This is a genomic window from Bradyrhizobium sp. CCGE-LA001 (assembly GCF_000296215.2).
GTDB lineage: Bacteria > Pseudomonadota > Alphaproteobacteria > Rhizobiales > Xanthobacteraceae > Bradyrhizobium.
The window spans coordinates 2,103,132-2,216,368 of sequence record NZ_CP013949.1 but is presented as its reverse complement, the minus strand read 5'-3'; the positions used below and the strand labels follow the sequence as shown (position 1 = coordinate 2,216,368).

The 113,237-nt window shown below is 64.7% G+C and carries 100 protein-coding genes and 1 other RNA gene (2 of these 101 cut by a window edge); 42 read left to right on the top strand and 59 right to left on the bottom strand.

The genetic code is table 11. From position 1 onward, the window contains the following. The 3 genes from BCCGELA001_RS10550 to BCCGELA001_RS10540 all read right to left on the bottom strand — a co-directional run. On the bottom strand, positions 1 to 815 hold the 5' portion of the coding sequence (locus BCCGELA001_RS10550; protein WP_008556902.1) for an ABC transporter substrate-binding protein. It extends 490 nt beyond the left edge of the window; the window shows 815 of its 1,305 coding nt (coding positions 1-815); it begins with the start codon at positions 813 to 815; its stop codon lies off the left edge, out of view. A gap of 94 nt (positions 816 to 909) precedes the next feature. Beyond that, positions 910 to 1,614 (bottom strand): hypothetical protein, encoded by a 705-nt coding sequence (locus BCCGELA001_RS10545; protein ID WP_008556899.1) that lies wholly within the window; start codon positions 1,612 to 1,614, stop codon positions 910 to 912. A gap of 29 nt (positions 1,615 to 1,643) precedes the next feature. Beyond that, the gene (locus BCCGELA001_RS10540) at positions 1,644 to 2,669 is read right to left on the bottom strand and encodes an ABC transporter substrate-binding protein (protein ID WP_008556898.1); all 1,026 of its coding nucleotides are present in this window, start codon (positions 2,667 to 2,669) and stop codon (positions 1,644 to 1,646) included. Positions 2,670 to 2,807: 138 nt separating this feature from the next. Here BCCGELA001_RS10540 and BCCGELA001_RS10535 point away from each other — a divergent pair, with 138 nt between their 5' ends. Beyond that, the gene (locus BCCGELA001_RS10535) at positions 2,808 to 3,257 is read left to right on the top strand and encodes a cupin domain-containing protein (protein ID WP_060735246.1); all 450 of its coding nucleotides are present in this window, start codon (positions 2,808 to 2,810) and stop codon (positions 3,255 to 3,257) included. A gap of 177 nt (positions 3,258 to 3,434) precedes the next feature. On the opposite strand, the gene BCCGELA001_RS10530 is transcribed toward BCCGELA001_RS10535, so the two are convergent. Further along, positions 3,435 to 4,223, bottom strand: a complete 789-nt coding sequence (locus BCCGELA001_RS10530) for an ABC transporter permease (RefSeq protein WP_060735245.1) — start codon at positions 4,221 to 4,223, stop codon at positions 3,435 to 3,437. After that, positions 4,223 to 5,038, bottom strand: coding sequence for an ABC transporter ATP-binding protein (locus BCCGELA001_RS10525; RefSeq protein ID WP_008556890.1), 816 nt, complete (start codon positions 5,036 to 5,038; stop codon positions 4,223 to 4,225). The genes BCCGELA001_RS10530 and BCCGELA001_RS10525 overlap by 1 nt, the downstream gene beginning before the upstream one ends. Before the next feature lie 133 nt (positions 5,039 to 5,171). Between BCCGELA001_RS10525 and BCCGELA001_RS10520 the strand changes: the two genes are divergently transcribed. Together BCCGELA001_RS10520 and BCCGELA001_RS10515 are read left to right on the top strand one after the other, a co-directional pair. Further along, positions 5,172 to 5,954, top strand: coding sequence for an ATP-binding cassette domain-containing protein (locus BCCGELA001_RS10520; protein ID WP_060735244.1), 783 nt, complete (start codon positions 5,172 to 5,174; stop codon positions 5,952 to 5,954). Further along, the gene (locus tag BCCGELA001_RS10515; protein ID WP_060735243.1) at positions 5,951 to 7,510 is read left to right on the top strand and encodes a glycine betaine ABC transporter substrate-binding protein; all 1,560 of its coding nucleotides are present in this window, start codon (positions 5,951 to 5,953) and stop codon (positions 7,508 to 7,510) included. Before BCCGELA001_RS10520 ends, BCCGELA001_RS10515 begins: the two co-directional genes overlap by 4 nt. A gap of 19 nt (positions 7,511 to 7,529) precedes the next feature. On the opposite strand, the gene BCCGELA001_RS10510 is transcribed toward BCCGELA001_RS10515, so the two are convergent. Then, positions 7,530 to 7,862: a hypothetical protein gene (locus tag BCCGELA001_RS10510; protein WP_158511614.1), complete on the bottom strand. Its 333-nt coding sequence runs from the start codon at positions 7,860 to 7,862 to the stop codon at positions 7,530 to 7,532. Between the two features lie 80 nt (positions 7,863 to 7,942). Here BCCGELA001_RS10510 and BCCGELA001_RS10505 point away from each other — a divergent pair, with 80 nt between their 5' ends. Then, positions 7,943 to 8,743, top strand: coding sequence for a Bug family tripartite tricarboxylate transporter substrate binding protein (locus tag BCCGELA001_RS10505; RefSeq protein ID WP_008556877.1), 801 nt, complete (start codon positions 7,943 to 7,945; stop codon positions 8,741 to 8,743). Positions 8,744 to 8,899: 156 nt separating this feature from the next. On the opposite strand, the gene BCCGELA001_RS10500 is transcribed toward BCCGELA001_RS10505, so the two are convergent. The 9 genes from BCCGELA001_RS10500 to miaA form a co-directional block, all read right to left on the bottom strand. Beyond that, a complete protein-coding gene (locus BCCGELA001_RS10500; RefSeq protein WP_008556875.1) occupies positions 8,900 to 10,612 on the bottom strand; it encodes a sulfatase-like hydrolase/transferase in 1,713 nt (570 codons plus the stop codon). Between the two features lie 364 nt (positions 10,613 to 10,976). Further along, positions 10,977 to 11,828 carry an SDR family oxidoreductase gene (locus BCCGELA001_RS10495; RefSeq protein WP_008556874.1) on the bottom strand — a complete coding sequence of 284 codons (852 nt, stop codon included), beginning with the start codon at positions 11,826 to 11,828 and terminating at the stop codon, positions 10,977 to 10,979. A gap of 147 nt (positions 11,829 to 11,975) precedes the next feature. Then, positions 11,976 to 12,995, bottom strand: a complete 1,020-nt coding sequence (gene ilvC / locus BCCGELA001_RS10490; protein WP_060735242.1) for a ketol-acid reductoisomerase — start codon at positions 12,993 to 12,995, stop codon at positions 11,976 to 11,978. 132 nt (positions 12,996 to 13,127) lie between these two features. Continuing rightward, positions 13,128 to 13,730, bottom strand: a complete 603-nt coding sequence (locus BCCGELA001_RS10485; RefSeq protein WP_008566207.1) for a LysE family translocator — start codon at positions 13,728 to 13,730, stop codon at positions 13,128 to 13,130. A 7-nt stretch (positions 13,731 to 13,737) separates the two neighbouring features. Next, positions 13,738 to 14,613: an EamA family transporter gene (locus tag BCCGELA001_RS10480; RefSeq protein ID WP_060735241.1), complete on the bottom strand. Its 876-nt coding sequence runs from the start codon at positions 14,611 to 14,613 to the stop codon at positions 13,738 to 13,740. 44 nt (positions 14,614 to 14,657) lie between these two features. After that, positions 14,658 to 15,353 (bottom strand): class I SAM-dependent methyltransferase, encoded by a 696-nt coding sequence (locus BCCGELA001_RS10475; protein ID WP_060735240.1) that lies wholly within the window; start codon positions 15,351 to 15,353, stop codon positions 14,658 to 14,660. Between the two features lie 3 nt (positions 15,354 to 15,356). Then, positions 15,357 to 15,899 carry an acetolactate synthase small subunit gene (gene ilvN / locus BCCGELA001_RS10470; protein WP_018640841.1) on the bottom strand — a complete coding sequence of 181 codons (543 nt, stop codon included), beginning with the start codon at positions 15,897 to 15,899 and terminating at the stop codon, positions 15,357 to 15,359. A 24-nt stretch (positions 15,900 to 15,923) separates the two neighbouring features. Next, positions 15,924 to 17,699 carry an acetolactate synthase 3 large subunit gene (locus tag BCCGELA001_RS10465; RefSeq protein ID WP_008556849.1) on the bottom strand — a complete coding sequence of 592 codons (1,776 nt, stop codon included), beginning with the start codon at positions 17,697 to 17,699 and terminating at the stop codon, positions 15,924 to 15,926. A 329-nt stretch (positions 17,700 to 18,028) separates the two neighbouring features. Further along, positions 18,029 to 18,985 carry a tRNA (adenosine(37)-N6)-dimethylallyltransferase MiaA gene (gene miaA / locus BCCGELA001_RS10460; RefSeq protein ID WP_060735239.1) on the bottom strand — a complete coding sequence of 319 codons (957 nt, stop codon included), beginning with the start codon at positions 18,983 to 18,985 and terminating at the stop codon, positions 18,029 to 18,031. Positions 18,986 to 18,996: 11 nt separating this feature from the next. Here miaA and serB point away from each other — a divergent pair, with 11 nt between their 5' ends. After that, the gene (gene serB / locus BCCGELA001_RS10455; RefSeq protein ID WP_008556836.1) at positions 18,997 to 19,902 is read left to right on the top strand and encodes a phosphoserine phosphatase SerB; all 906 of its coding nucleotides are present in this window, start codon (positions 18,997 to 18,999) and stop codon (positions 19,900 to 19,902) included. A 108-nt stretch (positions 19,903 to 20,010) separates the two neighbouring features. Here the strand turns inward: serB and BCCGELA001_RS10450 are convergent, their stop codons facing one another. From BCCGELA001_RS10450 to BCCGELA001_RS10405, 10 genes are all read right to left on the bottom strand, one after another. Continuing rightward, entirely contained in the window at positions 20,011 to 21,516 is a 1,506-nt protein-coding gene (locus tag BCCGELA001_RS10450; protein ID WP_060735238.1) for a Do family serine endopeptidase, read from the bottom strand. 143 nt (positions 21,517 to 21,659) lie between these two features. Next, a complete protein-coding gene (locus tag BCCGELA001_RS10445) occupies positions 21,660 to 21,866 on the bottom strand; it encodes a DUF2065 domain-containing protein (RefSeq protein ID WP_008556832.1) in 207 nt (68 codons plus the stop codon). Positions 21,867 to 21,937: 71 nt separating this feature from the next. Next, on the bottom strand, positions 21,938 to 22,834 hold the full coding sequence (gene hflC / locus BCCGELA001_RS10440) for a protease modulator HflC (RefSeq protein ID WP_008556829.1): 897 nt from the start codon (positions 22,832 to 22,834) through the stop codon (positions 21,938 to 21,940). Continuing rightward, positions 22,831 to 23,973 (bottom strand): FtsH protease activity modulator HflK, encoded by a 1,143-nt coding sequence (gene hflK / locus BCCGELA001_RS10435; protein ID WP_008556826.1) that lies wholly within the window; start codon positions 23,971 to 23,973, stop codon positions 22,831 to 22,833. Before hflK ends, hflC begins: the two co-directional genes overlap by 4 nt. A gap of 153 nt (positions 23,974 to 24,126) precedes the next feature. Beyond that, the gene (locus BCCGELA001_RS10430; protein ID WP_060735237.1) at positions 24,127 to 24,639 is read right to left on the bottom strand and encodes a dihydrofolate reductase; all 513 of its coding nucleotides are present in this window, start codon (positions 24,637 to 24,639) and stop codon (positions 24,127 to 24,129) included. Continuing rightward, positions 24,639 to 25,124 carry a GNAT family N-acetyltransferase gene (locus BCCGELA001_RS10425; protein ID WP_008556813.1) on the bottom strand — a complete coding sequence of 162 codons (486 nt, stop codon included), beginning with the start codon at positions 25,122 to 25,124 and terminating at the stop codon, positions 24,639 to 24,641. The genes BCCGELA001_RS10430 and BCCGELA001_RS10425 overlap by 1 nt, the downstream gene beginning before the upstream one ends. 6 nt (positions 25,125 to 25,130) lie before the next feature. Then, complete coding sequence (locus BCCGELA001_RS10420; protein WP_008556810.1) at positions 25,131 to 25,925, bottom strand: thymidylate synthase; 795 nt, start codon at positions 25,923 to 25,925, stop codon at positions 25,131 to 25,133. Between the two features lie 187 nt (positions 25,926 to 26,112). Continuing rightward, positions 26,113 to 27,093, bottom strand: coding sequence for a tripartite tricarboxylate transporter substrate binding protein BugD (locus tag BCCGELA001_RS10415; RefSeq protein WP_060735236.1), 981 nt, complete (start codon positions 27,091 to 27,093; stop codon positions 26,113 to 26,115). A 126-nt stretch (positions 27,094 to 27,219) separates the two neighbouring features. Next, positions 27,220 to 28,734, bottom strand: coding sequence for a tripartite tricarboxylate transporter permease (locus BCCGELA001_RS10410; protein WP_060735235.1), 1,515 nt, complete (start codon positions 28,732 to 28,734; stop codon positions 27,220 to 27,222). A gap of 7 nt (positions 28,735 to 28,741) precedes the next feature. Continuing rightward, on the bottom strand, positions 28,742 to 29,503 hold the full coding sequence (locus BCCGELA001_RS10405; protein ID WP_060735234.1) for a tripartite tricarboxylate transporter TctB family protein: 762 nt from the start codon (positions 29,501 to 29,503) through the stop codon (positions 28,742 to 28,744). 567 nt (positions 29,504 to 30,070) lie between these two features. Between BCCGELA001_RS10405 and ssrA the strand changes: the two genes are divergently transcribed. The 7 genes from ssrA (at position 30,071) to feoB (ending at position 35,591) form a co-directional block, all read left to right on the top strand. Further along, positions 30,071 to 30,436: a transfer-messenger RNA gene (gene ssrA / locus BCCGELA001_RS10400) on the top strand. Positions 30,437 to 30,552: 116 nt separating this feature from the next. Beyond that, positions 30,553 to 31,071: an SspB family protein gene (locus BCCGELA001_RS10395; protein WP_060735233.1), complete on the top strand. Its 519-nt coding sequence runs from the start codon at positions 30,553 to 30,555 to the stop codon at positions 31,069 to 31,071. Positions 31,072 to 31,160: 89 nt separating this feature from the next. Beyond that, the gene (gene fumC / locus BCCGELA001_RS10390; protein WP_060735232.1) at positions 31,161 to 32,594 is read left to right on the top strand and encodes a class II fumarate hydratase; all 1,434 of its coding nucleotides are present in this window, start codon (positions 31,161 to 31,163) and stop codon (positions 32,592 to 32,594) included. 277 nt (positions 32,595 to 32,871) lie between these two features. Then, positions 32,872 to 33,060 (top strand): DUF4169 family protein, encoded by a 189-nt coding sequence (locus BCCGELA001_RS10385; RefSeq protein WP_008556780.1) that lies wholly within the window; start codon positions 32,872 to 32,874, stop codon positions 33,058 to 33,060. Next, entirely contained in the window at positions 33,057 to 33,308 is a 252-nt protein-coding gene (locus BCCGELA001_RS10380; protein ID WP_008556779.1) for a ribbon-helix-helix domain-containing protein, read from the top strand. The genes BCCGELA001_RS10385 and BCCGELA001_RS10380 overlap by 4 nt, the downstream gene beginning before the upstream one ends. A 111-nt stretch (positions 33,309 to 33,419) precedes the next feature. Continuing rightward, on the top strand, positions 33,420 to 33,695 hold the full coding sequence (locus BCCGELA001_RS10375) for a FeoA family protein (protein WP_008569994.1): 276 nt from the start codon (positions 33,420 to 33,422) through the stop codon (positions 33,693 to 33,695). Between the two features lie 24 nt (positions 33,696 to 33,719). Continuing rightward, positions 33,720 to 35,591, top strand: a complete 1,872-nt coding sequence (gene feoB / locus BCCGELA001_RS10370) for a ferrous iron transporter B (protein WP_060735231.1) — start codon at positions 33,720 to 33,722, stop codon at positions 35,589 to 35,591. A gap of 181 nt (positions 35,592 to 35,772) precedes the next feature. Here feoB and BCCGELA001_RS10365 read toward each other — a convergent pair whose 3' ends face one another. Continuing rightward, positions 35,773 to 36,057 (bottom strand): DUF3551 domain-containing protein, encoded by a 285-nt coding sequence (locus tag BCCGELA001_RS10365; RefSeq protein WP_008556764.1) that lies wholly within the window; start codon positions 36,055 to 36,057, stop codon positions 35,773 to 35,775. Positions 36,058 to 36,312: 255 nt separating this feature from the next. Here BCCGELA001_RS10365 and BCCGELA001_RS10360 point away from each other — a divergent pair, with 255 nt between their 5' ends. Further along, a complete protein-coding gene (locus BCCGELA001_RS10360) occupies positions 36,313 to 36,765 on the top strand; it encodes a hypothetical protein (protein ID WP_061849350.1) in 453 nt (150 codons plus the stop codon). A gap of 227 nt (positions 36,766 to 36,992) precedes the next feature. Here BCCGELA001_RS10360 and BCCGELA001_RS10355 read toward each other — a convergent pair whose 3' ends face one another. After that, on the bottom strand, positions 36,993 to 37,748 hold the full coding sequence (locus BCCGELA001_RS10355; RefSeq protein WP_060735229.1) for an outer membrane protein: 756 nt from the start codon (positions 37,746 to 37,748) through the stop codon (positions 36,993 to 36,995). Between the two features lie 587 nt (positions 37,749 to 38,335). Between BCCGELA001_RS10355 and BCCGELA001_RS10345 the strand changes: the two genes are divergently transcribed. From BCCGELA001_RS10345 to BCCGELA001_RS10335, 3 genes are all read left to right on the top strand, one after another. Further along, positions 38,336 to 38,833, top strand: a complete 498-nt coding sequence (locus tag BCCGELA001_RS10345; RefSeq protein ID WP_060735227.1) for a GNAT family N-acetyltransferase — start codon at positions 38,336 to 38,338, stop codon at positions 38,831 to 38,833. 247 nt (positions 38,834 to 39,080) lie between these two features. Further along, positions 39,081 to 40,598: an ATPase domain-containing protein gene (locus tag BCCGELA001_RS10340; RefSeq protein ID WP_060735226.1), complete on the top strand. Its 1,518-nt coding sequence runs from the start codon at positions 39,081 to 39,083 to the stop codon at positions 40,596 to 40,598. Beyond that, on the top strand, positions 40,595 to 42,313 hold the full coding sequence (locus tag BCCGELA001_RS10335) for a response regulator (protein WP_060735225.1): 1,719 nt from the start codon (positions 40,595 to 40,597) through the stop codon (positions 42,311 to 42,313). Before BCCGELA001_RS10340 ends, BCCGELA001_RS10335 begins: the two co-directional genes overlap by 4 nt. A gap of 25 nt (positions 42,314 to 42,338) precedes the next feature. Here the strand turns inward: BCCGELA001_RS10335 and BCCGELA001_RS10330 are convergent, their stop codons facing one another. The 4 genes from BCCGELA001_RS10330 to BCCGELA001_RS10315 form a co-directional block, all read right to left on the bottom strand. Beyond that, positions 42,339 to 42,578 (bottom strand): hypothetical protein, encoded by a 240-nt coding sequence (locus BCCGELA001_RS10330; protein ID WP_008556731.1) that lies wholly within the window; start codon positions 42,576 to 42,578, stop codon positions 42,339 to 42,341. A 43-nt stretch (positions 42,579 to 42,621) separates the two neighbouring features. Next, positions 42,622 to 43,740 (bottom strand): DUF2336 domain-containing protein, encoded by a 1,119-nt coding sequence (locus BCCGELA001_RS10325; RefSeq protein ID WP_060735224.1) that lies wholly within the window; start codon positions 43,738 to 43,740, stop codon positions 42,622 to 42,624. Between the two features lie 249 nt (positions 43,741 to 43,989). Next, positions 43,990 to 47,631: an AsmA family protein gene (locus BCCGELA001_RS10320; protein WP_060735223.1), complete on the bottom strand. Its 3,642-nt coding sequence runs from the start codon at positions 47,629 to 47,631 to the stop codon at positions 43,990 to 43,992. Positions 47,632 to 47,788: 157 nt separating this feature from the next. Then, the gene (locus BCCGELA001_RS10315; protein ID WP_008556700.1) at positions 47,789 to 49,021 is read right to left on the bottom strand and encodes a cytochrome P450; all 1,233 of its coding nucleotides are present in this window, start codon (positions 49,019 to 49,021) and stop codon (positions 47,789 to 47,791) included. A 130-nt stretch (positions 49,022 to 49,151) separates the two neighbouring features. On the opposite strand from BCCGELA001_RS10315, the gene BCCGELA001_RS10310 reads away from it, so the two are divergent. Beyond that, positions 49,152 to 49,763, top strand: a complete 612-nt coding sequence (locus tag BCCGELA001_RS10310; protein ID WP_008556699.1) for a TetR/AcrR family transcriptional regulator — start codon at positions 49,152 to 49,154, stop codon at positions 49,761 to 49,763. Positions 49,764 to 49,860: 97 nt separating this feature from the next. Here BCCGELA001_RS10310 and BCCGELA001_RS10305 read toward each other — a convergent pair whose 3' ends face one another. The 4 genes from BCCGELA001_RS10305 to BCCGELA001_RS10290 all read right to left on the bottom strand — a co-directional run bounded on the left by BCCGELA001_RS10305 (position 49,861) and on the right by BCCGELA001_RS10290 (position 57,621). Continuing rightward, entirely contained in the window at positions 49,861 to 50,709 is an 849-nt protein-coding gene (locus BCCGELA001_RS10305; protein WP_144441243.1) for a hypothetical protein, read from the bottom strand. A gap of 195 nt (positions 50,710 to 50,904) precedes the next feature. Beyond that, the gene (locus BCCGELA001_RS10300) at positions 50,905 to 53,487 is read right to left on the bottom strand and encodes an EAL domain-containing protein (protein ID WP_060737589.1); all 2,583 of its coding nucleotides are present in this window, start codon (positions 53,485 to 53,487) and stop codon (positions 50,905 to 50,907) included. Positions 53,488 to 53,646: 159 nt separating this feature from the next. Further along, positions 53,647 to 54,945, bottom strand: coding sequence for an MFS transporter (locus BCCGELA001_RS10295; protein WP_060735222.1), 1,299 nt, complete (start codon positions 54,943 to 54,945; stop codon positions 53,647 to 53,649). 246 nt (positions 54,946 to 55,191) lie between these two features. After that, complete coding sequence (locus BCCGELA001_RS10290) at positions 55,192 to 57,621, bottom strand: bifunctional diguanylate cyclase/phosphodiesterase (protein ID WP_060737588.1); 2,430 nt, start codon at positions 57,619 to 57,621, stop codon at positions 55,192 to 55,194. 291 nt (positions 57,622 to 57,912) lie between these two features. On the opposite strand from BCCGELA001_RS10290, the gene BCCGELA001_RS10285 reads away from it, so the two are divergent. Continuing rightward, complete coding sequence (locus BCCGELA001_RS10285; RefSeq protein ID WP_060735221.1) at positions 57,913 to 59,079, top strand: ABC transporter substrate-binding protein; 1,167 nt, start codon at positions 57,913 to 57,915, stop codon at positions 59,077 to 59,079. Here the strand turns inward: BCCGELA001_RS10285 and BCCGELA001_RS10280 are convergent. Genes BCCGELA001_RS10280 through BCCGELA001_RS10270 form a run of 3 tightly spaced genes read right to left on the bottom strand, consistent with a single transcriptional unit; the run spans position 59,076 to position 62,982 of the window. Then, positions 59,076 to 60,053 (bottom strand): hydroxyacid dehydrogenase, encoded by a 978-nt coding sequence (locus tag BCCGELA001_RS10280; protein ID WP_060737587.1) that lies wholly within the window; start codon positions 60,051 to 60,053, stop codon positions 59,076 to 59,078. The genes BCCGELA001_RS10285 and BCCGELA001_RS10280 overlap by 4 nt on opposite strands. A 21-nt stretch (positions 60,054 to 60,074) precedes the next feature. Continuing rightward, positions 60,075 to 61,949 (bottom strand): TRAP transporter large permease, encoded by a 1,875-nt coding sequence (locus tag BCCGELA001_RS10275; protein ID WP_193409770.1) that lies wholly within the window; start codon positions 61,947 to 61,949, stop codon positions 60,075 to 60,077. 1 nt (position 61,950) lies between these two features. After that, positions 61,951 to 62,982 (bottom strand): TRAP transporter substrate-binding protein, encoded by a 1,032-nt coding sequence (locus BCCGELA001_RS10270; protein ID WP_008556636.1) that lies wholly within the window; start codon positions 62,980 to 62,982, stop codon positions 61,951 to 61,953. A 415-nt stretch (positions 62,983 to 63,397) separates the two neighbouring features. Here BCCGELA001_RS10270 and BCCGELA001_RS10265 point away from each other — a divergent pair, with 415 nt between their 5' ends. Next, positions 63,398 to 64,876, top strand: coding sequence for a caspase family protein (locus BCCGELA001_RS10265; RefSeq protein ID WP_060735220.1), 1,479 nt, complete (start codon positions 63,398 to 63,400; stop codon positions 64,874 to 64,876). A gap of 28 nt (positions 64,877 to 64,904) precedes the next feature. Here the strand turns inward: BCCGELA001_RS10265 and BCCGELA001_RS10260 are convergent, their stop codons facing one another. Then, complete coding sequence (locus tag BCCGELA001_RS10260; protein ID WP_060735219.1) at positions 64,905 to 66,329, bottom strand: FAD-binding oxidoreductase; 1,425 nt, start codon at positions 66,327 to 66,329, stop codon at positions 64,905 to 64,907. Between the two features lie 84 nt (positions 66,330 to 66,413). On the opposite strand from BCCGELA001_RS10260, the gene BCCGELA001_RS10255 reads away from it, so the two are divergent. Next, the gene (locus BCCGELA001_RS10255) at positions 66,414 to 66,920 is read left to right on the top strand and encodes a thioesterase family protein (RefSeq protein WP_060735218.1); all 507 of its coding nucleotides are present in this window, start codon (positions 66,414 to 66,416) and stop codon (positions 66,918 to 66,920) included. Positions 66,921 to 66,923: 3 nt separating this feature from the next. Here BCCGELA001_RS10255 and BCCGELA001_RS10250 read toward each other — a convergent pair whose 3' ends face one another. Next, positions 66,924 to 67,097 (bottom strand): DUF1328 domain-containing protein, encoded by a 174-nt coding sequence (locus BCCGELA001_RS10250; protein WP_008556598.1) that lies wholly within the window; start codon positions 67,095 to 67,097, stop codon positions 66,924 to 66,926. Positions 67,098 to 67,334: 237 nt separating this feature from the next. Between BCCGELA001_RS10250 and BCCGELA001_RS10245 the strand changes: the two genes are divergently transcribed. From BCCGELA001_RS10245 to BCCGELA001_RS10205, 9 genes are all read left to right on the top strand, one after another. Continuing rightward, entirely contained in the window at positions 67,335 to 69,899 is a 2,565-nt protein-coding gene (locus BCCGELA001_RS10245; RefSeq protein WP_060735217.1) for an ATP-dependent helicase, read from the top strand. An 8-nt stretch (positions 69,900 to 69,907) separates the two neighbouring features. After that, positions 69,908 to 70,198, top strand: a complete 291-nt coding sequence (locus BCCGELA001_RS10240; RefSeq protein ID WP_008556581.1) for a type II toxin-antitoxin system HicB family antitoxin — start codon at positions 69,908 to 69,910, stop codon at positions 70,196 to 70,198. Between the two features lie 89 nt (positions 70,199 to 70,287). Continuing rightward, positions 70,288 to 70,704 (top strand): hypothetical protein, encoded by a 417-nt coding sequence (locus tag BCCGELA001_RS10235; protein ID WP_060735216.1) that lies wholly within the window; start codon positions 70,288 to 70,290, stop codon positions 70,702 to 70,704. Next, positions 70,704 to 71,372 (top strand): OmpA family protein, encoded by a 669-nt coding sequence (locus tag BCCGELA001_RS10230; protein WP_060735215.1) that lies wholly within the window; start codon positions 70,704 to 70,706, stop codon positions 71,370 to 71,372. Before BCCGELA001_RS10235 ends, BCCGELA001_RS10230 begins: the two co-directional genes overlap by 1 nt. A gap of 173 nt (positions 71,373 to 71,545) precedes the next feature. After that, the gene (locus BCCGELA001_RS10225; RefSeq protein WP_060735214.1) at positions 71,546 to 72,064 is read left to right on the top strand and encodes an Mpo1 family 2-hydroxy fatty acid dioxygenase; all 519 of its coding nucleotides are present in this window, start codon (positions 71,546 to 71,548) and stop codon (positions 72,062 to 72,064) included. A 30-nt stretch (positions 72,065 to 72,094) separates the two neighbouring features. Beyond that, positions 72,095 to 73,126: an NAD-dependent epimerase/dehydratase family protein gene (locus tag BCCGELA001_RS10220; protein ID WP_060735213.1), complete on the top strand. Its 1,032-nt coding sequence runs from the start codon at positions 72,095 to 72,097 to the stop codon at positions 73,124 to 73,126. 28 nt (positions 73,127 to 73,154) lie between these two features. After that, positions 73,155 to 73,781, top strand: coding sequence for a methyltransferase family protein (locus tag BCCGELA001_RS10215; RefSeq protein WP_060735212.1), 627 nt, complete (start codon positions 73,155 to 73,157; stop codon positions 73,779 to 73,781). A 244-nt stretch (positions 73,782 to 74,025) separates the two neighbouring features. Then, positions 74,026 to 74,235: a hypothetical protein gene (locus tag BCCGELA001_RS10210; protein ID WP_008556562.1), complete on the top strand. Its 210-nt coding sequence runs from the start codon at positions 74,026 to 74,028 to the stop codon at positions 74,233 to 74,235. A gap of 141 nt (positions 74,236 to 74,376) precedes the next feature. Beyond that, positions 74,377 to 75,681 (top strand): PQQ-dependent sugar dehydrogenase, encoded by a 1,305-nt coding sequence (locus tag BCCGELA001_RS10205; protein ID WP_008556560.1) that lies wholly within the window; start codon positions 74,377 to 74,379, stop codon positions 75,679 to 75,681. Between the two features lie 3 nt (positions 75,682 to 75,684). On the opposite strand, the gene BCCGELA001_RS10200 is transcribed toward BCCGELA001_RS10205, so the two are convergent. Next, positions 75,685 to 76,512: an aspartate dehydrogenase gene (locus BCCGELA001_RS10200; RefSeq protein ID WP_008556559.1), complete on the bottom strand. Its 828-nt coding sequence runs from the start codon at positions 76,510 to 76,512 to the stop codon at positions 75,685 to 75,687. A 35-nt stretch (positions 76,513 to 76,547) separates the two neighbouring features. Then, entirely contained in the window at positions 76,548 to 77,465 is a 918-nt protein-coding gene (locus tag BCCGELA001_RS10195) for a LysR substrate-binding domain-containing protein (RefSeq protein WP_060735211.1), read from the bottom strand. Positions 77,466 to 77,683: 218 nt separating this feature from the next. Between BCCGELA001_RS10195 and BCCGELA001_RS10190 the strand changes: the two genes are divergently transcribed. Next, on the top strand, positions 77,684 to 78,757 hold the full coding sequence (locus BCCGELA001_RS10190; protein ID WP_060735210.1) for a tartrate dehydrogenase: 1,074 nt from the start codon (positions 77,684 to 77,686) through the stop codon (positions 78,755 to 78,757). Positions 78,758 to 78,773: 16 nt separating this feature from the next. Here BCCGELA001_RS10190 and BCCGELA001_RS10185 read toward each other — a convergent pair whose 3' ends face one another. Next, positions 78,774 to 79,691, bottom strand: a complete 918-nt coding sequence (locus BCCGELA001_RS10185; protein ID WP_236840840.1) for a tetratricopeptide repeat protein — start codon at positions 79,689 to 79,691, stop codon at positions 78,774 to 78,776. Between the two features lie 17 nt (positions 79,692 to 79,708). Further along, positions 79,709 to 80,197, bottom strand: coding sequence for a FecR family protein (locus BCCGELA001_RS10180; protein WP_008556541.1), 489 nt, complete (start codon positions 80,195 to 80,197; stop codon positions 79,709 to 79,711). Between the two features lie 602 nt (positions 80,198 to 80,799). On the opposite strand from BCCGELA001_RS10180, the gene BCCGELA001_RS10175 reads away from it, so the two are divergent. After that, entirely contained in the window at positions 80,800 to 83,853 is a 3,054-nt protein-coding gene (locus tag BCCGELA001_RS10175; protein ID WP_008556540.1) for a VCBS domain-containing protein, read from the top strand. A 110-nt stretch (positions 83,854 to 83,963) separates the two neighbouring features. On the opposite strand, the gene BCCGELA001_RS10170 is transcribed toward BCCGELA001_RS10175, so the two are convergent. The 4 genes from BCCGELA001_RS10170 to BCCGELA001_RS10155 form a co-directional block, all read right to left on the bottom strand. Further along, positions 83,964 to 84,905, bottom strand: a complete 942-nt coding sequence (locus BCCGELA001_RS10170; protein ID WP_008556538.1) for a LysM peptidoglycan-binding domain-containing protein — start codon at positions 84,903 to 84,905, stop codon at positions 83,964 to 83,966. Between the two features lie 139 nt (positions 84,906 to 85,044). After that, positions 85,045 to 85,368 (bottom strand): hypothetical protein, encoded by a 324-nt coding sequence (locus BCCGELA001_RS10165; RefSeq protein ID WP_060735208.1) that lies wholly within the window; start codon positions 85,366 to 85,368, stop codon positions 85,045 to 85,047. 98 nt (positions 85,369 to 85,466) lie between these two features. Then, entirely contained in the window at positions 85,467 to 86,330 is an 864-nt protein-coding gene (locus BCCGELA001_RS10160; protein ID WP_063921141.1) for a DUF3313 domain-containing protein, read from the bottom strand. Between the two features lie 147 nt (positions 86,331 to 86,477). After that, positions 86,478 to 86,957: a MarR family winged helix-turn-helix transcriptional regulator gene (locus BCCGELA001_RS10155; protein ID WP_008556530.1), complete on the bottom strand. Its 480-nt coding sequence runs from the start codon at positions 86,955 to 86,957 to the stop codon at positions 86,478 to 86,480. A gap of 112 nt (positions 86,958 to 87,069) precedes the next feature. Here BCCGELA001_RS10155 and BCCGELA001_RS10150 point away from each other — a divergent pair, with 112 nt between their 5' ends. Together BCCGELA001_RS10150 and BCCGELA001_RS10145 are read left to right on the top strand one after the other, a co-directional pair. Further along, positions 87,070 to 88,278, top strand: a complete 1,209-nt coding sequence (locus BCCGELA001_RS10150; protein ID WP_060735206.1) for an ABC transporter substrate-binding protein — start codon at positions 87,070 to 87,072, stop codon at positions 88,276 to 88,278. 16 nt (positions 88,279 to 88,294) lie between these two features. Continuing rightward, positions 88,295 to 89,473, top strand: a complete 1,179-nt coding sequence (locus tag BCCGELA001_RS10145; protein ID WP_060735205.1) for a cytochrome P450 — start codon at positions 88,295 to 88,297, stop codon at positions 89,471 to 89,473. Positions 89,474 to 89,498: 25 nt separating this feature from the next. On the opposite strand, the gene BCCGELA001_RS10140 is transcribed toward BCCGELA001_RS10145, so the two are convergent. Continuing rightward, positions 89,499 to 90,119 (bottom strand): CGNR zinc finger domain-containing protein, encoded by a 621-nt coding sequence (locus BCCGELA001_RS10140; RefSeq protein ID WP_008556527.1) that lies wholly within the window; start codon positions 90,117 to 90,119, stop codon positions 89,499 to 89,501. 126 nt (positions 90,120 to 90,245) lie between these two features. Between BCCGELA001_RS10140 and BCCGELA001_RS10135 the strand changes: the two genes are divergently transcribed. Continuing rightward, on the top strand, positions 90,246 to 91,097 hold the full coding sequence (locus BCCGELA001_RS10135; RefSeq protein WP_008556526.1) for an alpha/beta fold hydrolase: 852 nt from the start codon (positions 90,246 to 90,248) through the stop codon (positions 91,095 to 91,097). Between the two features lie 84 nt (positions 91,098 to 91,181). Here the strand turns inward: BCCGELA001_RS10135 and BCCGELA001_RS10130 are convergent, their stop codons facing one another. After that, positions 91,182 to 91,898, bottom strand: coding sequence for a hypothetical protein (locus tag BCCGELA001_RS10130; RefSeq protein WP_060735204.1), 717 nt, complete (start codon positions 91,896 to 91,898; stop codon positions 91,182 to 91,184). 291 nt (positions 91,899 to 92,189) lie between these two features. On the opposite strand from BCCGELA001_RS10130, the gene BCCGELA001_RS10125 reads away from it, so the two are divergent. Both BCCGELA001_RS10125 and BCCGELA001_RS10120 read left to right on the top strand, forming a co-directional pair. Next, entirely contained in the window at positions 92,190 to 93,113 is a 924-nt protein-coding gene (locus BCCGELA001_RS10125; RefSeq protein WP_008556524.1) for an ABC transporter ATP-binding protein, read from the top strand. Next, on the top strand, positions 93,110 to 93,871 hold the full coding sequence (locus BCCGELA001_RS10120; protein ID WP_008556523.1) for an ABC transporter permease: 762 nt from the start codon (positions 93,110 to 93,112) through the stop codon (positions 93,869 to 93,871). Before BCCGELA001_RS10125 ends, BCCGELA001_RS10120 begins: the two co-directional genes overlap by 4 nt. A 104-nt stretch (positions 93,872 to 93,975) precedes the next feature. Here BCCGELA001_RS10120 and BCCGELA001_RS10115 read toward each other — a convergent pair whose 3' ends face one another. Further along, on the bottom strand, positions 93,976 to 94,296 hold the full coding sequence (locus BCCGELA001_RS10115) for a hypothetical protein (protein WP_060735203.1): 321 nt from the start codon (positions 94,294 to 94,296) through the stop codon (positions 93,976 to 93,978). Between the two features lie 309 nt (positions 94,297 to 94,605). Here BCCGELA001_RS10115 and BCCGELA001_RS10110 point away from each other — a divergent pair, with 309 nt between their 5' ends. Then, positions 94,606 to 95,391 (top strand): L,D-transpeptidase, encoded by a 786-nt coding sequence (locus BCCGELA001_RS10110; RefSeq protein WP_060735202.1) that lies wholly within the window; start codon positions 94,606 to 94,608, stop codon positions 95,389 to 95,391. 66 nt (positions 95,392 to 95,457) lie between these two features. Continuing rightward, the gene (locus tag BCCGELA001_RS10105; RefSeq protein ID WP_060735201.1) at positions 95,458 to 96,450 is read left to right on the top strand and encodes a glycerophosphodiester phosphodiesterase; all 993 of its coding nucleotides are present in this window, start codon (positions 95,458 to 95,460) and stop codon (positions 96,448 to 96,450) included. A gap of 173 nt (positions 96,451 to 96,623) precedes the next feature. On the opposite strand, the gene BCCGELA001_RS10100 is transcribed toward BCCGELA001_RS10105, so the two are convergent. Further along, complete coding sequence (locus BCCGELA001_RS10100) at positions 96,624 to 98,903, bottom strand: fused MFS/spermidine synthase (protein ID WP_060735200.1); 2,280 nt, start codon at positions 98,901 to 98,903, stop codon at positions 96,624 to 96,626. 237 nt (positions 98,904 to 99,140) lie between these two features. Between BCCGELA001_RS10100 and BCCGELA001_RS10095 the strand changes: the two genes are divergently transcribed. Beyond that, positions 99,141 to 100,751, top strand: a complete 1,611-nt coding sequence (locus BCCGELA001_RS10095) for a phytoene desaturase family protein (protein WP_060735199.1) — start codon at positions 99,141 to 99,143, stop codon at positions 100,749 to 100,751. A gap of 287 nt (positions 100,752 to 101,038) precedes the next feature. On the opposite strand, the gene BCCGELA001_RS10090 is transcribed toward BCCGELA001_RS10095, so the two are convergent. Further along, on the bottom strand, positions 101,039 to 101,194 hold the full coding sequence (locus BCCGELA001_RS10090) for a Flp family type IVb pilin (protein WP_144441701.1): 156 nt from the start codon (positions 101,192 to 101,194) through the stop codon (positions 101,039 to 101,041). Between the two features lie 164 nt (positions 101,195 to 101,358). Here BCCGELA001_RS10090 and BCCGELA001_RS10085 point away from each other — a divergent pair, with 164 nt between their 5' ends. Further along, positions 101,359 to 102,246, top strand: coding sequence for a 50S ribosomal protein L11 methyltransferase (locus tag BCCGELA001_RS10085; protein ID WP_008556501.1), 888 nt, complete (start codon positions 101,359 to 101,361; stop codon positions 102,244 to 102,246). Between the two features lie 97 nt (positions 102,247 to 102,343). On the opposite strand, the gene BCCGELA001_RS10080 is transcribed toward BCCGELA001_RS10085, so the two are convergent. Then, positions 102,344 to 102,523 carry a hypothetical protein gene (locus BCCGELA001_RS10080; protein WP_008556486.1) on the bottom strand — a complete coding sequence of 60 codons (180 nt, stop codon included), beginning with the start codon at positions 102,521 to 102,523 and terminating at the stop codon, positions 102,344 to 102,346. Between the two features lie 187 nt (positions 102,524 to 102,710). Here BCCGELA001_RS10080 and BCCGELA001_RS10070 point away from each other — a divergent pair, with 187 nt between their 5' ends. Both BCCGELA001_RS10070 and BCCGELA001_RS10065 read left to right on the top strand, forming a co-directional pair. Then, positions 102,711 to 104,540: an aminopeptidase P family protein gene (locus BCCGELA001_RS10070; protein WP_060735197.1), complete on the top strand. Its 1,830-nt coding sequence runs from the start codon at positions 102,711 to 102,713 to the stop codon at positions 104,538 to 104,540. A gap of 316 nt (positions 104,541 to 104,856) precedes the next feature. Next, positions 104,857 to 106,131, top strand: coding sequence for a multidrug effflux MFS transporter (locus BCCGELA001_RS10065; RefSeq protein WP_060735196.1), 1,275 nt, complete (start codon positions 104,857 to 104,859; stop codon positions 106,129 to 106,131). A 169-nt stretch (positions 106,132 to 106,300) separates the two neighbouring features. On the opposite strand, the gene ligA is transcribed toward BCCGELA001_RS10065, so the two are convergent. From ligA to ftsZ, 5 genes are all read right to left on the bottom strand, one after another. Beyond that, complete coding sequence (gene ligA, locus BCCGELA001_RS10060) at positions 106,301 to 108,448, bottom strand: NAD-dependent DNA ligase LigA (protein ID WP_060735195.1); 2,148 nt, start codon at positions 108,446 to 108,448, stop codon at positions 106,301 to 106,303. Positions 108,449 to 108,603: 155 nt separating this feature from the next. Next, positions 108,604 to 110,277 carry a DNA repair protein RecN gene (recN, locus tag BCCGELA001_RS10055; protein WP_060735194.1) on the bottom strand — a complete coding sequence of 558 codons (1,674 nt, stop codon included), beginning with the start codon at positions 110,275 to 110,277 and terminating at the stop codon, positions 108,604 to 108,606. A gap of 13 nt (positions 110,278 to 110,290) precedes the next feature. After that, positions 110,291 to 111,175 (bottom strand): outer membrane protein assembly factor BamD, encoded by an 885-nt coding sequence (locus BCCGELA001_RS10050; RefSeq protein ID WP_060735193.1) that lies wholly within the window; start codon positions 111,173 to 111,175, stop codon positions 110,291 to 110,293. A gap of 243 nt (positions 111,176 to 111,418) precedes the next feature. After that, a complete protein-coding gene (gene lpxC / locus BCCGELA001_RS10045; protein ID WP_060735192.1) occupies positions 111,419 to 112,381 on the bottom strand; it encodes a UDP-3-O-acyl-N-acetylglucosamine deacetylase in 963 nt (320 codons plus the stop codon). Between the two features lie 362 nt (positions 112,382 to 112,743). Further along, on the bottom strand, positions 112,744 to 113,237 hold the final stretch of the coding sequence (gene ftsZ, locus BCCGELA001_RS10040) for a cell division protein FtsZ (RefSeq protein WP_060735191.1). 1,300 nt of this gene lie beyond the right edge of the window; the window shows 494 of its 1,794 coding nt (coding positions 1,301-1,794); its start codon lies beyond the right edge, outside the window; the stop codon is at positions 112,744 to 112,746.

The following is a 113,237-nucleotide window of genomic DNA, read 5'->3' as shown; positions in this document are numbered from 1 at the left end:
TCATAGACGCCGTAGCCGGCACCGTGCCCCATCAGCGCGCCGAACTTCAGGCCCTGCTCGCGGGCCTGGCGCAGCAGCAGCGTAATGTCAGGGTTGTAGCCGGTGTGGAAGATCACGTCGGGCTTGGCGCGCTTCAGCTTGGTCACCAGCGCGGAGAGATCAGGAGCGGTGGCGGAATAGCCCTCCTTCAGCACGACGTTGAAGCCAGCCTTCTTCGCCCCGGCCTCGTTGCCCTTGGAGACGTCGACGCCATAGGCGCCGTCCTCGTGGATGATGGCGACGCGCAGGTCCTTCGGCTCCTTGCCGAGCTTCTCCTTGGCATTCTGCGCGATGAAATCCACCGTCATCATGCCGAATTGGTCGCCGCTGGCCTGCGGGCGGAACACGTATTTGTAGCCCTTGTCGTTGAACACGGCCGACGAGATGCAGGTCGTCATCCACATGAACTTCTTGAGCTGCTCGACGCGAGCGGCCACCGGCACGCATTGCGCCGAGGAGAAGAAGCCGAGCACCATGTCGACCTTCTCCTGCTCGAGCAGGCGGACGGATTCGTTGATGGCGATGTCGGGCTTGCTCTGCGCATCCGCATAGACGGCTTCGACCTTGTAGCCTTCGACGCCGGTCTTGGCGAAATGGTCGAGGATGATCTTTGCGCCGATATAGCCAAGCTCGGAGCCGCCGCCGGCGAGAGGTCCGGTTAGATCAAAGACCACGCCGATCTTGATCTTCTTCTCCTGAGCCTCGGCGGAAACCGTCAGGCCCGTCGCTGATATCGCGACCAAGAGCCCACCCAGCAAACGGGCAGCCATGCGCATCAAAACCTCCCTGGGCGATTGTGCATCGCATTCTTGTTGGTTTTGTTTTTTGCCCATCACATGGGCTGCGCGAAGCGATGTCAAGCCTCGCGCGTCAGCGGGAGGCGAACTGCTGCGCAATAAAGGCCGTGACAAATCGCGGCATGGTCGGCGTGAGATCGCTCATTCCGCGCACGAGATGAATGGCGGACAGCTCGGGCTCGTCCTCGCGCGCGAGGTTGGCTTCGATCCGGGCGCGGGCCTCCTCGCCCGGCATGTCCAGGTTGAGGACCCGAATCATCGCAATCGCGCGGCCGGAGACGACGCAGTGCCAAACCGCCTCCGCCGTGTAGTCCTCGGCGGTCAGCCCGGTCTCCTCCGCAATCTCGCGGACGACGCTGCCGGGAACGTCCAGGGCGCCATCCGTGACGTCGCCGAGGTCGGGCGTCCCTGATGGGAAATAGATGCGGCCCGCATTGGCGGTGTGCTGCGCCATCTCGCCCATGATGAAGGCGCCGTCGGAGGTGCGCAGCGCACCCATGCCGAAGCCGTTGAACACGGCCGTATCAGGAAAGCCCCAGTCGCGCCAGGCGAGGAAGCTGGCGAAATCGGTCTCGAAATAGGTCGCAACGAGATGGCCGCCCGCGAATACGGCATCGCGCCCGAGCAGGACGCGGCCGTTCCAGATCTTCGGCCGTTCGCGCTGCTTCTCGGCGAAATGCGCCGCGATCTCGGCGCTGCGTTGCTCCGCGAACGGCCACGGGATTGGCCGCACGGCAAGATCGAGCGTCGTGACGCGATGAATGACCGGTGACGTCATGACGCCCGACTATCTCGCCTTCGCGTCAGCTATTTGGCATTCCCGGTCGTCTTCTTGGCCTGATCGACGAATTTGTTGGTGAAGGTCTTGCTGAGGTCGATCTTGGCATTCGCCACCTCCGGCGAGCCGACGCTGAACACCGTAAGCACGGCCTCCGCACCCTTCGGATCCATCTTGCCGTTTTCGGAGAACATCGGGATCGTGTTCTTCAGAGCGGCGAGATAAAGCTCCTTGTTCTTGCCGACCATCTGCTCCGGCATCTTCGCCATGATCTCCTCCGGCGTGTGCGAATGGATCCAGGCGAGCGTTGCCAGGATCGCATTGGTGAGCGCCTGCGTCTCCTTCTCGTGGCTGTTGATCCAGGCCGTCGTCGTGTACAGCGCGCCGCCCGGATATTCGCCGCCGAACGTCTCGAGCGTGTCCTTCTGGGTGCGGGTGTCGGAAAGGATGCGCAGATCCTTGTGGCTGCCCTGGAGCACGGTGACGGAGGGATCGAGCATCACGGCCGCGTCGATCTGGCCTTGCTCCATGGCAGCGACCGCGGTGGCGCCGAGGCCGACGCCGATCACGGCGACGCTGGTAGGATCCAGGCCGTTCTTCTTGAGCATGTATTTGAGGAAGAAATCGGTGGAGGACCCCGGCGCACTGACGCCGACCTTCTTGCCGGCGAGATCCTTGACCGACTTGATGTCGTTGGTGCGCGATGGCGCGACCACCAGCACGAGGCCGGGATAGCGGTCATAGACCACGAATGACTGCAGCTCCTGCTTCTTGGCGGCGAGATTGACGCAATGGTCGAAATAGCCGGAGACGACGTCGGCGCTGCCGCCGAGCACGGCCTTCAGCGCATCGGAGCCGCCCTTGAGGTCCACGAGTTCGACGTTGAGGCCGGCCTTCTCGTATTCGCCGAGCTGCTTGGCCAGCACCGTCGGCAGGTAGCACAGGCAGGCACCGCCGCCGATCGCGACCGTGACCTTGCTTTGCGCCGCGGCAAGCGAGGTGGTGAGCGTCAGCGCGAGCAGCGCGCCGGCGAGCCTGGCAATCGTGTTCTTCATTGGTTTCCTCCGTTCGGCCGGCGGCACCATAGAGCAGCGGGGCTGGCTTGAGAAGCGCTGCCGAACTGGGCTGGTCATCGGCATTCCGGCGCAATAGCATAGCCGGACAAGAACAATTCCAGATGGGGAGGATCATCCATGAATCGCCTTACAATCGGGCTGTCGATCGCCGCCGCCTTTGCCGCCGGATCCGGCGCGACCCAGCTGCTGCGGCCGGCGCTCGCCGCCGAGAACATCACCGCGCAGATCATCCACACCGGCGAGATGCAGGGCGATGCGCTCGGGCCCGCCAACGCCGTGGGCTATCGTTCCAAGATGTTCGCGAGCGCCGATGGTGCCACCATCTCGATCCAGGTCGGCAACGTGCCCAAGCACATGCATCCCAACACCAACGAGATCCAGTACATCCTGGACGGCACCGGCACGATCTGGCTCGGCGACAAGGAGGTCACGGTGAAGCCCGGCGACCTCGTGATCATCCCGAAGGGCACGCCGCACGGCGGCACCAAGCCGATCAGCGGCCAGGTCAAGGCGATCGCGATCAAGACCCCGCCGCAGGCGCCCGACGACACCAAGCTGTTGGATTGAGCTCTTGCTTTCACCTCTCCCGCTTGCGGGAGAGGTCGGCGCGAAGCGCAGGGTGAGGGTTCTATCCTCTTGGGGATTGTCCCATCGCGGAGACACCCTCTCCCCAGCCCTCCCCCGCAAGCGGGGGAGGGAGCAAACCTTCCATGAGGCTTGTAATCAAATCACTCTCATGACGACCTAGCCACGCCCGTCCGACGCGGTCGGCCGCCACACCAGCAACCTGCGCTCCACCAGCGTCACCCCAAAGTCGATCAGAATGACGAAGGCTGACAGCACGAACATGCCGGCGAACACGCCGGCGACGTCGAAGATGCCCTCGGCCTGCTGGATGAGATAGCCGAGCCCGGCCGCCGATCCCAGATATTCGCCGACGACAGCGCCGACCACGGCGAAGCCCACCGAGGTGTGCAGCGAGGAAAACATCCAGGACAGCGCCGAGGGCCAATAGACGTGCTGCATCAATTGCCGCTCGCTCATGCCGAGCATGCGGCCGTTGTCGAGCACGGTGCGGCTGACCTCCTTCACGCCCTGATAGACGTTGAAGAAGACGATGAAGAACACCAGCGTCACGCCGAGCGCGACCTTGGACCAGATGCCGAGCCCGAGCCACAGCGCGAAGATCGGCGCCAGCACGACGCGCGGCAGCGCGTTGACCATCTTCACATAGGGATCGAACACGGCTGCGACCAGCGGCTGGCGCGCGAACCAGAAGCCGACCAGCACGCCGCCGAGCGATCCGATCACGAAAGCGAGGATCGATTCCGCCAGCGTGATGCCGAGATGCTTCCAGATCACGCCCGACGAAAACCACTTCACGATCTGGCTGAACACGTCGAGCGGGTTCGAGAAGAAGAACGGCGGCAGCAGGATCTTGCCGAACACGGCAACGGTCGTCAGCACCTGCCACAGCACGATGAAGATGACCGCGACCAGGATCTGCAGCGCAAGCAGCGTCGGACGCGACATCAGACCGCCTCCGCCGCGTTCGTGGATTGGGCGTAGCCCCTCATCACCTCGTCCTTGAGCACGCTCCAGATCTCGCGATGCAGTGCGTGGAATTCCTTGTCGAGCCGCACCTCGAAAATGTCGCGCGGGCGCGGCAGGCTGACGCGCCAGTCGCCGATGATGCGCGAGGACGGCCCCGCCGACATGATCACGACGCGGTCGGCGAGCGCGATCGCCTCTTCGAGGTCGTGGGTGACGAACAGCACGGCCTTGCGGTCGGCATTCCAGAGCTCGAGCAGCAGATTGCCCATAACCTGGCGCGTCTGCGCATCGAGCGGCCCGAACGGCTCGTCCATCAGCAGGATCTTCGGATCGCGGATCAGGACCTGCGCCAGCGCCACGCGCTTGCGCTGGCCGCCGGAGAGCATGTGCGGATAGCGGTTCGCGAAGGCGCCGAGGCCGACGGAGGTCAGCCATTTCTGCGCCCGCGGCAGCGCTTCAGTGCGCGGCGTCCCCTTGATCTCGAGCCCGATCGCGACGTTGTCGAGCGCGGTCTTCCACGGGAACAACGCGTCGGCCTGGAACAGGTATCCGGCATCGCGGTTCAGCCCCGCGAGCGGCCGGTCGAAGATCGTGACACGGCCGGCAGCGGGCTTGAGCAGGCCCGCGGCAACGTTGAGCAGCGTCGATTTCCCGCACCCCGTGGGCCCCACGATGGCGACGAACTCGCCTTGCGCCACCGTAAGATGCGCTTTCTCGACCGCCGTATAGACCCGGCCGTCCCCGAGGCGGAACGCAACCTTGGCATCTTCCAGCGCCACTGCCGTAGGCGTCATGTATTCCCTCCGAATTTGCCCGATGCCTTAGCCGCTTGCGCCGCCAAGTTCAATCAACCGGCTAAGCGTGCTACGCATGGGGCTTGCCGCGCCCTTACCCTCCAGGGGAAGGGAAACAACGAGTCTGCAATCGATGCCCTCCAAGCTGGCGATCAGCTACCAGCACGTCACCAAGAGCTTCGGCCGGCTCAAGGCTGTCGATGAGATCTCGCTCGACATCGCCGAGGGCGAGTTCGTGGCCGTCGTCGGTGGGTCGGGCTCGGGCAAGACGACGCTGCTGCGGCTCGCCAACCGGCTGATCGAGGCTGACGGCGGCACGATCATGGTGGAGGCTGAGAACGTCCGAAACGTCGATCCGGTCGCGCTGCGGCGGCGCATCGGCTACGTGTTCCAGGCCGGCGGGCTGTTTCCGCATTTGAGCGTTGCCGAGAACATCGGGATCACGCCGAAACTTCTGGGCGCGCCGGCAGCGGACATCGCCGCCCGCGTCGACGAACTGCTCGAGCTCGTGCAGCTCGACCGTGCCGCGCACCGCGACCGGCTGCCGGACGCGCTGTCCGGCGGCCAGCGCCAGCGTGTCGGCGTGGCCCGGGCGCTCGCGGCAAAGCCCCGGATCGTGCTGATGGACGAGCCGTTCGGCGCGCTCGATCCCCTCACCCGCGATGCGCTCGGCGAGGACTATCGGTCGCTGCATCGCAAGCTCGGCCTGACCACCGTCATAATCACGCATGACATGACGGAGGCGATCCTGCTCGCCGACCGCATCGCCGTGATGCGCGGCGGCAAGCTGCTGGCGCAGGGCACGCCCGCGGAGCTCTCGACGAGCGGCGAGCCTTATGTGCTGGAGCTGTTACGCACGCCCCGACGCCAGGTCGAACGGCTGAACGCGCTGCTGCCGGCGAGCGGTGCGGCATGAGCATCTTGTCCGACCCGCGCTGGGGCGAGGCGCTGTCGCATCTGCCCGATTATCTCGGCAATCACGTCCGGGTGAGCCTTGCCGCGCTGGCGCTTGGTCTGGTCGTCAGCCTTCCGCTGGCCATCCTCACGCGCAACCGCCCGACGCCGCGCAACATCCTGCTTGCGCTTGCCAGCATTGTGCAGACGGTGCCCGGACTTGCGCTGCTTGCGCTGTTCTATCCGCTGCTGCTGCTGGCCGCTTCGTTAACGCTCGCCTGGTTCGGTTTTTCCTTCTCCGCCTTCGGCTTCCTGCCGGCCGTGCTGGCGCTGGCGCTCTATTCGATGCTGCCGGTGCTGCGCAACGGCATCACCGGGCTCAACGGGATCGATCCGGCGCTGACCGAAGCCGCCAAAGGCGTTGGCATGACCGCGCGGCAGTCGCTGGTCATGGTCGAGCTGCCGCTGGCGCTGCCGGTGATGATGGCGGGCATCCGCACCGCCGCCGTGTGGGTAATCGGCACGGCGACGCTGTCGACGCCGATCGGGCAGACCAGCCTCGGCAATTACATCTTCGCCGGGCTCCAGACCCAGAACTGGGTGTTCGTGCTGTTCGGCTGTCTCGCCTCGGCCCTGCTCGCGCTCGCCGTCGACCAGCTGCTTGGCCTGATCGAGAACGGCCTGCGCTATCGCAGTCGTCTGCGCGCAGCGCTCGGCGGCGTCGGTATCGCGGCGCTCGTCACGGCGGCGCTGGTGCCGACGATGGGGCGCTCGTCGCAGGGCTATATCGTCGGCGCCAAGACCTTCGCCGAGCAATATGTGCTGTCGGCCCTGCTGCGGGATCGTCTCCAGGCCGCAGGTCTTTCCGCGAGCGCAAGATCGGGCCTCGGCTCCAGCGTCATCTTCGAGGCGCTGAAGGCCGGCGACATCGATCTCTATGTCGATTATTCCGGCACGCTTTGGGCCAATCAGCTTCACCGGACTGATATCAAGCCGCGCGCGGAGTTGCTCGCGGAGCTGAAGACCGCGCTCGCAAAGGAGAACATCACCCTGCTCGGCGAGCTCGGCTTCGAGAACGCCTATGCGCTGGCGATGCCGCGCAAGCGCGCCGAGGCGCTTGGCATCCGTACCATCGCCGATCTCGCCGCGCACACATCGACGATGTCGATCGCCGGCGACTATGAGTTCTTCTCGCGCCCCGAATGGGCGGCGCTGCAAAAAGCCTATGGTCTTCAATTCCGCGCGCAGCGCCAGATGCAGCCGGATTTCATGTATGCGGCGGTCGCCAGCGGTGAGGTCGACGTCATCGCCGGCTACACCAGCGACGGCCTGATCGCAAAGTACGACCTCGTCACGCTCGACGATCCCAGGCACGCGATCCCGCCCTATGACGCGATTCTGTTGCTGGCGCCCAAGCGCGCCAGCGACGAGCGGCTCGAGACGACGCTCAAGCCGCTGCTCGGCAAGATCGACATCGCCACCATGCGCGAAGCAAATTTGCGCGCCAGCGGCAATGATGCGAACTCCTCACCGGATGCGGTGGCGAGGTGGTTGTGGGACGAGGTCGGCGGGCGGTAGGGTGCGATAATTCCGGTTTTCAGAGTTGCAGCCGGAAGCACCAGTACCAGCCTTCCCAGCGAGGGTGCCGATCAACATAACTACACTCGACGACCGCTCGGCCGATGCGGTCCGTGTGCCGAAATGTCACCTCAGCGAACGTCGCTTGAATGAGCTCACCGTGATAGTTTTCACAAAGCTGGGCGGTGAGCTTGCGCTCCCCCTCGCGGCCGAACAAAGAAAAAATCAAAAACGCTAAGGGCAGGAAAAATGAAAAAGCTGGCACGGCGATCATTCGTAGCTGGATCGGCGGCAGTGTTGTTCGCCCCTTTCGGGAAGACGCAAGCGCAATCCGCGTGGCCGAACCGATCACTTCGTATAGTCGTACCATATCCACCTGGCGGCCAGACGGACGGCATCGCGCGAGCTTTCGGTGACTACCTGGCGCGGCAGGTGGGAAAGCCGGTCATCGTCGAAAACAGGGCCGGCGCGGGCGGCGTCATCGGCGTGACTGAAGCAAAACGCGCCGAGCCCGATGGCACCACCATCCTCTGCACGATCTCTTCGTCACTCATCCAGAACCGTATCACGGTGAAAGATCTTCCTTATGATCCCGAACGGGACTTCATCTATCTGACGATGGTCAGCGGCGCCGGCGGTCCGGTGGTCGCGGCCAAGAAGACGGGAGCGACCAATCTTCGTGAATTCATCGAATATGCTAACAAGGTCGGCAGCCTGAACTGGGGATCCTACGGCGTAGGCTCCACGCCGCACGTCCTCATTGAAACGATCGCGAAGCAATACGGCATTCGGTTTCAAGTCATCCAGTACCGCGGTGAGGCGCCGATGTGGAATGACCTTGCCGGACAGACGCTGGATGGCGCCGCAGGAAGTTATGCCGCAGCAGCGCCCGTCATCCAGGCGGGAACGGGAAACCTGATCGGAGTTGTTGGCAGCAGGCTACCGCCCTATCCCGACACGCTGACCATGACGGAGCAAGGTGCCATCGGTGACTTCTATGAGCTACGCGCGTTCACGACCTTCGCCGTGCCGATCGGCACGCCAAAGGAGATCGTGGAGCAACTCTCGCCGATGTTGATCCAGGCCGGATCAGACCCGAAGGTCCAGCAAATGCTGAGCAACTTTCTGCTGTCTTCTCCCACCGATTTCGAGACGACCCATCGCATCTTCAAGCGCGACAGTGATGTGATGCTGCGCATCTTGCGCGAACTCGGTGTCAAGCCATCGGAGTGATCGACGCGCGCTCGACTACACCAGTTCAGGCTTGGAAAGCGAGCGGATGCGGCTGATAGCTGACGATGCGGGGTTTTCTGGTCGGCAAGCCTCCGCGCCTGGCACCACCCCGGCGCACAGCCATACCTCTTCGTGCTGCGCAAGGCAGTAGACTCGCTAAAGTCCCCGGATCATCCCCGAATCGATCAATAACCGGTTCAGCCGCCGCGCCTCGGCGCCGTCCTTGCAGCCATAGAAGATGCCCTTGCAGCGGAGCATGATCTCCTTCTGCTCGGCGAAGGATGGATCGAGCGGAATGCCGGCGGCTTCCTGGATCACCAGCGGCAGATAGGGGCCGTCGACGGTGTCCATGACGGCTTCAGTCTTCACCGGCTCGAAATTGACGGCGTCGATCGCGTAATACGTCGCGTAGAGACGCGGATCGTAAGCGTCGAGCTTCTTGCCGAGAGCACCTTCGTCGAGTCCGGGCTCGAGGATAGCAGGCGCGAACTCCGGCTGGTGGTCGCCGTAGCGCACGATCAGGAAAGGCTCGCCGGGGAAATTCTTCTTCAGGCCGGCGACGAATGCCTTGTACTGCTCGGCGCTGATGGCCTGACGGCGCAGATATTCGTCGATGGACGGCGTGTTGCCCGGCGCGCGCCAATTCGGCAGCAGGTCGGAACGGAAGCGCGTCTCCCAGGGGAAATGATTGGCGCCGAGATAGATGAAGGTGAACAGCGGCTTGTTCGGCGGCTGCTGGCCCATCAGCTGGAGCGCCTTGTCGTAGAAGAAGGAGTCGGGCTCCACGTCCTTGGCGCCGAGATCCTTGGAATCGAGGAAGCGTTCGATGCCGGTCGTCATCTGGAAGCTGCGCGCGCCCATGAAGCCGCCATAGGCGGGATAGAGCGACATCGTGTCGTAGCCGCAGCGGCGCAGCGCCAGCGGCAGGCCGCGCTCGACGCGGTTCGAGGCGATGCGCGTCACGAAATAGGCGAAGCGGCCGAACGAGCGGGAGGAGAGCCCGGCCAGCACGTTGTATTCGGTGAACCAGCTCGGGCCGCCATTGCTCTCGGCGAGGAAGGTGCGCTGCCTGCCGTCCCAGGACTTGAAGTGGTCGCCATAACGCGGCGGCACTTTGATGCCATCCGCAGCGCGGATGTCGAAGCTCGATTCATCATGGATCATGATGATGTTGGGCCGGCGGCCCGCGGGATGACAGGCATCGACCAGCGGCATGTTGAGGTGCTCGTTGGTGGAGGCGGCCGATTCCATGAAGCCGTATTGCACGAAGTCGGAAACCGAACTGACGCCGGAGCGGAAGAACTTCGAGAGATAGCCGTCGTCGTAATAGCCGCGCCAGGCTTCTTCCGGATGGGAGAGCGAATAGCCGACCAGCGCGGCCAGGCAGGCGAGCTTGCAGGCCAGCGCCGGCAGGCGGCGGATGCGAAAAGGGTCGAGCCACCACAGCGCATACATCAGCGGCAGCGTGAAGAGGCCGGCCAGGATCACCGACCAGCGCAGATTCGGGAAGATCGTGAACAGGAATGCGACGCTGTCGCGGTCGATCATCATCAGGTCGATGAAGTTGACCGTCATCTGAACGATGTCGTGCTTGAGCCGCGACAGCAGCACCAGCACCACGACCATGGTCAGCGACAGTGCGCCCGACAGTGCCGGCCGCCGCAGCAGCGTGATCCAGAAGAAATTAAGGATCCCCCAGGCCAGCGCGAAGGAGAGGCGCGAGCCGAAATCGGTCTCAGTCTCGTACATCAACGCCAGCGCAGCGAAATGCGGCGCAGCCACTGCGAGCAGCCGCCAGATGCCGAGCGCGGCGACGCTCGCCAGCACGGCGGTCGTGGCAGAAGGACCTGGATTCGGCGCGGACGCCATCGACGACACGCAACTGGTCCGGCGCGGTGATGCCAAGCCGTCCGGCCGACCCATAATTCGGCTAGCGGCGCCCGGCGCAGCCGGAAGCCTGCACCGTGTCATAAAATTGTAATGGAACAGTCACGGTCAGGCAACGCGTGCGGCGATTCGACCTTCGGTTATTGTTAGTGAAAGACAATGGGCCGCACGCAGAGGAGGACCCGCCTGCGACGTGGGACCGTGTGCCGCCACCACGCTCCGCCAGCGCCCGGTTGCAGCGCACCAGCACACGGGGGTTGCCGGATATGGTCAGGCGGGGGCCGGGCGCATGGCATCGAGGACAGGCAGCTTCGCGGGACAGGCCCGCGGGCGAACTGAACGCCGGTCATCCCGGCGGCAGCAGCCCAAGCCGCTTGGCGATGATGCGGTCGACCGTCCGTTTCGGCAGCACGGCGCCGATCAGATGGCGCAGCGGGTCCGGCGTGATCTGGTAGCGCACCTTGGGGCTTGCCGCCGTCAGCGCTTCGAACACGACTTCGGCGATGCGCTCGGCGGGCAGGCCCTTGGCGCCGAGGTCCATCATGAAAGCCATCACCTTGTTCAGCGCCGGCAGATAGGGCGAGTTCTTGTAGACGGAGAGATCGATCTGTTCGGCCTTGCTCCAGATCGGCGTCTTCACCGCGCCGGGGGCGACGATGATGACGTCGATGCCGAACAGCATCAGCTCACGGCGCAGGCTCTCCGACAGTCCCTCGATGGCGTGCTTGGAGGTGCAATAGGGCGCCGACAGCGGATTGCCGTTCCTGCCCGCGACCGAGCCGATCATCACGATCCGGCCCTTCGGTCCTTTCAGAGATGGGTCCGCACCGAGCAAGGGCCCGAACGCCTTTGTCGCGATCACAGGGCCGATGACGTTGACGTCCATCTGGCGGCGGAAATCGTCAGCCGACAATTCGAGGACGGGACCGGCGACCGCGATGCCCGCGTTGTTGACGAGACCCGCGAGCGTCTCGCCGCCCACCGCCTCACGCACTTGGCGTGCGGCGGCCAGCACGGCGGCCTCATCGGTGACGTCGAACAAGAGCGGCGTGAAGTTCGTGCCCAATTCACCGGCAAGCCGATCGGCATCGGCCTGCTTGCGGACGCTGCCGAACACACGATAGCCGCGCCCGATCAGGAATTTCGCAACGGCCCAGCCGATGCCGGTGGACGCGCCGGTCACGACGACAGATCGCATGATGCCCTCCCCTCAAGGCTCTCGCAATCATGGCGGAAAATAGCGATGGTGCGAAGGGGGCAGCAGAGCTGGAATCCAGGAGCCGCAATGGCCCCCGGACCAGCAGCGCACCATTTGCGTGATGCGCTGCGTCCGAGAAACGACGGCTTAGTTCTTCGACTTGTCGACCAGCGCGCCCTTCTTGATCCAGGGCATCATGTCGCGCAGCTTCGCGCCGACTTCCTCGATCGGGTGGGCGGCGAGCTTGGCGCGGGTCGCCTTGAACGAGGTCTGGTTGACCTTGTTCTCGAGCATCCAGTCGCGGGCGAACTTGCCGCCCTGGATGTCGGCCAGCACCTTCCGCATCTCCTTCTTGGTCTCGTCGGTGATGATGCGCGGGCCGGTGACGTACTCGCCGTACTCGGCGGTGTTGGAGATCGAGTAGTTCATGTTGGCGATGCCGCCTTCATAGATCAGGTCGACGATCAGCTTCACTTCGTGCAGGCACTCGAAATAGGCCATCTCCGGCGCGTAGCCGGCCTCGACCAGAGTCTCGTAGCCGCCCTTGATCAGCTCGACCAGGCCGCCGCAGAGCACCACCTGCTCGCCGAACAGATCGGTCTCACACTCTTCCTTGAAGGTGGTCTCGATGATGCCGGCACGGCCGCCGCCGACCGCCGAGGCGTAGGACAGGCCGAGGTCATGGGCGTTGCCCGAGACGTCCTTGGCGATCGCGATCAGGCAGGGCACGCCGCCGCCGCGCTGATATTCCGAGCGCACGGTGTGGCCGGGGCCCTTCGGGGCGATCATCAGCACGTCGAGGTCGGCGCGCGGATCGAGCAGATTGAAGTGGACGTTGAGGCCGTGCGCGAAGACGAGGGCGGCGCCCTTCTTCATGTTGTCGTGCAGGTGCTCGCGATAGATGTCGCCCTGGAGTTCGTCCGGGGTCAGCATCATGACGAGGTCGGCCCATTTGGCGGCTTCGGCGACTTCCATCACCTTGAAGCCGGCCGCTTCCGCCTTCTTCACCGAGCCGGAGTCCTTGCGCAGCGCGATGGCGACTTCCTTGACGCCGGAGTCCTTGAGGTTGAGCGCATGGGCGTGGCCCTGGCTGCCATAGCCGACGATGGCGACCTTCTTGCCCTTGATCAGGTTCAGGTCGGCGTCGCGATCGTAATAAACACGCATAGTCGTTTCCTCGTTCGGGGGCCGGAATCGGCCGATGGTTAGTCTTTCGAAGGCGAATTGACGGATTTCGGAGGCTGTCTAGAGCATTTTAGGGCCCCTGGGAAACCCGTTTCTGCATGGAAATCTGCGGCATCATGCATCCATGAAGACGGGGTAGAGGGACGCGAGCAGCAGAACCGCCATCAGGATGTTGAAGGCGCGAACCAGCCGCTCGGAGGTCAGGACCGGGCGCAGCGCGGTGCCGAACAGCGCCCAGATCACCGTCGAGACCGTCCCGATGAGCAGGCTGATCACGGTCTGGATCGCGATATTGAGCGGGAATTGGGCGATCGCTGCATAGGCCGTGATAGTGCCGATCACGATCACCCACCCTTTGGCGTTGATCCACTGAAACATGGCCGCGCCCCAGAACGTCATCGGGCCGCGGCCACTCCCCTCACCCGGCCTGGTCGGACCGGACATGGCGATCGCAGCGGCGAGATAGATCAGGTAGACCGCACCGCCATATTTCAAGATGCTCTGGAGGATCGGGTAGGACAGAAAGACGGTGCCGAGACCGAGGCCGACCGCGGCGACCATGAAGGCAAAACCGATGACGATGCCGGCGATGTGCGGGATGGTGCGGCGGAAGCCGTAGGTCAGGCCCGAGGACAGCAGCATGATGTTGTTCGGCCCGGGCGTGAAATACATCACGGTCATGAAGGCGAGGAAGGCATAGAACAGCGACTGCGACATGCTCACCTCACGCTGTCTTCGGCAAAACTTGCGGACGCTTCGCCAGCACCATCACGGCGATACCGCCGATCACGGTGAGCATGCCGGCGAGACGCAAGGGCCCGAACCGCTCGCCGAACACGATGCTGGAGGTCGCCGATCCCACGAACGGCACCAGCAAGGCGAACGGCACCACCTGGGCGGCCGGATAATCGCGGAGCAACCGCCCCCACAGCCAATAAGCGATGCTGGTGGAGATGGCGCCGATCATGAGCAGGCAGATCAGGCCGGTGAGCGACATGTGGATCAGCGACTGAAAAGTCGGCATCGGCCCGTCGACGATCAGCGTCAGCACAAACAGCGGCACGGCCGCCGTGAGGCATAGCCAGGCGAACAGGCCGAACATCGGCGCACCGCGAGCGCCCCGCAGCAGGAGATTGCCGACGGCAAAGCAGATCGGCGCGACCATCAGCATTGCGAAGGCGCCGACGCTGAAATCGTAACCGACGGTGCCGCAGATCATCAAAAGCCCCGCTGCGGCGATGCCGATGCCGAGCGACTGCATCGGCGTCGGCCGCTCGCCGAAAGCGATCGCGGCGAAGCCGATCGTGAACAACGCCTGGCTCTGCACCACCACGCTGGTCAGCCCCACGGGGACGCCATGGGCGATGCCGTAGGCCTGGCTCAGGAACTGGCCGAGAAACAAGGTGAAGCTGATGGCGATCAGCAATGACCAGGCGACCTTCGGCTTGGGAATGAACAGGCACGGCAGCGCGGCGATGGCAAAGCGCATCGCCGTCATCAGCTCCGGCGAAAATTCGTCGAGCGCGATCCGGCTCGCCACGAAGGCAAGCCCCCAAATGATCGCAACCAGGATCGCGATGAGGATGTCGGCCGGCTTCATTGTTGGTCCCGGTCCTGCACCGTCGTGCAGCCCTGTTATTCTTGTTAGCCTTGCTCGCCGGCCTTTGGTTTCCGCAGCAGATAGGTGCCGTGCATGGGGGCGTGGTAGTCGGCCGAGACCAGCATGAAGCCGACATCGGTCAGCATCCGCTCCATCACCCAGCCGAAGGTGGAATATTCGTCGCGCATATGCGTGACGACGCCGTCGCGCGCAAAGTCGTGATTCTTGATCTGGAAATCGGCCCATTGCTCGACGTCGCGCTCGATGGCATCGGGCATCGAGGCATAAACGATGTCGCGGAGGTAGAAGCTCGCGCCCGGTTTCAGCGCGCGATAGATCCGCGACATCGCAACCGCCTTCCAGAAGTCCGGCAGATGATGCAGCGTGAACTCGCTGACGATCAGATCGTAGGACTCCGCCTGGTAGGAAAAGCTGAGCAGGCCGGCCGACTGGGTGCGGACCGGCGCCTTGCGGTCACGCGCGTAGATCTCGGCGAGCGCCAGCATCGCCGGCGAGATGTCGATGGCGTCGACCTCGGCGCCCATCAGGGCGGCTTCGGTGGCAAGCACGCCGTTGCCGCAGCCGATGTCGGCGATGCGCCAGCCGCGCTGGACCCCGAGCGTTTTCAGCGCGGCGCGCGCCCGCAAATCGGCATCCTCGTGGCTGTCGTAGATCGACGCCACCGCGGGCCCGATGCCCATCCGATTCCGCTCGTTATAGTACCAGTCGCGCGCCAGCATGGCTCACATCCCTTCAGGCCCGCGGCCGATCGCGGCAACGCCGGTGCGCGACACCTCGACGAGGCCGAGCGGGCGCATCAGGTCGATATATTGATTGATCTTGTCGGTATTGCCTGTGATCTCGAACACAAAGCTCTCGGTGGTGGCATCGATCACGCGGGCGCGGAACGCATCCGCGAGCCTGAGCGCCTCGACCCGGTGCTCGCCCTGCCCGCGCACCTTCACCATCGCAAGCTCGCGCTCGATCGAGCGCTTGGTCTGGGTCATGTCGACGACCTGGTAGACCGGGATCATGCGGTCGAGCTGGTTCTTGATCTGCGCGATCACCATCGGCGTGCCGGTGGTGACGATGGTGATGCGCGACAGATGCTTCTGCGCTTCCGTCTCCGAGACCGTGAGGCTCTCGATGTTGTAGCCGCGGCCCGAGAACAGGCCGATGACGCGCGCGAGCACGCCAGGCTCGTTCTGCACGAGCACGGCGAGTGTGTGCGTCTCGTTGGGGTCGTGGCGGTCCTCGATGAAATAGGCGGATGCGGGCTGGTTCATGATCGTCCCCTCAAATGTCTCTCGTCACACCAGCGCCTTGCCGCCGGCGAATGCCTTCGCGGTGGCCTCGTCGTTGGCCTGCTCCGGCAACAGCATCTCGTTGTGCGCCTTGCCGGAGGGGATCATCGGGAAGCAGTTCTCGAGTGCCGCGACGCGGCAGTCGAACAGCACCGGTCGCTTCACCGCGATCATCTCCTTGATGGCGCCCTCGAGATCGCCGGGCTTGTGCACCTGCAGGCCGACGCCGCCATAGGCTTCCGCAAGCTTGACGAAATCCGGCAGCGCCTCCGAATAGGAATGCGACAGGCGGTTGCCGTGCAGCAGCTGCTGCCATTGCCGCACCATGCCCATGTACTGGTTGTTCAGGATGAAGATCTTGATCGGCAGCTCGTACTGCACGGCCGTCGACATCTCCTGCATCGTCATCTGCACCGAGGCATCGCCCGCGATGTCGATGACCAGGCTGTCCGGATGGGCCACCTGCACGCCGATCGCCGCCGGCAGGCCGTAGCCCATGGTGCCGAGACCGCCCGACGTCATCCAGCGGTGCGGCTCCTCGAAGCCGTAGAACTGCGCGGCCCACATCTGGTGCTGGCCGACTTCGGTCGTGATGTAGGTGTCCTTGCCGCGCGTCAGCTCGAACAGGCTCTGGATCGCGTGCTGGGGCAGGATGAGGTCGTTGCTCTTCTTGTAATAGAGCGAGTTGCGGGCACGCCACTGCGCGATCTGCTGCCACCACGACTTGACGTCGGGCTTCTTCGCCTCCGCTTTGAACACCTGGAGGATGTCGCCGAGGATGTTGCCGCAATCGCCGATGATCGGCACGTCGACACGGATGTTCTTGTTGATCGAGGACGGGTCGATGTCGATGTGGATCTTCTTCGAGCCCGGCGAGAACGCATCGACGCGGCCGGTGATGCGGTCGTCGAACCGCGCGCCGACGCACAGCATGACGTCGCAATCATGCATGGTCATGTTGGCTTCATAGGTGCCGTGCATGCCGAGCATGCCGAGCCAGTTCTTACCCGAGGCCGGATACGCACCGAGCCCCATCAGCGTCGAGGTGATCGGGAAGCCGGTGACCTCGACCAGCTCACGCAACAGCCTGGTCGCCTCGGGGCCGGAATTGATGACGCCGCCGCCGCTGTAGATCACGGGGCGCTTGGCATTGGCGAGCAGCGACACCGCCTTGCGGATCTGCGTCGCATCACCCTTCACACGCGGCGCGTAGGAGCGGTGCACGTCGGACTTGCGCGGCGGATGATAGGTGCCGGTCGCGAACTGCACGTCCTTGGGGACGTCGACCAGCACCGGACCCGGACGACCGGAGGTCGCGACGTAGAAGGCTTCATGCAGCACCTTGGCGAGATCGTTGACGTCGCGCACCAGCCAATTGTGCTTGGTGCAGGGACGCGTGATGCCGACGGTGTCGCATTCCTGGAACGCGTCGTTGCCGATCAGATGCGTCGGCACCTGGCCGGAGATGCAGACCAGCGGGATCGAGTCCATCAGCGCGTCGGTGAGCGGCGTCACCATGTTGGTGGCGCCGGGGCCGGAGGTCACCAGCGCAACGCCCGGCTTGCCGGTCGAGCGCGCATAGCCCTCGGCGGCATGGCCCGCACCCTGCTCGTGGCGGACCAGGATGTGCTGGACCTCGCTCTGCTGGAAGATCTCGTCATAGATCGGAAGCACCGCGCCGCCGGGATAGCCGAAAATATCGGTCACGCCGTGATCGATGAGCGCGCGGACGATCATCGCTGCGCCGGTCATCTGGTTCGGATCGTGGCTCTTGTCGCTCATTGGCTTGCTCCGGATGCGCTGTTGTCAGCGGCTTTCGTTCGTGTCGGGTTCGGGAAATAAAAAAGGCCCCGAAGAGGGCCCACACACACCGCCTGTCTTGTGGATGGCAGCTAGCCATCCCCGGCGGTGTGCCTGGGTACGATGGCGATAAGGAGTTTGGTAATAATGTTACGCATAGCTAGCGCTCGGCTTCCCAAAGGTTGCGCGAAACATAGCGGCCAAAGCTTGGATGTCAAGGCAATGCGGCCGTTCCCGCGCGATTTTGGCAGTGTAGCGGTGTTCCCCGGCTTGGGCGAGAGGTAAATTCAGGAACCCGGCACAAAACCACGTCAGTCGAGATCTTCGGCCGCCCGCACCATCGTCGCCAGCCATCCCCTCGCCTCCTCCAGCCGCACCCATTCGAACTCGGGCAATTGGTGCCGGAACCAGGTGAACTGGCGCTTGGCGTAGTGGCGGGTATCGGCACGGCCGATCGTGGCTGCCTCCTCCAGGCTGAGTTCGCCGCGCAGATGCCGGATCAAGGCCGGCACGCCATGCGCCTTCATCGCCGGCAGCAGCGGATCGAGGCCGCGGGCGGCGAGCCGCTCGACCTCCATCAGCGCGCCGGCACCCAGCATGGCATCGAAGCGGGCATCAATGCGGGCATAGAGCTCGTCGCGCTCAGGAGCGAGAAACACCGCGCGAAAACTGTCCTTGGGCAGCAAGGGCGGCTGAGCCTCCCGATGCCAGTCGAGCAGCGAGCGGCCGGTCGCCTCGACCACCTCGAGCGCGCGGGCGATGCGGGTGCGGTCGCGCAGGTTCAATCGCTCGGCCGCACGCGGATCGCGGCGCGCGAGTTCCGCGTGCAGCGCCTCGACGCCGTTCCGTTCCAGCCGCGTGCGCACGTCCTCGCGAACCTCTCCAGGGATTGGCGGCACCACGGAGAGGCCCGACGTCAGCGCCTTGAAATAGAGCCCGGTGCCGCCGATGAAGATCGGCAGGCGAGCTTCGGCCGTCGCGTCTTCGAGCACCCTCGCCGCGTCGCTCACCCAGGCACCGGCCGAGAAATTCACGGCCGCGTCGACATGACCGTAGAGACGATGCGGCACCAGCGCCTCATCCGCCCCTGTCGGCCGCGCCGTGATGATGCGGAGATCACGGTAGACCTGCATGGAATCGGCATTGATGACGATACCGCCGGTGGCGCGGGCAAGCTCCAGCGCCAGCGCCGACTTGCCGCTGGCGGTCGGGCCTGCGATAAGCACGGCCTTGCCAACGGGCCTTCTGCCGACTTGCCCCTCGCTCACGAAAACCTCAAATGTCCCTTGTCGCCACGTTGATCTGCAATCCCGACAATCCTGCGCTCGACTCCACCATCGTCGACGGCGCCCGCGCCGTGCTGCCTCAGGCAGCGCCCGCGCACTGGCTGTTCGACGGGGTCGCGGTCGACATTCCCTTCGGCGCCAATAGTAACCTCGGAGGCGACCGCCACGCCATCGAGCAGCGCCTTCGCGAGATCCGCGGCGACCTGCCCATCGACATCGTGGTGCAGCCAGCCGGCTTCCGGCGCAAGAAGCTTTTTCTCGCCGACATGGATTCCACCATGATTGGCCAGGAATGCATCGACGAGCTCGCCGACTTCGTCGGGGTGAAGGCGCATGTGGCCGCCATCACCGAACGCGCGATGCGCGGCGAGATCGAGTTCGAGCCGGCGCTGCGCGAGCGCGTGGCGTTGCTCAAGGACCTGCCCGCCAGCGCGGTCGACGAGGTGCTGGAGAAACGCATCACGCTGACCGCCGGTGGTCGCGCACTGGTCGCGACCATGCGCGCGCACGGCGCCTACACCTGTCTCGTCTCGGGCGGCTTCACGCTGTTCACGAGTGCGGTCGCTGCGAAGATCGGTTTCCAGGAAAACCGCGCCAACGAACTCGTCGTGCGCGATGGCAAGTTCACCGGCGAGGTGAAGGAGCCGATCCTCGGCCGTGCCGCAAAGCTCGCAACGCTGGTTGATCTGATGGAATCCTTCGATCTCGACGACCTCGACTCGATCGTCGTCGGCGATGGCGCCAATGACCTCGCGATGATCCAGGCGGCGGGGCTGGGCGTTGCCTATCACGCCAAGCCCGCGGTCGCGGCCGCCGCGGCGGCGCGGATCGATCACGGCGATCTCACCGCGCTTCTGTACGCGCAGGGATATCGGCGGGACGAGTTCGTGGAGGCGTAGCTCTCAAGTTCGTCATGCCCGGGCTTGCCCCGGGCATCCACGTCTTGTTCGGTCCGCGCCGTAAAGGCGTGGATGGCCGGGCCAAGCCCGGCCATGACGAGAAGCCACCTACTGCACGCTCAGCGCGACAAACCGCAGCTCGCCGTCGGCGTTGGAGACCAGCAGCAGCACCGATTTCTTGCCGTCCTTCTTGAGCTGGTCGACCCGTTTCTGGATCTCGGCACCGCTCGACACCGCCTCCTGCGCCACCTCGACGATGACATCGCCGGCGGAGAGACGCTTCTCGGCGGCGTCGGAATTGGCGTCGACATTGGTGACGACCACGCCCTTGACGCTCTCCTTGATCTTGTAGCGCGTGCGCAGATCCTTGCTCAGCGTCGCCAGATCGAGGCCGAGTGCCTTCTGCGTCACCGGCTTCTCGGGCGCGGGCTCGTCGGTCTTCACCGCGGCCTGCACCTTTTCGGGATCCTGCAGGCGGCCGAGGGTGACCTTCTTGGTCTGCTCCTGGCCCTTGCGGATGATGACGACGTCGACCTCCTTGCCGACCGCGGTGTCGGCGACGACGCGGGACAGATCTTTCGGATCCTTGACGTCCTTGCCGTCGAACTTGACGACGACGTCACCGGGCTCGATGCCGGCCGGCTTCGCCGGACCCTTATCGTCGATGCCCGCCACCAACGCACCGCGCGCCGGCTTGATGTTGAGGCTCTCGGCGATCTCGTCGGTGACGCTCTGGATGCGCACCCCGAGCCAGCCGCGGCGCAGCTCGCCGAACTGCCGGAGCTGGTCGACGACGCCCACCACCGTCTTCGACGGCACGGCGAAGCCGATGCCGATGGAGCCGCCGGAGGGCGAGATGATCAGCGTGTTGACGCCGATAACGTCGCCGTCGAGGTTGAACAGCGGTCCGCCGGAATTGCCGCGATTGATGGACGCGTCGGTCTGGATGTAGCTGTCATATGGCCCCGAGGAGATGTCGCGGTTCTTGGCCGAGACGATGCCGGCCGTCACCGTGCCGCCGAGGCTGAAGGGATTGCCGATCGCGACCACCCAATCGCCGAGGCGCAGCTTGTCGGAGTCGCCGAACTTCACCGCCACCAGCGGCTTCGGCGGCTTGATCTTCAGCACGGCGAGGTCGGTCTTCTTGTCGACGCCGACCAGTTCGGCCTTGATCTTGGTGCCGTCGTTGAGGATGACGTGGATCTCGTCGGCGTCGGCAATGACGTGGTTGTTGGTGACGACCACGCCTGCGGTGTCGATGATGAAGCCGCTTCCGAGCGAGTTGGTCTTGCGCGGCGGGCTGTTCTCGCCGCCCTTGCTGCCGCCGCCGGGCCCCCTGCGGTTCTTGAAGAAATCGTCGAAAAACTCTTCGAAGGGCGAGCCGGGCGGCAATTGCGGCATGGTGTTGCCGCCGCCGCCCTTGGCCTCGACGTTCTGCGAGGTGGAGATGTTGACGACCGCGTCGATCACCTTCTCGGCGACGTCGGCGATGCCGTCCGGCCCACGCGCCTGAGCCGGCGTGCCGAATGCGCCGAAAGCACCAATGGCGAGCGCGGCCAGCCCGGTTCGCACCCAATGGCGCAAGCGGGACGGGGCAATGGTGGCAGCGGTCATTGTGATCTCCAGAGAATAGGAATTTGGCGCCAGACTGCGCTCGAACGGGGGGACGGCGCAAGCGCGGAGCTTAACGGGCCTCAAGACCCCGACAATACGGCGAAAACCGGTCGTCCGCCTTCACTTTGGCGTTGGGACGATGCCTAAACGGGGCGCCGCATAACCCAGATCAGGATCAGGCCGGCCACGGCAGAGCAGATCCCGACTGCCCGCAGGATGTTGTCCGGCGTGGCGATGGCGCTCTTCATCGCCTTGCGCATCCAGTTCGGACTTGCCGCGAACATCAAGCCTTCCAGCACGAACAGGATGCCCAGGCCGATGAGGAAGTCGGCGAACGCAATGGACCTCATCGGATTGGAACCTCCCGCTGTGCTGTTCTTGTGTGGACAAAGGGCGGCCAAAGGGACCGCCCTCGTCTGGCTTACGGTTTGGCCGACGCCTCGGCCGCCGCCCTGCCGGCGGGGTTGCCGAAATACCGGAAGAAATCCGAGTCCGGCCGCAGCAGGAAGCGGGTGTCGCTGGAGCGCAGCCCGTTCTCGTAGGCCGTCATCGAGCGGTAGAAGGCGAAGAAGTCGGCATCCTTGCTGTAGGCTTCGGCGAACAGGCGGTTGCGCTCGGCATCGCCCGCACCCCGGGTCTGGTCGGCCTGCGAATTGGCTTCCGCGATGATCACGGTCGCCTCGCGGTCCGCCCTGGACTTGATCTCCTGGGCCTTCTGGCCGCCCTGCGCACGGAATTCGGCAGCTTCCCGCTCGCGTTCGGTCTTCATGCGCAGGTAGACCGCCTGGCTGTTCTGCTCGGGCAGATCGGCGCGCCGGATCCGGACGTCGACCACCTGGATGCCATAACCGTCGGCCTCGCGATCGAGCTGGTCGCGGATACGCAGCATCAGCTTCTCGCGGTCGTCGCGCACCACGTTGATGAAGGTGACCTCGCCGAGCACACGGCGCAGCGCCGCGTTCAGGAGCGTGGTCAACTGAATGTTAGCTGCCTGGATCGAGCCGACGCTCTGATAGAAGCGCAGAGCGTCCTTGATGCGGTAGCGCGCGAAGGCATCGACCACAAGCCGCTTCTGATCGGAGGCGATCGCTTCCTGTGACGGGTTCTCCAGATCGAGTATGCGCTTGTCGATGTTGATCACCGAATTCCACGGCGCCTTGAAATGCAGGCCGGGATCGGTAACGACGTCGACGGGCTTGCCGAACTGGAGCACGATGGTCTGCTCGGTCTGCTGCACCGTGAACAGCGACATGTAGCCGACGATCACAACGAGCAGGAGCCCGAGCAGCGTGACGAAACCTGTGACCGGAGACCTCATCGGCTGCCTCCGCTCGACTGCGGACCGGCCGTAGGCTGCCGCTTGGGCGCCAGTTCGGGCAGCGGCAGATAGGGCACGACGCCCTGGCCGTTGGGGCCGCCGTCATAGACGAGCTTGTCGGCGCCGCCGAGCACGCGCTCCATCGTCTCCAGATAGATCCGTTCACGCGTCACGTCGGGTGCCTTCTTGTATTCGTCGTAAATCTTCAGGAAGCGCGCGCTCTGGCCCTTGGCCTCGGCCACCGCCTGCTCCTTGTAGCCTTCGGCGTCCTGCTGGATCTTCGCCGCACGTCCGCGCGCCTGCGGTATGACCTGATTGGCGTAGGTCTGCGCTTCGTTCTGCAGCTGCTCCTGATTGGCGCGAGCCGCCTGCACGTCGCGGAAGGCGTCGATCACCTGCGCCGGCGGGTCGACCTTCTGCATCTGCACCTGGGTGATGAGGATGCCCGCGCCATAGCTGTCCAGCGTCCTCTGGATCAGCTCCTGCACGCCCTGCTCGATGGTGTTGCGGGCGCCGGTCAGGATCGGCTGAATTTGCGAACGGCCGATCACCTCGCGCATCGCGCTTTCGGAGACCGCCTTCACGGTGCCTTCGGGGTTCTGGATGTTGAAGAGGAAGGCGCCGACGCCGCCGGCGTCGGGCTTGATGCGCCACAGCACGGTGAAGTCGACGTCGACGATGTTCTCGTCACCGGTGAGCATCAGGCTCTCTTCCGGCACGTCACGAATGGAGCGGCCGCGCCGCGCCGGATCGTCGATCAGCGTCATGCCGATGGAGGTGGTGTTGACGCGCAGCGCCTTCGGCAGCAGCACGGTCTCGATCGGATAGGGCAGATGATAATTGAGGCCCGGATCCACGGTGCGGACATGCTTGCCGAAGCGCAGCACGACGCCGCGCTCTTCGGATTGCACGCGGAAGAAGCCCGACAGCAGCCAGAACACGATGATGAGCAGGATGATCAGCGTGATGCCGATGCCGGAGAAATAGCCGCCCGGCATGATCTGCTGGAGGCGGTCCTGGCCGCGTCGCAGAAGGTCTTCCAGATCGGGCGGCCTCGGCCCGACCGGTTGCGGGCCTGAGCCCCATGGTCCCTTTGGACCCGAGCCCCATGGGCCACCGCCCTGATTCTTCCACGGCATTCGACGCTCTCCTCGGCAGGGTGGAATTGCCCCCGCCCGCTTTGTCCGGTCCGGCTTTATAGGGGACAGGCAAGTCCCTTACAACGCAGCCCTGACCGTCTTTCGAGCTATGCTCAGGCAGGAAAAAGTCAATGTAAACATTGAAGAAAGCGGTTAATGGCCGCGCCGCCGACGATATGTCACATAGGAGAAGCCAGCGCTGTCGTCGGGGCCGGCAGGATGACGGATGCGTGCCACCTCATCCCACTCCGCCTTGTCGATGTCGAAATGCGTGTCGCCGTCAGGTCGCGCATGCACTTCGGTGATTTCGAGGCGATCGGCGCGATCGAGCCATTGCCGGAAGATCTCGGCGCCGCCGATTACCGCGACCTCGGTGGCCGAACGCCGCAGGGCATCGCCGCGCGCGACCGCATCCGCATCCGCCGCCGACGTCGCGACGATGGCGCCTGCGGCGCGATAGGCCGCATCGCGCGTGATCACTATGTTGGTGCGGCCCGGCAGCGGGCGGCGGGGCAGGGATTCGAAGGTCTTGCGGCCCATGATCACGGGCTTGCCAATGGTCAGCGCCTTGAAGCGCGCCAGGTCGGACTTCAATTGCCACGGCATCGCATTGCCCGCGCCGATGACGCCATTCTCCGCGATCGCGACGACGAAGACGATCTCCATCAGGACGCGCTCCCGGCAAGCCGCGTCAGCGCCGGCCCCGTGACGCGGCATAGCGTCCAATCGTCCATCATGACGGCGCCAAGCGATTTGTAGAACGCGATCGACGGCGCGTTCCAGTCGAGCACCGCCCATTGCAGGCGTGACCAGCCGTTGTCGACGCATTCCTTGGCAAGATACACCAGCAGCGCCTTGCCGAGGCCCCTGCCCCGATGCGACGGCCGCACATACAGATCTTCGAGATAGATGCCGTGGCGGCCGCTGAAGGTCGAGAAATTCACGAACCACACCGCGAAGCCGACCGCCTCGCCGTTCCACTCGGCGACCGCGCAATGGAGCTGCGGCCTCTCGCCGAACAGCGCGTCGGCAATCATCGCCTCGGTCGCCTCGACCTCATGCGAGAGCTTTTCGTATTCGGCAAGTTCGTGGATGAAAGCCAGAACAAGCCCGGCTTCGCCCGGACGCGCGCGGCGGATCTTGAGCGACATGGGCTGCTAGACCGCGACTTCCGCCTTGATATGCGGATGCGGGTCGTAACCGACGAGCTCGAAATCCTCGTAACGGAAGGAGAAGATGTCCTTCACATCGGGGTTGATGCGCATGACCGGCAGCGCGCGCGGCGCGCGGGTGAGCTGGAGCTTGGCCTGCTCCAGATGATTGGAATAAAGATGGGTGTCGCCGAACGAATGCACGAAGTCTCCGGGCTTCAGGCCGGTGACCTGCGCGACCATCATCGTCAGCAGCGAATAGGAGGCGATGTTGAAGGGCACGCCGAGGAACACGTCCGCCGAGCGCTGATAAAGCTGACACGACAGCTTGCCGTTCGCCACGTAGAACTGGAACAGGCAATGGCACGGCGGCAGCGCCATCTTGTCGACTTCGGCCGGATTCCAGGCCGAGACGATCAGGCGGCGCGAGTCCGGATTGCGCTTGATCATGTCGACCACGTTCGCGATCTGGTCGATGCTGCGTCCGTCAGGCGCGGGCCAGGAGCGCCATTGATGGCCGTAGACCGGGCCGAGATCGCCATTGGCGTCGGCCCATTCGTCCCAGATGGTGACGCCGTTGTCGCGCAGATATTTGATGTTGGTGTCGCCCTTCAGGAACCAGAGCAGCTCGTGCACGATCGCCTTCAGCGGCAGCCGCTTGGTGGTCAGCATCGGAAAGCCGGCCGACAGATTGAAGCGCATCTGATGGCCGAATACCGACAGCGTGCCGGTGCCGGTCCGGTCGGTCTTCTCGGCGCCGTCTGAAAGAATCCGCTCGAGCAGGTCCTGATACTGGTGCATGTGCCAAAAACCTTAGGAAGACGGCAGCCTTTGGGGAGGCGGTGAACTTAACGGCGCCCCCAGCGCGACGACAGCAGCGATTCGCTGTCTTCACCGATTATACCCGGAAAAGTGAGTCTTCCCGGTGCAAACGACAAGGGGCGGAACTCATCGTCCCGCCCCTCACCTATCAACTTGATCCGGTTGATTAAGTTGCCGGCTTGAGCACCGGGCTCCACTTCGCGATCTCGCCCTTGACCAGGGCCGCCAGCGCCTCCGGCGTGCGGTCCTTCGGGCTCGGAATGACACTGCCGAGTTCGAGCAGGCGCTTCTTCACAGTCTCGTCGTCGAGCGCCTTGATGGCGGCAGCGTTCAGGCTCGCGATGATCGCAGGCGAAGTTCCCTTCGGGGCGAATATCGCGTTCCAGGCTTGGGCCTGGAAGGCTGGCAAGCCGGCTTCCGCCGTCGTCGGCACGTTCGGCAGCGACGGATTGCGCTCGGCCGTCGCGATCGCATAGGCCTTGATGGTGCCGGCATTGATCTGCGGGACGGCGTTGACGATCTGGTCGCACATGTAGTCTACCTGGCCCGCCACCAGCGCATTCATCGCGGGACCAGTGCCGTTGAAGGGCACGCCGACCGGCTTGATGTCGAGGATGGAGTGCAGCAGCTCGCACGAGACGTGCGAGACCGAGCCGACGCCGGCATGCGCGGCATTCACCTTCTCGGCGTTCGCCTTCACATAGGCGACGAACTCCTTGAGGTCCTTCGGCGGAAAGTCCTTGCGCGCCAGGATCAGGATCGGCGTGCCCGCCAGCAGCGCGATCGGCTCGAAGTCCTTCTCGGGATGATAGGCAAGCTTCGGATAGAGCGGCACCGAAGCGGCATGCGTGCCCATATGCCCGGTGATGAGCGTATAGCCGTCATTGGCCGCACGCGCGGCGCGCGTCGTGGCGGTGGTGCCGCCGGCGCCGACCACGTTCTCGATGATGATGCTCTGCCCAAGCGTCTGCGCCATGTGCCCGGTGACGATGCGCGAGATCACGTCAGTCGGTCCGCCGGCCGCGAACGGCACGATCATGGTGATGCTGCGCGTCGGGTAGGTTTGCGCCTCGACCGGCGCGATGAAGGTGCACAGCGATGCGAACGCTGCGGCACATGCGCCCGTGAGCGCGCGAATGAAGGTCATGACGTTTCCCCTTTGGCCACAAACAAAATGCCGGCCCAAAGGCCGGCATTTTCATTTCATGAAGCCGTAACACAAGTCGATTCGACTTCCGAATGCGGCGCGCCGACGCAGGGCCGCGCGTCGGCCTCAGTTCTCGGACTCGGTGAAAACCTCGTCGCGCTTGGCACGCAGCACCGGTAGCACCGTAAGGACGAGCAGCGCCGCCGCGACCGCCAGCAGCACCGCCGACAGCGGACGCGTCAGGAACACGCTCCAGTCGCCGCGCGAGATCAGCAGCGCACGGCGCAGGTTCTCCTCCATGAGCGGTCCCAGCACCATGCCGAGCAGCAACGGAGCCGGCTCGAAATCGTGCTTGATCAGCCAGTAGCCCACCAAACCGAAGATGCCGGCCAGGATGACGTCGACCGGCGCGTTGTTCACCGAATAGATGCCGATCGCGCAGAAGATCACGATCGAGGGGAACATCAGCCGGTACGGCACGCGCAGCAGCCGAACCCAGATGCCGACCAGTGGCAGGTTGATGATGATCAGCATCAGATTGCCGATCCACATCGAGGCGATCATGCCCCAGACGAGATCCGGCTGCTTCTGCATCACCTGCGGGCCCGGCACGATGCCGTGGATCGTCATCGCGCCCACCATCAGCGCCATCACCGCGTTCGGCGGGATGCCGAGGGTGAGCAGCGGGATGAACGAGGTCTGGGCGGCGGCGTTGTTGGCGCTCTCCGGCCCCGCCACGCCCTCGATCGCACCGCGACCGAACCGCGACGGATTCTTGGCGAGCTTCTTCTCGAGGGTATAGGCCCCGAACGATGCGATCGTTGCACCGCCGCCGGGCAGGATACCGAGGATCGAGCCGAGCACCGTGCCGCGCAGAATCGCGGGGGTCGAATCCGCCAGATCCTTTTTCGTCGGCATCAGGCCGGTGATCTTCTGCTGCACGAGATCGCGGTTCAGTTCGGCGCCGGCGTCAAGATTGCGGATGATCTCCGCAAAACCGAATACGCCCATCGCCACCGTCGCAAAGCCGAGGCCGTCGGCGAGTTCCGGAATGTTGAAGGCCATGCGCGAGGCGCCGGTCTCGATGTCCGAACCGACCATCGAGAGCAGCAGGCCGAACACGATCATGGCGATCGCCTTCAGCACCGAGCCTTTGGCCAGCACCACCGCGAAGATCAGGCCGAGCACCATCAGCGAGAAATATTCGGCCGGGCCGAACGCCAGCGCCAGTTTCGTGAGCGGCGCACCGAGCAGAGCAATGAGCACGGTCGCGACGCAGCCGGCGAAGAACGAGCCGATCGCGGCGATCGCCAGCGCCGGACCAGCGCGGCCCTGCTTCGCCATCTGATGACCGTCGATGGCGGTGACGACCGATGTCGCCTCACCGGGTATGTTGACGAGGATCGACGTGGTCGAGCCGCCATATTGCGCGCCGTAATAGATGCCGGCGAGCATGATCAGCGCGCCGACCGGCGGCAATCCGAAGGTGATCGGCAGCAGCATCGCCACCGTCGCGATGGTGCCGATGCCCGGGAGAACGCCGACCAGCGTCCCGACGAGGGCGCCGATCAGACACATCAGAAGGTTGATGGGAGAGAACGCGACGGCAAAACCGTGAGCGAGGTTGGCAAAGATATCCATCACGCCCTCACTGGATCAGGAAACGCGGAAACATCGGCATCGGCAGGCCGAGAATGTATGGAAACAGGATGGCGCAACCGAGCGTCAGGCAGGCGCCGACGATAGCCGCTTCAAGCCAGCGCGTCTCGTGCGAGCCCGCCGCCGAGATCATGAAGCTCGTAAAGGCCGTGACCACGAGGCCGAGGGACCGGATCGACAGGGCGAAGAAGAGGATCGCGGCCACCACGAACAGCGGTCCCCGCCAGGAATAATGGGCCATCGCCGGCCCTTTGGTCAGAAGACCGGTCAAGGCAATGCCGGCGGACAAGACGACTAGCAGCCCGCCGAACATGCGCGGCGCGGTCCCCGCGCCGAATGAAAAGCCCCGCATGCCCTGCAAGTCGCTCCCTGCCCACAGCGCGAACAGCGCAACCGCCATCATGACGACGCCGCCGACATAGTCCTGTGCAGACCGGATCGTCATGAAGTACGTGAGGATCGCCACCGCAAACAGCGGGTAGGAATAGATCAGCGCCAGCAGCACCTCGGACGCCATCTTCTTGTTGCCGCCACCGAACGATCCGAAGACGGCGCTGGGCGCGCCGAACAGTAGCGCCGTCGCATGGCTGGTGATCACCGTCGCCGGACCGCGGCCGGTGCCCCAGCCGAAGATCGTCCCGATCGACCAGATCAATTCGAAAATCTGCGGCGCGATCGCCAGCAGACAAAAGCCGACCGCCAACCGGGTGTTTCGGGTGGCCGTCGCTGAGTGGCCCATCGTATCGGCCATGCATGTCTCCTCCGCGACCCGTAAGTCACGAGCACTGTTGTTCTAAATCGGCTGGAACCGGATCCCCCCGCCCCGGATCACTGCCTAGCGATTTTCATCACACAATGCCAGCAAAACCCAACAGGGAGGAGCCAGAGTGGATTGATGCGACCACCGCAACCGCCGCGGTCAGAAGCAGTGCAGCAATCGTGCGATCGGTCGATGGGCGAGGATCAGGGCGCTCGCCGCCAGCTTCGCAATCGACAGCGGAAGCAGTGCAGCCTGGATCAGGCCGGGCCAGCGCGATTGGGCATCGACAAATTGTCGACGTTGGCCAGGGCAGGAAATGGCAGAGCTGCTGCTCGACGAACGCGCGCCGGGCTAACATCAGCGCGCCTGCGAATTCGGCCAGCGACATTCGGGCGAACGGCAGGGACAGCGCGACCGGCCTGGCGGAGCGGGCGGGGTATCCGGCTCTATGCCGTTGCTGAATCCAAGGACATGTCATGAGCTTAGAACGAGGGGTCGCGCCGCGGCCAGGATGGCCTGGAACCCTTCCAAAGGAAACCGCAGCCAATCTGCTCGAAACCCCTGTTTTTCGAAAGCTTTGCGCCCTATATTGGGGATGCCGGTTCGCCGGCTATGGAAATAAACGGTCGTCGCAATAAACCATTCGGACCCGGGGGCGGTACCCGGCGCCTCCACCAAAGCCCATAGGGGCTTACCCCAGAAGTGGGCTTTGGCGGGGGCGAAATAGGATCGACGAGGGCGTAAAGGGCGTGCTTTTTCCCGGTATTGTTCCGCCGTTATCGGGCTACTGCAATAGTTGCCAACGACAACTTTGCTCCGGTTGCTCAGGCTGCGTAACGCAGTTTGAAAGACCACTTTAAAGTCCTAGCGGGTTAAGCTCCGCTAGGCGGGGTTCGGAGGCACCTGGCAACAGAAGCCTCCACTTTGCTTTTTGATTTCTTCTCCGGCGGGGACTCCTGCTGACCCGTCAGGCGCGCTACTATTGCAGCGTGGCGAGTCGGACCGGCAGGGACCGGCTCCGGGGATGCGACAGGACCACCATGGCGACCGACCATATCCGATACGATGTGCTGGCCCGCGACGCGCTGCGCGGCGTGCTGCGCAAGGTGCTGACCGACGCCGCCGCCCATGGATTGCCGGGCGAGCATCATTTCTTCATCACCTTCGTGTCCAAGGCCGAGGGCGTGAAACTGTCGTCGCGGCTGCTCGCGCAGTATCCGGAAGAGATGACGATCATCCTCCAGCACCAGTTCTGGGACCTGACCGTGCTCGAGGATCGCTTCGAGGTCGGCCTGTCCTTCGGCGGCATTCCGGAGCGGCTGATCGTGCCGTTCAGCGCCATCAAGAGCTTCCTCGATCCGTCGGTGAAATTCGGCCTGCAGTTCGACACGTCCGACGTCGCCGAGGTCGCCCCTGAAAATCTGCCGGCCGCTCCCGCGCCATCGGCCGTGTCGGTGCCGGCACCTGCCATGGAGAAGGTGGAAGCTGCCGACGAGCCGACCCCGCCAAACCAGGGCGGCGCCGAGGTCGTGCGGCTCGATCGTTTCCGTAAGAAATGATCTAGGTTGGGCCCGCACCCGTCGCGCCCGGCCAAACTCCCTATATAGAAGTGCATCTCGATAGGCCGCGCGGCGTTTCGCGCGGCAGAATGGATGTGCTCATGGCCAAAGCTTCCCGCCCTCAGACTGCCCGCTCCTCGACCCGCACCGAGACCGACAGCTTTGGTCCCATCGAGGTCGCCGCCGATCGCTATTGGGGGGCGCAGACCGAGCGCTCGCGCCAGAATTTCCGCATCGGCACCGATCGCATGCCGATGTCGCTGGTGCACGCGCTCGGCATCGTCAAGCTTGCCGCCGCGCAGTCCAACCTCGCACTCGGCCTGCTCGACCAGCGCCGCGCCAACGCCATCATCCGCGCCGCGCGCGAGGTGATCGAGGGCAAGCTCGACGATCATTTCCCGCTGGTGGTGTGGCAGACCGGCTCGGGCACGCAGACCAACATGAACCTCAACGAGGTCATCGCCAACCGTGCCAACGAATTGCTCGGCGGCGAGCTCGGCGCCAAGAAGCCGGTGCATCCCAACGACCACGTCAACATGAGCCAGTCGTCGAACGATTCATTCCCGACCGCAATGCACATCGCGGCGGCAAGCCGCATCAATGCCGATCTCGTCCCCGCCCTCGGCGAGCTGCTCCGCGCGCTGCGCAAGAAGGAGAAAGAGTTTGCCAAGATCGTCAAGATCGGCCGCACCCACACCCAAGACGCGACGCCCCTGACGCTCGGCCAGGAGTTTTCCGGCTATGCCGCACAGGTCGAGAGCGGTATCGCCCGGCTCAAGGTCGCGGTGAAGGATCTCTATCCGCTGGCGCAGGGCGGCACCGCCGTCGGCACCGGCCTCAACGCGAAGCCGCGTTTTGCAAAACTGTTCGCAAAGCACGTTGCCGGAATCACGAAGCTGCCCTTCACCAGCGCCGCCAACAAATTCGAGGCGCTGGCCTCGAACGATGCCTATGTGCTCGCGCACGGCGCCATCAATTCGGTCGCGACCGGCCTGTTCAAGATCGCCAACGACATCCGCCTGCTCGGCTCTGGGCCGCGATCGGGTCTCGGCGAGCTGATCCTGCCGGAGAACGAGCCGGGCTCCTCAATCATGCCGGGCAAGGTCAATCCGACGCAATGCGAGGCGATGACGATGGTGTGCTGCCAGGTGTTCGGCAATCACACCGCGATCACGGTCGCCGGCAGCCAGGGTCATTTCGAGCTCAACGTCTACAAGCCCGTGCTGGCCTACAACATGCTGCATTCGATCCGCCTGATGGCGGACGCCGCGCGCTCCTTCACCGAACATTGCGTCAGCGGCATCCGCGCCGACGAGACCCGCATAAGTGAGCTGATGCAGCGCTCGCTGATGCTGGTGACGGCGCTCGCCCCGAAGATCGGCTACGACAACGCGGCCAAAGTGGCCAAGACGGCGCACGCCAACGGCACCACGCTGAAGGAGGAAGCGCTGCGGCTCGGCTTCGTCTCGGCGGATGAATTCGATCGCCTGGTGCGGCCGGAGAAGATGACCAGCCCGGGATAACATTCCGAATTCCGATAGCCATCCGTAGTGATACGGACGCTCGCCCCGCAGAATTATAGGGCTTTAGGGGCGGGATTTGATTACCGTCAATGTTCCGGCGGGGCAGCGTGCTACGTAAGCCCACTGCCCTCGACGGGGCGAATTCATCGTTTGATGGCCCGAGGGGCCGATTGACGAGGACACGCATATGGCAATCAAGTCTTCTGGGGCGCAATGCGGCGCCCTGTTTGTGAACGTTTCATCCGGCACAAAGAGGAGCGGGTGATGGAGACGCGGCATGGGGAACGTCATCAACCTGAATCGTTTCAGGAAGCGCGCCGAGCGGGAGGCTTCGGCGAAGCGGGCGGACGCCAACCGGGCGAAGTTCGGTCGCACGAAGGCGGAGCGGTCGGCGGAGGAGAAACGGGCGGACCAGGCCAAGGAGCATCTGGACCAGCACCGGATCGATCACGAGGAGCAGCCATGAAGTCGCCCGTCGTGAAGCGGTCGATCGTCGTCGCCGGCCACAAGACCAGCGTCAGTCTGGAAGAGGCGTTCTGGAACGGCATGAAGGAGATCTCGGGCCTGCGCAACATGACGCTGTCCGAGCTGGTCGGCGAGATCGACAACAACCGCCAGCAGGGCAATCTGTCGTCGGCGATCCGCCTGTTCGTGCTGGACTACTTTAAGAGCCGCGCCATGGCCGTCCAGCCGGAAAAGGTCCCGGCTCAGTAGGTCACCAGGCCGTTTGGTCGTGTCGCGATCTGCACTTTAAAATCACTCTAAGGTGCAGCTTCGGCCAACCGGCGCGCTTGACCTCGATGCCCTGCATTGAAAATACAGGGCATGACCGACACCAATGACACGCGCCCGCAGATGCCGCTGGGTCTGGCCCAGCGCGGCTATACCGGCGTCATCCAGCATCTGTCCGCCCGCGAGGCGGGCTCGGCGCTCTCGGACATCGAGCTCGAGAGCCGGCTGATCGAGCTCGGCTTCGTCGAGGGCGCCCGGGTCGAGATCCTGCATGAGGGGCTGGTCGGACGCGATCCGATCGCCGTACGGGTCGACAACATCACCATCGCGGTCCGTCGTCGCGAAGCCATGGCCATCATCGTCGCTTAAGCTGCGACCGGACCCGCTCATCCCATGGAATCACCCCTGCTGCATCTCGCCCTGGTGGGCACGCCGAACAGCGGCAAGACTTCGCTGTTCAACGCCCTGACCGGCAGTCGGCAGAAGGTCGCGAACTATCCGGGCGTCACCGTCGAGCGCAAGGAAGGCTTCTTCGTCACTCCCTTGGGACGCCAGGTCTCCGTGGTCGATCTTCCCGGCACCTATTCGCTGCGCGGCCGCAGCCCGGACGAGGAGATCACGCGCGACTTCGTGCTCGGCAAGGCCTCCGGCGAGACGATGCCGGATCTCGTGCTGTGCGTCGCCGATGCTACCAATCTGCGCCTGACCATCCGCCTGCTGCTCGAGCTCAAGCGCACGGGGCGGCCGATGATCCTCGTGCTCAACATGTTCGACATCGCTACGCGCCGCGGCATCACTGTCGACGTCGAGCGGCTCGCCAAGGAGCTCGACGTGCCCGTGGTCACCTCGATCGCGGTGCGCAAGGGCGGCACCGCCGATCTGTTGGCGCTGACCGACGAGATCTCGGCCAAGCTCGCCGCTGAGCCGAAAGAGAACAGCTGGCGCGCGCTCAGCGTCAGCGAGCTGCGCGCCACCCAGCGCGAAGCCGACCGCATCATCGCCGACTGCGTCAGCCTGCCTGCCAGGCCCGACACCTGGACCGCGCGGATCGACCGCGTCGTGCTGCATCCCGTCGGCGGCCTGATCGTGCTCGCGCTGATCCTGTTCGTGATGTTCCAGGCGGTGTTCGCCTGGGCGCAGCCGCTGATGGACCTGCTCAACGCCGGCTTCGACGCGCTGGGCGAGCTCGTTCACGCCACCCTGCCCGCCGGCCTGTTGCAGAGCTTCCTTCAGAACGGCGTGATCTCCGGCGTCGGCAGCGTCATCGTGTTCCTGCCGCAGATCATCATCATCTTCCTGTTCATCCTGCTGCTGGAAGATTTCGGCTACATGGCGCGCGCAGCGTTCCTGATGGACCGCATCATGGGCGGCGCCGGGCTGCACGGCCGCGCCTTCATTCCGCTGTTATCGAGCTTTGCCTGCGCCATTCCCGGCATCATGGCGACGCGCGTGATCGACAACAAGCGCGACCGGCTGACCACGATCCTGATCGCGCCGCTGATGACCTGCTCGGCGCGCATTCCCGTCTACACGCTGATCATCTCCGCCTTCGTTCCGGCCAGGGACGTCTGGGGCTTCATCAACCTCCAGGGTCTCGTGATGTTCGGCCTCTACGCCGCCGGCATCACCAGCGCCCTGATCGTGTCGTTCCTGATCAAATTCTTCATGCTGCGCGACTTCGCCCCGGCGCCGTTCATGCTGGAGCTGCCGGACTACAAGATGCCGCGGCTGCAGTCGATCGCGATCGGAATCTACACCCGCGCCAAGATGTTCCTGGTGCGCGCCGGCACCACGATCTTCTCGATGATGGTGCTGATCTGGTTCCTGGCCTCGTTTCCGCAGCCGCCCGCGGGCGCGACCGAGCCGGCGATCGATTTCAGCCTGGCCGCGATGATCGGCAAGGCGCTCGAGCCGCTGCTCGCGCCGGTCGGATTCAACTGGCAGATCGCAGTCGCGCTGATCCCCGGAATGGCGGCCCGCGAGGTCGCGGTCGCAGCGCTCGGCACGGTCTATGCGATCGAGGGCGGCAAGGAGGCGGCCGAGCAGGTCGGCCAGGTGCTGGCGACGAAATGGTCGCTGGCGACCGCGCTGTCGATGCTGGCCTGGTACATCTTCGCCCCGCAATGCGCCTCGACGCTGGCTGTGATCCGGCGCGAGACCGGAAGCTGGGCCTGGATGGGCGTGACCTTCACCTACATGCTGATGCTGGCCTATGCGGCGAGCCTCGTGACCTACAATGTCGCGGTCGCGCTGGGCGCGGGGTAGCCCTCTTCAAAAACCAAGCTGCCAAAACAACCCCATGCACAGTAGACGGGGGCCGTGGAATCAATGGCTTACGCGCGGGCAAACATCACCCGGGCTACGGGCCGCGCGCGCCTTGCTCCGTCGGGCAAAACACTGGCACAATGGCATCATCGGGGAATTGCCGGGCGGCGGATCAACATCCCTAACGCGGATACCACTGACCGCGAGGGTCATACGCGAAGGCGTAGCCCGGATTGACGCCGCAATAGGAATTCGTGCCTGAAGCGCTTGCCAGGCACTGCTCATAGGTCGCGAATTGGCAATTTCCCGGATATCCCCATATCCGGCCCTGCAAGCAGTAGCGATCCATGGGACCGCTCGGGGCGACATAGCCATGACGATACTTTCGCTCTCCAGCAGACGAGACCGAGGCCGTGGACACCATGATTATGCCAATCGATAAAATTGCGAAAAGCGGGCGGGTCATCTTCAGCTCCTGGTTTCAATTCAGCCGGCTTCTGCGTGCAAAAATCTCTCGCTTGCTCCAAACTTCAATACAATTGTGCGTGCACGTCTTAGCCGAGCTGCCAGATCGGAGCTACAGGGCGACGAATTGCCCGAGCCCAAGATAGAGATCTCTCGGTACGCTTGATCTGAATCAAGCTAGCACACGCAACCATTCCAAAAATGGCGCGACGTTGTCGCAAGCTGGGCCCATTGTGGGGGGCACGGAGCGACCGAGATGCCGTTGTTGGCGTATTTCTGGAAGGTCGGCGCGGCGCTGCTCGCGCTCCTGTTCGTTGCGGATTTTTGTCTGACCGAGGCCCCGGTCGTCGAGAAGACGACCACGGACCAACCGGCAATACGCATTCACTCGGATCGCAATTGGCCCGAGCGCGTGGTCCTCGATACCAGCATGCTGGTCATCGTCGCGACGCCGGCTGATATCGCGACCGCGCAGGCCGCGGCTCCTCTCGACCGTGCAGAGCCGCCGATCACCCGGGCAAAAACTCCAGCGCTTGCCGATTCACTCGCCATGGCGCACACGGATCCGCCTCCGCGCGAGGTCGTCGATCGCAAGCGGCCGCGCAAGTCCCAACACGTTGCCATGCGGTCGAAGCGACACGCGACGCCGCAGATGGTTCTGGCGGCGCGTCAGGGACCGTTTGCTTGGTTTGGGTACCGGTCCTGGTAATCCGTGCGATCTCTGGCGTGATACGCACTGATCACGAAGGCAATGCGTGCGGCGATGATCCGGGCGCCGATGCACATGGCCTATTCGTATTGAGCGCACATGCCCCCTGCCACCGAAGGCACCTTCGCGCCGCCCGGCTGACGCCGGACATTCTTCGTGTGTTCGTCGGCCTCAATGAAAAGGCCCCGGTCGATGCCGGGGCCTGAATTCATTGGGAAGACACAAGCTCAATAGCGAGCCGCGACCGGCGCACCGAACCCGCCGAAGCGGTAGTTCAACCGAAGCGTGACCATGTCCACATCCTGGCTGACCCCACTGCCGGTGAGGGCGAACCCGCCGGGCGTGACCACGCCTGCGAATCCGAAATCGTCGCGTCCCATCCAGAGATGGTCATACTCGATACCGACCGACCAGTTCGGCGCGAAACCATATTCCCAGCCGACACCCAGGGCTCCGCCCCAGCGCGTATGACCTGCCGAAGCCAAGCCGACGCCGGTGAGGTTGTTGAATATATCGAAGCGATTGCGGGTCACCGCGGCGCCGCCCTTCACGTAGAGCAGCGAAGCGTTCCATGCCCAACCAATCTGAGCCGTGAACAGCCCAATGCCATCGATCTTGCCCGTCGTCGAGATCAATGGATCGATCAGACTGACGCGCGTGTTCTCGATGTCGGCCCAATCGCCCTGAGCTTCCAGACCAAGCACGAACTGATTGGTTTGCCAGCGGTACCCGATCTGTCCACCGACGAGGCCGCCGGAACGATCGGCGCAGCCGCCTGCCAACGCCCCAGCGGGCGTGATGAAATCGACACAACCACGGCTTTGCCCCCAACCTCCGTTGGCGCCGATGTAGAAGCCGCTCCAATTGTAGACCGCCACCACGGGTGCCGGCGGCGGCGCCTTGACGGCCATGTCGGCCGCCATGGCGGGAGCCGCCAGACTCAGTGCCACGAAGCCGATCGCAGCCGTCGTAAATTTCCTCATGGTCTCATCCCCTTTTTGCTCGTCGTTCCGATTCGTCTGATCGTCCGCAGCTAGCGCTTATGCGGATTCGTAAGACTTACGAGTATGAGGAAGCTTACGCGGCATGGGCTCGAAGCCCGTGCCAAAATGGCAACACCCGAAGGCTATCTCTGTGCACTGTAGCGTGCTTAAGCGCTCGAGGCTCCTGGCGGCGGAGGATCGTCATCGCTGAGCCATGCGTGGATGGCTGGCGTCGGAATGACCCGCCTTGGAACGTGAGGATTGATCGTACCGGCAAAAACAGAGAGGCCTTCATCGAGCTTGGCGCGCGCGAACGACTTGGCTTCGTCCTCGGTCGCAAACGTCCGCGTCTCGCGCGGACTGCGCTGCCTCGGCAAAACGCCGCGCTGTCGAATTTCAAAGGTGACATACCAAGTCGGGATCATCGCGCCTGTCAACCTGTGAGTTCAAAGCGGGGTTGTGACGCGGTCGGCCTGCGCGTGCTTGATGCAGATCAAACCTGCGCCTCATGCGGGCGATCGAGAGGTCGAGTAAGACGTCGGCAGGATAATATCGTCGAATGTTCTCGTCGAACGCGGGTAACCTCATTGAATCACTTCCGCACCAACAGGATGACGGCCGAAAGGCTGAATGAAATCCACCTCGCCGACCTCGTCGCGCTGCATCTCGATGCCGAGGTCTCCCGCTATCTCGGCGGGGTGCGGACGCCCGAGGTCACGAAGACCTATCTCGCCACCAACATGGCGCATTGGGACGAGCACGGTTTCGGGCTTTGGACGCTGCGAACGACAGACGGTGCTTTTGCCGGACGGGCTGGGCTTCGGCACATTTGCGTGGATGATGTCGACGAGATCGAGATTCTCTACGCGTTCAAACGCGAATTCTGGGGCCAGGGATTTGCAAGCGAGGTCGCAACCGCGCTGACGGACCTCGGGCTATCACGGCTGAAGTTGCTTTCGCTCATTGGCATCGTGAATGTCGCGAACGTTGCATCACGCCGCGCGCTGGAGAAATCGAACTATCTCCTGGAGCGGAGCACGATCCGTAACGGCGAAAGGGTCGTGATCTACCGCATCGGGCCTTGATCGCCGCCTTCGGCCGCCAGCCAAACGCTGCCCCGGTTCGTCTCTGTGCAGTTTTAGACCGACACGATCTGAATCGTTGTCACAGTCGGGGGCGAATTTGGCTGCGGCCTCCTGCGACAATGCGTGCGCGCCGGGAACCTGATCTCCGCTCGCGAGTTCCTTGTATGGACCTCGTTTGGTCCGAGCCCCGGGGCGTACGCCCGCGGCAAAGGCGGGGCTTTTGGAAGAACTTTTGTAGGGGGGTCTGATGACCGGTCCATCCAAGGCTGCTGCCGACAGCGACCTGAAGGATTTGCCGAGGGTTTCCACGGGCAGCGATGGCCTGGACGACATTCTGGGCGGCGGTTTCGATGCCAACCGGATGTATCTCTATGAGGGGAGGCCCGGCACCGGCAAGACCACGATCGCGCTCCAATTCCTCCTGAGTGGCGTGCGCGAGGGCGAACGCGTGCTCTATATCTCCCTATCCGAGACCAAGCGCGAGCTGACGCTGGTCGGGCAACGGCATGGCTGGTCGCTCGAAGGTGTCGACATCTTCGAGTTGGTGCCACCGGAAACGACGCTGGATCCGGACCGGGAGCTCACCGTTTTTCATCCGGCCGAGATGGAGCTGAGTGAAACCACCAATCTGATCTTCAAAGAGGTCGAGCGGATCAATCCGACGCGCGTCGTTCTCGACAGCCTGTCCGAACTCCGGCTACTTGCGCAGAACCCGCTGCGCTACAGGCGCCAGGTCCTGGCCTTGAAGCACTTCTTCACCACCCGCAACTGCACGGTTATCCTGCTCGACGACCTTTCGTCGTCCCAGGACGATCTGCAGCTGCATTCGATCGCGCATGGCGTGGTCATGCTCGAACAGCTCGCCCTCGACTACGGCGCCGAGCGGCGGCGGCTTCGCGTGATCAAGATGCGCGGCATCAAGTTTCGCGGCGGCTTCCACGACTTCATCATCGACAAAGGTGGCCTGAAAATCTTTCCTCGTCTCGTTGCGGCGGAACATCACAAGTCGTTCCTCGGGGAGTTCACGCCGAGCGGCAACGCCGAATTAGACCAACTCCTCGGCGGTGGGCTCGAGCGCGGCACCAACGCGCTTCTCATCGGCGCAGCCGGCGTGGGCAAATCCTCAGTCGCCCTGACCTATGCGATCGCAGCGGCCGAGCGCGGCGAGCATGCGGTGTTTTTTGCCTTCGACGAAGGTCGCGGCACGGTCGAGGCGCGCGCGCGTACACTCGGCCTGGGACTCGAACAGCATCTCGAATCGGGCAAAATCCGCTTCCAGCAGATTGATCCCGCCGAACTTTCGCCGGGCGAATTCGCGGCGAATGTACGCGCGAGCGTCGAGCGTGACAATGCCCGCATCATCGTCATCGACAGCTTGAACGGCTATCTGAACGCGATGCCGGACGAGCGGTTTCTCATCCTGCAAATGCACGAGCTCCTGAGCTTTCTGGCGCAGCAAGGCGTGCTCACGATCCTCATCCTTGCACAACATGGGCTGGTCGGGCCTACGGATACCAACCTCGACATCAGCTATCTCAGCGACTCCGTTCTCATGCTGCGCTACTTCGAGCTCGGCGGGATGGTGCGCCGCGCGCTTTCTGTGGTGAAGAAGCGCAGCGGAAATCACGAGCATACCATCCGTGAATTCCGGCTGACCCATACAGGTATCAAGCTCGGTCCACCTCTCAAGGATTTCAGCGGCATCTTCACCGGCACGCCGCGCTATACCGGACCGGCGATATCGCCGGAAGGGACCGCTGAATGAGCGGCGAGCGAGATCAACGCGTTCTCGTCTTCGCGCCGATCGGGCGCGACGGACCTGCAGCCGTCGAGTTGCTCAGGGGATCGAACCTGGATGCCGGCAACTGCCGCAGTCTCCCCGAGCTCGTCGGCGAAATCGCCGCCGGCGCCGGTGCCGTCTTCCTCGCTGAGGAAGCCTTGTTCGGAAAGGACACGGCATCGCTGGCACAATGGATCGAGAGCCAGCCGCCCTGGTCCGACCTGCCCTTCGTCGTCCTGACCAGCCACAGAGAGCAGCCGGCCGTCATGGCCTGGCGGCGCAGCATCGTCTCGCTCCTTCGCAACGTTTCGCTACTCGAACGGCCGGTGCAGCCGATGACGCTGACCAGCGCCATTCAATCGGCGTTGCGCGCACGGCGGCGCCAGTACGAGATTCGGGCGCTGCTCGCCGCACGCGAGCAGACGGCGCAGGAGCTCGAGAAGCTGGTGGTGGAGCGGACGCGGGCGCTGGAGGAAGCCAACGAGCAGCTTCGCCTCGAAATGAAGGAGCGCATCCGGGTCGAGGAGACGCTTCGCCAGGCCCAGAAAATCGAGGCTATCGGCCAGCTCACCGGGGGCGTGGCGCATGACTTCAACAATCTCTTGATGGTGATCTCCGGCGGCCTCGACATGCTCGACCGCCAGACGGACCCGAACCGCCGTCGCCGCCTGATGGATGGGATGATCCAAGCCGCGCAGCGGGGCGCCAGCTTGACCAAGCAGCTTCTGGCATTCTCGCGCCGGCAGACGCTTCGTCCCGAGCCCGTGGACGTCGCCACGCAGATCGGCGGCATGCGCGAATTGCTCGATCGAAGCCTGCGGGGCGACGTTCATGTCGAGTTTGACTTCCCGGAACAGCTCTGGGCGGTCGAGGTCGATCCCGGCGAGCTCGAGCTCGTCATTCTCAATCTGGCGGTCAATGCCCGCGATGCAATGCCCAACGGCGGGACCATTACCGTCCGCGGCGAGAACCTGCCCAACCTGCATGAAGAGGACATAGCGGGCGACTACGTGCGGCTGTCCGTCATCGATACCGGCGTCGGCATGAGTGCCGAAATCCTGTCGCGGGTTTTCGAACCGTTCTTCACGACAAAGGACGTCGGCAAAGGATCCGGCCTCGGGCTGGCCCAGGTTCATGGATTCGCGACCCAGTCGCGCGGAACGGTTCGCATCAAATCACAACTTGGCCAGGGGACCAGCATCGAGCTGTACCTGCCCCGTTCACGGAATCTCGCGTCCAAGCAGCGCCACCTGATCGAGCTCAACAGGACGACACGTCCAAAACAGGACGGCCAGGGTCGGATCCTGCTGGTCGAAGACGACGAGGAGGTCGCCGCCTTGGTCGGTGAGATGCTTGATCAGCTTGGTTACCAGGTCACGCGGGCCGCCAGCGCTGCAGCCGCGCTAGGCGCTTTGGCAGACGGACGCGCCGTCGATCTGGTCTTTTCGGACATCATGATGCCGGGCGGCATGAACGGTGTCGAACTCGCACGGGAGATCAGAAGGCGGCGCAGCGACGTCCCGGTCCTGCTGACCAGCGGATATGCCGAAGCGGCGATCCACGAGGCAGAAGCAGAGGGTATCCAGATTTTGGCGAAACCGTACCACCTCGACGAGCTGGCCGCGGCCCTCAGCGCGGCAAAGTCGGATCGCCAATCCGACAAGGGGTCAAAGCGCCTGAGTTCTTCGCTGAGCTCGTGAGTTCAGCCTCTTTGCCGTCCGATCGTCAGCGAAAATAACCCAGCACTAGGTCGACATCCGCGCTGCGCGCCACGGTGCCGTTCAGCTCGGCATCGATGACACGGCGACAGGCTTCGATCGCGGCGTGATCGCCTAGGTCGTTGGCGGCTTCCAGCACGAGCCAGGCGGCGTCGACCGACGCCTTGTCCGGCGCACCGCCGCCGAGATCGATGGCCGAAGTCTTGTTGACCTTCTTGCGAACCGCGGTGCCGAATTGAGGCAACATTGCAGACACTCCCCTCTCCTCAGTGGACTTGTCAGTGGACTTGTCAGTGAACTTGGAGTTCGGGCTGACGGCCCGCATCGGCACCCGCGCCGGTCTTGCGCGACTGGTAGAACTTCAGAATGCTGCGCGAAGTCTCGATCTTGAGCCGGCCATATTCGCGCTCGTTGTCCTGCAGCTCCCGCGCCGTGATCAAATGATCCTTGGCGCCGAGGAACAACAGCGACATCGTCGTGTCCCAGGAGAAGTCGAGGGCCTTGCACAGCACCAGGATCATCTCGCGGTTGCGGTCCATCAGCGCGCGCTCGATGACGTCGACCGGCAGCGCCGACAGCAGCGACAGGCCGATCTGCACCTCGTCGAAGCGGTGCTGGCGCGCATAGTTCGAGATCGAATCCTGGTTGAGATTGCCCTGACGGTACTGCGTCGTCACCACCCGCTTGGCGACGAAATAGCTGCGCGAGGACGGGCCAAACTTGGACTGGAGGTCGCCGGTGACCTCGGTCACCGAGCTCTGGATATGCGCCATCATCTCGGGCCGCTCGGACTCGAGCCGGCGGCGGACGTCTTCCGACGCCTTCGCGATCAGCTGCTGGAAGACGTGGCGCGGCACGTCCTTGCGCAGGCCAAGCTGCTCGGCAAGGATCGAATCGCCCTCGGCACGGCGGACCATGTGCAGCAGGCCCGAGCCGGAGAAGCGCGCGCCCTCGTTCTTTGCGACCGAGGTCACGACTTCCTGGTTGCCGCGCTTGACCAGCACGTCGGTCACGGCCTCGCCGATCGACTGGCGCTGCGAGATCGCGAGCAGATGCGCCTGGCCTTTGGTCATGGCGCTCTCGACCAGCATCTTCTCGTCGATCCGGTTGGAGTCGCGCAGCACGGGACCGGCAACCGCGATCTCGTCGTCGAGGGCGAGCTTTTCGATGACGTTGAGCGGGGCGTGATCGCAGGCCGACATGACTTCGGACAGCTGCGCGCGCGCGGCGACCTCGATCTCGTCGGCGAGCCGGCCGATGACGTCGCCGAACATGCTGATCTCGTCGTCGCTGTAGCGGCCGGTGATCAGGATGTCGGTCGCATGCCACAATGCCCGCGCCCGGCTCTCGTCGGTGCCGCGCGCGATCGCGTCGTCCAGGTCCTGTAGAAGCGTCTTCGCCCCGTCCATCTCGATAACCCCAGTTCTTGTGGCGAGTTGTCCCGCCGCTCGTGGCGGGACACCGGATTCCTCAGGAACCGAGACTAGGGAACAAACGCGATAATCCAGTAAAGTTGGCAGATCAGTTTTGCCGACCAGAATTCATTCAAATGCGAGGGAATGGGTTTACTGGTGAGGCTGTGTACGGCCGAATGAACGGCAAACCCTTAGTCTCTCCGGCGTCATGGCCGGGCTTGTCCGGGCATGACGACCTCGTCCTCACGGATTCTGCGGCGTCAGCACCAATGGCGGCTTTGGCCTCGGCTTTGCGGGCGGCGGGCCCGGGGCCGGCTTCACGTCGATCGGCGGCGGCAGCGGTGCAAGCTGCTGGCTCGCCAATGGCGGGCTTGTCAATGCGGGGTTTGGCGCGGCGGGGGCCGCCTGCGGCGCTTTCGGCGTCGGCGCCGCCTTCTGCTTGGACGGCATGCGGCGCGGATCCTGTCCGGGCAACGGCACAACGGCCGGCGCCTGCTCGGGCGCGCCATCAGGAGACACCAGCGTCGGCAGCGCGGCGGTGGCGGGCGGCGGCTCGCCGCGCTCGATCGCATCGAGCCGGCGCGTCTCGCGATCGATGGTGCGCACCGCGAGCCACGAGGACAGCGGCGCCAGATCGATGGTTCGGTTCAGCCTGCCGGGCGGGCCTGCCGCGAACAGCTGAATCTCGGGCGGGGCGCCGGAGAGACCGGTCATGATCGGCGTCAGGCTGGCGCGGATATCGGCCTGGTCGGCGGGAATGTCGTAGCCGCCGGAGACGATGGCGCGGGCGTTCTTCGCTTCCAGCGCGGTCGCGCCGACGCGCAGGCGGCCGTCGCGGATGGTGAACGGGATCTGCGCCGAGGTCACCGCGATCGAGCCTGCCGACAGCGCAGGCTCGACCAGCTGCCGCAGCCGATTGTCGTCGGCGACCTGGCCGCCGTCGCTGGCACGGATCGCGATCTCAAAGGCGCGCGGATTGAGGCCGGCGATTTCGGCCGCATCGAGCGTCACGGTGCCGTTGCCCGCGAGCGCACCGGTGAGAGCCTCGACGCTGCGGCCCTGGCTGGTCAGCGCCATCTGCACCGAGGCGCGTCCCTTTGGCAGCGACAGATCGCGATAGCGCAGCGTGGTCGCATCGACGTTGCGAAGCTCGATGCGGGTATTCACCGTCAGGCCACTCGCGCCATTGCGGGCATCGAGACTTGCCGACATCTCGCCGCCGCCGACATTGCCCTTGAGCGCATCGAACGCGAGCGACTGGCCGTCGCTGCGGATCGTGCCGCCGACGGGGCGCAGCTCGATGCCACCGGGCAGCGTGCCGCGCAGCGCCTGGAAGGCGATGCGGCCGCGCCATCCACTGACGAGCCCCGGACTCAGCGGCTCGCCGGACTCGCGGCCGGCCGCACCGATCGCCAATGCGAGCGCCGGGGCAAGATCGAGCGTATCGAGACCCACCTCGCCGTCGACGCTCTTCTCCTGATCGAGCGTCACGGTGAGATGGCCGCGCAGATGCGAGCCGGCCGCGCTGCTGTCGAGATCGTCGAAGGTCAGGCGATTGCCCGACAGCCCGACGCGAGCGGACAGGCTGACGTTCTGCGTGGATTTGTCGGCCGCACCGGTCCCGAGCAGCGGTGCCAGATTGACGCTGCGGACGCGCAGATTCGCGCTGCCCTTGGATGCCGACCAGTCGAAGGTGCCCTGGGCGTCCGCATCCAGACCGCCGCCGGCGAGCTTTGCGCTCAATTGCAGCGGCTTCTGCCACGTGCCCGTCACCTTGCCTTCGAACTGCGAAGCTCCGTCGCCTGCGGCGACGATGCGATCCAGGCCGAGCAATGCCAGCAGCGCTCCAGCCTGCGGCGCCGACACCTTCGAATCGAGTGTGAAGTCGCTGTTGCGCAGGCGGTCGATGTCGATACCGCTGACGGCGGCCACCGGCGTCTGCGCCGCCAGCGTCGCGCTTGCCTTGAGCTGCGGCGCGTCGAGATCGAACACGAGGCGCGCGTTGCTGCGATCGGCATGCTCGGCGTTCTTGTCGAGGCTGAGGTCGAGCTTGAGGCGGGTCGCGCCCGGCAGCGCCGGGATGGCATCGAAGCGCGCGCGCACCGCAGGCGCAAACGGCTCGATCAGCGCCGTGAGCTCGCGCAGCGAATTCGCCGACGATTTGAGCGCGAGCTTACCGGTGGCGTTCCTGCGATCGAAACTGCCGTTCGCCTCCGTGGTCACACCGCCGGCCTGGCCGAACCGCAACTGCTCCAGCGAGAGCGCCGCCGGACCATAGCCGAGCTTTGCCGCGAATGGCCGCAGCTCCTGTCCGGCCGAGATGGCGCGGCCGATATCGAGCGACAGCTTTGCCTCTTCCGGCCATTCGCCTTGCGGCCCCGCGAGCGCACGCGCGAACCCTGCGGCAGCATCGAGGTCGAGACGGTCGGCCTTGAGCTCGGCATCGATGCGCGAGCCCTTGCTCGCGCCTGTTTGCACGAAGGCGATGCGGCCTTCCACCGCGCCGCCGTCGATTTCGGCCTTCAGCCGCTCGATGGCGAGATGGTTCGCGGCGATGGTGACATCGCCGGCAAGGCGCAGCGGCCGCGTGCTGCGGCGGTTGACCTCGCTGCGACCCTGAAGCCAGGCCACCAGCGTGTCAGGGTCGGAGGATTCGACGCTGAGGCGGCCGCTGAAACTGTCGGCGCCGGGCGTTGCGCCGTTGAGCGAGAGCTGCGTCATGCCGGGCGCGCGCAGCTCGAGCCGCCGGAAGGTCCAGGAGCGTCCGTCGGTCTGAAGCTCGGCGGTGATGTTCTGGAGCGGGCGGCCGCCCAGCATGATCTGGTCGGAGTTGAACTCGATCTGCGCCGGGATCGGCGCCTGCGGAATCGCGGCGAGCCCTGCCCGCAGCGCCGGCAGGACGCGCTGCGGGTCGGCATCGTCCTTCGCATTATCCTTGGCGGTCAGCTTGTCCGCATCGACCTGGCGCGCCGACAGCACCGCGCGCAAGAGCGGCGAGGCGCCGAATTTGAGGTCGCCGACGCCGCCGAATTTGAGCGCGGCGTCCTCGGAGCCGAAGCTGGCGTCGATCTGCTCGAATTTGGCGCCGGCCGGATCGGCCTTGAGCCTGGTCGTGAGCTTCCAAGGCATCGGCCCCGCCTCACCCGCCTTCCTGGTCGCGGGGGCCGCGAGCGTCAGCGTGCCGTCGAATTTCGGCAGGCGGTTTTCGAAGGCGAGCACGCCGTCGAGATCGGCGAGAATGGCGCGCTCGCCCGGGTCGATGTTGAGGTGAAGGCGGGTGGCGTTGCCGTCGGCGCTCGGGCCGGAGGAAATGCGGAAGGGATAGCGCACCCCGCTCGCGCTGAAACTGCCCTCGCCGCGGACCGCGCCGGCCAGCGAGCGCACGTCACCGGCGAAGGCGATGTCGCTCAGCTCCAGCGTCGAACGGCTGGCGGCATCGTGCAGGGCGATGCGACCGGTGAGATTGAGCCGCTCGATGGCGAGCGAGGCGAGATTGAAGGTCCCGCTCGCGATGGACGGCAGATCGACCCGTCCGCGCGCGTCGAGGCCGAGATCGACCGCCATGCCGCCCACCGACAGCTCGGTGGCGCGCCATTCGCCGCGCATCAGGGAGCCCAGGCTGAATTCGACGTCGAGCTTGTCAGCGCGCAGGCGGCCGAGATCGTTGTTGCCGCCGAACGTGACCGACCGCAGCCGCAGCGTCGGCGCCGGCAGGAGCCGCGCGTCGAGCTCCCCCGCCACCCGCACCGGCACGCCGATGATCCTGGTCGCCTCCGCCTCGAACTGGGGCCGAAACTGGTTCCAGTCGATGTAGTACGGCCCGATCAGCGCGGCCAGCAGCGCAATGATGAAGGCAATCGCCAATCCGAGCAGCGTCGTCTGCACGGGTCTCCCCTCGGCCAAACCGGCACCCGGGCCAAACGTTGACCCCCGCAAACCCTGGCCTTGAGGCTTCAGGCGCGCCGGAACAGCCCCTTATATAGGGGGAAGTGTGGCGAAGTCACAGCGACTGTTGCGCGCGGAGGTTAACGCGAGCGCGCCCTCACCAGCTCGCCGGCAGCCGCGTCAACCCGCGCAGCACGAAGGTCGGCCGCCATTGCGGATTTTCGACGTCGTCGATGCGCAGATCCGGCAGCCGGCGCAGCAGCGTCGCGATGGCGATCTCGGCCTCGATGCGCGCCAATTGGGCGCCCAGGCAGAAATGGATGCCGCCGCCGAACGACAACGGCTTGACGTTCTGGCGGGTGACGTCCAGCCGGTCGGGCCTGTCGGGGTAGAGCGCGGGATCGCGGTTGGCCGAGCCCAGCAGGCAGAGCACGGTCTCGCCCTTGGGGATCCTGACGCCGTCGAGATCGTCGATGTCCTCCAGCGCGACGCGGCCCGTCATCTGCACCGAGGAATCGTAGCGCAGGAATTCCTCGATCGCGCCCGGCATCAGCTCGGGCCGCGCCTTCAGGAGCGCGAGCTGGTCCGGATTGCGGTGCAGCGCCAGCAGGCCGTTGCCGATCAGATTGACGGTGGTCTCGTGGCCGGCGCCGAACAACAGGATGATGTTGGCAGTCAGCTCCTCGTTGGTAAGCTTGTTGCCGTCCTCCTCGGCCTGCACGAGCTGGGTGATGAGATCGTCGCCGGGATTTTTGCGGCGCAGCTCGAACAGCTGCCGGAAATACATCTGGGCCATCAGGTTGCCCTCGTTGCCCTTCCTGATCTCCTCGGGCGAGAGCGGCACGGGATCGAGCAGCCGCCCGCCGTCACGCGAGCTCTTGTAGAAGGTCTCGCGGTGCTCCTCGGGAATGCCGAGCATGTCGCAGATGATGGTCACCGGCAGGCGGAAGGCGAAATCCTCGATCAGATCCATGTGGCCGCGCTCGATCACGGCATCGATGGTCTGGTCGACGATCTGCTGGATGCGCGGGCGCATGTCCTCGACGCGGCGCGCGGTGAAGGCCTTCACGACCAGGCCGCGTAGGCGGGTGTGATCGGGCGGATCGGCCTGCAGCATCCAGTGGCCCATGCTGCGGAACACCGGCTCGTCCATGATCTTGTCGCCATAGCGGCGCTTGGAGCGCTCGACGAAATCCTTGCCGAAACGCTTGTCGCGCAGCACGAGGCTGACATCGGCGTGGCGGCTGGTGACGAACTGGCCGAACGGCGTCAGGTGAACCGGATCGAGCGTGCGCAGCCGCTCATAATGCGGATAGGGATCGCGGATGAAATCCGGCGACAGCGGGTTGAACAACGGCTTGCCGCCGGCGGGTTGCACTTGCTCGTTCATGGTGACCTCAATCCGGTTGCCGCATGACACGAATACGCCGGGCAGCCCCTGTTGCGCAGCGTAACCATCCCTGGAATTATCAACTCGATACATTGTTGTATCGAGTTGCATTCTGCCCTAAGCTGCGCCGATGTCAAGGGTGAGAACCAGGCCGACCAGGGACGATACGCGCGACAAGCTGTTCGAGGCCGCCGCGCGCGTGTTCGAGGCGGACGGCATCGGCGGCGCCAGCATTGAGGCGATCGCGGCCGCGGCGGGGTTCACCCGCGGCGCGTTCTATTCCAACTTCAAGAGCAAGGACGAATTGATCATCGCCATGCTCGAGGACCATGTCGAGCAGTCGATCCGGCGCAACATGGATATCCTTGCCCAGCACGACAATCTCGACGATTTCATCGCGGCGCTGAAGACGATGGACCGCAGCAGGCAGGATCCGCTCGGCCGCTCGCCGCTGCTGCACATGGAGATGATCCTGTTCGTCGCGCGCGCCGAGAAGCGCCGGCCTGAGCTTGCCAAACGCCTGCGCGCGCGACGCAAGCTGGTCGCCGACATCATCGAGGCGACGCTGAAGAGCAACGGCAGGAACAGCGCGCTGAACCCACCCTGGATGGCCTCGGTGGTGCTCGCGCTGGAAGACGGCTTTCGCCTGCATCGGCTGATCGATCCCGAGACGACGCCGGCCGACAGCTTCCTGCGCGCGATCACGGATTTGCGGCGCAGGACGGGGCTGGCGGGAGGGTAGGACAGAACGGCTGAGCTTACGGGCTACAGCGCGAGAGCCGACTTCACCGGGCCTGCTACGCTGACGACTAATCGATCAGCTTGTCCTTGGATACGATCTAGTTGCGTCGCCACGACTCGACCAAGGCTGCCAGCCTGTCGTCCAGCTTCTCATCAGCCTCGGCGACGCTTGCGTCGTATCCCAGCCAATACTTACCAACCAGCGCGTGGTGTCTGCAGAATTTCTCGTCGTCGAGCCGACACACGACAAGCCGCGTGAGCTGCCCGTCAGAATTCTGGCGTGCGAAGTAATGCTGGACTCGCGTGGGCCCGACGGGTCGCGCCGTATCGGTCAGGTCGAACGATTGATATCCGAGTCGATCCGGACCCGGGCGCATTTCGGTCCGGTACTTGCGCCAATTCTTCAAGTCGAAATCAGCAGCGCCTTCCTCGTTTGGCAGGACCCGAAGCTGCTGAATCCGACTGCAGTCCGCGTCGCCGCGACCTTTGAGATTGGACAAACAGAGTGCTGCAGAGAAGCCATTCTCGTTTGAGACTTCGACGACGGATGCCCCGGGGGCAGCGGGGATATATTGCCAAGGTACGAAGAAGACCTCCGAACCGACATGCCGCACGAAATATTCCGGGCCGGGCTTGACGAAAGCGCGAGCCAGCGGGGTACCGACAACGATCGCGCTCCAAATCGCAATGACCATCACCGACGCGGTGGCTCTGAACTTCAAGGCAAGTGCGATCGACGCTGCCACGGCGGCAAAAGCGCCAGCAGCAAAGACGAGCTTGGAGGCTCCGAGATCAAACGCGTCAAAAGTTGCCTGCGGATGGGCCGCAAAATAAGTCTTGCTGATGCCTGCGGCCACGCTGATGGAAAAGCATATCGGGATCGACACCACAAAGAAGACCCAGCCCATCACGACGAACGTTTTGGCGCGCCCCCGAAGAACTCTCACGATTCCCACCAACACAGCCAACAATTGCGGATTGATCGCGCACAATCTAGCAGCAGGAGCCGGCGAATGGCTATTGTCGGTGCGTCACAACGCCATGTACTTTTTGTCGGAAACCGAAACTGCAAGAGCGTCCGTTTACGCCCGGCTCGCCTCTCGAGGCGGCCTCTCGCTCGGACTGGAGGCCCCTGACAACGCCTACGCCGACCGCCTCACCGCAGCGCTTGCCGCCGCCGCCACATCCAGCCGGCCGAGCATCGCCCTCGCCTGCTCGGCGCAGTGCTCGATCAGCCAGCGCTCGAAGGCGACGGGAGGAAGTGCGGGGGCGTAGAGGAAGCCCTGGACGACGTCGCAGCCGAGCTCGGCCAGCGTCTTGCGCTGGCCCTCGGTTTCGACGCCTTCGGCGACCACGGTCATGCCGAGGCCCTGGCCGACGCGCACCACCGCAGTGGCGATCGCCAGCGCGCCGGCGTCGCGCTCGATGTCGCGCATAAAACTGCGGTCGATCTTGAGCTCGCGGATCGGCAGATGCGCGAGCCGGCTGAGGCTCGAATAGCCGGTGCCGAAATCGTCGACCGAGAGGCCGACGCCGAGCTCGCGGATCGCGTTCATGGTCTCAAGCGCGGCGGCGCCGTCCTGCATGAACGTGCCTTCGGTGATCTCGAGCATCAGGGCATCCGACGGCAACTCGTATTCGGCGAGGATGTCCTTGAGCCGCGCCGCGAGCGCGACGCTGCGGAAATTGATCGGCGACAGATTCACCGACACGCTGGGAATGTTGAGCCCGGCGCGGCGCCAGCTCGCCATCTGCCGGCAGGCTTCGCGCACCGACCACAGGCCGATGTGCTCGATCAGGCCGCATTCCTCGGCAAGCGGAATGAACTTTGCCGGCGAGACGTCGCCGAGCACGGCATCGCGCCAGCGCGCCAGCGCCTCGACGCCGTGGATCGCGCCGTCGCAGCTGCGGATCTGCGGCTGGTAGCTGAGGCTCAGCGCGCCCTCCGCGACGGCGCGGCGGAGCGCCGCGATCAGCGCCAGCCGCTGCTCGGCCAAGCTGTTCATCTCCGCGCTGAACAGGCGGTGGGTCGAGCGTCCGGCCTGCTTGGCCATGTACATGGCAGCGTCGGCCTGCTGCATCAAAGTGTCGATGTCCGTGGCATGATCGGGATAGAGGCTGATGCCGATGCTGGCCGACATCGGCATCAGCCTCGATCCGAGCCGCAAGGGTGCGGCGAGCGCTTCGGTGATCCTCGCGGCCAGGCGCTCGGCGGATTGCGCGTTGCGCTGCGGCAGCAGGATGACGAATTCGTCGCCGCCGAGCCGCCCCAGCATGTCGTCTGGCCCGATCTGCTCGCGCAGGCGCTGCGCGAGCTGGACCAGCAGCTCGTCGCCGGCGGCATGGCCCAGCGTGTCGTTGACGTCCTTGAAATGATCGACGTCGAGGAACGCGAGCGCGACATGGCTGCCGGTCGGACAGGCATCAATCGCGGTGGTGATCAGGTGCCGCAGCTGCGCGCGGTTCGGCAGCCCGGTGAGGATGTCGTGATAGGCGAGCCGCGCGATCTCGGCGCGCGCTTCCTTGCGCTCGATGGCGAAGGCTGCAAGATCGACGCAGGCCTCGACGATGCGCCGGTGCCAATTGCTGGGCGCGCGCGGCTCCCGATAGTAGAAGGCGAAGGTCGCGATGACGCGGCCATCCTTGGCCTTGACTGGCGTCGACCAGCACGCACGCAGGCCGATCGCGAGCGGCATGGCCTTGTAGGGTTGCCAGCGCGGATCGGTGTCGAGATCGGTCGCAAGCACGGGTTCGCCGTAAAAGGCCGCAGTGCCGCAGGAGCCGACATCGGGACCAATGCCCACCCCGTCCAGCGCACGGGAATAATCCTCGGGCAAGCTGGGGCCGCCGAGCGGATGAATCAGTCCGGCGGCGTCGACGTGGAGCAGCGAACAGACGACGTCGGGCGCGATTTCCTCGACGCGGCGGCAGAGCCGGTCGGCGATCTCGCCGATCGGCACCTCGTCGGCGAGCGCGCCCATGATGAGTTGCTGGAGCGAGCGCAGCTGCCTGGTCTCAGTGATGTCCTCGAGCAGCGCGAAGATGTACTTGACCCGGCTCTTGCCGTCGCGAAAGGCATCGATCCGGGCGCAGACCCAGATTTCCTCGCCGGCCTTGGTATAGATCAGGACCTCGGCTTCGCGGCCCGGACCACCCTTGGTGAGACTCCGTACGATCCGCGTCAGGGCCCGGCGGTTGGTGTGGCGACCGGCCAGCAGATCGGTCGCCCGCCGTCCCTTCGCCTCGGCGGCGGAATAGCCGAACAGCGAGGTGAAGGCCGCATTGGTGTAGCGGATCCCGAGTTCGGTGTCGGTGATGAGCACGGCGCGGTTGGTCTGGTCCGAGACGGCGTCTTGGAGCGCGATCCGCGCACGGCGTTCCGCTTCAACGGTGACGTCGCGCGCGAACACGGCGTGATGAGTCGCGCCGCCATTTGCAACGGACGCAAGAGAGATCGCCGCCCGGATCCGGCTGCCGTCACGACGGATGAGGCTGATCTCGTCGCGGAACTCCGCGATCGGCTCAGCCTGAAGGCACCTCAGGTTGAGAATTTCGGCATCACGGCCGAGCACGTCGGCGCGCGCGAGCTTCCAGATCCGCTCGGCACCGGCGTTGAAATGAACGATGCGGCGTGCGCTGTTGACGATGACGATGGCATCGTCGGCGTGCTCGAGCGCAGCCAGCAGAACGTCCGGCATTTCCGTAAGGCAGTCGGAGGCAGACATCATTCGGACCGGAGAGAATGACGGGAAGAAAGCGGTAGTGGCCCGACGCTAACGCTCCGATGGTGTCCAAGACGTTTTTGCAATCCGGGTTGCGTTCTCCAAGCTGCCACGTGCTTAACGTTCGGCGAAACAAACGCGGGCAATGCCGCAAGTCTGGAACTACTGGGCGCTTCGACCCTGGATCTCGTGCAGCCGTCCGGCCACCGCCCGCACCTTGCCCGGCGCCGCCTGCCAGATCGAGAGCGCCGACAAGCCGCTCACGATCACCGCGATGCCGAAGGCGAGCGTGTAATCGCCGGTGCGATCGTAGAGAAGGCCGGTCACCCAGGGACCGGCGGCGCCGCCCGCCAGCGCAGCCAGCATGATCGTACCGAAGATGCTGCCCTGGTGCCTGCCCTGGAAGATCTCGAACACCACCGCGCCCATGATCGAGGTGAGGCCGTAGCCGAGCGCGCCTTGGGTGAACACCATGAGATAGATCAGCCACAATGACGGCGAGAATTTCAACGCCATCAGCGCGGCGAAGCAGATCGCAAAGCCCGCACAGCTGATCGCCCAAACCCATTCTCGCCCGATCCGGTCGGAGACATGGCCGAGCAATATCTGGCCGGGAATGCCAAGCAGGCTGACGATGCCGAGCGCCCACACGGCGACGCCAGAGCTGAAGCCGATGTCGAGCAGGAATTTGGTCTGGTGAACCTGCACTGCGTACCAGATGTACAGGCCGCAGAAATAGCCGAGCGCGATCCACCAGAACCGCGCCGTCGTAACGGCGCGCCTCAGCGTCCATTCGGTGCCGGCCCAGACGGGATCGACGATGTTGGAGACGGCTTTGGCAGCGCCCTCGACCGGCGCTGCATCGCCGTCCGGCTGAAGGCCCATGTCCTCGGGCCGCTTGCGCAGCAACAGATTGATCGGCGCCAGCACGATCAGGACCATCAGCCCCATCGCGGTGCAGGCGGTGCGCCAGCCGGTCTGCTCGATCATGTGCTGCACCCATGGCAGCAGCGTCACCGAGCCGATGCCGACGCCAGCGAAGGCGATGCCGATGGCGAAGCCGCGCTTGCGGATGAACCAGTTCGGCAGGAACAGCGATTGGCCGGAATAACCGAGACATACCGAGCCGGCGCCGACCATGACGCCGATGGTCACGTAGAGATGCCAGGGCGCGCTGGTGAGCGGGGCGAGCAGCAGCCCGCCGCCCATCAGCACGACGCCGAGCTCCATCACCGCGCGCGGGCCGGCGCGATCCATCAGGCGGCCGATCAGCGGGCTTGCGACGCCCGACGCCACGAAGCCGAAGGAGAAGGCGCCCGCGGTGACGCCGCGCTCCCAGCCGAATTCGGAGATGATCGGCGGAAAGAACAACGAGAAGGCAGTGCGCGCGTTGACGCCGATGGCCATGGTGACGAAGGTCACGGCGACCACGACCCAGCCGTAGAAGAACGGAAGCCGCATGTTTGTGTGTTTCATCCCTGGACGATCCTACCGATCATCCGGGGATGCCCGGGTCAAGCGCTTTTCATGCATGCCCGTCGCGCGGTGTGAGGTCTACGTATGGACGTCAAAGCTTCCACAACGTCATGGCCGGGCTTGACCCGGCCATCCACGCCTACCGTTTGCATTACAAAAGAACGTGGATGCCCGGGACAAGCCCGGGCATGACGACCTCCCATAGATGTTCAGGTGCGGCTAGGCGAGCGCTCAGGCGGCGTCGAGGCGTGACGATTTGGCCGGTGCGTCTAACCGGATCCGCTCGATCGGCTGCGGGCGGCCGAACAGATAGCCTTGCGCGAAATTGACGCCGAGCGCCTTCAGCCGCTCATATTCCTCTCGCGTCTCGACGCCTTCGGCGGTGACCGACATGTCCAGCCCGCGTGCCAACGTCACGATCGCGGAGATGATGGCGGAGCTGCGCGGCTGCTGCGTGAGATTGCGGATGAACGACTTGTCGATCTTGATCTTGTCGAACGGGAACGCGGTGAGATAGCTGAGCGAGGAATAGCCGGTGCCGAAATCGTCAAGCGCGAGCTCGATGCCGATGCCCTTGAGCCGCTCCAGGAAGGCGTGGTTCTCGCCGCCGCGCTCCAGCAACACGGATTCCGTGATCTCGATCTCGAGCCGATGCGGCGGCAGTCCGGAATCGGCAAGAGCCGCGCAGATCACCTCGAACAGATCGGGCTCCTTGAACTGGATCGGCGACAGGTTCACGGCGACCGCGAGCTCGGAGGGCCAGCCGGCGGCATCCGTGCAGGCGCGCCGCAGCACGAACTCACCGAGCGGCACCACCAGTCCGGTCTCCTCCGCGAGCGCAATGAACTGGTCCGGCGGGATCAGGCCGCGCGTCGGATGCCGCCAGCGCACCAGCGCCTCGAAGCCGCGCCGCGCGCCGGTGAGGGCGTCGATGAACGGCTGATAGTGCACTTCGAGCTGGCAGCGCGCGATGGCATCGCGCAGATCGCCCTCCAGCGTATTGCGCGCCTCGAGCTCGGCCGACATCGCCTCGTCATAGATGGTGAAGCAGTTGCGGCCTGCCGATTTCGAGCGGTAGAGCGCAAGGTCCGCCTTCTTCAACAGCTGCTCCTGGTCGCGGCCGTGATCCGGCGCGATCGCAATGCCGATGCTGGTGCCGATCTCGACGCGATGGCCGGGCAGCGGGAACGGCTCGGCCACCAGCTTGGCGATCCGCCCCGCGAGCTCGGTCGAGCAGGTGCGCTGATCCTCGCAAGCCTCCTGGATGATGGCGAACTCGTCGCCGCCGAGCCGCGCCAGCACGTCGCCGGCGCGCAGCGCGGATTTCAGCCGCTGCGCCACCTGGCGCAGCAGCGCATCGCCAGCGCCGTGACCGAGGGAATCGTTGACGTTCTTGAAGCGGTCGAGGTCCAGCATCAGGATCGAGAAGGTCGGCCCGCCCTCCGCCAGCCGGTCATTGAGCTCGTCGAGCCGGGCAAGGAAGAAGGCGCGGTTCGGTAAGCCAGTCAGGATGTCGGTCTGGGCAAGCTCGAGCACGCGCCGGTTTGCCAGCGACAGCCGCCGCGAATTCCGGCTCGCGAGCATGAGATAAGTCGACAGCGACAGCGTCAGCAGCATGCCAACGATGAGGACCGCGGCGGCGCGATCATAGGATGTCTCCAGCGGACCGCCCGCCGTCGGCATCGCGCGAACCTGCCAATCGGTATCGCCGATCTTGAGGATGCCCGACCAGTGCAGGGCGCGTGCGACGTCGCGCATCGACTGCGGTGCCGTGGCCGCCGACGAATAGTCGGGCTGAATTTGCTCCAGGCTGACGACCCGCCCCGTGAAGGGCGGGTAGACGTTCACGCTGACGGCGGGGCTTGCGCCGGTGGTGACGCGAATGGACTGGACCAGCAGCGGCAGGTCGAAGATGCCGACGACGTAGCCGGCGAGATTGCGCCGCCGGTCGGCGACCGTCTCGCGCGTGGTTCCTTTGGCGTAGACGGGAATGACGACGAGGACGTCTGGCAGCCGGCCGCCTTCCCTCGGCTCGTACAGGCGGGTGCGAATGGCGGTAACCCGGTCGTTGTCGCGCGCGCGTTCGAGGATCGCGCGGCGCTCCGGCACGGTCGCGTAATCCATGCCGTAGACTGAGGATGTCTTCGGCTGGGTCGAGTAGAAAACCGGAAAATACTCGTCGCTCTGTGGCGCTAGGGCGAAGCTCTCGCCCTGGAGCGACTTGATGCGATAGCCGGACACGCCGTCGGTGATCGCCGCGGCTTCGTATTCGGCGCGCTCCTTGCGGTTGACGCGCGGCAGCCAGCCGATGCGCAGCATGCCGGGATGACGCTCGAACAGGCGGACGCTGAAGGTCTCGAATTCGCTGCGGGTGATTTCCGCGTTCGTCGATTCGAACAGCGTGCGCAGCGCGAGAAGCCTGGATATGTATTCGTTCATGCCGTTCTGCATGACGATCGCCTGGGTCTCGGCCGCGTTCTCGAACTCGATCTTGTTGACGCGGTTTTCCCATCGCGCCACGGCAGCCGCCCCTACGACCGAGAACAACAGACCAACACCGATCGCGACGAGCGCAGGACGATGGAGCCGGAGCAGCGGCGAGGCACGCCACCATCCGGTCACACGTCTCCGATCCTGATCGTTCTGATCGCGACCGCCCATCTTGATCTTGATCCGCATATCCCCGTTGCGCGGCAGCCAGAACTTCTGGTTGAGCCAACGCCGGGACTATCGGACAGGGATCGCGGTTAAGAACTGCACAATTTCGGAACCCCATTGTTCCGCATCACGCGGCTTAGTTAACGATTGCCGCACCGAAATGCTGCAGTGTGGCCATAACTTGCCGGTTTTGCCCGGAATCGTAGGCTCGCCGTCGCGTCGCGGATTAGCGACCTGTTCAGCCCGATCAAGCTATCATCGCCACAACGCATCCAGCATCCGGCAAGCCCGCTCATGACACGATCGCGATCCGCGACCTATATCGCTTTGACCATCGCCTTGCTCGCCTCAGCGATGTTGCCGGCCAAGTCCGAGGAGGCCGGTGTCAGCGACGACGCGATCCTGTTCGGCCAGGCCGCCGCGCTCGAGGGCCCCTCCTCCGCACTCGGACAGCGGATGCGGCAGGGCATTGTCGCGGCGTTCACCGAGATCAATGCCAAGGGCGGCGTCCACGGCCGCAAGCTTCAGCTCATCAGCCGTGACGACGGCTACGACCCCGACCGTTCCGTGGCGCAGACGCTGCAGCTGATCGAGGGCGACAAGGTATTCGCGCTGATCGGCGCGGTCGGCACGCCGACCGCGATGGCGACCATTCCGATCACCAGCGCCCGAAACGTGCCCTTCATCGGCCCGTTCAGCGGCGCCGAGTTCCTGCGCGACCTCGAGCTTCCGAATGTCGTCAACATTCGCGCGAGCTACGGCGCCGAAGCCGAGGCGTGGATCAAGCATCTCACCGAGGATCGCAAGTTCACCCGCATCGGGATCTTCTACCAGGACGATTCGTTCGGCCGCGACGGTCTTGCCGGCGTGAAGCGTGCGCTCGCCGAACGCGGCCTCGAACTCGCCGCCGAAGGCACCTTCGAGCGCAACACCCGCGCGGTCGTCCAGGCCTGGCGCATGATCAAGCGTGCCGACCCCGAGGCCATCGTCATGGTCGGGACCTACGGTCCCTGCGCGGAGTTCATCAAGCTCGCCCATCGCAGCGGCGCGCGTCCGACCTTCGTCAACATCTCCTTCGTCGGCGCTAACGCGCTCGCCGCGGAGCTCGGCCCCGAGGGCGAAGGCGTCATCGTCTCTCAGGTCGTGCCGTCGCCCTGGGACCGCTCGCTCAAGCTCGTCGCCGACTACCAGGCGGCGCAGACGGCGTTCGATCCGACGCTTGCGCCGGATTTCGTGTCGCTCGAAGGCTATCTCTCCGGCCGTCTCGCAGCCGCCGCGCTGGACAAAGCCGGACCGAATCCGACGCGCGCGGGCCTGCTGCGCACCATCAACGATGTCGGCCGCTTCGATATCAGCGGCACCACTGTCACCGTCGGCATGCGCATGCTCGACACGCGGCCGAAGGTGTTTCTGACGGTGATCCAAAAGGACGGGACGTTCAAGGCTGTGGACCGGCTTTAGGGCCGCCGTGTCCAGCGGTCGGCGTTGACGGCGCCTTGCGGGACCTCGCCTCTGACGATCGCCTCGACCTGCCGCACAGTTTCCAGCGACTGATATTCGATCGCCTGCGGCGTCAGCCCGCCGACATGAGGCGTCGCGACGACGTTGGGCAGCCTGGCCAGCTCCGGCGTCGGCATCTGGTCGGGCGCACGGCCGACGTCCATCGCCGCGCCGGCGATGCGGCCTTCCCGCAGCGCCCGCGCCAGCGCGGCTTCATCCACGAGATTGCCGCGCGAGAGATTGATGAAGACGGCATGCTTCTGCATCCGTGCCAGCGCCGCCTCGCCGATCAGATTCTCGGTCTGCTCGTTCGCCACCGCAAGGCAGACGACGTAGTCCGATGCGGCAAGCAGCTCGTCGAGACCGACCTGCCGGATTGCGGCATCGTCGACGGTTGCGAAGGGATCGGCGACCAGCACCTCCATGCGCAGCACCTTCACCACCTCGGCGAGATAGCGCCCGATGCTGCCATAGCCGATGATGCCGATTCTGCTGCCGGCGAGCTGACGGCCCATCCGCGCTTCCGCCTTGCGGCCGGCCTGATAGTCGGCCGTGGTGCGCGACACGCCGCGGGAGAGATCGACCATGAAGCCGAGCGCGAGCTCGGCCACCGCTTGCACGAAGCCGGGCCCGGCGCGGGTGACGAGCACGCCAGACTTCGACGCCTCTTCCACATTGACGTTGCGGATGTCGACCGCGCAACGGACGAACGCCCGCAAACGCGGCAACTGCGCAAAAATCTCGCCGCGCCCTTCCGTCATGCGGTCGGCGACGATGATGTCGACGTCGTTCGCCGCGCGCACGAGGCCGGCGGCGTCGAGCGCATCGCCGCCCTCGTGCAGGATCACCTCGGCGGCCGCGCGCAGGCCGTTCAGGCTGCGATCGCCATAGTAGTTGCGCCGCATCTCGGGCGTATGGGCGAGCAGGACTTTCACGACAGACTCCTTCAAGTCTCCTCAATAGCCGAACGCACGCGGTAGCGCCGTCGAGAGCGACGGCACGAAGGCGATGAGGAGGAGGCAGAGGAACAGGAGGCCAAGATAGCCCATGATCGGCTTCACCGTCTGTTCGATCGGCACGTTGCCGATCAGGCAGGCACCGTACAGCCCGAGCCCGAGCGGCGGTGCGAACAGGCCGATGCCCATCGCGATGACGAGCACGACGCCGAAATGCAGGGAATCGATGCCGAGTTGCACGGCGACCGGCATCAGCAGCGGTCCGAAGATGATCAGCGCCGCCGCGCCCTCCAGCACCGAGCCCATCACGATCAGCACGGCGATCGCCAGCAGCATGAACAGCCAGACGCCGGAGGTCTTGGACAGACCGAGCATGAAATCGGCGACCGCATGCGGCACCTGCTGCAGGGTCAGCGTGAACGCCAGCGATTGCGCGGCGGCGACGATGAACAGCACGAGGCCCGCGCGCGTCGCCGCCTGCACGAAGCTGTGCGCGGCCGATTTGAAACCGAGCTCGCGGAACACGACAGCCCCCACAACGAGCGCATAGGCGACGGCGAATGCCGAGATCTCCGTCGCGGTGGCAAAGCCGCTCTTGAAGCCGAAGAAGATCATGAAGATCAGGCCGAACGAGGCGATCGCGCCGCTCCACAGGCCCGAGACGGGCATCTGCGGCTCGACCTCCTCGACCCGCGCGGGACGCTTGCCGAAGATGATCGACACCGCGATCAGCACCAGCGCCATCAGCGCCGACGGCACCAGTCCCGCGACGAACAGGCCGCCGATGGACAAATTCGCCACGAAGCCGAGGATGATCAGGTTGATGCAGGGCGGAATGGTCTCCGCCATCACTGCTGAGGCTGCCAGCAGCGCCACCGCGCCGCCCGGATTCTGCTTGGAGCGGCGCGCGGCCGGGATCAGCACCGAGCCGACCGCGGCGACGTCGGCCATCTTCGAGCCGGAGATGCCGGAGAACAGCACCATGGAGGCCACCATCACGACGTTGAGGCCGCCGCGCATTCGGCCCACCGCGCGCTGCAAAAGCTCGATCAGCCGCACCGACATGCCGTTGGCTTCCATGAGGTAGCCGACCAGAATGAAGAAGGGGATCGCCAGCAGCACGAAATTGTCGATGCCGCGCGCCATCTGCTGGGCGAAGATGACGCCGGGCAGCGCGCCTTCGACCCAGATGAAGATCAGCGCGGCCAGCGCCAGCGCAAAGCCGATCGGCAAGCCGCCGAACAGGGTGGCGAAGAAGCCGATGAACATCAGCGTGCCCGCCGACGGCACCGAGGACGGCGATAGATAATCCCAGGCGAGATAGAGGCCGGACACGACGAGGATGGTGACGACGCCCCTGAGGATGTCCGGAAGAGGCCGCGCGCAGAGATGATCGATCGCGAACACCGTCATGAACAGCGCGCCGACGCCCATGGGGTAGAAAGTCAGCTCCAGCGGCAGGCCGGAGCCGGTGGTCTGGCCCGCCGTCAGCGCGCCCAGCTTGATCGCGTGGTAGGCGACGTAACCGGAGATCAGCACGACCACCAGGGCGCTGGCGGCATCGACCAGCGTGCGCAGCCGCAGCGGCAAGAGATCGCGGAAGAAGGACACGCCGACATTCTCGCCGCGCGCGAGCGCACTCGCCGCGCCGAAGAAGGCCGAGCCGACCATCAGCCCACGCGCAACGTCATCCGACCATTCGACCGGCGCGTTGAAGAAGAAGCGCAGCAGCACGGAGGCGCAGACCACGACGAGGTCGGCAGCAAGCAGCACGGCGGCGATCGCGTCGCTGGCGCGCAGCAGCAGCGCGATGCTCCCGTGGCGATCGCCCGCGACAGGCACGGCAGCGGTGATGGCCACGTCGGATTTGGTCATCTCAGGCTTGCGTCGCGCGGACGATGTCGATGACGGCCTTGGAGTCAGGCCGCGTCTTGATGAAGTTCTCGGTTTGCGGCGCGACGCGCTTCTTGAACGCCTCGCGATCGCATTCGGCCACCGTCACGCCCTTCTCGGTCAAGGCCGCCAGCGCCTCCTTCTCGACCGCAAGCCCATGAGCACGGGTGTCGGCTGCGGCCTTCTTGGCGGAATCGAGGAAGCCCTCGCGCAGCTTGGGATCCATGCGGTTGTAGGTCATGTCGCTGAAATAGATCGCGAGCGGCGAGAAATTGTGCTGCGTCAGCGCGTAAAATTTTGCGGTTTCGAAGAATTTGCTGGCGAGGATCGTCGGCGGATCGTGCTCGAGGCCGTCGAGCACGCCGGCCTGCAAGGCGGTGTAGATCTCGCCGAACGCCAGCGGCGTCGCGGCGGCGCCCATCAGCCGCAGGCATTCCGTGATGACGGGATTGGGCAGCGTCCTGATCTTGAGGCCGGCGAGATCCTCCGGCGTCTTCACCGGCTTCTTCGCCAGCACGCTACGCGAGCCGAAATTGTAGGCCCAGGCGATGATGCGGATATTGCCGCCCTTGAGCAGCGCGTCCTCAATCGGCTTGGCGGCGCCAGCCTCGAAGGCCTTGGTCTGCTGCGGGAAGCTCGAGAACAGGAAGCCGAGATCGAAGGTGCCGACGAGCGGCACCAGATTGGCCGAGATCGACGAGCCCGATACCATGAGGTCGATGACGCCGAGCTTCACCGAGTTGATGACGTCGATCTCCTGCCCGAGCTGGTTGTCGGGGAAGAACGCGACCTCGATCTGCTCACCGAGCCCGTTCGCCTTCAGGCTCTTGACGAGATTGTCATAATAGACGCGGCCGTTGGCGAATTTGGGATCGTTCGGCAGCGAGGAGGAGCATTTCAGCTTCAAGGTCGCGGCTTCGGCGCGGCCGATGATGGCGGGGGAAAGCACGAGACCGGCGGTGACCGCCGCGGATGACCTGATGAACGCGCGGCGGTTCACGGGCACAATGGTCATGGCGCGGTCTCTCCCACGTTGTCTTTTTTGTTCGCCGCGGTCGTTGCCGCAGCCTGTTGCGCGGACTGTATGGCCAAAGCGACGGGACAGGCAAGCATGCCGCCGGCCGCATCCGAACCGCGCCCCGCGCGCGTCTGCAATCCGCCACTGCAGCGAAACGACTAGAATTGCCGAGGATTCGCAACGACGATCAGCCTGTGAAGGACATCCCTTCGCGAGGACACGGCATCAATCCAATTGGAGCATGGATCAATGCGCAATTCACATGGATGCGCCCCGAGCGATTCCCATCCGTCCCGGCCGAGGACCTGCCCCATTTTGTCGCGGCGGACCGTGATCCAGAGCACAGACGGACTCATGGTGGCCCCCTAGAAAAAGTGACATCATCGTGCGCATTGCCGTTGGAGGTGACATCATGCGCCGTCCAGTCTTTTCCAATATGCTGCTTGCGTCCGGTCTTCTTGCGCTCACACAGATGATGACACCAACCGATGCTGCCGCCGAAGCGCGGCTCGCGCTGGTGATCGGCCAATCCGCCTATCGCACGGTGCCGGAACTGCCCAATGCCGCCAACGACGCCAAGGGCATGACGGAGCTGCTCGGCAATGCCGGCTTCACCGTCACCACGGTCGCCAATCTGGCACAGACCGAGATGCGCGCCGCGATCTCGGATTTCGCCGGCAAGGTCAGCGCCGCCGGCGCCGATACCGTCGCCCTGGTGTTCTATGCCGGCCATGGCCTGCAGATCGATGGCGAGAACTATCTCGTCCCCGTCGATCTCGATCCCAAGCGCGAGGCCGACATCCCGCTCCAGGGCGTGCGGCTGAACGACATGCTCAACACGCTGGGCGCGCTGCCCACGCGGGCGCGCATCTTCATGCTCGATGCCTGCCGCAACAATCCGTTCCCCGCGCTCCGCGGTGCCGGCCACGGGCTTGCGATCGTCGACACCAAGGCCGGGGCGCCCGGCTCCTTCATCTCCTATTCGACCTCGCCCGGCGCCGAAGCCGAGGACGGCAACGGCGTCGACAGCCCCTACACCGCGGCCGTGCTGACGGTCGCCAAGCAGCCCAATCTGCCGATCGAGGAAGTGTTCAAACGCATCCGCGTTGCGGTGGCGCAATCGACCGACGGCCGGCAGATTCCCTGGGAAAGCTCGTCGCTGACCACCGACTTCAGGTTCTTCGGCGAGAGCAGCAGCAGCACGCCTTCCCTTCCCGGCGCATCCGCGATGGCGCTCGCCGGCGGCACGCGCAGCCTCGATGACTGGCGCAAGGAATTGCGCGGCAAGCCTGCCATGGTCGCCTATGAGCTCGTGATCACCGAGGACACCGTGGAGGCTTATCAGGCCTATATCGAGCTCTACACCCAGGACACCCGCACGCCGCGCCTGCGCACGGTGCTCGAGCGCCGCCGCCAGATGCTGGCCTGGGAGCGCGCCACGGCAATCAACACCCGCGCCTCGTTCGAGGCCTATCTTGCGAATTGGGACAACAGCGACCTCGCCGCGACCGCGCGCAGGCTGCTGCTCCGCGTGCAGAACCGCAACTATGGCCAGCCGGCTGCCGTCGCTGCGACGCCCGTGCCAGTCGCCGTCGCGATGGCGCCGACCTGCCCGTGCTCGACGCCGACACCGCCGGCAACGCCCGTCAATCCGAGCGTGCCGCCGATCATCAAGAAGCGCGTCGACGACACGCCGCCGAAGCGCAAGGTCGTGGAGACCCCGCCCAAGCGCCGCCCGCCGCCCGAGGAGGTGGTCTACGAACGCGCGCCACCCCCCGGCCCGCCGCCCGCCGCCGTGATGCAGGGTATCGGCATCGGTGTCGGAATCGGGCTTGGCATGGGCGGCGGTCGCGGCGGCGACCATTATCGCGGCGACTACCGGCGATACTGAGCCCGGGACGCAAACGGCATCCGGCTCGCTACGCCGCCGGCACGATCTTGCCGGGGTTAAAGATGTTGAGCGGATCGAGCGCCTTCTTCAGCGCCCGCATCGCATCCAGCGCCTCAGGGCCGAGCTCGGCCTCGAGATATTTCTGCTTGCCCTGGCCGATGCCGTGCTCGCCGGTGCAAGTGCCGTCCATCGCCTGCGCGCGCTCGACCAGGCAATGCATGAACTCCTCGCCGCGCGCCATCTCGTCGGCGTCGTTGACGTCGCAGACCAGCGAGCAATGGAAATTGCCGTCGCCGACATGGCCGACGATCGGCGACAGCAGATTGAGGCGCTTGAGATCTTCCTCGGTCTCGCTGACGCAATCGGCGAGCCGCGAGATCGGCACGCAGACGTCGGTTGCGACCACGCCGATGCTGTCACCGGGGCGCAGCGCCTTCACCGACCAATAGGCGTCGTGCCGCGCCTGCCACAGCTTGGTGCGGTCCTCGGGCTTGGTGGTCCAGGAGAAATCCCCGCCGCCACATTCCTTCGCGATCTCGCCGAAGGCCTTGGACTGCTCGGCGACTTCGATCTCGCTGCCGTGGAATTCCATCAGCAAGAGCGGCGTCTCCGGCAGCGTCAGCTTGGAGTAGGCATTGCAGGCCTGCACCTGCGCGGCGTTGAGCAGCTCGATGCGCGCCACGGGAATGCCGGTCTGGATCGCCAGGATCACGGCCTGGCAGGCGCCGTGCACGGTCTCGAACGACACCGCGCCGGCCGCGATCGTCTCGGGGATGCCGCGCAGGCGGATGGTCAATTCGGAGATGATGCCGAGGGTGCCCTCGGCGCCGACGAACAGATGGGTGAGGTCATAGCCGGCGGATGATTTCTTGGCGCGCGTGCCCGTGGTGATGATCTCGCCGTCGCCGCGCACCACCTTCAGCGCCAGCACGCTATCGCGCATGGTGCCGTAGCGCACCGCATTGGTGCCGGAAGCACGGGTCGAGGCCATGCCGCCGAGCGAGGCATCCGCGCCGGGATCGATCGGGAAGAACAGGCCCTGGTCGCGCAGATGCTCGTTGAGCGCCTTGCGGGTGACGCCGGGCTGGATCACGCAGTCGAGATCCTCGGCATGCACCGCGAGCACCTTGTTCATATCGCGCAGGTCGATGGAGATGCCGCCGGCCGGAGCGTTGACCTGGCCTTCGAGCGAGGTGCCGGTGCCGAAAGGAATGACGGGCACGCGGTTCTTCGCGCATATACGCACCACGTCCTGGATGTCGGCGGTCTCCTGCGCCATCACCACGCCGTCGGGCGGCTGGTTGACGATCCATGTCGTGGTATGGCCGTGCTGCTCGCGGACGGCCTGCGAGGTGACGAGGCGGTTGCCGAACCGTGCGGCAAGCTGCTCCAGCGCGCTTGCGAGGGCTTTCGGCTCCGGCCGCGGCGGATTATTGGTGATGGTGGTGCCCACGGATATTCCTCCCGACAGAAGAAACCGTGGCAAAGGACATAAAACCGGTCAAGTCAAGCGATCGGACCTATAACAGGAAGAAACATGCCGGAGACCGCCGCCTCAGCGCCCCAAGCAGAGCCGTTTCGCGCCTCGATCATGCAGATCGAGCCGCAATGGATCGACTATAACGGCCATCTCAACATGGCCTATTACAACGTGATGTTCGACCGCGCGATCGACCAGCTCTGGCTCGAGCTCGGGATCGGGCCCGGCTACATGAAGGAGCGCGGCGGCTCGACCTTCACCGCCGAATGCCATGTGCGGTACTTGCGGGAAATTCACCTCGGCGATCCCGTGCAGATCCTCGTCTGGCTGCTGGAGGCCGACGACAAGCGCCTGCACACGTTCGAGGAGATGCGTCACGCCAGCGAAGGCTGGTTGTCGGCGACGTCGGAGAACATGTCGCTGCACATGGACATGACGGCGCGGCGCGTTGCGCCGTTTCCGCCCGACATCCGCGAGCGTATCGCTGCGGTCACGAAGGCCCACAGCTCTGTGGCGCGACCGGAGGGCATCGGCCGGAACGTGGCGATGCCCTCAAAGCGGTAGTCGCTATATTCTGTTGCGGCCGCGGGCCAGGCCGACCACGGCCGAGACCAGGAACAGAACGACCGCGATGAAGAAGATGATCTTGGCGATTTCGATCGAAGCGCCGGCGATGCCGCCAAAGCCAAGGATACCGGCGATCAGTGCGATAACGAGAAACGTCACAACCCAGCCTAGCATGGTCAAACCCTCGTCTTGATGTTGTCCAACGTCGGCGCGGCTGGCCGCGCCACCTGCTCAGACAATCTCAAGGCGGGAACGATTGTTCCGGCCCATCCAGGCGCGAAATTCGTCGCGCTGAGCGGAACAAATCGGCCCGCCGCGCACGTGGAAAACCTCGCCCGGCCGCCCCATATAGGCACCAATCCCTGTTAAGAAGGCTCCCTTCCACCACCCCGCGGTGCCATCGTGGGGCCAATGATTCGCATGACCGAGCCGAGCAAGATCACAGCCGTCCCCGACCACCAGCCCGCAGCCGGCGGCATCGCCGCGCGTGCGCGCGCCTCCGTGGGCCCGAAATACCTCTCGGGACTCAATCCGGAGCAGCGCGAGGCGGTGGAGACGCTGGATGGGCCGGTCCTGGTGCTGGCCGGCGCCGGTACCGGCAAGACCCGCGTCCTGACCACGCGCATCGCCCACATCCTGAGCCAGGGCGGCGCCCGCCCGGCCGAAATTCTGTCGGTGACCTTCACCAACAAGGCCGCGCGCGAGATGAAGCACCGGCTCGGCCAGATGCTCGGCCATGCGGTGGAGGGCATGCCGTGGCTCGGCACCTTCCATTCCATCGGCGGACGCATCCTGCGTTTTCATGCCGAGCTGGCACAGCTCAAGTCGAACTTCACCGTGCTCGACGTCGACGACCAGGTGCGGCTCTTGAAGCAGCTGCTCCAGGCCGAGAACATCGACGACAAGCGCTGGCCGGCGCGCATGCTGGCCGGCCTGATCGACGGCTGGAAGAATCGCGGCCTGATGCCCTCGCAGGTGCCCTCCGGCGAAGCCGCGATCTTCGCCAACGGCAAGGGCGGCAAGCTCTATGCGAGCTACCAGGAGCGGCTGAAGATTTTGAACGCCGCCGATTTCGGCGATCTGCTGCTGGAGAACATCCGCATCTTCCGCGAGCACCCGGATATCCTGCGGCAGTACCAGCAGCGCTTCAAATATATCCTGGTCGACGAATATCAGGACACCAACGTCGCGCAGTATCTGTGGCTGCGGCTGCTTTCGCAGGCGCCGTCTTCCGGCTCGTCATTGCCCGGCTTGACCCGGCAATCCAGCGCTTCTTCAGAAGATGGATCACCGGGTCTCGACGCTTCGCGTCGGCCCGGTGACGACCAAGACAATGCATTGCCCATTCCGGGCGCTGAAAAAGTCCACGTCAAAAACATCTGCTGCGTCGGCGACGACGACCAGTCGATCTACGGCTGGCGCGGCGCCGAGGTCGACAACATCCTGCGCTTCGAGCACGATTTCCCTGGCGCGAAAGTCATCCGCCTCGAGCGCAATTATCGCTCGACCGGCCACATCCTCGCCGCCGCCTCGCATCTGATCGCCCACAACGAAGGCCGGCTCGGCAAGACGCTGCGCACCGAGGATCACGATGGCGAGAAGGTCACTGTGACGGGCTCGTGGGATTCCGAAGAGGAAGCCCGCGGCATCGGAGAGGAGATCGAACAGCTGCAGCGCCAGGGCGAGAAGCTCAACGAGATCGCCATCCTCGTCCGCGCCTCCTACCAGATGCGCGAGTTCGAAGACCGTTTCGTCACGCTCGGCCTGCCCTACCGCGTCATCGGCGGTCCGCGCTTCTACGAGCGTGCCGAGATCCGGGACGCGCTGGCTTATCTGCGCGTCATCAATTCGCCGGCCGACGACCTCGCCTTCGAGCGCATCGTCAATACGCCGAAGCGCGGCCTTGGTGACGCCACCGTGCAGATGCTGCACGATCACGCCCGCAAGCGCCGCATCCCCCTGTTCGAGGCAGCGCGCGCCGTGGTCGAGACCGACGAGCTGAAGCCGAAGGCGCGCGGTTCCTTGCGCGATCTCATCACCCAGTTCGACCGCTGGCGCGCCCAGCGCGAGGTCACCGCGCATACGGACCTCGCCCAGATCGTGCTCGACGAGAGCGGCTATACCGAGATGTGGCAGAAGGACCGTTCGGCGGATGCTGCGGGCCGGCTGGAGAACCTGAAAGAGCTCGTGCGCTCGATGGAGGAGTTCGAGAATCTGCAAGGGTTCCTCGAGCACATCTCATTGGTGATGGACCGCGAGGGCGGGGCCGAGGACGATGCGGTGTCGCTGATGACGCTACATTCGGCCAAGGGCCTGGAATTCGACAACGTGTTCCTGCCCGGCTGGGAAGAAGGCTTGTTCCCGAGCCAGCGCACGCTGGACGAACAGGGCCGCGCCGGGCTGGAAGAAGAGCGCCGGCTCGGCCATGTCGGCCTGACCCGCGCCCGCCGCCGCGCGAAAATCTACTTCGCGACCAACCGGCGGATCCATGGCACCTGGTCGACCACGATCCCGTCGCGCTTCCTCGACGAATTGCCGGCGGCCAATGTCGAGATCACGGAATCCAAGGGCGGCTCCGGCTGGGGCGGCAGCGGCGGCTACGGCGCCTCGCGCTTCGACGACATGGAGGCGTTCGGCTCCAGCTATTCGACGCCGGGCTGGCAGCGGGCGCAGGCCAACCGCAACCGGGGCGGCGGCAGAAGCGGCGGGTTCGAGGAAGATACCGCCCCGTTTTCGTCGTCGGCCTCGCCCGATTTCGGAAGCTTCTCCTCGCGCCGCCGCGGGCCCCTGACGATCGAAGGCGAACTGGTCGCCAAGTCCACGGGCACGACCTCGGAATTTGCGCTGGACGACCGCGTCTTCCACCAGAAATTCGGCTATGGCCGCGTCACCAAGATCGACGGCAACAAGCTCACCATCGCCTTCGACAAGGCCGGCGAGAAGAAGGTCGTAGACAGCTTCGTGCAGCGGGCGTGAGGCCCGGCGTGGCTCACTATGTCGCCATCATCGAAGATGCCGGCCCTGACGAGGCCGTCAGCTTGTGGTTTCCCGACCTGCCCGGCTGCATCTCCGGCGGCGATGACATCGACGAGGCCTTGGAGAACGCGCCCGAGGCGCTCGCATTCTATGCGCAGGAGTTGATCGCGGACGGCCGCCAGCTTCCCCCGCCGCGGACGCTGGACGAACTCAAGGCCGATCCGGAGTTTGCCGACGATCTGGGGAAACACACCCCCGTCCTGATCGAATGGCCGCCCCGCACCGACGCTACCGAGTGAGGACTGTGCGCCGCACTCGCCGGACTCTCGCCAGTTCTGGTCCGAACAGGCCTTGACCACCGCGAACTTCCCCGTATCAGATGCACCCCATGGTCCGGGGCTCCGTCATACTGATCGCGCTTACACTGGGGATGCCGTCGCTTGCAGCGGCGCAGACGATGAGCTTTGGCGATTCGATCGGAAAGCTGGCGGCCAGCTGCGGGGCGGAAATCGTTGCCAATTGCCGCGGCGTCAACCCGGATTCCAACCGGCTGAAGGAGTGCCTGTCGCGCAACCGCGACGTGCTCTCTCCGCAATGCGCGAGCGACTATCTCGGCGTCTTCGATGCCATCCAGAAGCGTGTCGCCGCGCGCGTCACGGTGGCGAACGCCTGCCAGCGCGAGATCGTCAAGGTCTGCGGCGGCTCCACAAAGGAGACCAGCAAGTCGGTCCCCTGCCTGGTCTCGACGCCCAAGGGCATCAGCAACAACTGCCTCAAGGCCATCGACGACGCGGGGTATCGCTGATGCGCGCGAAGGGGCTCGCCATCGCGGGACTTGGCATGGCGCTTGGCTTCGCTCTGCTGGCCGGCGCCGCACGCGCGCAGACGGCGGCACCGACCCGCGACGACATCGTCGCCAAGCTGAACCAATTCGAGCAAGCCGCCGAGGTCGATCTTCACGCACTGAAGCAGCAGGTGATGGAGCGCGCCAAGACCAGGATCAAGAACGATCCCGGTCCGGTGAACCGGGCGCTGATCGCACCCGACCTCGCCAAACTGCCCGCCTTCAACGCGCAGATCCAGTTCGACGCCGACACGCCGATCATCCAACCATCGTCCTACCAGACCGTCGGCCGCATCGCGGACGCGCTGGTGCATTCCTCGCTGCTGCCCTACACATTCCTGATCGTCGGCCATGTCGAGTCCAATTCGAAGACACGCGAGGCCAATGCGATCCTGAGCCAGCGCCGGGCCGATGCGATCCGCGACGTGCTGGTGAACACGTTCAAGATCTCGACCAAGCGGCTGCATCCGATCGGCCTCGGCGAGGAACAGTTTCTCGATCGGGCCAAGCCGACCTCAGCCGTCAACGGCCAGTTGCAAATCCTCACTTACGCCAAGCTGCCGGAGGAGCCTGCGCATCCGGCGGCGACCCCTGCGCCTGCGGCGAAAAAGCCTGCCAAGAAGCGCTGAGCGCGCACGTCGCGGCTGGAGCGGAACCCCTTGAAGTCCTGACCGTTTTGTGACCTGTCTCACAGCGCAACAGCGTGGTTTCGCGCGACAATTGCGCCGGTTTGTGCACCGCTCTATCAGGTGCTATAGCCTCTGTTCGCCCTTCCCCCGACCCCGTGTTGCATGAGACCGAAATGGGTGGCTTTTTTCAGCGCCAACTTGCCGTCTACGTCGAGTACCATCGCGATCCCCGGAACACCGCGATGCATGTGGTCGGCATCCTCCTGCTGTTCACGGGCGCTGTCATGCCGTTGACGCTGGTCAAGCTGCCACTGTTCGGATTCGACGTCAGCCTCGCGGTGATCCTGGCGCTGCCGGTTCTGGTCTATTGGCTGCTGCTCGACGCCGGGCTCGGGCTCGGCATTCTGGCGGTATCCATCGTGCTGTTTTCGATTGCGAGCACCATCGCGTCGCAAGTCGGCACGATGGTGATGTGGGCGATTTTCGCCGTGCTGGTGGCCCTCGGCCTCGCGGCGCAAGCCATCGGCCACAAGGTTTTCGAGGGACGCGAGGCCTCGCTCTTCACTTTTCCCTCGCATCTTTTGCTTGGACCGATGTTCGTGATGGCAAAATTATTCATTGCACTGGGCTTCCGTCGCGACCTTGCCGCGATTCTGGGGCCTCTTCCGACCAATTCCCTTTCGACCCGATAAACTCCAGAAGCGAAACAGCAAACCGACTTCATGGCTCTCGTACTGGTTACCGGTGGCAGCGGCTTCATCGGACATCATCTCGTAGAAGCGCTCCGCGCCCGTGGGCAGCGGGTGCGGGTTCTCGATGTTCGTCCGCCGGCCGCGGCAAATGCGGACGTCGAATATGCCCACGCCTCGGTCTTGGACCGCGACGCGGTCGATGCCGCACTCGCCGGCGTCGACCAAGTTTATCACCTCGCCGGCCTGCCCGGCATGTGGGTCCCCAGCAAGCAGGACTTTCACGAGGTCAATTGCCGCGGTACCGAGATCGTGCTCGCGGCCGCGATGAAGCGCGGCGTGTCGCGCTTCCTGCACTGCTCGACCGAATCGATCCTGTTCCCCTACTCCGAGCTGAACGGTGTTCCCGCGGAGGAGGCGCTCCAGCCGGCCGAGGCGATGCCCGGCGCCTATACGCGCTCGAAATCGCTTGCCGAGCATTGTGCGGCCAAGGCTGCGGCCGACGGCTTTCCGCTCGTGATCGGCACGCCGACCATGCCGATCGGGGCTGCCGACCACAATCTGACGCCGCCGACCGCGATGCTCTGGTACTTCCTGCAGAAAAAGGTGCAGCCGCATCTCAACTTCCTGGTCAACCTTGTCGACGTCCGCGACGTCGCCATGGGCCTCGTGCTGACCATGGAGCGTGGCCGTCTCGGCCAACGCTACATTCTCGGCGGCGATTGCGTTCCGCTCGGCAACATCCTGCGCATGATGTCGGCGATGAGCGGCCGGCGGCAGTTTCCGGTCGTCGTGCCCGGCAGGATCGCCGAGCTCTCCGCGATCATGCTCGAATCAATCGCCGATCACATCACCCACCAGGCGCCGAACGGCACGGCCGAGGGCGTACGCATCGCGCTGGCCGCGAGCGATCTTTCGATCGGCAAGGCCCGTAACGAGCTCGGCTATTCGCCGCGTCCGATCGAGCCGGTGCTGCGCGAAACCATCACCCACCTGCTCGCACGTAACGGTCAGCAGGCCCCCGGCGCCATCAAGCATCACGCGCTTTCCTCGCGCGCGAGCTGACGCCGCCGCCTAAACGCAAAGAACCTTCATGCCCTTTGATTTCAGCAAGCTTTTCTCCGTGGCCTGGGGTGGCTGGACCACTAGCTGGCCGACGCAACTGCTCGCCCTGATTTGGCTCGCCTTTCTCCTCAGCTGGGTCGGCGCGTCGTTCTGGCAGGGACGGACCAAGAAGCAGGTCATGACGCTGGAGTCGCAGCGCTATCGCCTGCCGATCCTGGTCGGCGGTATCCTGTACACGCCGTTCATTGCGGAGATCCTGGGCTGGAAGCCGCTCTGGGTGCTCGGGGACACCGGCATCTATATCGCCGCGATCCTCTCGATCGCCGGCATCGCCTTCGCCTGGTGGGGCCGGCTGCATCTCGGAAAATTCTGGTCCAACACCATCACCCACAAGGAAGATCATCGCGTGATCGACACCGGCCCCTACGGCATCGTGCGGCACCCGATCTACACCGGTTTGATCTTCGGCATGCTCGTCACCGGCATCGCGATCGGCCTCGTCACCACGATCCTCGGCGCGATCCTGATCTCGCTCGGCATGTGGCAGAAGGGCCGGATGGAAGAAGTGTTCTTGTCGAAGGAACTCGGCGAGGACGCCTACGGCGCCTATTGCCGCCGCGTGCCGATGATCATCCCGTTCCTGTCGCCGCGATGAAATAGCAGGGCGGCTTGCGCTCGTGTCCCGAACGCGCTGCAGCGTGCAACGCTGCTGCGCAGAGCCGGTACGCAGACCACGCGGATCATGCTCTCGGCGAGATGGACCCCGGCTCTGCAGCGCACCGCGAAGACGCGCTGCGCTGCGTCCTGGGCAAGAGCACAGATCCAGCGCACCAAGGAACCACCTCTCCCCACACCCGTTAGCCCCTCGACACCTGCTATTCGCCGCAGAGCAACGAGCCATGTCGGACGCCTACGATTATTTCCGCGAGCACGCGATTGCCGCCGTCCGCAAGGCGCGGGCGTTGCCGCCCGGACGGCCGAAGCAGAAGCAACGCACGGTGGCGCGGGTCTACCACCTCCTGTCGAAGGAGGCCGCGCTGAGACCGAACATCCATCACCTCGATGATTTCCGTGCGGCACGGCGGCTCGAGCGGCAGATCGGCCGTTGATCCCCGGCAGAGCCCGTCCGCGTCCGTCCCATGCAAAATCAGTCGGCTGCCATTCCACGGGAATAGACCCTCGTGTCGCACCGCACCGGTTGACGTCCGCCCCTTCTGCCAGTTGGATGCGCGCGCACACAGGGGCTTGTCATGAATTTTTCCAGCATCTTCGCGCAGTTCGTTGCGCTCCTCGGCGGCATCGCGCTGCAATGGCGCAAGCTGTCGGGCACCGTGCCGGTACCGGCCTGGGGGCAAGCGCCAGCGATCCCCGAAGCCAAGCCGCAAGGCGCGATCCCGACCTTGAAGATGCCGACCGCGCGCGGCTGGCGTGAGGGCCACAAGCCGACGGTGGCGCCCGGGCTCAAGGTCAATGCGTTCGCAACCGGCCTCGACCATCCGCGCTGGATCGAGGTGCTGCCCAATGGCGACGTACTGATCGCGGAAGCGACGCAGATCGCAAGCCCTCCGCGCACCGTATTTCACTACGCGATGCAGGCGACGATGCGGCGCGCTGCCGCGCTCGGCGTGTCCGCCAACCGGATCACGCTGCTGCGCGACAGGGACGGCGACGGCGTTGCCGAGGTTCGCGGCGCCTTCATGGAGAACCTCAGCCAGCCGTTCGGAATGGCGCTGGTCGGCGACACCTTCTATGTCGGCAACACCGATGGCGTCATGGCGTTTCCCTATGTCGCCGGCGCGGATCGCATCACCGCGCCCGGCAAGCGGCTCACGACGTTCAAGCCGGGCGGGCACTGGACACGCAGCCTGCTCGCCAGCCCCGACGGCAAGAAGCTCTATGCCGGCGTCGGCTCGCTCAGCAACATCGCCGAGATGGGCATGGAGGTCGAGCAAGGTCGCGCCGCGGTCTACGAGCTCGACCTCGTCGCCGGCACGCATCGCATTTTCGGCGCCGGCCTGCGCAATCCCGTGGGGCTCGCATGGGAGCCGAATACGAACGTGCTCTGGACCGTCGTCAACGAGCGCGACGGTCTCGGCGACGAGACGCCGCCGGATTATCTCACCTCCGTGCGCGACGGCGGCTTCTATGGCTGGCCCTATTGCTACTGGGGCAAGACGGTGGACGACCGCGTGCCGCAGGATCCGGCGATGGTCGCCAAGGCGCTGCAACCGGACTACGCGCTCGGCGGCCACACGGCCTCGCTCGGCCTGTGCTGGATGCCTGCGGGCACCCTGCCCGGCTTCGGAGACGGCATGGTGATCGGCCAGCACGGCTCGTGGAATCGCAGCACGCTGTCCGGTTACAAGCTGGTGTTCATTCCGTTCGAGAATGGCAAGCCGTCCGGCCCCGGTCGCGACATCCTGTCGGGCTTCCTGTCGCCGGACGAGAAGGAATCCTACGGCCGCCCGGTCGGCGTCGTGGTCGGCCCCGACAAGACATCGCTGCTGATGGCCGACGACGTCGGCAACGTGATCTGGCGCGTCACGGGCGCGTAAGCTTCACGTCCCCACACACAGCGTGGCGCGCTGCTTGCGCAGCAGCGCTATGACCGAGAGCGCAGTGATCAGACCGGTCTTGGGATTCTCGGACGGGATGTTTTCGATCCCCATCGAGAAGCGAGCGGAATCCGCCTCGACCTCGATGCGGTGAACGTTGCGCGTCACGGTCGGGTCGGCCCAAACCTGGATCAGGGTACGATCGGGGCCGATGCCCGCCAGCGACAGCGCAACGGCGACATTGACGTTCGCCGGAAAGCCCTTTGCGGCCTCGCGTGCGCTCCCCTCGAACAATTTGAGCGGCTCACGCAGATTGTCGATGTCGATGTTGTTCTCGACGATGAACGGCGCGCCCTTCAAGCCGTCGATCGGCTTGCGCGTCACCATCTTCACGGAATGAATGGTGCCGATTGCGGCGGCATTGACGGCATCGAGTCCGATCAGCGCGCCGGTCGGCACGACGATGCGGCCGCCCTTGGCGCGGGCGAGATCGACGAGGTCGAAATTGTCGAGCAGACCGCCGACGCTGACGACGACCGCGGACTTGCCGCGCCGCACCGCCGGCTCGACGATCGCACGCAACTGGCTGCTCGGTGCGCATTCGACCACGATGTCCGCGGCCTCGCCGAGTTGGTCGATCGGCAGCACCTGCGGCGGACGGCGAAGGCCGCTCAGGAAGGTTTGATGCTTGGCGGGGTCGCGCACGGCGACGGCCGAGAGGATCAGCCCCTCAATGCCCTGATCGAGCGCGGCCGCGATCTTGGTGCCGATCGAGCCCAAGCCCGCAATGGCGACCCGCAATCGGTTCGAAGCTTTCTGATCCCTCGTCATCGGCCACCCTCTGTCCAAGTCAATGTCATAGCCCCTCAGGCCTCGCGCGCATAGCTGCGCAGGCGCGCTGCGAGCACCGCCAACATGGCGTCCCGGGCCGGATCGCGCGAGCCGCGCAGCCAAGCGGCGGCGAGCGGCAGGCGGCCGGCGGGACCGCTCTCTTTCGACCTGAGCGGCACGAAGCGAACGCCCGACACCGCCATTCGCGCGGTCCAGCGTGGCACGATCGCGACCCCGAGCTTGGTTGCGACCAAATTGATGATGGTCTGCTTCTCGTCGGCGACCTGGACGATGCGCGGCGTCAAGCCGGACCGCTCGAACAACTTGACCGTGAGGTCGTGGCTGTGCGGCCGCGAGCGCCGGTCGGGCACCAGCATCGCTTCGCCGGCGATATCGGCCAGCGTGATCGATCTTCGCTTGGCCAACGCATGCCGCTGCGGGAGCGCTACGACGGCGGTCTCCTGGAGCAGATCGCGGAATTCGAGCCGCTTGTCGGCGCGGTCAGGCGGTCGGACGAAGGCGAGATCGAGTGCGCCGCTCAGGATTTTCGGCAGCAGCCGGACGGTCTTGTCTTCGAGGAGCTGCACCGCGATGTCAGGATGCCCAGCGCGGAAGTCGCGCAAGAGCGGCGGCAGCAATCCCGCGGCCGCGCTGTCGATGGCGCCGATCCGCAGCCGCCGCGCGGCCCCCGCACGCGAGCGGTTGCGCAGATTGTTCCGGGCCGCCTCGACCTTGGCGAGGATGGCGCGGGCATCGCGCAACAGCGTCGTGCCATCCTCGGTGAGCGACACCGCGCGCGTGGTCCGCGCGAACAGCCGCGTTCCCAGGTCCTCCTCCAGCAGCCTGATTTGCCGGCCGAGCGCGGAGGGCAGCATTTGAAGCTGCTGCGCCGCGCGCCCGAAATGCAGCTGCTCGGCCGCCGCCACGAAGCATCGCAACTGATGCAATTCCATCTGCCGCCCCTCATCGTCGTGCCCGGGCTTGTCCCGGGCATCCACGTTCTTTGCGCCGCTGAGAAGGCGTGGATGGCCGGGTCAAGCCCGGCCATGACGTCGTGGCGGCCTTACGAGGATTATATCATTTTTTTGTATAAACCAGCGCCGCTTGAGTATGCCCTGCATTCCCATTTAGATTTGCCAATAGACCGGCGTTGTCTCAAACGGAGCATTCCATGCGCACCCATTCCATCGCTGCCATTCCCGCCGACGGCATCGGCCCCGAGGTGATCTCGGCCGGCGTGCGCGTGCTGGAGGCGCTGGCAAAGCGCAGCGGCGATCTCGCCTTCAACGTCAAGACGTTCGACTGGGGTTCGGACTATTACAAGAAGCACGACGTGATGATGCCGGCCGACGGTCTCGGCGAGCTGAAGAAATTCGACGCGATCTATTTCGGCGCGGTCGGCGCCCCCGACGTGCCAGATCACATCACGCTATGGGGCTTGCGGTTGCCGATCTGCCAGGGCTTCGACCAATACGCCAATGTGCGGCCGACAAAGATCCTGCCGGGCGTGGCCTCGCCGCTGCGCAATGTCGGCGTCGGCGATCTCGACTGGGTGATCGTGCGCGAGAATTCCGAAGGCGAATATGCCGGCATGGGCGGCCGCGCCCACAAGGGCCTGCCGGAGGAGGTCGGCACGGAAGTCGCGGTCTTCACTCGCGTCGGCGTGACAAGGATCATGCGCTATGCGTTCCAGCTCGCGCAATCACGCCCGCGCAAGCTGCTGACCGTCGTGACCAAGTCGAACGCGCAGCGCCACGGCATGGTGATGTGGGACGAGATCGCAGCCGAGGTCGCCGGCGAATTCCCCGACGTCAGCTGGGACAAAATGCTGGTCGACGCCATGACGGTGCGCATGACGCTGCATCCGAAGAGCCTCGACACCATCGTAGCAACCAATCTGCACGCCGACATCCTCTCCGACCTCGCCGGCGCGCTGGCGGGCAGCCTCGGTGTGGCGCCGACCGGCAACATCGACCCACAACGCCGCTTCCCCTCGATGTTCGAGCCGATCCACGGCTCGGCCTTCGACATCACCGGCAAGGGCATCGCCAACCCGATCGCAACCTTCTGGACCGGTGTTCAGATGCTCGAACATCTCGGCGAGAACGACGCGGCGTCACGGCTGATGGCCGCCGTCGAGCGCGTCTGCGCCGCCGGCGTGCTGACACCCGACGTCGGCGGCAAGGCGACGACGAAGGAGGTCACCGATGCGGTGATCGATGCCATCCACGGGTCGAACGTTTAGCAAACCAGCCCTGACGTCACCGCACGCCATAGCGCACGAATGCGTCGCCGATCCTGAGCTCGATGAGCTTTGCCGCCGAGACGTCACGGTTGCCCGCTTTATCGCCCTGGCCGAGCTTGGCTAGCCCCCGTCCATAGAGCGCGGTGGCCAGATTTGGTGTCAGGCGCAAGGCGGAGTTGTAGTCGTCGATGGCCGCAGCAAATTGACCCATCTTCAGATGGATCAGCGCACGTGAATCATATGTCGCGGCATCGTGCGCGCCCAACTGAATCGCGCTGTCGCAGTCCTCAAGACCCGCCTGGAGGTCGCCGACGACCGCTCGGGCCCAGCACCGGCCACTTCTCGCCAACCTCGAATTTGGATCGAGGCGGATAGCCTCGTTGAAGTCCAGCAGGGCCCGATCATACTGGTCCAGTTTCAGGTGGGCGCCCGCGCGATTGGCGAAGGCGCTGCCATAACCCGGGTCGAGCCGAATTGCCCCACCGAAATCCTTGATCGCCTCGTCATATGCTCCCATCCTCAAATGGGCCACGCCGCGATTGTTCAGCGGCTTGACGTAGTCTGACGCAATTTCGATCGCGCGACCGAAATCGCTGATGGCACGATCGTATTCCGCTGTCGCGGTATAAGCGTTGCCGCGGTTGTTGTAGGCCAAGGCCAGCGCCGACGGCTTGGCATCACCGGAATTGATCAGCGCTGTGCAGCCGACGATCCGGGCCTGGGCCGGGATGCGGTCCCGGCCGTTGCACTGTTCAATCGTCTTGAGACGCGAACTTTGCTGCAGTTGTTGCGCGACCGCCGACGAGCAGAGCCACAGCAAGGCGGTAACGAGTGCGACGCTGCCGATGATGGCCGCCCTCATGGTCATCTCCGTGTCGATCTCCCTATAGAACACCGCTTCGATGCTCACACGTCGCGAAGGGAGGAAAGACATGCTTTCCTCAAGATGGCTCAGCATCCTCTGCAGATGTTCAATCTTGGAGCACTCTCCTGTTCCTGCTGACGCGCCGGGGCACTTGCGCGCTTCTTGACCATTTTGGCCTTGCCTTCTTCGATGAGAGTCGAAAACTTGACCGAGCCGTCATCCGCGATTTCAATATGCGGCGTCGTACCCCGGATCCCCAGCGTTGCAAGGGGCGTATCAACTTTCATATCGCCGCTCTTCGCGACTTGACCGGCTACAAATGTCGCCGTTCCTCTAGCCAGACCAAAAAACGCCGCGTTGGATTTGCCGGCCGGCTCATACACATACTCGTCCAAGGTCATACGCGCATTGCTCGACAGATTGAACGACGAACCGTCGCTGAAATTGATACTGATCCGGCTGTCCGCTTCCGTCCGCACCACGTCTCGGAGATACACGACATCTCCGACCTTGGCTTGAGCAGCTTTATCGGGAAGAGCGACCTGCACGAGCACCGCACCTGCGTGCTCGATCATGACCGTACCCGTAACGGCTACGACCTTCCCGATCGGGCTTGGCGCAACATCCCCAAGGCTGGGCTTCACGGGATTTATTTGAGCCTGCGCGGGCGCAGCAAGAACACTCGCGGACGCACAAACAAAACCAGCTACCAAAGCAGCGATCGTATGTCTGCACATGATCCGCTCCTTCCGAGAAGATCTTGTTCGCGTAATCGGTCGATCAGGACTCCATGAGGCCCAGCCAAGCCCGCAAGGCGTGCATCGCGAGCTTCTCCGGCGTGGATCGGTCCCGAGGAGCAGCTCTCCAGAGGGAGACTGCTTTTGCCTCATCCTAACTGCGAGCCCTTTGCCTCGCCAGCAAAATAAGCTACATTTCATGCATCCCAAGCGTCTACTTAGTGAGAAGCGAATTGCGGTCCGGTCGAGACGCCGCGTCTCGCGTGAACCTGTCACCGCCGTGGTAATACCCATAGAGATCAGAATTTTTATCGGTCGTCTTCGGCGTGCAGGCCTGGAATTGCCAGTGCCAAAACCTGCTTTAGTGGCGCAGGCAAATCCGACAAGAAGACTGCGACATCGCGCTGAGCCCGAAGAATTCGGGATGCGAGGCCATTTCTATGTTAGTTGCGTTCGGCGTTGGGCCTTCGGACGGGGTTCTCACGACTTCACCGCTTGAGATCATCGGCATAGTCGAGACCGCCTTCGGTGAAGTGACCCTTACCCGCGATGGCGGCGCGGCGATTAACGTCAGAGTTGGCGACCTTGTCTGCCGTCATGACGTAATCGAGACCGCCACCTTTTCCCGGGTCGGAATTCGTCTTCTCGACGACAGCCTGTTCAACGTCTTCAGCCAAGCCCGCATCGAGCTGCGCGAAGTCGCGTCCGCGTCCGATTCCGGTTCGCGTTCGACCGCCGTCGCAGTCACCAGCGGCAGCTTCGCATTCGCCGCCGGCCGACTGGCAAACAGCGGCGTCCTTACGATCGACACTCCGCTCGGAAGCATTCATGGCCACTTCCCCTCAAAAGGGTTCGGCATCCTGACTATTGCGGCGTTGACCTTTTCAATGATTGCGGAGGCACGAGCCGCGGACCCCGACGCCACCCTCGTGGATGACGATACGATCACATACAAGGACCTTCAGCACGGTGTGTTCGAGCTCGTCACCAAGGAGTCGATACCGCGACACATCATCGTCGATGATCCGGGCGAGACCATCGTCCTGAAAAGGATGGGCTCGTCGATCAGCGTGAGTCAGGTGACAAACAGCGCGGCTCGCATGGAAGAGCTGCAGGCCGCTCAACAGGACGTAGTTGCCAACTTCACGCGAGAGTCGATGGGCTCCAGCACGCCACCGTTCAGCAATTCGCCTGGGCTTCAGCACATCAACTTCACGTCAGACATCACGCCGACTGAGCCGGCGAACCAGCTTCCACCACTACTTCCGATCGAATTCCCCTTGATCGTGATGCCGCAGCCGACGCTGAGGTTGCCGGCCGCACCCATCAAAATTGACACGGTCGCCTTCGACGAGTTCACTGCGTCAAGCGGTACCTTCGGCGCCAGCAGCCCGTTCAATGCCGCGCTGACCTATGGTCTTGGTGGAGGGACGGTCGGGAGCACGGTCCTGAACGGACTTACATACGATGTTTCACAGACCGGTCCTTATGGCACCCTCTATCTCAACAGCGCGTCCGGCGCCTACACGTTCGTTCCGAACAATGCCGCCATCAATGCCCTGACGTCGCCGACGACCGCGAGCTTCGTCGTCACGGTCTCGGGCGGCGGGCTCTCGGCGCGTGAGTCCTTCAACATATCCATCATTGGCGTCAACGACACTGCCGTCATCTCAGGCGATGTCAGCGGCGCGGTGACGGAGGCGGGCGGCGGCGTCAATGCGGCGGCGAGCACGCCAACCATAACCGGCACGCTCACGAGCACGGACGTCGACCACCCACCCAACATCTTCACGGCGGTCAGTTCGCCGACCAAAAGCACCGGCGGCTACGGGCATTTCACGATGACATCCGCCGGCGTGTGGACCTACACGCTCGACAACGGCAACAGCAAAGTGCAGGCTTTGAATGTCGGCGACACCCTGACCGACACTCTGACCGTGACCAGCATCGACGGCACGCCCCAGCTCGTGACAATCACGATCCAGGGCACCAATGACGCCGCCGTCATCTCCGGCACCACCGCCGGTTTAGTCGTCGAGGCGAGCTGCGCTTCGCCCGGAACGCCGATCGCGACAGGAACCCTTGTCGCCACGGACGTCGATGATCCAGTCAGCCCTTTCGCGGCGGTCATCTGTCCAACGGCCAGCTTGCAGGGCTATGGCTACTTCACGATCACCTCGGCGGGCGCGTGGACCTATACGCTCGACAACAACAACTGCACCGTGCAGGCACTCAATATCTGCGACACGCGGACCGATCAGTTCACCGTGACGACCGTCGACGGTACGCAGCAGGTCGTGACAATTACAATCAAAGGCATGAACGATGCCGCCATCATTTCGGGAACCAAGACGGGCTCGGTGCTCGAGAGCGGCTGCTCCTACGGCAAGCCGATAGCGGCCGGCACGCTCGCTGCTACCGACGTCGACAATCCCGCCAATACCTTCACAGCGGTCACCGCGCCCGCCGCAAGCGCCGGCGGCTACGGCACTTTCACGATGACCGCGGCGGGACTGTGGACCTATACGCTCGACAACAACAATCGCGTCGTGGACGCACTCGACGTTTGCGATACCCTCACCGACCACTTCACGGTGACGACCATCGATGGCACCGCGCAAGATGTGACGATCGCCATCCGCGGCGCTAGCGACGCCGACTCCAAGGAGGCCGACTATTTGGCAACGGGAGCCACCGTCGTATCCGATCCTCCGTTTGTTGACGGTCCGGCCGGAGGCGAGAGCATTGCCGGCGGTAGCACCGTTCTCCAAACCGCCTACGTGCGCGCCGGCGACGACACCCTCAACGGCACCGACATGAACAAAACCGTCTTCGGCGGATCTGGCAACGGTACGATCGAGGGCAACAACGGGGATAACATCATCTACGTCGGCTCCGGGCCAGACAATTCGGGCGAGACGGCGGCGCAATCCACCCTCTCCGAACCGCCTTCCGTCTGGCGATCGATGGACAACTTCAGATTTGTCTTCGAACAAACCACGACCAGCGACAGCCTCCATCGAGGCGGAGTTGGCGCGGGGAGTATGGCGAAGGAAAGCAAGGCCGCGGAAACTCATGGCGGTGCCGACACCGACAATGCGCCGGATGCTGTCCCGCAGAAGGAAGTCGGGAATGGAGGCGAAGCTCAGCCGAATCCCCTTGGAGCCAGCGAACCCGATCATGCGCGGTCTGAGGAGCCCTGCAGGCCTCATTCTCAACAGCACTCTGCGGTCGACGGCACACCCGGCTCACACGGATACTCAACGGCCGATCCGCACGGGCAGGACGATTGCTTCCACTTTCTGAATTCTGCGATCGAGAGATCCGTCATCAATTTCTCGAATGATCTCCTCGAACCGCGCAATCATCACGAACGCGCGGCAACGGCCGCCGAGGGCGCCGCGGCAGCCGCCGACGTTTTGCAGCTGAACCATGATGCTCCGTCTGCAGACGGTTCGGCCGGGCACCATCCGCTGCACGATCTCTTTGTGTGACTTGGTCTGCTGAAGATGCATGCCATGAACGTATTGCGGAATACTGGCATGAGTCTCGCCCGCAAGCGGAGAGAGAACGTACCGCCTTGGTCCAATCAGACCAACGTCGCCTACTTCTTCCCTGCCGAAGGAGGTGGCGGCGTCGCCATCGCGGCGGCCGGCTCGGGCGGGGTCAGATGGCGCGGGACGATGATGGTCTGGCCCGGGGTGAGCTGGGCGTTCTCCGGCAATGAATTGCTCTGTGCGAGCGTCCACAGCGGCACGCGGTTGGCTGCGGCGATGCTCTCCATGGTGTCGCCGCGGCGCACCGGCACGCGCACGCCGCTATCCCACAACTCGACCAGCGTGTCGGCGGGCACGAGATAACGCAGCGGCACGGCATCGGCCTGGGTCTGCGGCGGAATGCGCGGCAGCTGCGTCACCATCTGCACGATCTGGCGATGGATGTCGTCCGACTTCTCGATGTTGATGTGGGTGACGCGCGCGTTTTCCTTGAGGTCGTAGCTCGCATAATGGCCGCGATAGCCGGGCACGGCGACGACGTCGCCGCCCCCGAGCACACTGTCGGACAGGAAGATGTTGATGAAGCGCTCGACATTGAGCGGCACGTCGCCGGTCGCATGCGCGGGATCGATGGCGATGACGAGGCTGATCGGGATATTCTCCTTGGCCGCCATCTCCGAGATGATGATCGAGCACAGCCCGCCCATGGAGTGCCCCATCAGCACGATCGGCGCCGCCTTCTCCTTGTAGCTGGCAATGGCGCGACTGCCGATGAACCGGCACAGGGTGAATTCATAGACGTCGGCCGAGAAGCCGGCCTGCGTCAGCTTCTCGCCGAGCCGGTCCATGCCAGTCGAGAAGAACGGGCCCATGGCGCCGCGGAACAGGTAGACCTTCGGCGGCGGCAACGGCTCGAACGGTGGAGGCGGCGGCGCGGCGGGGACGGCCGCGGGGGTCTTGGACTTCGGCGGGGAAGCACCGGCCATGCCGCTGCTCAGGGCGAGCAGCGCAACCACTGCCAGCGCGATGGCTCGCCTCACATCAATCATCGTCCAGCAGTCCCACCACGAAGGCAACGGCCTTTTCCAATCGGCTTGGTGAACACCGATTGGGTGGAATTTGGGGCACGGAACTTCATGTCGCTCCTCGGCAGAGCCACTGATACCGGCCGCCACCGGATCGCCGCAATCAGTTGACCGGAACCCATGGCTCGGCTTCGCAGGCTTCGGAAATGACCGAGCTCTGGATTCCCTTATAGGCGTCATCATCAAAGAAGACCGAATAGGTGGGCCGTCTGCCTGCGGAGGGGCCGCTCTGCCGCAGGCAGGCAAAATAGGATCCCGGCCCGTGGTCGGCCTGACGGATGGCGGTCGTCTCGAGCCCGCCGGTCAGCTTGACTTCGGTCGCGCCCTTCTTGACGCCGTCCTTCACCGCCTGGGGGCTGGGCGGACGCGGAGGATGATAGGCAGGCGGGACATTCGTGCTCGACGCACACCCCGCCAGCAGCAGCATCAGGACCGCGGTCGAGGCAGCCAGCGATCTGCGGCGGCCGAGAGCGGACCTTCGGTCGACGCGTGTTGGCGTCGGACACGGCGAGGAATTCACCCGGCTCATTGCGTGAGCATCTGCCCTGAGTTCGCCTCAGGCGCCGGCGGCGGGCCCGGACTGTTGGCCGGATTCTCGTGGGCACCAGAATCGGTCCATGCGGGCGGGAGGCCGAGCCCTTGCCCCGCGAGGCCAGTGAGGCCTGGAAACCGCCCGAACGCTTCGCAGGCGACATATTTGGGCGCACCGCCGAGCCGCACGGGAATGCTTTCCATCGGAGGCAGCGCCGGGAGGCCGCCGAACGGCGAGTCTCCGGTCACGACCAGCTTGGCGAAATCAGCACTGAACTCGGCGGCGAGATCGTAGGCATCGCCTTCGTTGGCGACGCGCGCAGAGCTGCCGATGGAATTGGCGCTGCGTGCCCAGACCATGGCCGCCTTCTGAAATCCGGCGAAATCGCGCGCCTCCGCCTCGACCGACAGACTGCCGAGCCCGACCGGAAGCCGCGGCACCGGCACGGGCACGCCGGGAAGCGCGACCGTCTTGGCGACCGACAGTGCTTTCGATGCGCCCGAAGCCGTCGCGCTGGTCGGTTTGGCATGCGTCACCGTCGCCTGCACCGTGAGGTCCGCGTCGTCATCGGAGGCGACGATGCGGAAGCGCTCGCTCAAGCGGAGACACAGCTCGCGGCTGATGGCATTTGCGACCAGACGCCGCTCTTTCTCGTTCAGGGCAACATCGGCGCGCGCGGGAAAGACGGTCGATGCGACGCGGATCGTCTTCGCCGCCAGCACGTCCTTCTTGTTCACGCGGATTTGTGATCGCGTGACCAGTCCGTTGGCGTCGGACATCCTATCGTAGCTTCGGAGCGAGCCGCCTCGTTCGAGCGGCGCGCTCGCGCAGCCCCCGACCGCAAACGTGACGCACATCAGCGCTGCCCACTTCATGTGCAGGACCCCGCTCACGCCGGCGCGACTCGTCATCAAGATTACCTCAGCCGCCACCTGGCGTCCCTGCCATCCCCATCATAAATAGATGAAACCCTCTAATTTTGATTTTCTCGTGACGAAACTTTGCTAGAGCGGCAGCATCCGGTTGAGCAATTCGAGCAGCGTGCGCTGCTCGGCTTCGGTGAGCGGGGCCAGCATCTTCCGGTTATAGGGCTCCGTCAGCCCTGCCCCGTCGGCAATGAGCTTTGCACCCTTTGGCGTCAGCATCAGCTCGACGGCGCGGCGATCGGATTTCGATCGGCTGCGCTTGATGAAGCCGGACGATTCGAGCTCGTTCAGGATCTTGATCAGGTTCGGCAGGCGCAGGCGGAGCAGGCTGGCAAGGCTGCTGGGGAGGACGCCCGGATTGTCGCGAATGACGACGAGGATCGCATAGGTCGCGGGCGTCAGGCCGAGCGTGGCGAACTCCTCGTAAAAACCTTCGAAGAACTTCAGCTGCGCGAGCCGCAGCATGAACCCGGGCGTGCGCTGGAGCGCGTCCAGGTCCAGCGACGTCGCAGTTGGCTGAGCGGCCTTCGCTCCGGGTCTTAACGCTTTCGGGCTCATGATCCTCGATCCGCGGCGGCGGCCAAAAATGGCCGAATTGACACTCTCAAAAATAGCTATAAAATATAACTATTATAGAGCGGCACAAAGACCGCCCATCGGAGGAGACACAATGAACAGGAAATTCCTGCATAATTTATGCATGCTGGCCGCGATGCTGACGGCCGCACCGGCCTTCGCCCAGGATGTCGTGAAGATCGGCATCCTGAACGACCAGTCGGGCCCGTTCGCGAGCTATCAGGGCGTCGGCTCGGTCGTCGCCGCCAAGATGGCGGTCGAGGATTATGGCGGAAAGGCCGGCGGCAAGCCGGTCGAGGTCGTCGCGGCCGATCACCAGAACAAGACCGACATCGGAATCGGCATTGCCCGCCGCTGGTACGAGAACGACGGCGTCGACGCGATCTTCGACATCCCGAACTCGTCGATCGCGCTTGCGGTGGCCGGCATGAGCGCCGAGAAGAACAAGGCCTTCATCGGATCAGGTGCCGGCACGGTGCTCCTCACCGGCGAGAAATGCACGCCGAACACCGTGCACTGGACCTACGACACCTATGCCTACGGCCGCGGCCTCGGTAAGGCGATCGTGCAGCAGGGCGGCAAGAAATGGTTCTTCATCACCGCCGACTATGCGTTCGGCCATGATCTGGAGAAGCAGGCCGCGGAAGCTGTGAAAGCGTCGGGCGGCGAGGTGCTCGGCAGCGTGCGACATCCGCTGGGAACGGCCGATTACGCCTCGTTCCTGTTGCAGGCCCAGGCGTCGGGGGCGAACGTCATCGGCTTTGCCAATGCCGGCGACGATACCATCACCTCGATGAAGCAGGCGGCCGAGTTCGGCCTGACCAGGGACCGCAAGCTGGTCGGATTGATCCTCGGCATGAACGGCCTGCCCGCACTCGGCCTGAAATTCGCGCAAGGCGCGCAGATCATGAATCCCTTCTACTGGGATCTGAACGACGGCACGCGTGCTTTCGCCAAGCGCTTCGCCGAACGCATCCCGTCAAAGGCCTATCCGAACGACATGCAGGCCGGCGTCTATGCTTCGGTCATTCACTATCTCAAGGCCGTCGACAAGGCTGGCAGCGCCAAGGACGGCAAGGCCGTGGTCGCCGCGATGAAGGAGATGCCGACCGACGATCCGCTGTTCGGCAAGGGCTATATCCGCAAGGACGGACGCAAGATCCATCCGCTCCTTCTCCTGCAGGTCAAGGCGCCCGAGGAATCGACCTCCAGCTGGGATTTGCTGAAGGTCGTCGCCACCATCAAGGGCGAGGACGCCTTCCGATCCGAAAGCGACGGTCAGTGCCCCCTCGCGAAGCAATAGCTGTTGGGAGCTGACCATGAGCGGCATTGCGTCCAGTCCGGTCGATCCGTTCGCGCCCGACTTCCTGATGGATCCTTATCCCGCCTATGAGGCGTTGCGCGCAATCGGGCCCGTCTTCGCATTGGAGCGTTACGGCGTATGGGCCATGGCCGGCTATGCCGAGGTCGAGCCGGCCCTGAAGGACTGGAAGACGTTCATCAGTGGCGAGGGCGTCGGGCTCAACGGCATGAACCCGGCGCTGCCGAAGCCGCTGACGCTCCAGATCGATCCACCCGACCACGACAAGGGCCGGCGTGTGCTCGGCCGCACGCTGTCGCCGGGCGTCGCAAGGAAGCTGCGCGAGACGTTTCAGAAGGAGGCGGAGAAGAAGGTCTCGGAGCTGATCGACAAAGGCACGTTCGATGCTGTGGTCGATCTCGCCGAAGCCTATCCCATGAAGGTGTTTCCGGATGCCATCGGTATCCGGCCCGATGGCCGCGAGAAGCTGCTGGCCTGGAGCACGTTCGTGTTCAACAGCTTCGGGCCGGAGAACGAGATACTCACGGCGTCACGGCAGGAAGGTCTCGCCGCGCAGAGCTGGATCATGGAATGTTGTGGGCGGGATGCGCTGCGACCCGACAGCCTCGGCATGATGATCTATCAGGCCGCCGACGAGGGCGAGATCACCGAGCATGAGGCGACGCATCTGGTGCGGCCGTTCCTCACCGCAGGGGTCGACACCACCGTCAACGGCATCGGCAACACCCTGCTCGCGCTCGCCATGCATCCCCACGAATATCGCAAGCTGCATCACAGGCCGGAGCTGGCGCGCAACGCCTTCGAGGAAAGCCTGCGCTACGATTCACCGGTGCAGACGTTCTTTCGCACCACCTCGCGCGACGTCGAGATCGGCGGCGGCATGATCCCGGCGCATCGCAAGGTGCTGCTGTTCATGGCCGCCGCCAACCGCGATCCGGCGCGCTGGGACAAGCCCGACTGTTTCGATGTGGAGCGCGCTGCGACCGGGCATGTCGGCTTCGGCGCAGGCATCCACGCCTGCGTCGGTCAGATGATCGCGCGCCTCGAAGGCGAGTTGATCTTCGGCGAGCTCGCAAGGCGCGTGAAGACCATCGAGCTCACGGCGGAGCCGAAGCGCAGGCTCAACAATTCCCTGCGCGGGCTCGAGAGCATGCCGGTCCGGGTGACGGCGGCCTGACGGCATCGCACCTGGTGGCGGTCGGTTACTGCCGGCTCTTGAGCCGGCTGCGATGAGCGGCCTGCTTGGCGCGGTTGCCGCAGATGGCCATCGTGCACCATCGCCGCGCACGCCTGCGGGTGTGGTCCGCAAACAGCATCGTGCAGTTATGGCCCCCGCACGCCTTCACGTCGGAGAAATCCTCCTCGCAGACGAATTTCGCCAGGGCTTCCCCGATAGGCAGTAACAGCGCTTCGGGTGACCTCCAGCGCCGCATCCTTTGCAACGCAAGGCCGTCTCCCTGCTCACCGCGGCGCGGCACGATCTGCCGAAACGAGTCGTCGCGCTCCAGAACGCTGTTCAACCGGCCAAGCTCACGCAACGCCTTCGCAGTGAGAGGCTGGCCGGCATGCTTCAGAACAAAGCCCCGAAACCAATCGCGCAAGTCGCGGGCCTGACCGGCGACCTTGTCGAGTTCGCTCGGCTTTGCATGCGCCCTCAACGCCTCCAACTCCTCCGCCGGCACCAGCTTCGCCTGTGCCAGCCAGTCGATCAAACCCTCACCATCCTCGAGCCAATCGACCGGTGTATCGACCGGCGTCGCCACCGAGTTGAGGAAATCAAGCCCGAGCGAGTCGGCGATGAACATGGCGGGCGGGCGGTCCATCAAAAGTTCCTTCGCATCGTCCGAAGTCCCAATAAGTAACCTCTAAAATCGCATTGACAAGTTACGGTGCAAGGTCATAACCTGAATATTGCTATTTAACAGGTTACCAATATCATGGAGATCGGCATGACCACGACGACCTACCGCACCGCTGATGTCGACGGCTTCAAGGTATTTTATCGCGAGGCCGGCCCAAAGGCAGGGCCGAAGCTCCTGCTGCTCCACGGCTTTCCGAGCGCGGGCCATATGTTCCGCGACCTCATCCCGCTGCTTGCAGACCGGTTTCACATCGTGGCACCGGACCTTCCCGGCTTCGGCCAGTCCGACATGCCCTCGCGTGACAGCTTCCGCTACACCTTCGACAATGTCGCGAAGGTGATCGACCGCTTCACCGAGGTAATCGGCTTCAATCGCTTTGCCATCTACGTCTTCGACTATGGCGCGCCGACCGGCTTCCGGCTCGCGCTACGCCATCCCGAGCGGATCACGGCCATCATCTCGCAGAACGGCAACGCTTATGAGGATGGTCTCAGCGATGGCTGGACTCCGATCAAGGCCTACTGGCAAGACCCTTCACCGGCCAACCGTGAGGCGCTGCGCGCTTTCCTCACACCGGAGGCCACGCGCTGGCAGTACACGCACGGCGTCCCCGATCCGACACTGGTGTCGCCCGACGGCCAGAATCTCGACAATTTCTATCTGGCGCGTCCCGGCTCGGACGACGTGCAGCTCGATCTGTTCGGCGACTACAAGAGCAACGTTGCGCTCTATCCGTCATTCCAGGACTATTTCCGCACCCACAAGCCGCCGTTCCTCGCGGCCTGGGGCAAGAACGATCCGTTCTTCATCCCGCCCGGCGCCGAGGCGTTCAAGCGTGATAATCCCAATGCCGTGGTGCAGTTCTTCGACACCGGACATTTTGCGTTGGAGACGCATGCGACGGAGATCGCGGACAGCATCCGCGCGTTCTTGAGATAACGCGGAGCAAGAAGGACCACCGCCTGAGCCTCGCGAGCCGGCTTTGCCAAAGAGTGGCGCGCGAATGTTCGTCGCGCAATCACCTTAGTTTCTTGACGGAGCCGCCGCCGCCGAGTGGGAGGACCGCGGCGCGCGGGGTTCGGCAATCGGGGCAACCGGAGCACGCGAGCGCATGATCGCGGCGTCGATCTCGGCGATGACGCGGCGCTGGATCGCCTCGTTCTTGTCGATCGAGACGTGACCGACGCCCGTGCCGCGCACGTCGACATTGTCGAGCTTGCCGCGGAAACCCTCGGCGCGCCGCACCGGCTCGCCGGGACCGTCGCCGATATAGATGTTGATGTAGCGCTCCGCGCCGGTCGAGAGCTTGGTCTTGAACACGGAATCGAGTCCGATCGCGAGCTTCACGGGAACGCCGAGCTGGTTGAGCTTGGCGATCATGTCCGGCAGCGCCGTCGCGCCGGAGGAATGGCCGACCAGGATGATGGTCTTGAGGCGGCCGGCCTTGTAGGCGGACGCCGCCTCATCGGCGAGCGAGGACCAGGAGACGAAGTTGGCGACGGTCACCGGGATGCCCTGCGCCTGGAGCCGGGCGCCGATCGTGTCGAGCCCGAGCGAGAAGATGTTGAGCACGCCGCGGAGCAGATAGACATGCGTGGTCGCCGCCGCGGCCTGGCTCGGCGCGGCCTTGACGCTGGTCGGGCTGATGGCAACAGCTGACAGCAGGAGCAGGCCCATCGCCCACATACGGAGGGCGGACGACTGGCTGGCGCCGGCGGTGTGACGGCCGTTCGGTCTCATCGATCTTTTTCCCTGGGGACAATACGCATCGCGATTGGTCGGAATCGTAGCCACGGCGTGCTCGCACACGCAACAAAGAGCCGCGTGAGCGACAATCTTAGCAGCAAGCCGTGACCATCGCGCAACACTTACCTGGAACCTGCCGCCGACGGGGCTGTTTCGAGACCATTTTTCTCCCGGCAATTGCGACCGCGTAAGACCGTTCCTATCTCAGGGCACCGCTGACCCGCCCGTCCCGGCAGGTTCCAGCCTCCCTCCCCAGCTTTTGCCCCCTTAAGTCTTGCGGCCATCATGTCCTCCATCATTTCCGTCGCCAATTTGTCGAAGACCTATGGGTCCGGCTTCAAGGCGCTCAAGAACGTCAATCTCGATATCAAGCGCGGCGAGATTTTTGCGCTGCTCGGGCCGAACGGCGCGGGCAAGACCACGCTGATCTCGATTATCTGCGGCATCGCCAACCCGAGCGAGGGCCGCGTCCTCGTCGGCGGCGAGGACATCCAGACCTCCTACCGCAAGGCGCGCTCCTTGATCGGCCTCGTGCCACAGGAATTGCACACCGACGCGTTCGAAAGCGTGTGGGCGACCGTGAGCTTCTCCCGCGGCCTGTTCGGCAAGCCGAAGAACCCTGGCCATATCGAGAAGGTGCTGAAGGACCTCTCGCTCTGGGACAAGAAGGACAACAAGATCATCACCCTCTCCGGCGGCATGAAGCGCCGCGTAATGATCGCCAAGGCGCTGTCGCACGAGCCGCAGATCCTGTTCCTGGACGAGCCGACCGCCGGCGTCGACGTCGAGCTCCGCAAGGGCATGTGGGAGGTGGTGCGCACACTGCAGCAGTCCGGCGTCACCATCATCCTCACCACGCATTACATCGAGGAAGCCGAGGAGATGGCCGATCGCATCGGCGTCATCAACAAGGGCGAGATCGTCCTGATCGAGGACAAGACGACGCTGATGCAGAAGCTCGGCAAGAAGCGGCTGACGCTGCATCTGCAGACCAAGATCACCGCGCTGCCGGAAAGCCTCGCGCAGTACGAGCTCGAGCTGTGCGACAACGGCGCCACGCTGGTCTACGATTACGATACCCAGGGCGAGCGCACCGGGATCACCAGCCTGCTCGGCGATCTCCGTACCGCCGGCATCCGCTTCAACGATCTCGACACGACGCAATCGTCGCTCGAGGACATCTTCGTCGACCTCGTGAGGACGTCATGAATCACCGCGCCATCCGCGCCATCTATCTGTTCGAAATGGCACGCACCTGGCGCACGCTGCTGCAAAGCATCGTCTCGCCGGTGGTCTCGACCTCGCTCTATTTCGTAGTGTTCGGCGCCGCGATCGGCTCGCGCATCAGCCAGGTCGAGGGCGTCAGCTACGGCACCTTCATCGTGCCGGGCCTGATCATGCTCTCGGTGCTGACGCAGAGCATCGCGAACGCCTCGTTCGGCATCTACTTCCCGAAATTCACCGGCACGATCTACGAGATCCTGTCGGCGCCGATCTCCTATTTCGAGATCGTGATCGGCTATGTCGGGGCCGCCGCGACCAAGTCGATCATTCTGGGCCTCATCATCCTGGCGACGGCCGGCCTGTTCGTGCCGCTGCACATCCAGCATCCGATCTGGATGCTGGCCTTCCTGGTGCTGACGGCGGTGACCTTCAGCCTGTTCGGTTTCATCATCGGCATCTGGGCCGACGGCTTCGAGAAGCTGCAGATGATCCCGATGCTGGTGGTGACGCCGCTGACCTTTCTCGGCGGCAGCTTCTACTCGATCGACATGCTGCCGCCCGCCTGGCGCACGGTCGCGCTGCTCAACCCGGTCGTCTATCTGATCTCCGGTTTCCGCTGGAGCTTCTACGAGATCGCCGACGTCAGCATCGCCGTCAGCGTCGGCATGACCGTGGCGTTCCTGGTGGTCTGCCTCGTCGTGATCTGGTGGATTTTCCGCACCGGCTACCGGCTGAAGAATTAGCCGTCATTCCGGGGCGTGCGAAGCATGAGCCCGGAATCCATCCATCCACTGATTTTGCCGCTGATGAATTCCGGGCTCACCCTTTGAGCGCCTCGGAATGACGATCAGCGATAGCAGTGGAAATGGTGATCCCCGTCGTAATAGCCGCGGCAGCGGTGGCGGTAATGACGGTGGGGAATTCCGAGCACGCCCTCGACAGCGCCAACCGCGCCGCCGACACCGGCCCCGACGACACCGCCAACTGCGCCGCCCACGGGACCTGCGATCCGGTTGCCCTCATAGGAGCCTTCCTGGGCGCCGCGCACGATGCCCTGGGCGTGGCCGGCTTGCGGCAGCGACAATAGCGCGAGCAGGATGGCGGCGGCTGCGAACAGCAAACGGACGGGCAAACCGGCCGGCATGGCGGCGACACGGGCTTTGTTCATCTTCGGTCCCAGAAGCTGTAAAGAGTCGGCGGCGGACGCCGCCTGTCGAGGTGTCCACGATCAACGCGCGGCGCGGCGGAATGGTTGCGCCTTTGTGACGAATTGTCGGCGTTGTGAACGCACGTCCGGCTCGCGAAAATGTCAGCGCCGCCGCACCCTGCGTGGCACCAGCGGCCTTGCTTACGTCAGGCGTCGCGTTAACGATGGGCGGCCAGGCCGCTGGAACGAAAGCCGGATTGCAGGCATAGTGCACGCCGGGGGACGGAGAGCCGCGGCGCTAGCATGAACAGGCCGGAGGCCAGAAGTCCGATGCGTTCGTTTTTGATTGCTTTCACATCCCTGATGCTTTTGAGCGCGGGCGCCGCGCAAGCCAAGGTCGAGATCACCGTCGACAAGGACAATCAGCAGATGACCGTCGCGGTCGACGGCGTCGCGCGCTATCACTGGCCGGTCTCGACCGGCCTGCCTTCGCGCGAAACGCCGAACGGCGCGTTCCGTGCCTTCCGCATGGAGGAGGATCATTACTCCAAGGAATTCGACGACGCGCCGATGCCGCACGCGATCTTCTTCACCAAGGTCGGGCACGCCATCCACGGCACGGACTCGGTCGGCCGGCTCGGCTCGCCGGCCTCGCATGGCTGCGTGCGGCTGTCCCGCCAGAACGCCTCGACGCTCTATGCGCTGGTACAGCAGCAGGGCGTGCTCAACACCACGGTGACGCTGACCGGCTCGGCCCAGGTAGCGATGGCGCGTAATCCGCGTGGCCGCAATGCCAATGCTGTGGCCCGTGCCCAGCAGCCGCCTGCCGAAGAGCAATACGCCACCACGGGCGATCCCGTGAACCTGGCGCCGCCTGCGCAGCCCGCGCGCCGCTACATGCCGCAGGACGACAACTACATCTATCCGGCCGACGGTAGCGACACCGGTGCGCGCTATCCGGCGCCGCGCTCGGCCACCCGTCCGCTCTATGACGCGCAGGTCTATCAGCAGCAGCCGCGTCCCTATTACGACCAGGGCTATGGCCAGCAGGGCTATTATTATCAGCCGCAGCCCCGGCAGGTTTATCAGCCACGCGGCTATTACTATCAGAATTGACCTGGGTGGCGGTCGCCATCGACCGTCCTCTCCGAACCAGAACGATAGATATCCCTTCGAGGCACCATGCCATCACGTGCCGCGACCGTTGTGACTGTGCTGTCGGTCCTGATGGCGGGGCAAGCCATGGGATCGGATTTGGGTTTCGACCTCGAAGCGCATCGCGGCGGACGCGCGCTGCTGCCGGAAAACACCCTGCCGGCCTTCGCCAACGCGCTGTCGATGGGCGTGGACACGCTGGAGCTCGACGTCGGCGTGACCGCGGACGGCGAGGTCGTCGTTTCGCATGACCGCGGGCTCAATCCCGATCTTGCCCGCGATGCGGGCGGCATCTATGTGCGCCCACCCGGTGCCCCCCTCGTGAAGCTGCGGCTCGACGAAGTCAGGACCTATGATGTCGGCCAGATCCGTCCCGATAGCGCCTATGCGAAACAGTTTTCGGACCAGCACGCCGTGCCGGGGACACGCATTCCCACCCTGCGCGAGCTGTTCGCACTGGTGCGCAAGTCCGGCAACACGCGCGTGCGCTTCAACATCGAGACCAAGATCGATCCGAACCGCCCGGATGAATCTCTTGAGCCGCAGGCGTTCGTCACCAGGCTGCTCAGCGTGATCGAGGCCGAAAAATTTTCCGACCGCGTCATGATCCAGTCGTTCGATTGGAGAACGTTGCAGCTCGTGCAGCAGCAGGCGCCGAAGATGTCGACGGCCTACCTGACGCTCCAGCGCGGCACAAGCACAGTGGCGCTCGACAAGGCCACGCCTTGGACGGCGGGATTCAATCCGGCCGATCACGGCGGCTCGCTGCCGCGGACGATCAAGGCCGCGGGCGGCACAGTGTGGTCGCCTCATTTCGGCGATGTGACGGCGGCACTGATTTCAGAGGCACACGGGCTCGGACTGCGCGTCGTGGTGTGGACGGTCAACAAGCCCGATGACATGGCGCGCATGATCGAGCTCGGCGTCGACGGCATCATCTCGGACCGGCCGGATCTGCTGCGGCAGGTCGCTGGCGAGAGGGGAATTGCGTTGCCGGCGGGGACGCCGGTGGCACCGTAAGATGGTCTATTGTCCCGGACGCGGCGCAGCCTAGGCGATGCGTAGCATCGTCCGGCAACGCTGCTCCGCAGAGCCGGGACCAGACTGACGCGCCATGGGCCCATGGGCCCCGGCTCTGCAGCGCATCACTTCGTGCTGCGCAGCGTCCGGGGCACGAGATGCGTTCGAGCTTCCTACTCCCCGTCCCGATAACGCCGGTACAGCGCGCCCAGGATGTTGGAATAGTCGTCGCTCCAGACCCGCACCCTGTCGTCGGCCTCGGTCTGCTCCCATGACTTGTTGGAGGCGAGCCTGCCGATGTCGGTCTCCTCCCGCGCGGAGATGACGACGTCGGTCGAGAAGATGTAATCGGCATCGCGCCCGGAATCCTCGTTGAAGACCCAGCTCTTGAGATCGTTGGCGTCCGCAATGCCGACGACGACGGTCTCGAGATCGAGATGGCGGTTGGAGACGTGCATCACCACGGCGCCGTGCGGAGCGAGCTTGTCCTTGTAGATCTTCATCGCCTCCTTCGTCGCAAGATGGATCGGAATCGCATCGGACGAATAGGCATCGACGATGATGAGGTCGTAGGCGCCGTCGGGCTCCCTGGCGAAGGTCAGCCGTGCATCGCCGATCACCGGCTTCATCTCCGGCATGCAGCTCGAGATGTAGCGGAAATTCTTGGGATCACGCGCGGCATCCACCATCGACTGGTCGATCTCGAAGAATTTCCAGTCCTCGCCAGGCGCGGCGGCGCAGGCGAGCGTGCCCGAACCGACACCGATCGCGGCGACCTTGATCGGCGCGCCCTTGCGCTCGCGGATTGCGGTGACGGCCTGACCGATGCCGCCGTCCTTGTGATAGTAGGTGATCGGCTCGGGCCGGCCGGTGATCTGAGCGCCCTCATTGTTGCGGAAGCGTTCGGCACCATGGATGGTGGTGCCGTGCATCAGCACGTGGAAATAGCCGCCGGGGGTTTCCACGATCTTGTGTACGCCGAAGAAGCTGCGCACGGTGGTGACGCGTCCCTCGTCCGCCGGATAGATCCGGATCAACGCCAATGCGAGAGCGACGGTCGCGAAAATCTTCCAGCGATCGGCATTGAGCGCCAGCGCAAGCAGCGCGGCGAGCACGCCGACGGTGCCGGCGACCCAGACGCGGTGGTCCTCGAACCAGGTCGAGAGATCGCCGGTCGTGGTGGATGGCGCCACGATGGCCACCGCGAGGGCGGCGAGGGCCAGCCAGTACCATTTGACGATGCCGGCGAGACGCTCGGTCGCGGGCGGCCGGCACAGCGCAGCGAGCGCGATCAGGATCGGATATTCGGCGATCCACGAGAAGGTGAACGGCGCAACCAGGCCGGCAAAGAGACCGCCGACCATGCCCCCGAACGACAGCGCGACATAGAAGCCGGTGAGATATTTGGCGGCCGGCCGGGTCCGCGCGAGTTCGCCGTGGCAGGCCATGGCGATGACGAAGAAGCACAATTGGTGGCCGCCGAGCGTGAGCAGCAGGTTCTGCTCGCCGCCATAGGCCAGCAGCACGACCACGCCCGCGATCGCGACCGGCTGGAGCATCAGCATCCATTTGTGCGGCAGTAGCGGACGCGACTGGAATACGACCACCCAGGTGAGCAGATACAGCGACAGCGGCAGCACCCACAGAAGCGGCGCGGCCGCGACGTCGGTGGAGATGTGCGCGGTCACCGCGATGAGCAGGCCGGATGGCACCGCGGCCAGGAAGATCCAGCGCAGCCGCGTCAGCACGCCAGGCGCCGGCGCGTTCACCTCCTCGGTTCGCGCGTCGACCTCGGCGAGCTTCGGCGAGCGCAACAGCAACATGCCGCAGGCAGCGATCAGCAGGATCAGGAGGCCGTATCCGGCGGTCCAGAACCGGTTCTGCGTGTGCAGCGCGAACATCGGCTCCAGCAGGAACGGATAGGACAACAGCGCGAGGAAGCTGCCGATGTTGGAGGAGGCATAGAGGAAATACGGATCGTGCGCGGCGGGATGGCCGGTGCGGACGAACCAGGCTTGCAACATCGGATTGTTGGCCGCGAGCGCGAAGAACGGCAATCCGATCGAGACCACGAACAGGCCGAGCAGCCAGACCGCATAGCCCGAGGCGGGAGGCTCGCCATAGGCGGAGGCGATGCCGAGCGGCAGCGTCGCGAAGGCCGCGACCAGCAGCACCAGATGCACCGCCACCGGAACGATGCGGCTCCTCGCCTGCATCAAGAGATGCGCATAGGCGTAGCCCGCGAGCAGCAGCGACTGGAAGAACACCATGGCCACCGACCACACCGCCGGCGAGCCACCGAGCCGCGGCAGCACCATCTTCGTGAACAGCGGCTGCACCGAGAACAGCAGGAGCGCGCTGACGAAGATCGCGGCCGTGTAGACCGTCAGCAGCAGCCGGTTGCGCGACGAGGACGGCTGCTCCGTGGCGGCGGGTTGCACGATCGAATCCATGAATGCTCCGGCTCAAACCCGGCGGGCGCCGGACGCGCGCAATGGAGCACAAGGCGCCTGATGGGGCAATAAAGGGGCACGTGATGTTGCAGCGAGGAACGCTTGATATTAGACGGTCGTTCCGGGGCGATGCGAAGCATCGAACCCGGAACCTCGAGATTCTCCGGTGCGGAGCCCGCACCATAGTTCTCGCTTCGCGAGCCCCGGAATGACAGTAGACTAGGCCTTGCATTCCTCATGACCGAAACCGACGTCGTCATCATCGGCGCTGGCCATAACGGCCTCACCTGCGCGGGCTATCTGGCGAAGGCAGGCCTGCGCGTGCGGGTGGTCGAGCGCCGCAAGGTCGTGGGCGGGGCCGCGGTGACGGAGGAGTTTCACCCAGGGTTCAGGAATTCCGTCGCGGCCTACACCGTGAGCCTGCTCAATCCGCAGGTGATCGGTGACCTCGAGCTCGCCGAACACGGCCTGCGCGTGGTCGAACGCCGCGCGCAGAATTTCCTGCCCGCGCCTGATGGCAGCTATCTGCTCACGGGCGAGGGCCGGACCAAGGCGTCGGTCGCGCGGCTGAGCGCGCATGATGCGGACGCGCTCGACGCATTTTCGCGCGAGCTGGAGGACATCGCGGATGTGCTACGCCAATTCGTGCTGCGTGCGCCACCCAACCTGCTTGACGGTTTCGGCACGAGCGCGATCCGTGAGGCCGTGAACGCATTCAAGACCGCCAATATCCTGCGCGGCCTCACGCTGGAACAGAGCCGCAGCCTGCTCGATCTCTTCACCCGCTCGGCCGGCGAAATGCTGGACGAGCGTTTCGAGCATGATCTGGTCAAGGCGCTTTTCGGCTTCGACGCCATCGTCGGCAATTATGCCAGCCCCTACGCTGCGGGCTCGGCCTATGTGATGCTGCATCATGCCTTCGGCGAGGTGAACGGCAAGAAGGGCGTCTGGGGCCACGCCATCGGCGGCATGGGGGCGATCACGCAGGCAATGGCGCGCACGGCGCGCGATCGGGGCGTCGTGATCGACACGGAGGCAGGCGTGCGCGAGGTCATCGTCGAGCGCGATCGCGCGGTCGGCGTCGTGCTGGAGAGCGGCATCGCGATCCGCGCCAAATATGTCGCGTCCAACGTCAATCCGAAGCTGCTCTATACGCAGCTGATCGCCGCCGACGCCCTGCCCCAGGATTTCCTGGCGCGCATCCGGCATTGGAAGAACGGCTCCGGCACTTTCCGCATGAACGTGGCGCTGGATCGCTTGCCCTCGTTCACGGCGCTATCAGGCGATGGCGATCACCTCTCCTCGGGCATCATCCTGGCGCCGAGCCTCGGCTATATGGACCGCGCCTGGCTCGATGCCCGCGCGCAGGGCTGGAGCCGCGAGCCCGTGGTGGAGATGCTGATCCCCTCGACGCTCGACGACACGCTGGCGCCGGCAGGCAAGCATGTCGCGAGCCTGTTCTGCCAGCACGTCGCCCCGGAGCTTCCCGATGGAACGTCATGGGACGACCACCGCGAGGGGGTTGCCGATCTCATGATCGCGACCGTGGACAAATATGCCCCCGGCTTTGCGGCGAGCGTGCTCGGCCGCCAGATCCTCTCGCCGCTCGATCTCGAGCGGCAGTTCGGCCTTTTGGGCGGCGACATCTTCCACGGCGCACTGACGCTGAACCAGCTGTTCTCGGCGCGGCCGATGCTGGGCCATGCCGATTACCGCGGCCCGCTGAAGGGCCTCTATCATTGCGGCTCCGGCGCCCACCCCGGCGGTGGCGTCACCGGCGCCCCCGGCCACAACGCGGCCCAGACCATCCTAAGGGATCACCGGTCGTTGTTCGGAAGCCGTGGATAGGTCTGTGGATGGACTGTGGGGAGGCTGTCGAGAGGTGTGTGGTCAGGAAGTGGATGTCCGCGCACGGGCGAGCGGGGCAACCTTGGGGAAATGGCAGGGAGAACCGCTGGAGCAATTGCGGGAAAAACCGGTGGATTGCCGTCGCGCCGACTTCGGACAACCTGTGGAGACCGCCGCAAAGCCGCCCCCTCAAACGACCTCGCCCGCCAGGGGGCAAATCCCCTCGCGGGCGCTGGTCAGAACAGCCGATGAAGAAAGTAGCCCCCGCTGGGAAATGGAGGCGGAAATTACTTCAAAGATGAGCTAATCGAACCGAACTTCTCGTTCATGGTGGTGCCCAGGCTGTTCACCACGGTGATGATCGCCAGTGCGATGCCAGCTGCGATCAGGCCATATTCGATCGCAGTTGCACCCGATTCGTCCGACCAGAACTTCAAAACCATGCGCTTCAAGACTCGCCTCCGTTTCCATTTCAAGCTGTGTTGGCTCCGCCAAACATCCGGAAATCTACGGCATGCAACCTACGGCCGAGTTAATGATGGAACCGCAAGTTATCCGGAAAATTTGGAACAAAAGTTCCAACAATTGAACCCGACGGAAGACTAGAATGCAGCTCTCCCCTACGCATCGCGCCAGCTTCTCGATCGGCAACGAGGCGGCCGCCAAGCGCGTGGTCGATGTGCTCACCGAGGTGTTTTTCGAGGGCGATGCGGCTGTGGCAGCCTTCGAACGGCCGGACGGACAATGGGACGTCACGCTGCATTTTGCCGAGGCGCCGGACCAAGCGCTCCTGCGCGAACTCGTTGTAAATTCGGCAGGAAATGAGATCGCCGAGACGCTCACCTTCGACACGGTCGAGGCCAAGGACTGGGTCAAGGCCAGCTTGGAAGACCTCGTCCCGGTGCCCGCCGGCCGCTTCGTCGTGCACGGCAGCCACGACCGCGAGCGGGTGGCGGCGAACAAGCTCGGAATCGAGATCGAGGCGGCGCTGGCCTTCGGCACCGGCCATCACGGCACCACCCGCGGCTGTTTACTGCTGCTTGACCATGTCCTGAAGAGTTCCCGTCCAAGGAACCTGCTCGACCTCGGCACCGGGACGGGCGTGCTGGCCATCGCGGCGGCCAAGGCGCTGCATCGCGCCGTGCTCGCCTCCGACATCGACGCGCCGTCGGTGCGGGTGGCAGCTGAGAATGCGATGCTGAATGAAGTCGGCAACCATGTGCGGGTGATCCGCGCCACCGGCTTCGCCGCGCCGGATTTCGGCAAATGCGGTCCGTTCGATCTGGTGCTGGCCAACATCCTCGCCAACCCGCTCAGGCAATTGGCGAGCCCGATGGTGCGGCACCTTGCTCCCCGCGCCCACGTCATCCTCTCCGGCCTGCTCACGCATCAGGCCCCCGCCGTGATCGCGGCCTACCGCGCGCGCGGCCTCGTACCGCTGCGGCATCTGCGGATCGAGGGATGGAGCAGCTTATTGTTGAAGAAACTGTCGTAGGGTGGGTTAGCGTAGCGTAACCCACCTCTTCTGTCAGCGTGGAGACAGACGTGGTGGGTTACGCCTTCGGCTAACCCACCCTACAAATCCGGCGTCGCTATTCCGCCGGCTTCTTGTCCTGGCGCGTCGCGCGCTCAGCTTGCAACGTCCGCCTGGCGCGGCGCTCGGCGAAACGGTCGATCATCTGGCTGATGAGGCCGCGCGGCTTCTTTGGCGTTGCCACAGCCGGGGCGCGGCGCGCCGGCGGCGAAATCTTCTCAAACGTGAATGATGGCATCGTGTGTCCCCTCGCCGTTGAGATGAACCACCTGCTCGAATTTCCCTGTCATCCGGACGAAGCGCAACTGCCGCACCCTTTACTCCACTCAATTCGAATGGAACTCTTTCAAGCACAGTCCATGCCAGATGCGACGCAAATGCGTCTAGATTGCGGACTGATCCCCATGATCCTAGAGTGATCCACCATGTTCGAAGCGCACTTCCAGACATTCGAGGAGCCCGAGGCCGGCGTTGCATTGACGGCGCGCCTTGCTGCACTCCGTGAAGAACTCGCCCGCCGCAAGCTGACCGGGTTCGTAATCCCCCGCGCCGACCAGCAGCAGAATGAATATGTGCCGCCGTCCGATGAGCGGCTCGCCTGGCTAACCGGCTTCACCGGGTCGGCTGGCTTTGCGGTGGTGCTGACCCAGGAGGCCGCGATTTTCGTCGATGGCCGCTATACGCTCCAGGCCGCCAAGCAGGTCGATACCAAGGCTTGGGCGGTGGAATCGCTGATCGACCCGCCGCCGGAGAGCTGGGTGGCGGCGCATCTGAAGGCCGGCGACCGCCTCGGATTTGATCCGTGGCTGCACACTTCTTCGGCAGCCGAGCGCCTCGCTGTCGCCTGCGCCAAGGCCGGCGCCGAATTAATCGCCGTCGACGGCAATCCGGTCGACGCGATCTGGCAGGACCGGCCGCAGCCGCCGCTCGCCCCGGTGACCGTGCATGGACTCCAGCATGCCGGCATCAGCGAGGCCGACAAGCTGGCGCAGATCAGAACGGAAATCGCCAAGCTCGGCCTCGATGCGCTGGTGGTGTCGGACAGCCATGCCGTGGCCTGGACCTTCAACATCCGTGGCGCCGACGTCGCGCATACGCCGCTGCCGCTATCCTACGCGCTGGTACCGAAGGACGGCCGTCCCACCATCTTCATCGACCACCGCAAGCTCTCCAACCTCACGCGCGACCATCTCGAGCAATCCGCTGACGTGCGCGAGCCGGATGCGATGGCGCCGACGCTGATGGCGCTGGCCAAAAGCGGCGCCGCGATCGCGCTCGACAACGCCACCGCGGCCGACGCCCTCAGCCGTCTGATCGCGGGCGCCGGCGGCAAGCCGGTGCGCGGCAGCGATCCGATCGCGCTGTTGAAGGCGGTCAAGAACGCAAGCGAGATCGCGGGCACACAGACGGCGCACCGGCGCGATGCCGTAGCGCTGGCGCGCTTCCTCGCCTTCATCGATCGCGAGGCGGCAAGCGGCAAGCTCACCGAGATCGACGCGGTCGAGGCGCTGGAGACGTTTCGCCGCGATACCGGCGCGCTCAAGGACGTCTCGTTCCCGACCATATCGGGCACGGGCCCGAACGGCGCCATCGTGCACTACCGCGTCACGCGCAGGAGCAACCGGCGGATCGCGCCCGGCGACCTTCTGCTGATCGATTCCGGCGCACAATATGAAGACGGCACCACCGACGTGACCCGCACCATGGCCGTGGGCGAGCCGACGGAGGAGATGCGCGACCGCTTCACCCGCGTCCTGCGCGGCCATATCGCGATCGCACGCGCGGTCTTCCCCGATGGCACCACCGGCGCTCAGCTCGACACGCTGGCGCGGCAATATCTGTGGGCCGCCGGCGTCGATTTCGAGCACGGCACCGGCCACGGCGTCGGCAGCTACCTCTCGGTGCATGAAGGGCCGGCGCGGATCTCCAAGCTCGGCACCACGCCGCTGAAGCGCGGCATGATCCTGTCCAACGAGCCCGGCTACTACAAGACCGACGGCTTCGGCATCCGCATCGAGAACCTCGAGCTGGTCGTCGCCGCCGACATCAAGGGTGCCGAGAAGCCGATGAACGCGTTCGAGACGCTGACCCTGGCCCCGATCGACCGCCGGCTGATCGATGTCGCGATGCTGAGCCGCGACGAGCTCGATTGGCTGAACGCCTACCACGCGCGGGTGCGGGCCGTGGTGCGGCCGGCGCTGGACGAGGCGACGCAGGCCTGGCTCGATCAGGCGACGGCGGAGCTTACGGCCTAGCGCGCCCGCATGGCGCTACGCGATTTGCGCAACGCTGCCTCCTACACCTCAGCTGTCATGCCCCGCGAAAGCGGGGCATCCAGTATCCCAGAGACAGTAACCCTATACTGAGAAGCCGCGGCGTACTGGATTCCCCGCCTTCGTGGGGAATGACACCAATGATGCGGCATGAGCGCACAACATCTCGGCACGCGCCCCGCAAAATAACGGCGTCCGCACACCGCGTCCCGGAATCCGTATAGCCGCATTCCGAAACGCCGATATCCGTCTTGCGCGAGCGCGTTACAGTCGATTCGAATTCGAAAGACGGACACGCATGCACGGCATGATCAGCAAGCCGCCGGGAGCGGCCACCGACATCGCGACGTCGCGCCTGGTGTTGCTGCTGCTGGTCGTGATGACCGGGATTGCGCCGATCTCGCTCTACATGTTGGTTCCGGCACTGCCGGTGCTGGCGACGAATTTCGGCAGCGACATCTCGATCGCGCAGATGACGGTGTCGCTCTACATGGTCGGCATCGCGCTGTCGCAGCTAATCATGGGACCGCTGTCGGACAGGCTCGGCCGGCGCCCGGTGCTGCTCGGCGGGCTGGCGCTGATGGTCGCGGCCAGCATCGCCTGCATCTTCGCGCAGACCCTGCCGCAGTTGATCGCCGCGCGCTTCTTCCAGGCCCTGGGCGGCGCCGCCGGCATGGTGGTGAGCCGCGCCATCATCCGCGACATCTACGAGCGCGACCGTGTCGCCTCGATGATCAGCCTCGTGGTCGCCGCGTTGATGATCGGACAGATGGTCTCTCCGCTCACCGGCGGCCTGATCGAGACCGCTTTCGGCTGGCGCGCGATCTTCTACGCCATCACCATCGCCGCGATCCTCGTCGCCGTCGGCATCGCGGTCGCGCTGCCCGAGACGCGCCGCAGCCGCACGGCCGGCAGCGGCTTTCGCCGCGATATGGGCATCCTGATCCGCAACCGCGCCTTCGTCGGTTACGTGATGTGCCAGGTGCTGGCCTCGCAGATCATCTTCACCTTCGCCGGCGGTGGCCCCTACATCGTGGTGACGCAGATGGGCCGGAGCAGCGCCGAATACGGCGCCTGGTTCGCGAGCACGGGCCTTGCGTTTCTGGTCGGCAATCTGCTCTGCGTACGCTTTGCGCCCCGGCACTCGCTGGAGAAGCTGATCTGGTTCGGGCTCGCCCTCCAGCTCTGCGGCAGCCTGTTGAACCTGTCGTGGAGTTTCATGGGCTGGAACGAGGCGCCCGCCTGGCTGTTCGGGACGCAGATGATCGTGATGGCGGGCAATGCGTTCGTGATGGCGAATTCCGCCGCCGGCGCCATCAGCATCCGTCCCGAAGCCGCCGGCACTGCCTCGGGCGCGATGGGCTTCCTCCAGCAGGGCATCGGCGCGCTGATGTCGCAGTTCGGCGCCTATCTCGGAGGTCATTCCGCCACGACACTGCCGCTCACCTCGGCGGTGCTCGCCATCTCGCTGCTCTGCGCCTGCATGATGTTCTTCGTCGTGCCCCGGCGCGAGGTCGTGGTGAGCGAGGCGCTGATCGAGCAGGCGGAGGAGGAAGAGAGCGGGATGATGTAGCTGTCGCTGTGGGCGACGCCTGTTCAACGCGTCAGGTGTCATCCCCCGCGAAGGCGGGGGATCCAGTACGTCCCGGCCCATCGACTCAATTGCAGCCGCCGCAGCATACTGGATCGCCCGGTCAAGCCGGGCGATGACAGTGGAGTGAATTGCACCAGGGCGCCCTGCCTCACTCCCCGATCAGCTTCAGCCAATCGTCCTCGGTCAACACCTTGACGCCGTGCTTGTTGGCTTCCGCGAGCTTGGAGCCCGCGCCGGGACCGGCGACGACGAGGTCGGTCTTCTTCGACACCGAGCCCGACACTTTTGCACCTAAACGCTCCGCAGTCGCCTTCGCTTCATCCCGCGTCATCTTCTCCAGCGAGCCCGTGAACACCACGGTCTTGCCGGCGACGGCTGAATTGCTCTTCGGCTTCTCGGCGTCGACGATCTCGACCTCCCCGGTCAGCCGCTCGACGATGCCGCGATTGTGGCTCTCGCCGAAATAATCGGCGATGCTCTTGATCACGGTGTCGCCGATCTGGTCGAGCGCGTCCATGTCCGCCATCGCTTCCTCGTCGCCCTCGGCCACCTTCAGGCAGGCGTCGTGGAAGGCGTCCCAGGAGCCGTAGCCGCGCGCCAGCGCCAGCGCCGTGGTCTCGCCGACATGGCGCATGCCGAGCGCATAGACGAAGCGCTCCAGCGCGATCCTGCGCCGGCTCTCGATGGCGCCGAACAGGTTGCGCACCGAGGTTGCGCCATAACCCTCGATCTCTTCGAGCTTGAGCTTCGCGTTGCGCTTCTCCAGCGTGAAGATGTCGGCGGGCTCCCTCACCCACCCCTCATCGAAGAAATACTGGAGCTGCTTTTCGCCGAGGCCGTCGATGTCGAAGGCGCGGCGCGACACGAACAGCTTGAGGTGCTCGATCTTCTGATAGGGACAGGCGAACTCGCCGGTGCAGCGGGCGCGCGAGCCCTCCTCGCCCGCCGCCGTCTCCTCGCGTGTGACGTCGGTGCGCAGCGGACACGGGCATTTCTTCGGGAAGTAGAATTCCTTGGCGGTCTTCGGCCGCTTGTCGAGCACGACGTCGACCACCTGCGGGATAACGTCGCCGGCGCGCTGGATCACGACGGTATCGCCGATCCTGATGTCGCGGCCCTCGCGCAGCACCTCGCCCTTGTTGCCGATGCCTTTGATGTAGTCCTCGTTGTGCAGCGTGACGTTCTGCACGATGACGCCGCCGACGCCGACCGGTTCGAGCTTGCCGACCGGCGTGAACGAGCCGGTGCGGCCGACCTGGATCTCGATGTCGCGCAGCACGGTCATGGCACGCTCGGCCGGGAATTTGTGCGCGATGCCCCAGCGCGGCGTTCGCGAGACGAAACCGAGCCGCTCCTGCCAGTCAATACGGTCCACCTTGTAGACGACGCCGTCGATGTCGTAGTCGAGCCTTGCGCGCTGCTCCTCGATCGCATGATGGAAGGCGAGCAGCTCCTCGACGGAATGGCAGAGTTTGGTCAGCGGATTGGTCTTGAAGCCGCAGCGCTCGAACCAGCCGATCATGCCGCTCTGCGTCGCCTCGGGCATCGCGCTCATCTCGCCCCAGGCATAGGCGAAGAAGCCGAGCGGACGCGAGGCGGTGATGGTCGGATCCTTCTGCCGCAGCGAGCCTGCGGCCGAGTTGCGCGGATTGGCGAAGATCGTGTCACCGGCGGCCTTCTGCCGCTCGTTGAGCGCCAGGAACGCCTTCTTGGTCATGTAGACCTCGCCGCGCACCTCGCAGATCTCGGGAACGTTGCGGCCCTTCAGTTTCTGCGGCACGTCTTCGAGCGTGCGGATGTTGGCGGTGACGTCTTCGCCCACCGCGCCGTCGCCGCGCGTCGCCGCAGTGACGAGCTCGCCGCCCTCGTAGCGCAGCGACATCGAGAGGCCGTCGATCTTCGGCTCAGCGGAGAAATCGACCTTGCCGTCGTCGAGCTTCAGGAAGCGCACGATGCGGCCGACGAAGTCGCGTACGTCCTCTTCGGCAAAGGCATTGTCGAGCGACAGCATCGGCACGGCGTGCCGAACCTTCTTGAAGCGGCCCGACGGCGCCGCGCCGACCTTCTGCGACGGCGAGTCCGCGCTGACGAATTCCGGGAAACGCTTCTCGATCGCGTTGAGACGCTGACGCAGAGCGTCGTATTCGGCGTCCGTGACGGTGGGCGCGTCCTCCTGATAGTAGCGCTCGTTGTGTCCCTCGATCTCTAGCGACAACCGCATATGCTCGACCTTGGCCTGCGCCTTGGTGAGCTCGGCGACGTCGCGAAGCGGTTTCGATTTTGCTGCTCTTGCCATGGCGCTTGGATACGACGGAGCGGGCGGAGGGGTAAAGGCTTGTGGAAATCTCGTGCCCCGGACGAGCGCCTCTTCTGCGATGCGCTGCTGAGCTGGGGCCCCATGTCGCGGCAGGCATTCTCCCGGCTCCCGCTGCGCGCGTCCGGGACACGAGCCTAAGCCGTTGCCGCCTTGAGCAGCCGTTCCGCGGCGGCCCTCGCCTCGGCCGTGATCTCGGCGCCCGCCAGCATGCGCGCGATCTCCTCGCGGCGGTGGTCGGCAGCGAGTGCGTTGACGCGGGTGGCGACGCGCTTGCCCTTGTCGAGGGCGTCCTTGGAGATCAGGAGGTGCTGGTCGGCGCGGGCGGCGACCTGCGGGGCGTGAGTCACGGCCATCACCTGGACCTTGCCGGCAAGCCGCGCCAGGCGCCCGCCGATGGCGTCGGCGACCGCACCGCCGACACCGGTGTCGATCTCGTCGAAGACGAGCGTCGGCGCCGAGCCGCGATCGGACAGCACGACCTTGAGCGCGAGCAGGAATCGCGAAAGCTCGCCGCCGGAGGCGACCTTCATCAACGGCCCCGGCTTGGTGCCGGGATTGGTCTGCACCCAGAACTCGACGCGGTCGAAACCTTGCGGCCCCGGTGCGGCCTCGTCGGTCTCGACCTGGGTCATGAACTTTGCGCGTTCGAGCTTGAGCGGGGCAAGCTCCGCATTGACCGCCTTGTTGAGCTTCTCGGCCGACTTCTGCCGCGCCAGCGACAGCTTCTTGGCGGCCGCCGCATAACGGCTATCGGCCTCGATCGCGGCCTGCTCCAGCTTCTTCAACCGCGAGGCGCCGGCATCGATCAGCACGACGTCGGCGGCATATTTGGCGGCGAGCGCCGCGAGCCCGTCGACGGGCGTCGAATATTTGCGCGAGGCGGCGCGCAATGCGAACAGCCGCTCCTCGATACGTTCGAGCTCGGCGGGATCGAAATCGGTTGCGGCGAGCGCGGCCTGGAGGTGCTGGTCGGCCTCCTCAAGCGCGTTGATGGCGGCGTCGATCGCCTTCACCGCGGGCTCGACCAGAGCCGGCGAATTGACGCCGCGGCGCTCCAGCCGGCGCACCGCAGCCGACAAGGCCGCGACCGGCGAATGATTGCCGCCGACCGCCTCCTGCGCCTCGCGCAGATCGGATGCGATCTTCTCGCCCTGCATCATGGTGGTGCGGCGATGGGCGAGCGTGGTCTCCTCGCCGTCCTTGGGCGCGAGCTGCTTCAGCTCGTCGGAGGCATGGCGCAGGTAATCCGCCTCGCGCGCGGCGCGCTCCATGGCGGCGCGATGCTCCTCCAGCGTGGTGTTGGCGGTGCGGCGGGCCTCCCAGAGCGCTTCGACGGCGGCGACGTCCTTTTCGAGCCCGGCAAAGGCATCAAGCAGGCGGCGGTGGGTGGCGGCATCGACCAGCGCGCGCTCGTCGTGCTGGCCGTGGATCTCGACCAGGGCGGCACCGACCGCCTTCAGCGTCTGCACGCTGATCGACTGGTCGTTGATGAAGGCCCGTGTGCGGCCGTCGGCAAGCTGCACGCGGCGGAGAATCATCTCACCGGTGTCGTCGAGGCCGTTCTCGGCCAGGATCTTGGCCGCGGGGTGATTCTTGGGGATATCGAACACGGCAGTGACCTGCCCCTGCTCCGCGCCGTGGCGCACGAGGCCGGCGTCGCCGCGGCCGCCGAGCGCCAGTGCAAAGGCATCGAGCAGGATGGATTTGCCCGCACCGGTCTCGCCGGTCAAAACCGCAAGGCCGGTGGCGAATTCGATATCGAGCCGTTCGATCAGGACGATGTCACGGATCGACAGACGCGCCAGCATGGAACCAAATTTCCTAGCCGAGACCCATCTTCTTGAAGGTCCGGCTGATCCAGGACCCCTGATTCTCGCTCGGCTCGAGACCGCCGGATTTTACAAGATTATAGGCGTCCTTGTACCAGCGGCTGTCAGGAAAATTGTGCCCAAGCACGGCCGCCGCGGTCTGCGCCTCGCCGACGATGCCGATCGCCATATAGGCCTCGGTCAGACGGAACAGCGCCTCCTCGACATGGCGGGTGGTCTGGTACTGCGTGACGACGGTCTTGTAGCGGTTGATCGCCGCCGTGTAGTCGCGCTTCTGCGCGTAGTAGCGGCCGGTATTCATTTCCTTGCCGGCGAGCTGGTCGCGGGCACCCTCGATCTTGGCTTTCGCCGACGTGGCGTATTCCGAGTTCGGATATTTGCGCACCACCTCTTCCAGCGCCGCGATCGCCTTCTCGGTGCGGGCCTGGTCGCGGCTGACGTCCGGGATCTGGTCGTAATGGGAAGCTGCGATCAGATATTGCGCATAGGCCGCGTCCGGGCTGCCAGGATGCAGCGTGACGTAGCGGGTGGCCGCGCCGATGCAGCCGTCATAGTCGCCGCCCTGGTAGGACGCGTAGGCCGACATCAGCAGCGATTTGCGGGCCCAGTCGGAATAAGGATGCTGGCGATCGACCTCTTCGAACTTCTTGTTCGCCGCCTTCATGTCCTTCTTCTCGTTCATGAGGTACAGGCCCTCATTGTAGATCTTGTCCGCGGGCTCCTCGACGAAGGTGTCGTCCTTGGCGGTGAACTTGTCCCACAGCGAGCCGGTGCCGCAACCCGCCAGTGGCAGCGCGAGCATGAAGAGGGTAGCGGCCTGAGCCAGTCGAGCGGCTCCGACCGAGAGATATCCGCGCGTCATACGCTGTGCCGACATGAGTTTTGCCTTGACGCCCTGTGATGCGGTGCTCGCCAGCCCATGACCCCCGTCACAGGCGCGAAATGTAACCGTGGTGCCTGCCATGCCAACCACGCCGATTGATCCGAAAAAGGATCGTTAATGAACCGGATAGGCAGGCATTTCGCCCGGATTAAGGCGAACACGCCGCAATCCTAACCGATCATGGTTACCAGGAGTTTCCCGGGGGTGGTCGCAACCGCACCTGCGACAACAGCTCTGTCAGGACACGTCCGGCCCGTAGGCCGCGGCGATCCGGCCGCCGACGATGCTGCCACCGACTTCGCCGACCGGACGCGTGGTGCGGCGGGCCACTTCGCCCTCAACCACGCGCCAGGCGGTACGATCGGCCAGCAGCGCGGTCAGGACAGCGTGGTTGAGCTTGTGGCCGCCACGTACCGAGCGATACGCGCCAAGCAGCGGCAGGCCGGCCAGCGCGAGATCGCCGATCACGTCCAGCACCTTGTGGCGGGCACATTCGTCGGCGTAGCGCAGGCCTTCGGTGTTGAGCAGCCGCTCGTCGTCGAACACGACGGTGTTGTCGAAGGAGGCGCCGAGGGCATAGCCCGCGCTCCAGAGCCGCGCGACATCGCCCATCAGGCCGAAAGTCCGGGCCCGGCCGACTTCGCGGCGGAAACGTTCCGGGCTGAGGTCGAAAGCGTAGCTCTGCTGGCCGATGACGGGATTGGTGAAGTCGATCTCGACTTCGGCCCGGAACCCGTTGGCATAGGGTCTGATCTCGCCGAAGGAGTCGCCGATCTTGACTGAGATCGGCTTCAAAATCTGAATGAAGCGGCGCTGAGCCGATTGGGTGATGATGCCGGCCTGGTCGATCGCCGCAATGAAGGCTGCGGCGCTGCCGTCCATGATCGGCACTTCCGGCCCGTCGATCTCGATCGTGGCGTTATCCACGCCCATGCCCCGCAGTGCAGCAAGCACATGCTCGGCGGTGGAGACCAGCGGACCGTTGCGATCACCGAGAACGGTGGCGAAGTCGGTCGCGATCACCTGCTCGGCGGTGGCCTGAACTTCGCGGTCGCTTCCCTCGAGCCCGGTGCGGACAAAAACAAAACCCGCGTCGACAGGCGCAGGCCCGAGCGTGAGAGTGACGGGAAGACCGGAATGAACGCCTACGCCTGCCACCGAGGCTTGCGCACGAAGCGTTGTTTGCCGGCTAAATTTCATCAGGAACCCGCCCCACTACGATCATCGCGACTTATACTAGACCCGCCTCGCCGGCCAGTGCCGACGTCCCCGCGAATCCGTATCCCCAAGTCACGCCAAACCATAGTCACTGCCTCAAACAGCGCCAACTCACGCTTTTTTACCGATTGTTACCCCAAACCCGCCGTATTCGCGCCAAGGCTTAACCAAATTACGCCGCGGTTTGGAGGGGGTACCGGTAGTTTTACTGAACCACCGAATGTGTAATTAATGATTTAAAATCAGTTGCTTGGCTGTGCAATCCGGACATGCACGGGACAAAAGGAAAGGTCCCGGCACGCTGTTGCCGGGACCTTTTTTCGTCAGCCTGATTGTAACAATCCTCAGGTCGCCTGCCGCCGCAAGAAGGCGGGGATATCAAGATGGTCGTCTCCCTGTGGCGCCGGAGCAACAGGCGCGGGGCGGCCATGCATGTCCAGGCCCTGGGGCGCGGGACGACGGGCGTACTCCGATACCGGCTCGTTAGCTGCGATCTGCTGCGCCACGGTCTTCTGGGGGCGGCGCTCGGGCAGCGGCGACATTGCTGGGCCGGCAGTGCGGGCGGCCACGGGCGGCTCGCTTTCCTCGTCACGGCGGCCAAGGCCGACATTGGCGAGGCGCTGGAGCAGCGACAGGCGGCTCTTCTGCGGGGCCTCCTCCTCGACCTCGCCGCGGGCCTGACGAATCTCGGCCTGCGCCGGCATCGGCAGTTCGTCGATGCGCGGCATCCGCGGCGTGCGGACCGGCGGACGCTCGGCCTGCGGCGGGATGAAATTTTCGGGCGTCATCGGCTCCTGCATCGCGACCGGGGCCATGTCGGGCTCCGGGAACAGCGTCG

Coding starts and splice junctions, on each gene's coding strand:
- BCCGELA001_RS10340 (WP_060735226.1), top strand. CDS start 39,081: ATGACCGGTCCATCCAAGGCTGCTGCCGACAGCGACCTGAAGGATTTG.
- BCCGELA001_RS10480 (WP_060735241.1), bottom strand. CDS start 14,613: ATGAAGCCGGCCGACATCCTCATCGCGATCCTGGTTGCGATCATTTGG.
- BCCGELA001_RS10420 (WP_008556810.1), bottom strand. CDS start 25,925: ATGCACCAGTATCAGGACCTGCTCGAGCGGATTCTTTCAGACGGCGCC.
- BCCGELA001_RS10065 (WP_060735196.1), top strand. CDS start 104,857: ATGCACGGCATGATCAGCAAGCCGCCGGGAGCGGCCACCGACATCGCG.
- BCCGELA001_RS10430 (WP_060735237.1), bottom strand. CDS start 24,639: ATGGAGATCGTCTTCGTCGTCGCGATCGCGGAGAATGGCGTCATCGGC.
- BCCGELA001_RS10070 (WP_060735197.1), top strand. CDS start 102,711: ATGTTCGAAGCGCACTTCCAGACATTCGAGGAGCCCGAGGCCGGCGTT.
- BCCGELA001_RS10530 (WP_060735245.1), bottom strand. CDS start 4,223: ATGTCGCGTCCGACGCTGCTTGCGCTGCAGATCCTGGTCGCGGTCATC.
- BCCGELA001_RS10545 (WP_008556899.1), bottom strand. CDS start 1,614: ATGACGTCACCGGTCATTCATCGCGTCACGACGCTCGATCTTGCCGTG.
- BCCGELA001_RS10130 (WP_060735204.1), bottom strand. CDS start 91,898: ATGAGACCGAACGGCCGTCACACCGCCGGCGCCAGCCAGTCGTCCGCC.
- BCCGELA001_RS10225 (WP_060735214.1), top strand. CDS start 71,546: ATGGGTGGCTTTTTTCAGCGCCAACTTGCCGTCTACGTCGAGTACCAT.
- ilvN (WP_018640841.1), bottom strand. CDS start 15,899: ATGAACCAGCCCGCATCCGCCTATTTCATCGAGGACCGCCACGACCCC.
- BCCGELA001_RS10395 (WP_060735233.1), top strand. CDS start 30,553: ATGGCGACCGACCATATCCGATACGATGTGCTGGCCCGCGACGCGCTG.
- BCCGELA001_RS10445 (WP_008556832.1), bottom strand. CDS start 21,866: ATGAGGTCCATTGCGTTCGCCGACTTCCTCATCGGCCTGGGCATCCTG.
- BCCGELA001_RS10515 (WP_060735243.1), top strand. CDS start 5,951: ATGAGCATCTTGTCCGACCCGCGCTGGGGCGAGGCGCTGTCGCATCTG.
- BCCGELA001_RS10210 (WP_008556562.1), top strand. CDS start 74,026: ATGTCGGACGCCTACGATTATTTCCGCGAGCACGCGATTGCCGCCGTC.
- BCCGELA001_RS10250 (WP_008556598.1), bottom strand. CDS start 67,097: ATGCTAGGCTGGGTTGTGACGTTTCTCGTTATCGCACTGATCGCCGGT.
- BCCGELA001_RS10050 (WP_060735193.1), bottom strand. CDS start 111,175: ATGTCGGCACAGCGTATGACGCGCGGATATCTCTCGGTCGGAGCCGCT.
- BCCGELA001_RS10450 (WP_060735238.1), bottom strand. CDS start 21,516: ATGACCGCTGCCACCATTGCCCCGTCCCGCTTGCGCCATTGGGTGCGA.
- BCCGELA001_RS10085 (WP_008556501.1), top strand. CDS start 101,359: ATGCAGCTCTCCCCTACGCATCGCGCCAGCTTCTCGATCGGCAACGAG.
- BCCGELA001_RS10485 (WP_008566207.1), bottom strand. CDS start 13,730: ATGTCGCAGTCGCTGTTCTATGCCTTCCTCGCCTTCATGACCGTGATG.
- BCCGELA001_RS10415 (WP_060735236.1), bottom strand. CDS start 27,093: ATGACCTTCATTCGCGCGCTCACGGGCGCATGTGCCGCAGCGTTCGCA.
- BCCGELA001_RS10500 (WP_008556875.1), bottom strand. CDS start 10,612: ATGGCGTCCGCGCCGAATCCAGGTCCTTCTGCCACGACCGCCGTGCTG.
- BCCGELA001_RS10495 (WP_008556874.1), bottom strand. CDS start 11,828: ATGCGATCTGTCGTCGTGACCGGCGCGTCCACCGGCATCGGCTGGGCC.
- BCCGELA001_RS10115 (WP_060735203.1), bottom strand. CDS start 94,296: ATGAACAAAGCCCGTGTCGCCGCCATGCCGGCCGGTTTGCCCGTCCGT.
- lpxC (WP_060735192.1), bottom strand. CDS start 112,381: ATGAAATTTAGCCGGCAAACAACGCTTCGTGCGCAAGCCTCGGTGGCA.
- BCCGELA001_RS10195 (WP_060735211.1), bottom strand. CDS start 77,465: ATGGAATTGCATCAGTTGCGATGCTTCGTGGCGGCGGCCGAGCAGCTG.
- BCCGELA001_RS10235 (WP_060735216.1), top strand. CDS start 70,288: ATGGTCCGGGGCTCCGTCATACTGATCGCGCTTACACTGGGGATGCCG.
- BCCGELA001_RS10190 (WP_060735210.1), top strand. CDS start 77,684: ATGCGCACCCATTCCATCGCTGCCATTCCCGCCGACGGCATCGGCCCC.
- BCCGELA001_RS10220 (WP_060735213.1), top strand. CDS start 72,095: ATGGCTCTCGTACTGGTTACCGGTGGCAGCGGCTTCATCGGACATCAT.
- BCCGELA001_RS10120 (WP_008556523.1), top strand. CDS start 93,110: ATGAATCACCGCGCCATCCGCGCCATCTATCTGTTCGAAATGGCACGC.
- BCCGELA001_RS10090 (WP_144441701.1), bottom strand. CDS start 101,194: ATGGTTTTGAAGTTCTGGTCGGACGAATCGGGTGCAACTGCGATCGAA.
- BCCGELA001_RS10270 (WP_008556636.1), bottom strand. CDS start 62,982: ATGACCATTGTGCCCGTGAACCGCCGCGCGTTCATCAGGTCATCCGCG.
- hflC (WP_008556829.1), bottom strand. CDS start 22,834: ATGAGGTCTCCGGTCACAGGTTTCGTCACGCTGCTCGGGCTCCTGCTC.
- BCCGELA001_RS10325 (WP_060735224.1), bottom strand. CDS start 43,740: ATGGACGGGGCGAAGACGCTTCTACAGGACCTGGACGACGCGATCGCG.
- BCCGELA001_RS10410 (WP_060735235.1), bottom strand. CDS start 28,734: ATGGATATCTTTGCCAACCTCGCTCACGGTTTTGCCGTCGCGTTCTCT.
- BCCGELA001_RS10525 (WP_008556890.1), bottom strand. CDS start 5,038: ATGACGCCTACGGCAGTGGCGCTGGAAGATGCCAAGGTTGCGTTCCGC.
- BCCGELA001_RS10165 (WP_060735208.1), bottom strand. CDS start 85,368: ATGCTGCTGCTGGCGGGGTGTGCGTCGAGCACGAATGTCCCGCCTGCC.
- ilvC (WP_060735242.1), bottom strand. CDS start 12,995: ATGCGTGTTTATTACGATCGCGACGCCGACCTGAACCTGATCAAGGGC.
- BCCGELA001_RS10335 (WP_060735225.1), top strand. CDS start 40,595: ATGAGCGGCGAGCGAGATCAACGCGTTCTCGTCTTCGCGCCGATCGGG.
- BCCGELA001_RS10185 (WP_236840840.1), bottom strand. CDS start 79,691: ATGTCTTTCCTCCCTTCGCGACGTGTGAGCATCGAAGCGGTGTTCTAT.
- BCCGELA001_RS10520 (WP_060735244.1), top strand. CDS start 5,172: ATGCCCTCCAAGCTGGCGATCAGCTACCAGCACGTCACCAAGAGCTTC.
- BCCGELA001_RS10245 (WP_060735217.1), top strand. CDS start 67,335: ATGATTCGCATGACCGAGCCGAGCAAGATCACAGCCGTCCCCGACCAC.
- hflK (WP_008556826.1), bottom strand. CDS start 23,973: ATGCCGTGGAAGAATCAGGGCGGTGGCCCATGGGGCTCGGGTCCAAAG.
- BCCGELA001_RS10365 (WP_008556764.1), bottom strand. CDS start 36,057: ATGACCCGCCCGCTTTTCGCAATTTTATCGATTGGCATAATCATGGTG.
- BCCGELA001_RS10080 (WP_008556486.1), bottom strand. CDS start 102,523: ATGCCATCATTCACGTTTGAGAAGATTTCGCCGCCGGCGCGCCGCGCC.
- BCCGELA001_RS10140 (WP_008556527.1), bottom strand. CDS start 90,119: ATGGACCGCCCGCCCGCCATGTTCATCGCCGACTCGCTCGGGCTTGAT.
- BCCGELA001_RS10295 (WP_060735222.1), bottom strand. CDS start 54,945: ATGCGGCTTCCGTTCTTCTACGGCTGGGTCGTGGTCGCCGTGACCTTC.
- BCCGELA001_RS10205 (WP_008556560.1), top strand. CDS start 74,377: ATGAATTTTTCCAGCATCTTCGCGCAGTTCGTTGCGCTCCTCGGCGGC.
- BCCGELA001_RS10170 (WP_008556538.1), bottom strand. CDS start 84,905: ATGATTGATGTGAGGCGAGCCATCGCGCTGGCAGTGGTTGCGCTGCTC.
- BCCGELA001_RS10155 (WP_008556530.1), bottom strand. CDS start 86,957: ATGAGCCCGAAAGCGTTAAGACCCGGAGCGAAGGCCGCTCAGCCAACT.
- BCCGELA001_RS10375 (WP_008569994.1), top strand. CDS start 33,420: ATGACCGACACCAATGACACGCGCCCGCAGATGCCGCTGGGTCTGGCC.
- BCCGELA001_RS10355 (WP_060735229.1), bottom strand. CDS start 37,748: ATGAGGAAATTTACGACGGCTGCGATCGGCTTCGTGGCACTGAGTCTG.
- BCCGELA001_RS10540 (WP_008556898.1), bottom strand. CDS start 2,669: ATGAAGAACACGATTGCCAGGCTCGCCGGCGCGCTGCTCGCGCTGACG.
- BCCGELA001_RS10535 (WP_060735246.1), top strand. CDS start 2,808: ATGAATCGCCTTACAATCGGGCTGTCGATCGCCGCCGCCTTTGCCGCC.
- BCCGELA001_RS10110 (WP_060735202.1), top strand. CDS start 94,606: ATGCGTTCGTTTTTGATTGCTTTCACATCCCTGATGCTTTTGAGCGCG.
- BCCGELA001_RS10330 (WP_008556731.1), bottom strand. CDS start 42,578: ATGTTGCCTCAATTCGGCACCGCGGTTCGCAAGAAGGTCAACAAGACT.
- BCCGELA001_RS10255 (WP_060735218.1), top strand. CDS start 66,414: ATGCCGGAGACCGCCGCCTCAGCGCCCCAAGCAGAGCCGTTTCGCGCC.
- BCCGELA001_RS10475 (WP_060735240.1), bottom strand. CDS start 15,353: ATGCTGGCGCGCGACTGGTACTATAACGAGCGGAATCGGATGGGCATC.
- BCCGELA001_RS10160 (WP_063921141.1), bottom strand. CDS start 86,330: ATGTGCGTCACGTTTGCGGTCGGGGGCTGCGCGAGCGCGCCGCTCGAA.
- ligA (WP_060735195.1), bottom strand. CDS start 108,448: ATGGCAAGAGCAGCAAAATCGAAACCGCTTCGCGACGTCGCCGAGCTC.
- feoB (WP_060735231.1), top strand. CDS start 33,720: ATGGAATCACCCCTGCTGCATCTCGCCCTGGTGGGCACGCCGAACAGC.
- BCCGELA001_RS10200 (WP_008556559.1), bottom strand. CDS start 76,512: ATGACGAGGGATCAGAAAGCTTCGAACCGATTGCGGGTCGCCATTGCG.
- BCCGELA001_RS10290 (WP_060737588.1), bottom strand. CDS start 57,621: ATGGGCGGTCGCGATCAGAACGATCAGGATCGGAGACGTGTGACCGGA.
- BCCGELA001_RS10105 (WP_060735201.1), top strand. CDS start 95,458: ATGCCATCACGTGCCGCGACCGTTGTGACTGTGCTGTCGGTCCTGATG.
- BCCGELA001_RS10385 (WP_008556780.1), top strand. CDS start 32,872: ATGGGGAACGTCATCAACCTGAATCGTTTCAGGAAGCGCGCCGAGCGG.
- BCCGELA001_RS10360 (WP_061849350.1), top strand. CDS start 36,313: ATGCCGTTGTTGGCGTATTTCTGGAAGGTCGGCGCGGCGCTGCTCGCG.
- BCCGELA001_RS10180 (WP_008556541.1), bottom strand. CDS start 80,197: ATGATCGAGCACGCAGGTGCGGTGCTCGTGCAGGTCGCTCTTCCCGAT.
- BCCGELA001_RS10465 (WP_008556849.1), bottom strand. CDS start 17,699: ATGAGCGACAAGAGCCACGATCCGAACCAGATGACCGGCGCAGCGATG.
- BCCGELA001_RS10215 (WP_060735212.1), top strand. CDS start 73,155: ATGCCCTTTGATTTCAGCAAGCTTTTCTCCGTGGCCTGGGGTGGCTGG.
- BCCGELA001_RS10315 (WP_008556700.1), bottom strand. CDS start 49,021: ATGAACGAGCAAGTGCAACCCGCCGGCGGCAAGCCGTTGTTCAACCCG.
- BCCGELA001_RS10300 (WP_060737589.1), bottom strand. CDS start 53,487: ATGTCTGCCTCCGACTGCCTTACGGAAATGCCGGACGTTCTGCTGGCT.
- BCCGELA001_RS10230 (WP_060735215.1), top strand. CDS start 70,704: ATGCGCGCGAAGGGGCTCGCCATCGCGGGACTTGGCATGGCGCTTGGC.
- BCCGELA001_RS10135 (WP_008556526.1), top strand. CDS start 90,246: ATGACCACGACGACCTACCGCACCGCTGATGTCGACGGCTTCAAGGTA.
- BCCGELA001_RS10425 (WP_008556813.1), bottom strand. CDS start 25,124: ATGTCGCTCAAGATCCGCCGCGCGCGTCCGGGCGAAGCCGGGCTTGTT.
- BCCGELA001_RS10150 (WP_060735206.1), top strand. CDS start 87,070: ATGAACAGGAAATTCCTGCATAATTTATGCATGCTGGCCGCGATGCTG.
- BCCGELA001_RS10310 (WP_008556699.1), top strand. CDS start 49,152: ATGTCAAGGGTGAGAACCAGGCCGACCAGGGACGATACGCGCGACAAG.
- serB (WP_008556836.1), top strand. CDS start 18,997: ATGTCCCTTGTCGCCACGTTGATCTGCAATCCCGACAATCCTGCGCTC.
- BCCGELA001_RS10285 (WP_060735221.1), top strand. CDS start 57,913: ATGACACGATCGCGATCCGCGACCTATATCGCTTTGACCATCGCCTTG.
- BCCGELA001_RS10095 (WP_060735199.1), top strand. CDS start 99,141: ATGACCGAAACCGACGTCGTCATCATCGGCGCTGGCCATAACGGCCTC.
- BCCGELA001_RS10175 (WP_008556540.1), top strand. CDS start 80,800: ATGTTAGTTGCGTTCGGCGTTGGGCCTTCGGACGGGGTTCTCACGACT.
- BCCGELA001_RS10265 (WP_060735220.1), top strand. CDS start 63,398: ATGCGCCGTCCAGTCTTTTCCAATATGCTGCTTGCGTCCGGTCTTCTT.
- BCCGELA001_RS10405 (WP_060735234.1), bottom strand. CDS start 29,503: ATGGCCGATACGATGGGCCACTCAGCGACGGCCACCCGAAACACCCGG.
- BCCGELA001_RS10125 (WP_008556524.1), top strand. CDS start 92,190: ATGTCCTCCATCATTTCCGTCGCCAATTTGTCGAAGACCTATGGGTCC.
- BCCGELA001_RS10100 (WP_060735200.1), bottom strand. CDS start 98,903: ATGGATTCGATCGTGCAACCCGCCGCCACGGAGCAGCCGTCCTCGTCG.
- recN (WP_060735194.1), bottom strand. CDS start 110,277: ATGCTGGCGCGTCTGTCGATCCGTGACATCGTCCTGATCGAACGGCTC.
- BCCGELA001_RS10380 (WP_008556779.1), top strand. CDS start 33,057: ATGAAGTCGCCCGTCGTGAAGCGGTCGATCGTCGTCGCCGGCCACAAG.
- BCCGELA001_RS10145 (WP_060735205.1), top strand. CDS start 88,295: ATGAGCGGCATTGCGTCCAGTCCGGTCGATCCGTTCGCGCCCGACTTC.
- fumC (WP_060735232.1), top strand. CDS start 31,161: ATGGATGTGCTCATGGCCAAAGCTTCCCGCCCTCAGACTGCCCGCTCC.
- BCCGELA001_RS10275 (WP_193409770.1), bottom strand. CDS start 61,949: ATGACCAAATCCGACGTGGCCATCACCGCTGCCGTGCCTGTCGCGGGC.